This is a genomic window from Arthrobacter sp. KNU40 (assembly GCF_051515115.1).
In the GTDB taxonomy this organism is placed as follows: Bacteria; Actinomycetota; Actinomycetes; order Actinomycetales; family Micrococcaceae; genus Arthrobacter.
Window position 1 is genome coordinate 1,702,876 of sequence record NZ_CP195850.1, and the last position, 114,924, is coordinate 1,817,799.

Consider the following 114,924-nt stretch of genomic DNA (forward strand, 5'->3'; position numbering starts at 1 on the left):
TCGAACACTTGGCCGCGGCTGCCCGGGAGAACGGCATCCGCCGCTTCACGGCCGAGGTCCTGCCGGAGAACCGCAAAATGCTCCGGGTCTTCGCAGATGCCGGCTACGAGCTCGCGCGCAAATTCGACGACGGCGTCGTCAGCGTTGAATTCAACATCGACCCCACCGAAAAGTCCCTGGCCGTCATGGAATCGCGGGAGCACCGCGCGGAGGCCCGCAGCGTACGGGACTTGCTGGCGCCGTCGTCGATCGCCGTGGTGGGCGCCAGCCGCCGATGGGGGACCGTAGGGCACCAGTTTCTTGAGCACATCCTGGACGGTGGCTTCACCGGCGCGGTCTATGCGGTCAACCCCGAGGCCTTCGAGGTGGCCGGCATGAAGTCCTTCGCCCGGATCGCCGACGTCCCCGGGCCGGTGCAGCTCGCCATCATTGCGGTTCCCTACGAGGAAGTGCCGAAAGTCGTGGATGAGTGCGGGGCGGCCGGTGTCAAAGGCCTGGTGGTCGCCACAGCCGGCTACGCGGACGACGGCGAGCGGGGGCTGCGGAGGCAGCGCGGGCTGGTGCGCCAAGCCAGGTCCTATGGGATGCGCGTGATAGGCCCCGAGTCGTTGGGGATCGTGAACACGAACCCGGAGGTTTCGCTCAACGCGTCGATGGCCCCGAGCCTTCCGCGACGCGGGGGATTGGGGCTGTTTTCGCAGTCCGCGGCCATCGGGGTGTCCGTCTACGCTGCGGCGAGCCGCAGGGGCCTGGGCCTTTCCTCGTTCCTGTCCGCCGGCAACCGCGCCGATATCTCCGGAAACGACGTCATGCAGTTCTGGGAAGACGATCCCAATACCGTCGCCGTCGGGCTCTACCTGGAGTCGATCGGCAATCCCCGCAAGTTCTCCCGGCTCGCCCGCCGCTTGTCGCGCAGCAAACCTGTCATCGTTGCCAAATCGGATGTCACCGGGCTGCGCCTTCCGCCGGGGCATGTCGTCAGGACCACGCTGGCCCCTGTGGCGGCCCTGGACGCGATGATGCGCCAGGCCGGCGTCATTGCGGTCGAAACCATCGAACAACTCATGGACGTGGCGCAAATCGTTTCCAGCCAGCCCTTGCCCAAGGGCCCGGCGCTCGCCGTCTACAGCAATTCCGCGGCCTTCGGGAAGGTCGTGGCGGACAACGCGGCGCCCCAGGGACTCGTCGTCGACAGGATCGTCACCGACGTGGACCTGGACGCGGGGATGTCCGCATCGCGGGAAGGGCTGCGGCGCAGCCTCCGGAAGAACCTCGCCGACGATTCCGTGCATGCGGTGGTGGCGGCCATGGTGCCGTCCCGCAGCCTCACGATGGAAGCGATCGCAGGAGTGCTCGCCGAATGCGCGGCAGAGGCCGGCAAGCCCGTCGTGGCTGCTTTCACCGGGATCCTCGACACTTCCGTGCAGCTGGATGGATTGCTCGCCCCAAACGGGGAGTCCGGACCCTCCCTTCCTTGCTACTCCAGCGCGGGCAGCGCGGTGACGGCCTTGGCGGCAGTGGTCCGTTACGCGAAGTGGCTGGACCGGGACCAAGGCATGTTCACCGAGCCTCCTGGTTGCGACCGCGAGGGCACCCGCGAACACATCGAGCGGCTCCTGTCTTCCGTCCCGGGGGAGCAATTGGTACGGCTCGACGACGGCGAAGCGGCCGCGCTGCTGTCCCGTTACGGCATCCCGGTCGTGCCCTCAGCTGTGTTCGAGAGCGACGACGAAGCGGTAGCCGCTGCCGAAAGGCTCGGCTGGCCGGTGGTGCTCAAGACCACGGATCCCGCCCTCCGGCACCGCCTGGACCTGGGCGGCGTGCGGCTGGACATCGAGGATCCGGACTCGCTACGGCGCAACATCGCGCAGATGCGTCGTGCCCTCGAACCCTACGGTTCAGCTGCGATAGAGGTGCAGGCCATGGTTTCCGTGGGGCAGGCCTGCACGTTCCGGGCCATCGAGGATCCGCTCCTGGGGCCCGTGGTCTCTTTCGGTTTGGCGGGAGACGCCGTGAACCTCCTGGACGATTGGGCGCACCGCGTGCCTCCCTTGTCCTCCACCGATCTCCACGACTTCATCAGGGCGCCCCGGGCTTCCCTGAAACTGTTTGGCTACCAAGGGCTGCCTGCGGTGGACGTGGCGGCCCTCGAAGACATGGGAGCACGGCTGGTCCGACTCAAGGACGAACACCCAGGAATTGCCCTTGTGGAGTTCAATCCCGTCCTGGCGGGGACCCGGGGCGTCAAAATCCTTGCCGCCGAGGTCTGGATTGGCAATGCCGCACAGCGTACGGACAGTGCCCGCCGTGCGATGCTCGGCTGAGCTGGCAGTTGACCGTCGGAGGGCCGGACGGTTATGAAGTCCCCAGCCGATCTGTGAAAATGGGGGAATGAGCTCGAAGTCCCCGACGCCTCCGTCCGGTCCGGCTACCACCGGGCACCATGCAGCACACAACCACAGCTCGCAGGGGCAGAGCCTGGACCAGGCACTTCAACGCGCAGGTTTCTATCCTGTCCTTGTTGCCGATGTTGTGGCCGACGCCTTGGACGGGCGCGACTGCCTTGCGCACCTGGTGCATTTGGAAACGCATTTCGACCGTGCCGAGGTCCGGCGGCACATCACGGTCCTGGTCCTCACCGAGGACATGCTGGTGATCACCCACGTCGACGACCAGCAGCTTGACGAAGCCGGCGAGCAGATCGTCGCCCAGATTTCCACCGAGTCCGTGCCTGTGGCACAAATCCGCTCGGTGGTCCTGAGCTACATGTATGCGCAGCCGCAGAACTACACTCCAAGCGACCCCGTCAGGGAGCTGACCCTGTCCATTGCCTGGTCAGGAGGCCAGCGCCTGGATGTGGGACCCGCCAGCTGCGGCGATCCCCAGTGCGAAGCCGACCATGGTTATACGGGCACCATCTCGCAGGAGGACATCGTGCTGCGGATCAGTTCCGAGGCCGACGGACCCAGGGCTGTCCAGGACGCGAAGGTCTTCGCCCGCGCGTTGCGGGCTGTGAACACAGGCGCTCCCGGGCCCTCGGTCCACCCCGGTACCATCTCCGCTCCGCGACTGCGCTCGGGCGTCTTCGGCAACAGGCTGAGCCGCGGGCACCAGCGCTGATGGCGACGTCGGAACCCGTCGCCCAGGAAACCGTCCGCGTTTCCAGCGCCGTCCCTGAGCTTCCCGGCGCGCCGCTGTATGGCAGCAAGTCGATCGCCGAGGTCTTCACCAGTGCCGCGGCGAGCATGGGCCTGCCCGGCTTCGAAAACAAACTGCACCTGCCGTCAACGCAACGTGTGTGCGTTGTCCTCGCTGATGGCCTGGGGCGCAATCTCCTGAAGCAGAAGGCCGCCCACACTCCGTTTCTGAGGTCAATTGCGAACTCGGGACAAGGGGCCGTCCCGGTGTGGCTTGATTCGGCTTTTCCTTCCACCACGGCATCGTCCTTGGCCAGCCTTGGAACCGGCCGCACGCCCGGTGAACACGGCATGGTGGGTTATGACGTCCTGGATCCTGACCAGGACAAGGTAGTCAACCTGCTCGGCAATTGGGACGCTGGAGTCGACCCCCTGCACTGGCAGCCGTTCCCGACAATTTTCGAACGCGTTGCTGCTGACGCCGACGTCGTCACAGTGAGCCTGCCCCAGTTCGGTGCGTCGCCGATGACCCGTGCGGCGCTCCGGGGAAGCCGGTTCGTGGGCGGCACCTCGCTCCACGCCCGGACAGCAGCGGCGGGGGAGGAAATGGCAGCTGGAACCGCCTCCCTCATGTACTTCTACGTCAACGAGCTGGACAAAGCCGGGCACCGCTACGGCTGCGAGTCCGATCGCTGGGAGCACCAGCTCGAAGAAATCGATTCAACGGTCAAAAGGCTCTCCGCCTCACTGCCCGCGGGGACAACCATCCTGCTCACCGGCGACCATGGAATGCTCGACGTTCCCGAGTCGCAGCGCATCGACTACTCCGCCGATCCTGCCCTTATCGCCGGGGTCCGGCACACGGCAGGGGAGCCGCGCATGGTCCACCTGTACCTCGAGCCCGACGCCGGAGAGCGTCACCGGAAAGCCCTGTTGGATGCCTGGCGCGCCCGCTTCGGGGAGCGGATCTGGGCCTTCACCCGCGAGCAGGCTCTTGACGCCGGACTCTTCGGTGTTTTCCGACCGGAGGTTTCCCCCCGGATCGGGGACGTCATGATCGCCGCCCGGGACACTTTGGCGCTCTATGACGTCCGCCGCGTCCGTCCGACTGCCTTGGAGGTAGTGGGGCAGCATGGTTCCCTGACCAGGGCCGAGCGCGAAGTTCCGCTGCTTTGTTTCCAAGCCGGAGGTCCCAAGGGCCGCCGTGGCTGAGCTGATCTTCTTCTCCGGAACCATGGACTGCGGCAAGTCCACCCTTGCTTTGCAGATGGACTATAACCACCGTGCGCGCGGCCGGGGCGGGGTCCGCTTCAGTTGCAACGACCGCGCCGGCGGTTCCGTCATCTCCAGCCGGCTCGGTCTCCAGACGGCCGCCGTCGAAGTCGTTGACACCACCGATTTCTGGGACGAAGTTGTCCGGCGCCGGACCACGGGCCTCAAAGTGGACTACCTGATCTGTGACGAAGCCCAGTTCTACTCACCAGAGCAAGTGGAACAGCTGGCGCGCGTGGTTGATGAGATGGGCGTTGACGTGTTCGCCTTCGGAATCACATCAGACTTCCGCACCCGGCTGTTCCCCGGATCCCAGCGTTTCGTAGAGCTCGCGGACAGGGTCCAGGTCCTTCAGGTCGAAGCGCTCTGTTGGTGCGGACGCCGGGCAACACATAATGCGCGGACCGTGGGCGGCATCATGGTGGTCGAAGGCGAGCAGGTCGTAGTGGGAGACGTTGCCAGGGAGGCCGGCCAGGCGGAGGCTATCCCGGAGCAAGTCGACGTGTCGCACCCGGTCGTCGGATACGAGACCCTATGCCGCAGGCACTACATGCGCAGGGTCACGGCCCACGGAGCCAACCTGATGGCGAGCCGGGACCAGTTGCTGCCGTTCGACGTCGACGCTTGCCTTTGGCACGGCGTCAGCTGAAGCCGCAACGAACTGAAAGCCGCCTAGTCTCCGCGCGTCCCGAAGACGATTTCATCCCAGCTGGGAATACTGGAGCGCTTGGGCCGTGACGGCTGGCGTTCGGCCGCCCCCGCGTCGGAAGCTTCCTCATCTTTGTGCCCGTCACGGCTGGCCCTCGGCTCTTCGCGTTCCCTCCGGGGAGCCCCGCCGAGCAGTTCGTCCAAGCCCGCCCGCGGTGACGCTGCTCCAGGGGTTCGCCCCTCGTCCTGCCCGGTCTGCCCGTCGTTGTCGTTCCTGCCGCGCAACATGGTCACGGGGCGCAGGGCTCCGGGGATCACCGTGATTTCACGGGTATCCGTGCTGACACCGTCATGAAGATGGAGGGAGTCGTCTTCCTTGTCCTCATGCTTCGGGGCGAGGCTCAGCCGCGACAGCATGGATGCACGCGCGTCACGGCGGCTGGGGGCGGGTTCGGCTTCAAGCTGCTCGTCCGTGACTGGGTCGCCCGGCTCGTTGTCAGCTGTTTCGCTGTCCGCAAGTCCGTCTTCGACATCGCCCGGCCGCGGATGCGCAGCCGGGACGCCGCTGCTTAGAAGCAGCGCCAAAGCGTCGTCGCTGTCTTCGTCAAGTCCCAGCCTCTGTCCGCGACGTGAGCGCAGCATGTCTAGGAGCCCATCGGCTTCCTTGGTTGCGGCGGCTGCGGCCGCACGGGCGGCGGTCCCGGCGTCGGCCTCAAAGTCAAAGGGCCGGTCGGAGACGGCCGAGAGTCGCCGGGCCGGTACAGGTCCATCGAGGGGTTCCAGTTCGCTGAGCTGCTGGGCCCAGCGGTTGGCATTCTGGATGGATTTGCGGGCGGGATGGAAGGTCCACATGGCCGGTGGCTCTTCGCCGATGCTCTCCAGGCTGGCTGGCTTGGTTTCGAAGCGCGCGACGACGGTCCACGTGCCATCGATCCGGCGCCAGGAATCCCATTCCACCGTAGAGGAATCGATCCCATGGGCCCTGAGCCGGTGTGCAACCATTTCGCCCAGGCTTGCGGGTTCGTCGCCGAACGCCGCGCGGTAGGTGTCCTGGCCGGGGGCCGGGGCAGCGACTTCGACTTTGCGGGCTTGCTGGGCGATGTACTCGCGCTCGGCAAGTACCGGACCCTCATAACGTTGCACGTTGGCAAGCGGCAGCCCTGACAGCTCCGCCACCTCAGCGGCCGTAGCGCCGCTGCGGATGCGCGACTGAATGTCACGCGGGGACATGGCGACGGGCGTGATGGAAGCACGTGCGGCCACCTGGGCAGGTGTCCGGCTCGCTGCAACCCGCAACGCCTCATCAATCGGAAGCTGGAACATCTCGCCGCCGGTACCGCTCAACAGGAGATGTCCGCCGTCGTCGTGGACGCCAACCAGCCGTAGATCCCGCATAAAATCCTCCACCATGGCCTATCTGACATTCGAAACTCTGCCACCCGCTACGGCCTTTTCCTACTAGGACAAAGGGCGCGCCGCGATATTCCGCGATTTCCGGCATTCCCTGCGACGGCGATCGGGACCGGGGTATGGACATTCGAATCTTCCGGGAGGACAATCTGCCCGGTATCGGGCACAAAAATGTGGCCCGCTGCGTTACATCCTTAGACCGGAGCAGGTTCCGGTCGACCGGACCGCAAGCCCTGCGTGACGTACAAGGGAGACGAAGAAGGGACCATGGCAACGGACTACGATGCCCCTCGGAAGACCGAAGAAGACACCGAGGACTCGATCGAGGAACTCAAGTCGCATCGCACCGAGAAACAGTCGTCATCGGCTGTTGATATTGATGAGACTGACCTCGCGGACGCCTACGAGCTCCCCGGGGCGGACTTGTCTGGCGAAGAGCTGCTGGTCCGCGTCCTGCCTCCGCAGCCGGACGAATTTACTTGCTTCAATTGCTTCCTCGTCAAACACCGGTCCCAAATTGCGCGGGAGAAGGACGGGCACCTTTACTGCAAGGAATGCGAAAGCTAGCCTCGGGAGGCCTGCTTGGACAGCGCTGCCAGAAGTTCTTCGGGACGGCGCGTGGACGTGAGCCAGTACGGGGTGCGGTCCGCCGGGTCGGTGATTTCAATGCGCACCACGGGATCTATCCAGCCGCGGAGGCAAAGGAACGCGAGTCCGTGGAGGCGGGTTCCGCGCTCCGCGGTGGCTTCGTCCTTGCGGTAAGCGGTGACGGCGCCGACAAACTCGCGCTGGATGGTGGCGCGTCCCACTTGGACGGTGTCCCGGTCCACCACGATCGCAGGAGTGGACAACACCAGCATGGTGGTCATTATCGCGAAGAGGACCAGCGCGGCGATAATCCCTGCGGTGATGCTGATCGGGGCGAACATCAGGATCCCCGCGGCGGACAAGCCGACCACCACAATCCAGATCCAGGGGGAAGGCCAGAGCTTTTCCGTAAACAGGACGCCCGTTCCACTCGAGGAATGGTGCGGCACGGGTACGGAAGCAGTCGATTCAGGCATGCCACCAGCTTATCGGGACTGTGACCCCGGGAATTAACGCTCCCTGGCCCTGTGACTGCCCTGCGACCGACGTGCCACAGCAACCGGGGGAGCACTCCGTGGGCGATAGAATATGTGACTGTGAGCCACGAGACAGCAGTAGCCAATCCAGCAGACACCTCCGCCGAATACGGTGCGCCGACCCTTCAGGTCCAACTGAAAATGCTCGACGCCGGTTTGGAAGCACCGTCATACGCCCACCCCGGTGACGCCGGCGCTGACTTGCGGGCCCGCGCGGACGTATCGCTCGCTCCGGGAGAGCGGAAGCTTGTTCCCACGGGCGTCTCGATCGCGCTGCCGAACGGCTTTGTGGCACTGATCCACCCCCGATCAGGGCTGGCAACCAAGCATGGACTCACTGTGGTCAACGCTCCCGGGACGGTTGATGCCGGCTACCGAGGTGAAATTTCCGTGACGCTTTTGAATACTGACCAAAACCACGCAATCGAACTCAAGCGCGGCGATAGAATTGCTCAAATGGTGATCCAGCGCGTCGAGTATGCGCAGTTCGTTTCCGTGGAGGAGTTGTCCGACACCTCGCGCGGCGCCGACGGCTTTGGATCTACCGGAGGCTTCGCGCCGGCCGTGAGCTAGCAACAACCCTCGACAATCGGCACTGCATGGAGCTGATTGCCATGCTGCCCGCGAGTTGACGGGCAGTCTGCGGTTTACTGGGGGATAGACCACTACTAAGGAGACAACCCGATGCTTTTTGGGCGCGGAAAGAAGTCCAAGGCTGAGCAGCCGAAAGACAACGGTACTGAGCAGGCCAATGCCGCGACGACGCGGCAGGACTCCGGCCCGGTAGACGGTGGAACCGCCAAGGGCGACTTCCGTTTGTCCAAGGGGCCATTGGATGCCAGCGAAATTGATAGCCAGGACGGCTACGTGGATCTTGGCGCCTTGCTGATCGAGCCTTCCGAAGGCCTTCAATTGCGCCTTGAAGTAGAAGAGGCAACCCAGCGGGTAGTTGCGGTCACCATGGACCTCGACGGCTCTAGCCTCCAGCTCCAGGCGTTTGCCGCTCCACGTTCCGAAGGGCTCTGGGACGAGATCCGCGAGCAAATCGGCCAGTCCGTGTCCAGCCAAGGAGGCGAAGTCGAGGAGATCGTCGGTACCTTCGGCACCGAACTCGTCGCCAAGCTTCCTACCGAATCCGCCGACGGCGGACGTGGCTTCCGGGCTGCCCGGTTCATGGGAGTCGATGGGCCCCGCTGGTTCCTTCGTGGCGTCATCGGGGGAAACGCCGCATTGGATAGGAAGGCGGCCGAAGGACTTGAGAACCTCTTCCGCAAGGTTGTGGTCATCCGCGGAGACAACCCCATGCCGCCCCGTGAGTTGCTTCAGCTGAAGCTGCCCAAGGACGCTGTAGCCTCCGGGCAGCACGAGGCTCCCCACGAAGCGCCCGAGCTTCAGCAACCCGAGCGCGGCCCGGAGATCACCCAGATTGGCTGACAAAGCTGCGCGTCCCGCTGCCGCCCATGGCGGTCCGGCGTCCCTGCCCCTCACTGAACTCCCCGTCCGGGGACGGGTCGACTGCACGGGATTCATTGAGTCGGTGACCTACCAGCCTGCCAACGAACAAGCACACTTCTCGGCGATCGTCGTCGACCGGATTGCGCACAGGGGTGACACGGGTCCGTTGACCCGACTCCGCGTCATCTGGCTCGGGCGCCGCAAAGTGCCCGGTATCGACCCTGGGACTGTCCTGCGGCTCGAAGGCATGGTCACGCCGCGGGACGGGATGCCCACCATGTTCAATCCGCGCTATGAAATCCTCTCCCGGCAGGAGCACCAATGACCGTCGCCAACGGATCCGGCCCCCACGAAAAACCAGCGCCGGAAAACCCCGCCTCGGAGGAGCCCCGCCAGGGCACGCAGGGGCCGAGCATTGCGGACATTGCCGCCGGGTACGCCGAAAAGGCCGGACTCCAACGCAACAGCCACGGGCACGTGGACATCCTCAAATCCGCCGGGGGTGTTCAGGGGATAGCCGAGAGCACCGTGCCCGGCCTCGTCTTCCTGATCGCTTTCATGGTTACCCGCGACCTTCCGGCGTCCCTGATTGCCTCCCTCGCGGCCGCAGCCGTCTTCACCGTGGTCCGGCTGGTCCAACGGCGCCCGCTGACCCAGGCGCTTGCCGGGATCGCCGGCGTCGCCATCTCCGCTTGGCTCGCGAACACCACCGGCAAGGCCGAGGATTTCTACGTTCTGGGTTTCTACACGAATATCGCCTACATCGTGGGAATGGTGCTGTCGATCCTGCTCAAGTGGCCGATCGCCGGCCTCCTGTTCGGATTCGTCCGCAACGAGGGCTTCGAATGGCGGAAGAACCCGGAGCGCCTGCGGGCCTACGCCATCGGCACGTGGGTGGTCATTGCCGTGCTGGCGCTTCGTCTTGTAGTCCAGGTTCCGCTGTATTTCATGGGCGAACCGGGTCTGGCCGCACTCGCTACCATGAGGCTCATTATGGGGGCTCCGCTATACATCCTGGGTCTCTGGATTGCCTGGCTTCTGACCCGGCCGGTGCCGGGCCAGAAGCCGGACCGCGATCATCAGCCGTCGAAACCGTCGTCGTCGGACTGATCCGAAAACTCTTCTTCGACGTCAGCTGAACCGTGGTCCGCGGCGGTGGGGGACAGCAAGGCCCTGAGGCCGTCTTCGGCCACAATGGTCGTGACGAAGAACAGTTCGTCGCCGCCGTCGATCACGTCGTCGCGGCTCGGTGTGATGGGAGCATGGTCCCGGAGGATCGCCACCAGGGTGGCGTCGTCGGGCCATTCGATCCCGCCCACGGTGCTGCCGATGATGTGCGAGTCGTGGGGAACCGTGAATTCGACCAACGAGGACACACCCGTCTGCAAGGTCAGCAAGCGGACGAGGTCACCGATTTCCACGGCCTCCTCGACGAGCGCCGTCATGAGCTGCGGGGTATTGACTGCGACGTCGACGCCCCAGGAATCATTGAACATCCAGTCGTTCTTGGGATTGTTGACCCGTCCCACCGTGCGGCCCACACCGAATTCGGTCTTGGCCAACAAGGACACCACAAGGTTGACTTTGTCGTCGCCGGTCGCGGAGACGACGACGTCGGCCCCTTCCAGTTTCGCTTCCTGCAGCGTGCTCAATTCGCACGCATCGCCTACCAGCCAGCGCGCGCCCCGGAGGCCGCTGCGCCCGATGACCTCGGGCTTGAGGTCGATCAGCATGATCTCGTGTTTGTGGGCAAGCAATTCACGCGCGATGGATGAACCGACGCTGCCTGCGCCGACAATAACGACTTTCACTCAGACTCCTTGGCGGGTGCGCTGGAAAGGATGCGCGCCACCTCGGCGCTGCGGTCCAGGTTCAACATGGCGTGCACGGTGTCGCCCTCCTGGTACGCCGTTCCGGCCTGGGGCAGGACGCCTTCGCCAAAACGGGTAAGGAATGCGACACGGATTCCGGATGCTGCTTCGATGGCGGTCAACGGGTGCCCGATCCAGCCTTGGTCAAGGTCCACTTCGGACAAGACCAGCCGGCCGGAGGGTTCACGGTAATCGCCTGCCAGGTGCTGCTCGGGCAGGATCCGGCGCAGGACCTGGTCCGCGCTCCAACGCACGGCGGCCACCGTGGGGATGCCCAGGCGCTGGTAGATTTCGGCGCGGCCGGGATCGTAGATGCGGGCAACAACATGCGAAACATGGAAAGTCTCACGGGCTACCCGGGTGGCGAGGATATTCGAATTGTCACCGCTGGAGACGGCGGCGAAGGCGTACGCCTCCTCGCAACCTGCCTGCTTGAGGGTGTCCCGGTCGAAGCCGACGCCCGTGACTTTCCTGCCGGTGAATCCGCTGCGCAAGCGGCGGAAGGCACGGTCGTCCTGGTCGATGATTGCCACCGAATGGCCGGCGTCTTCCAAAGTGTGCGCCAAAGTTGCGCCAACTCGTCCGCAACCCATGATCACAAAGTGAGCCACGGTTTCTCCTTCACTCTTATGCTTGCCGCTCGGTAAGACTCTACCGGGGCAAGTCGCCGAAGCCAGTCCGCCGTCATGACATCGCGTTCGATTCAGAGTAGCTTTGCGGAGTGCTGACAATTCTCAACGCCGCGAAGCGGGTGTTGGTGGGGCGGCCGTTCCGGAACGACCGCCTGGCCCACACCCTGCTTCCCAAGCGCATTGCGCTGCCGATTTTCGCTTCGGATGCCCTGTCTTCCGTGGCGTACGCCCCTGACGAAATCCTGCTGACCCTGGCCCTCGCGGGCGTGAGCGCCGTGGCCATTTCGCCGCTCGTAGGCCTTGCGGTCATGGTGGTCTTGCTCACGGTTGTCGCCTCGTACCGGCAGAACGTCCACGCGTACCCTTCAGGCGGCGGCGATTACGAAATCGCCAACGTCAATCTGGGGAAGTTCGCGGGCCTGACGGTCGCTGCCGCTTTGTTGGTGGACTACGTACTCACCGTCGCCGTGTCGATGTCCTCCGCGGCGGCGTACCTGACCACGGCGATTCCCTCGCTGCATGGGCAGCAGGCGCTCATCGCGACGGTCGGCGTCGTCGTCCTGGCACTCGTGAACCTGCGCGGAATCAAGGAAGCGGGCAGTGTCTTCGCGGTTCCCACCTACATCTTCATGTTCTCCATCCTGGGCATGACGGCCGTCGGTATCTTCCAGGCGGCCACCGGCCAACTCGGCCAGGCTCCCTCGGCAGCCTTCACGATCGTCCCGCAAGAGGGATTCGACCAGGGACTCGTGGGCCTGGCAGGGGCGTTCCTGCTCCTCCGGGCATTCTCCTCCGGCGCAGCCGCCCTGACCGGCGTGGAGGCCATCAGCAACGGCGTGCCGAACTTCAAGAAGCCCAAAAGCAAGAACGCGGCCACCACGTTGATGCTGCTCGGAGTCATCGCCTCGGCCATGCTCGCCGGCATCATCTACCTTGCCAATGCCACCAAGGTCCACATCGTGCTGGACCCGGCCAAGGAATTCCTCCTGCATGGCCAACCGCTCCCGGACGACTACATCCAGAACCCCGCCATCAGCCAGATTGCACAGACGATCTTCGGCCCCGGGTCCATCCCGTTCTACGTTGTTGTCGCCGCCACCGGCGTCATCCTCGTCTTCGCCTCCAACACGGCATTCAACGGATTCCCGGTCCTGGGGTCGATTCTCGCCCAGGACGGCTACCTTCCCCGCCAGCTTCGGACCCGCGGAGACCGCCTGGCATTCAGCAACGGCGTCCTCGCCCTTGCGGCCGGGGCCTTGGTCCTCATCATTTCCTTCAACGCCGATGTCACCAAGCTCATCCAGCTGTACATCGTCGGCGTCTTCATTTCCTTCACGATGAGCCAGTTGGGCATGGTGCGTCACTGGGGCAGGGAACTCAAACTTGCGCAGGACAAAGCCGTCCGCCGCAGGATCCTGAAGTCCCGCACCATCAACGGGCTCGGCTTCGCCATGACGGCGCTGGTGCTGACCATCGTGCTGATCACAAAGTTCGAACAGGGCGCCTGGATCGCCCTCCTGGCGATGTTCGTCCTGTTCCTCATCATGTGGAGCATCCGCGCCCATTACGACAACGTGGCCAAGGAACTTGCCGTTGACGAGGATTCTTCCCCGCGTGCATTGCCTACCCGGGTCCACGCCGTGCTGTTGGTGTCCCACGTCCGCAAACCGGTGCTGCGCGCCCTCGCCTACGCCCGGGCATCGAGGCCGTCCCGGCTGGACGCGATCATCGTCGACATCGACCATGAGGAAACGGCGCACACTGTCGAGGCCTGGGACAAGCTGGACATCCCGGTCCCGCTGACTGTCTTGGCGAGCCCGTACAGGGAAACCGTCACGCCCATCCTGGACTACGTCAAGAACATGCGCCGCGATTCCCCGCGCGACCTGATCGTCGTCTACATCCCGGAGTACGTCGTCGGCAAGTGGTGGGAACAGCTCGTCCACAACCAGACCGCCTTGCGCATCAAGGCCCGGCTCCACTTTGAGCCCGGCGTCATGGTGGCCAGCGTTCCATGGCAATTGAAGTCCTCCGAAGAAGCAAAGGCATTGCAGGATACCTGATGACCCACCCCAGCAACACCGAATCCAGCTCGCCCACGGCCCAGGACGGAGCTGCCACGGAGCTGGTGGTGGACGTCGGCCCCATCGCCCATGGCGGCCACTTCGTCGCACGGCACGAAGGCCGGGTCATTTTTGTCCGGCACGGCATCCCGGGGGAGAAGGTCCGGGTCAGGCTGACCGACTCGGGGGAGTCTTCGCGGTTCTGGCGTGCCGACGTCGTCGACGTCTTGGAAGCATCAGAGGACCGGACACGCCATTTCTGGCCGCTCGCCGACTCACTTGCCGCTTGGCGCAAGGGCGGTCCGCCCGTGGGCGGCGCCGAGCTCGGGCACGTAACACTGGAACGGCAGCGTCTTCTCAAAGCCGAAGTCCTAGCCGAGCAGCTCAAGCGGCTCGCCGGGGTCGAACTCAATGTCGAAGTGGAGCCGGCCGTCGGCGACCCGCGCTCCGACAGCGTCGCAGGTTCCGACGGCGAGACAGGGCTCGGCTGGCGGACCCGTGCCAGCTTCGCCGTCACCCCCGGTGGCCGGCTGGGGATGCATGCCCACCGCTCCGACGTCGTGATTCCGGTTCACGAGATGCCCTTGGCGCTGCCCGGCATCAACGATTTGCGGCTCTGGGACATCGATCTGCGGGGGATTTCGCGGGTGGAAGTGGCCGCGCCTGCCAACGGATCGCGTCCGCTCGTCCTTCTCGCCCCGGAAGAGGGTACCGACGCCCGGCGCCTCAACCGGATCCTGGGCCAGCTCCCGCATGAGGTCTCAGTGGCACGCTTCGACCCCGTCGGCGGAGAAGTCCTGCAGCTTCGCGGCAGGACGTGGGTCCAGGAATCGGCTGCCGGTCACGAATACCGCGTCACGGGCGAAGGGTTCTGGCAGATCCACAAGGATGCGCCCGGGACCCTGGTGGGGGCAGTGACGCGATTCCTGCACGACGGCGGTTACCTCCTTCCAGGATCGGCCGTCGCCGATCTTTACGCGGGAGCCGGATTGTTTACGGCGCCCTTGGCGGATGCTGTGGGGATCACCGGTTCGGTATTGTCGGTCGAAGGATCGCCCGGGACCAGCCGGGATGCCCGCAAGAATCTGCACGGCGAGACCCAGGTCGAAATTGTCCAGGGCAGGGTGGAACGTGTCCTCCGGCAGCGTCCGCGAAGCTTCGATGCCTTGGTGATCGACCCGCCGCGGGCCGGTGCGGGCAAAGCGGTGGTCAGCCAGCTCATCGAGTCCGGGCCGCGGGCAATCGCCTATGTGTCGTGTGATCCGGCGTCCTTCGCGCGTGATCTGGGGTACTTCCGGAACGGCGGATGGCGTCTTGAATCCCTCCGGGCCTTCGACCTGTATCCGCACACGCATCACGTTGAGACCGTTGCGTTGCTGGTGCCGGCGGCGTAGCCGCCACTACGATGGGGGAGAAGTCCTACGTCGCGCTTCACTTCTCCACCGGCCGCACGATGCTCAGATTAGGTTTGCCTAACTAGCTAGCGGTCAACCACGCGACAAAGATGAAAGCTGTTGCGAGAGGAGTCCTGCCATGAGCACTGTGGACAGCTTCGGTTCCAAAGGCGTACTGAATGTAGCCGGCACCGATTATGAAATTTTCCGGTTGAACTCCGTTGAGGGCGCAGACCGCCTTCCGTTCAGCCTTAAGGTATTGCTTGAAAACCTCCTGCGGACGGAAGATGGCGCCAATATCACGGCCGACCACGTCCGCGCCCTGGCTGGCTGGGATCCAAATGCCCAGCCGGACACCGAGATCCAGTTCACTCCGGCCCGAGTCATCATGCAGGACTTCACCGGGGTTCCCTGCGTGGTTGACCTTGCCACCATGCGTGAAGCCATCAAGGAGCTCGGCGGCGACCCCAAGCGCGTCAACCCGCTGGCTCCGGCTGAGATGGTCATCGACCACTCCGTGCAGATCGACGCCTTCGGCAACTCCGGCGCCCTTGAGCGCAACATGGAGATCGAATACCAGCGCAACGGCGAGCGTTACCAGTTCCTGCGCTGGGGCCAGACTGCTTTCGACGACTTCAAGGTTGTTCCCCCGGGAACCGGCATCGTCCACCAGGTCAACATCGAATACCTGGCACGCACCGTTATGACCCGCGAAGTTGACGGCGTCCTGCGCGCCTACCCTGACACCTGCGTCGGTACGGACTCCCACACCACCATGGTCAACGGCCTGGGCGTTCTGGGCTGGGGCGTGGGCGGCATCGAAGCCGAGGCTGCGATGCTGGGCCAGCCCGTCTCCATGCTGATCCCGCGCGTCGTCGGCTTCAAGCTCACGGGTTCCATCCCCGCGGGCGCTACCGCCACGGACGTTGTCCTGACCATCACCGAGCAGTTGCGCAACCACGGTGTGGTCGGCAAGTTCGTGGAGTTCTACGGCGAAGGCGTTGCGGCTGTGCCGCTGGCCAACCGCGCCACCATCGGCAACATGAGCCCGGAGTTCGGTTCCACGGCAGCGATGTTCCCGATCGACGACGTCACGCTCGAATACCTGCGCCTCACCGGCCGCTCCGATCAGAACGTCGCCCTGGTCGAGGCCTACGCGAAGGAACAGGGCCTCTGGCACGATCCCTCGCACGAGATCAAGTTCTCCGAGTACCTCGAGCTGGACCTGTCCACGGTTGTTCCCTCCATCTCGGGTCCGAAGCGTCCCCAGGACCGGATCATCCTCACGGAGTCCAAGGCCCAGTTCCGCGAGGACCTGCGCAACTACGTGAAGGAAGACCTGGCCGACGGAAGCCTCGACGAAGCGATCGACGAGAGCTTCCCGGCCTCCGATTCGCCGTCGTTCACCGCCTCCACGACGCACCTGGCCGACGTAGCGCCGCACGCACACGGCCCGAAGTCCAACGGTCGTCCGTCGAAAAAGGTGAGCGTCACAACAGCTGACGGCCGCGAATTCGAACTGGACCACGGTGCAGTTTCGATCGCTTCGATCACCTCCTGCACCAACACGTCCAACCCTTCCGTGATGCTGGCTGCCGCGCTGCTCGCCCGTAACGCCGTCGACAAGGGCCTCGCCTCCAAGCCGTGGGTCAAGACTTCGGTCGCTCCCGGCTCCAAGGTTGTCACCGACTACTACGAGAAGTCCGGCCTGACTCCCTACCTGGAGAAGCTCGGCTTCTACATCGTGGGCTACGGCTGCGCGACCTGCATCGGCAACTCCGGACCGCTCGACGCCGAAATCTCCGAGGCTGTCCAGGCCAACGACCTTTCCGTTACGGCTGTCCTCTCCGGCAACCGCAACTTCGAAGGCCGCATCAACCCGGACGTCAAGATGAACTACCTGGCCTCGCCGCCATTGGTCATCGCCTACGCCCTGGCCGGAACCATGGACTTCGACTTCGACGCTGATGCGCTGGGCCAGGACCAGGACGGCAACGATGTCTTCTTGAAGGACATCTGGCCGAACCCTGTCGAGGTCCAGAAAGTCATCGATTCCTCGATCGACAAGGAAATGTTCGCCCGCGGTTACGAGGGCGTCTTCGACGGCGACGACCGCTGGAAGGCGCTCGAGACCCCGGCCGGCGACACCTTCGCCTGGGACGCCAAGTCCACGTACGTGCGGAAGCCCCCGTACTTCGAAGGCATGAAGGCGCAGCCGGAACCGGTAACGGACATCGCCGGCGCCCGCGTGCTGCTGAAGCTCGGCGATTCGGTCACCACCGACCACATCTCCCCGGCCGGTTCCTTCAAGTCGGACACCCCGGCAGGCCAGTACCTTCTGGCCAACGGTGTGGAGCGCAAGGACTTCAACTCCTACGGTTCACGCCGTGGCAACCACGAGGTCATGATCCGCGGAACGTTCGCGAACATCCGCATCAAGAACCAGCTGCTCGCTGACTTCAACGACGGTGCGGGCGTTGAGGGTGGCTTCACCCGCGACTTCACCCAGGCGGACGCCCCCCAGGCCTACGTCTACGACGCTGCCCAGAACTACCAGGCAGCCGGTACCCCGCTGGTGGTCCTTGCAGGCAAGGAGTACGGCTCGGGCTCGTCCCGTGACTGGGCTGCCAAGGGAACCGCGCTGCTGGGCGTGAAGGCCGTCGTCGCCGAAAGCTACGAGCGCATCCACCGCTCCAACCTCATCGGCATGGGCGTCCTCCCGCTGCAGTACCCGGCCGGCGAGTCCGCTGCGTCGCTGGGCCTTGTTGGCACGGAAACGTTCTCCGTCGAGGGCGTCACCGAGCTGAACAACGGCACGACGCCGAGGACGCTCAAGGTCACCGCAACGGCAGAGGACGGCAGCACCAAGTCCTTCGATGCAGTGCTGCGCATCGATACCCCGGGCGAAGCGGACTACTACCGCAACGGCGGCATCCTGCAGTACGTTTTGCGCCAAATCTCGGCACACTAGCGAGAACTCCGCATGAGCCGCAAGGCAACAGCTACAGCCCCGGCTGGTCATCGACCGGCCGGGGCTGTAGCCTTTCCTGCGGCTTGGTGCCGGCCAAGGCGTTAGAGTTGTATAGCACGTCAATCACCCTAAGGAGGGGCCGTTGGGACTTTTGGAGACAATCCGGAACCCGCAGGACCTGGGCAAGCTCACCAGTGAGCAGTTGGAGCAGCTTGCAGGCGAGATCAGGACTTTCCTCATCACCAACGTCGCCCAAACGGGCGGTCACCTCGGACCGAACCTTGGCGTGGTGGAACTCACCATGGCCATCCATAAAGTTTTCGATTCCCCGCGCGACAGCATCGTTTTCGACACAGGCCATCAGTCTTACGTCCACAAATTGCTGACCGGCAGGCAAGATTTCAGCACCCTCCGGCAGCAAGGGGGAATGTCCGGCTACCCGGATCGCGCAGAGTCCGAGCACGACATCGTGGAAAGCTCACACGCGTCCTCCTCCTTGTCCTGGGCCGACGGTATCTCCCGGGCCCGCCAGTTGACCGGCGAGGGCGATCGCTGCGTTGTCGCCGTCGTCGGAGACGGCGCGCTGACGGGCGGTATGGCGTGGGAGGCGATCAACAACATCGCCGCCGACAAGCGACGCCGCGTGGTGATCGTCGTCAACGACAACGGGCGCTCCTATGCGCCCACCGTCGGCGGTGTGGCAGACTACCTCGCTTCACTGCGCCCCACGATAGACTCCCTCCGGGCAGCCCCCACCTACGAAGTGGTGTTGGACTGGTGGAAGAAGAAACTTCAGAGCGGTGGACCGATCGGCCAGTTCACCTATAAGAGCCTGCATGCCATGAAGAAGGGCATCAAGGATTGGTGGGCTCCGCAAGGCATGTTCGAAGACCTCGGCATGAAGTACATCGGCCCCGTCGACGGCCATAACATGCGGGCCCTTGAGCACGCGCTCACTACTGCCCGCAATTACGGCGGCCCCGTGATCGTCCACGCGATGACCGAAAAGGGGCACGGTTACGCACCTGCCCTCGCCAACGAGGCGGACCAGTTCCACGCCGTCGGGATCATCGATCCTGAGACCGGCGAACCCACCGAAGCCGGTGGAGCCCGCTCCTGGACATCGGTTTTCGCCGAGGAAATCGCGGACATCGCCGATGAGCGCGACGACATCGTTGGCATCACCGGGGCCATGCTGATCCCCGTCGGATTGCACAAGTTCGCGGAAAGGCACCCGGAACGAGTGATCGACGTCGGGATCGCCGAACAGCACGCCCTTACCTCGGCCGCAGGCATGGCCTTTGGCGGACTGCACCCCGTCGTTGCCGTTTACGCGACATTCCTGAACCGCGCCTTCGACCAGCTCCTCATGGACGTTGCACTGCACAAAGCCGGGGTGACGGTCGTGTTGGACCGTGCCGGCGTGACGGGCCCGGACGGAGCCAGTCACCACGGTATGTGGGACATGGCGATGGTCCAGATCGTTCCGGGGCTGCACCTCGCGGCTCCGCGGGATGCCAGCCGCCTGCGGGAAGAACTCCGCGAAGCTGTTGCCATCGCGGACGCGCCCAGCGTGGTGCGTTTCTCCAAAGGCAGCGTGGGAAGTGAGATCGAAGCGATCGAACGGCTTTCCGACGGCGTCGACGTGCTGGCGCGCCGCCCCGAAGGCTCCACCGAGAACGATGTCCTGATTGTCAGCGTCGGCGCCATGTCCGAGCTCGCCCTCGATGTCGCGTCGCGTCTCGGCTCCCAAGGCATCAGTTCCACCGTGGTGGATCCGCGGTGGGTCCTGCCCGTACGCAAGTCCATCATTGCCCTTGCCGCCCGGCACCGATTGGTGATCTGCATCGAAGACGGCGTCCGTGCTGGCGGCGTCGGCTCCCGGATCCGCCAGGAGATGCGCGCGGCCGGTGTGGACACGGCCCTCAACGAGGTGGGGCTTCCGGTCGAATTCCTCGACCATGGAACCCGGAGCCAGATCCTTGAGCGGGTGGGGCTTACCGCCCAACAGATAACGCACGACGTCGTCGCGCAGGTCCTGGGGACAAAGGTGCCTTTCGCGCGGCCCCTGCCAGGACAAGAACATCCGACGACGGGCAGTCTCCCCAAGCTGTGAACGGCTGTTCCCAGCGGAATCAAACACACAGGCACCCTTCGACAGCACAGGTCCAGAACAGCACCTGCGCGGAGTGGTCCAGAAAAGGATAGGCATGAGCGGCATCATCCGCACCTATAAGCGCGACGAAGAAGCGGTCCTGCACTTCCGGGAGGCTTGGTATGACGAGGAATTCAAGCAGCTCGTGATCAACCGCGGGGTTGTGGGACACCAGAGCAGCACGGACGAAACCGACGTCGAGGACGAATCCGCCGTCGAAGGACTCATGACGGCCTTTGCCGCGCAATGCGAAGAGGACGGCTATGCGGAGATTCCCGAGACTGAGCAGTTTTGGGTGGTCGCACAGATCGCGCTGAAGACGAAGGACGGCACCGACCGGGACCGCTACCTTGAACGCAAGGCCAAGGCCGCGCTGACGAGCGAACTGGCCTGGCGCGGCCTGGGTACCGTGGAACGATCCGACATCAGCGACGCGAAGCTCAACATTTTCTGCCTGTGCCCGGACGTCAACAAGGCCGTCAACGCCATCAAGGTGTGCATCCGGGGAGAAGACCTCGACTTCACCAAGCTGAGCATCGCGGCCGCGCCCCATGCCGAACCCACCGCGTTCAAAGTAAAACACTCGCCGAAAACCGGTCCGGGATTTACCCTCTAAGGACTACCTCACCGCTTCGAAGGGACAAACATGGCGCCCAAGAGCAACTGGCCCGGACACACTCCGCTGCCGAAGGGCTTGTCCGCTCCGGCACGAAGGGCACTCGCCCACGAGGGTCTGGAAACCTTGGAGCAGCTCGCCGAATTCGGAGAGGGACGGGTCGCGGCCCTGCACGGCATGGGCCCCAAGGTCATGGCCCAGTTGCACGACGCGATGGAAGAGGCAGGAATCGCGTTCGGATCCTGAGCGGCGGACTGGCCCCTGCGGGCGTTGTAGGGTGAAACCATGACTGAATATCGCCGTCTTGGAAATTCCGGATTGACCGTCTCAGTAGTCGGTTTGGGGTGCAACAATCTCGGGCGGGCCAATACGGCCACGGAATCGCAGGAGGGTACCAATGCGGTAGTGCATGCCGCCTTGGATGCCGGCGTGACCCTTTTCGATGTTGCAGACGTCTACGGCCGGGAGCCCGGCCTCAGTGAGACCATGCTGGGCGTCGCCCTGAAAGGTCGCAGGGACGACGCCGTCGTGGCCACGAAATTCGGTATGGACATGCACGGCGCCAACGGCAACGATTTCGGCGCCCGGGGATCGCGACGTTACATCATCCAGGCCGCCGAAGCATCGTTGCGCCGCCTCGGCACCGACTGGATTGACTTGTACCAGTACCACACGCCGGATCCACTCACCCCGGTTGACGAGACCCTCGCCGCCCTCGATGACCTCGTGACAAGCGGCAAGGTCCGGTACCTCGGTCATTCCAACCGTGCAGGCTGGCAGATCGCCGAAGCGGAATACGTCGCCCGGATGCAGGGCGGTGCGCGGTTCATTTCGACGCAGAACCATTACAACTTGCTGGACCGTCGCGCGGAACTCGAAGTCCTGCCGGCCGCCCAGGCCTTCGGGCTCGGTGTGCTGCCGTATTTCCCCTTGGCGAACGGCCTCCTGACGGGCAAGTATGCTCAAGGCAACGCCCCCGAAGGATCGCGCCTCAGCCACACGCGGACCAACATGGTCAACGACGCCGACTGGGTCCAGCTGGGCCGGTTCAGCCAATTCGCCAAAGAGCGGGACCTGAACGAATTGCAGCTGGCCTTCTCCTGGCTGGCCGCCCAGAGCGCAGTCAGCAGTGTGATTGCGGGAGCCACCCGCCCTGAACAAATCGCCGAGAACGCGCAAGCGGTGCGCTGGGTGCCCACGGCAGAAGAACGCGCCGAAATGGACGACATCTTCCCGCGCACGCCCAAGGTCGCCCTCTTCTAAGGAGCGTTCCATGAGCTGGGAGCAGGCAGCGGTTGCACGCCAGCGCGAGCCCGTGAGCTTGCTCGTGGACTCCGACACGGGAATCGACGATGCCCTTGCCCTGGCTTACCTCTGCAGCCAGCCGCATGTGGAGCTGGTAGCCGTGAGCAGCACTCCTGGCAACGTCGCGGCGGAGCAAGTGGCACGCAACAACCTGTCCCTGCTCGAGTTGTGCGGCCGCCCTGACGTGCCCGTTGCCCTCGGTGCCCGGGCTCCGCTGTTGATTCCGTTGACCACGACGCCGGAAACCCACGGGTCCCAAGGTGTCGGCTATGCCGAGCTGCCCGAACCGCACGGAAAAGTGCACGACGCCGACGCCGTCGCGCTCTGGGTCGAAGCGGCCCGGTCACGGCCGGGGGAGCTGACCGCGCTGCTGACGGCGCCGCTTACCAACTTCGCCCTCGCCCTGAGGGCCGAGCCGCGGCTACCGGAGCTGCTGCGCGGCGTCGTGATCATGGGTGGCAGCTACTACTACCAGGGCAACACGACGCCGACGGCCGAGTGGAACACCCACGTTGATCCGCACGCAGCGGCCGAGGTGTTTGCTGCCTTCTCCGGACTTCCTGAGCAACGCCTGCCGGTGGTGTGCGCCTTGGAGACCACGGAACGGATAGAACTGAGGCCCGAACACGTGGCCGCCTTGGCTGCCGAGGCGGGTTGCACGGAGCCGGAACTTGTCCTTCCGGAACAGCCGGAAGGGCGGCGCAGCACCGCATCCAACGAACTCGTGCGGCACCTCAGCGATATGCTGCGCTTTTATTTCGAGTTCCATCGCCGTTACGGCCAAGGCTATGTGGCGCACATCCACGACTACTTCGCGGCGTCCGTCGCCGCCGGCACTGCCAGGTACAGTACACGCACGGCAACAGTGCACGTCGAGACAGCAGCCCCCAGGCTCATCGGGACCACCGTGGCGGACTTCCGCGGACTGTGGGGCGAGCCGCCCAACGCGCGCATCGTCTCGGAGAACCACCCAAGGGAGGCGTTTGCCGAATTGGTGCGGTCATTGGGCGGCCTCGCCCGGGAGCTGCCGGACCCTAGGGGGCGGTAAGGTTAGCCCGCGTTCGGCTTCGACGCGATTCCTGGTGCCAGGAAGCGTTTGCCGTTGACGCGTTCGGAGGCACCCACCCGGTCCAAATACGGTGTGATCCCGCCCAGGAACATCGGCCAGCCTGCTCCGAGGATGACGCAGAGGTCAATGTCTTCCGGCCCTGCCACCACGCCTTCGGACAGCATGAGCCCGATTTCCTCGGCCAAGGCATCCTGCGTGCGACGCAGGACTTCCTCGGCCGTGGACGGAGTGGTGCCGAAGGACATGAGCGCCAACGTTTCCGCCGGGATGACTGGCTTTCCTTCAGAACCCGGGGCCCAGAGTGACTTCACACCGTTGTCAACCAACTTCTGCAGGTTCTGGGAGACCGCAAAACGCTCGCCGAAGGCCGCGTGCAGCGATTCCTGGACGTGCTGGGCGACCGGAAGGCCCACCATTGCGCTGAGGGTGAAAGGACTCATCGGCAGGCCCATGGGGCGGAGCGACGAGTCGGCGACTTCCGCCGGCGTCCCTTCGTCGAACGCGGCAATGACTTCGCCCATGAGCCGCAGCAGGATCCGGTTGACGACGAAAGCGGCGGCATCCTTGACGAGCACGGCTGTCTTCTTCAAGCCCTTGGCGAGCTCGAACGCGGTGGCCAGCACGGCGTCGTCGGTCTTCGGAACACGTACGATTTCCAGGAGCGGCATGACCGCAACCGGGTTGAAGAAGTGGAAACCCACCAGGCGCTCCGGGTGCTGGAGATCTTCGGCCATCGCCGTCACGGACAGCGAGGACGTGTTGGTGGCGAGGATGCATTCGGGAGAGACGATGGCCTCCACTTCTGCGAAGACCTGCTTCTTGACATTGAGTTCTTCGAAGACAGCTTCAATGACGAAGTCGGCATCGGCGAATGAGTCTTTGGAGACGGAGCCGCTGACGAGGGCCTTGGTCCTGTTGGCTGCGTCGGAGCTTATCCGCTTCTTGCCGAGCAGTTTGTCCACCTCCGCATGGACGTAGGCGACTCCCTTGTCCACGCGATCCTGGTCGATGTCTGTGAGGACCACGGGTACTTTGAGCTGGCGCGCGAACAGCAGGGCGAGCTGGCTCGCCATCAGGCCGGCACCGACGACCCCGATCTTCGTCACCGGGCGCGCGAGCTTGCGGTCGGGCGCGCCGGCAGGACGCTTGGACCGCTTCTGCACGAGGTCCAGGAAGGCGTAGACGGTGGAACGGAACTCATCCGTCTGCATCAAATCAGCGAGTGTCTCGCATTCCAGGGCCGCGGATTCCGCCTTGCCCATGGTCCGGTTGGCCTCGAGGATATCCAGCACCTTGGCCGGAGCCGGTGATGCGTTCGAGGTCTTGGCTTCCACGAACGCCCGGCCCGCTGCCACGGCGCCGGCCCAGCGTTCGGCAACTGCGGGATCCGCCGGATCCACGGAGTTGCTCCGTTCGGGGACGACCTCGCCCGCGATCACCTTGGCGGCCCAGGCAATTGACTGCTCCACGAAATCCGCGGGTTCGAAGATGGCGTCGGCAATGCCGAGCTGGAAAGCCTGGCGGCCGGTGAGCGTGCGGTTGTTGCTCAGCGGGTTCTCGATCATCACCTTGAGGGCGTTTTCCGGGCCGATGAGTCGCGGCAGGATGTAGACGCCGCCCCAACCGGGGACGAGCCCGATGAAGGCTTCGGGCAAAGCGAGGGCGCCAGCGCCGGTCGAAACCGTGCGGTAGGTGGACTGGAGGGCGATTTCGAGGCCGCCACCGAGCGCGAGGCCATTGATGAAGGCGAAGCTGGGAACGCCCAAGTCGGCGAGCGTCGCGTAGACGTCGTGGCCCAGCTGCGCCATCCACAGGCCGTGCTCGCGCTCTTCGAGCCGCTTGACCGCAGAGAGGTCCGCTCCAGCCACCAGGAAGTACGGCTTGCCCGTGACGCCGACGCCCACGATCTCTCCGCGCGCAGCGCGATCCTTGAGCCCTTCAAGTACCGTCCCGAGCTCGACGAGGGTATTGGGCCCGAGGGTGGTGGGCTTGGTGTGGTCCAGGCCGTTGTCGAGGGTGATCAGGGCGAACGTTCCGGCGTTGCCGGGGAGTTCGATGTCCTGTACGTGGGAGTGGGTCACGGTCTCGTCCGGGAACAGTCCGGCCAGTTTCTGGAATTCTGCGGCGCTCATGCTGCGGCTCCCTTGCTCTCGGTGTCGGCGGAGGTCTCTGTTGCGCTGTCGTAGTCTCTGTAGCTGTTGTAATCCACGTGACGCGGGTTCTCCCAGATTACTGTGGCGCCCATTCCCAGGCCGATGCACATGGTGGTGATGCCGTACCGGACTGACGGGTCTTCTTCGAACTGGCGCGCCAATTGGTTCATGAGCCGCACACCGGACGATGCTAGGGGATGCCCGACGGCGATGGCCCCGCCGTAGCGGTTGACGCGCGGGTCGTCGTCGGCAATTCCGAAGTGGTCCAGGAAGCTCAGGACCTGAACCGCGAAGGCTTCGTTGATCTCGAAAAGGCCGATGTCCTCGATGCCGAGTCCGGCGTTCTTGAGCGCCTTCTCGGTGGCCGGGACAGGTCCGATGCCCATGACTTCGGGTTCGACGCCGGCGAAGGCATAGGAGACGAGGCGCATCTTCACGGACAGGCCGAGCTCCTCGGCAGCCTCCGCGGAGGCCAGAACTGCCGCCGTCGCGCCGTCGTTCAAGCCGGCGGCATTGCCTGCGGTGACCCGGCCGTGGGCCCTGAACGGAGTGCGCAGCTCCGCGAGGTCAGCCACCGTGGTCCCGGGGCGTGGCGGCTCGTCGACGGTGTTCACTGTCCAGCCTTGTCCAGGCTTCATTGTGGCGACCGGGACCAAGTCGGGCTGGATCTGGCCCTTGCCGTAGGCGGCGGCTAGCTTTGCCTGGGACGCCGCAGCGTAGGTGTCGGTCCGCTCTTTGGTGATCGACGGGAAACGGTCGTGCAGGTTCTCCGCGGTGTTGCCCATGTTCAGGGCGGCTGGATCAACGATCCGCTCGGACATGAACCTGGGATTGGGATCCGCTCCTGCGCCCATGGGGTGGTTGCCCATGTGTTCCACACCGCCGGCAATCACGACGTCGTAAGCGCCGAAACCGATGCCGCTCGCCGTCGTCGTGACCGCGGTCATTGCTCCGGCGCACATGCGGTCGATCGCAAAGCCGGGCACGCTGCGGGGCAGGCCGGCCAGGAGGGCGGCGGTCCGGCCGATGGTCAGGCCCTGGTCGCCGGTCTGGGTCGTGGCGGCGATGGCGACTTCGTCAACGCGTTCGGCGGGCAGGCCCGGGTTACGCCGCATCAGCTCGCGGATGCACTTGACCACGAGGTCATCGGCACGGGTGCCCGCATAGATGCCTTTTTCGCCCGCTTTGCCGAATGGCGTCCGGACGCCGTCCACGAAGACGACGTCACGGACTGCCCGCGGCTTGGCGCTGTTCCGGGTTTGGATCATGTGGGGCTCCTCGTTGAGACATGGATGCCGGACAGCCCTCACACGGGAAGCCGGTGTCATTGACGGCCATGTTACTCGCCAGTAACTTAGCGCGCAAGGAGATCCACGCTCACATATCAAGGGTTTCCGGCGGACCCTCGCTCACATCACCCGAGGATTTCCCTAGGAAAGGGTGTAGATGTGAGCGGGCGTCGCGCAGGGAGGGCTTGTTTGTGAGCGGGGGTCACACGGGGAGTGCGGGAACCTTAGTCTAGGGAGCCGGGGTCCGTTCCTTGGACGGCGGGTTCCGGGGCTCTTTGGGCTCCTTGGGCGGCAACGGCTGCGGATTCAGTGACGCCTCGGTGAGGATCGGCGCCGTAATGGCAATTTGCCACTCGCGGGCGCCGAGAGAGCGCAGCTCTTCCGACACGGACTCCACAGTGATGTCCGACGGCGGCCGCCACAGCACGCGCCTCATGTAATCAGGAGTGAGCAGGTTCTCCACGGGAAGCTTGAGCCCATCGGCGGCCTCCTGAAGCCGGGGCCGGGCAGTTCCCAGGCGGGCCGCGGCTTCGGGATCGCGGTCTGTCCAGACCCGCGGTGGCGGGGGAGCGTTGGTTGGAAGATGCAGCGGTGGAAGGTCTTCGGTGCTCCTCGCGCCGGCAATGCAGCGCAGCCAGCGTGGCGCTTCGCGCTGTGCGGCCCGCCCGTGGAAGCCCTTGGTGGCCAGGAGCTGCGGAACGGTCGTGGGCATGGCCTTGGCTGCGGCGACTAAGGCAGAGTCGGGGATGAGTCGGCTGGGAGCAACATCCCGTTTCCGCGCGAGCTGATCCCGTTCGTACCAAAGCTCGCGCACGGCAGCCAACTGACGGCGGTCACGGATCTGGTGCAGTCCGGAGGTCTTGCGCCACGGGTCCACCCTCGGGGCTGGAAGGCCTGCTCCGAGGATGCCGGCGAATTCCTGTTCGGCAAATTCCAGCTTGCCATCAGCTTCCAGGAGTTCGATGAGTTCTTCCCGCAATTCGGCGAGCACCTCGACGTCGAGGGCGGCGTACCGGAGCCAGGGTTCCGGGAGGGGGCGGGTGGACCAGTCGGCGGCAGAGTGTTCCTTGGCCAGGCCGAAGCCCAGGAGTTGCTCGATGACGGCTGCCAGGCCTACGCGGGGCAGTCCGGCAAGGCGTGCGGCGAGTTCCGTGTCGAAGAGCTTGTCAGGCCACATGCCAAGCTCGGCCAGGCACGGAAGATCCTGCGTCGCGGCGTGCAGGATCCACTCGACACCGCGCAGCGCCTCGTTGATGATCTTCAGGTCATCGAACGGCTCGGGGTCGATCAGCCACGTGCCTGCGCCGTCGCGCCGGATCTGCACCAGGAAGGCGCGCTGCCCGTAGCGGAAGCCGGAGGCGCGCTCGGCGTCGACCCCGGCGGGGCCGGATCCTGCGGCGATGGCAGCGGCGCACCGCTCCAGGCCGGACAGGGTGTCGATGACAAGCGGCACGCCCTCGCGCGGGACATCCAGGTCGATGATCTCAGGTATCCGGCCTTCGAAGCCGTCTACCGTGATGTGTGGTGTGGGATCAGCAGCCGGAGCGCCGGCTGTGGTGGGTTCCAGATTTTCAGGGGTCATGGTGCCTTCAGTTTACCGACTCTGTGCCCGGCCGGTCCGGCCGGGGATTGCAGCGGACGTTCACGGCCTTCACGTGAGCCGCCGATTCGGCAGGGGAGTGACGCCGGGAGGAAGGGGAGGCAGTCCTGCGAACGTGCAGACCATGTCGCACCATGCCTCCAGGTGGGCCTGGACATCTGAAGACGCAGGTGTCCATGAGGCACGGAGTTCGATGTCGATGGTTTCCGGTCTTTCGGCCAGAGTCCCGAAACTCTCGGACAGGATGCGCGTGGCCGTTCCGCCCGCTGAGCGGTACTGGGCTGAATGGTTCTCAAGCGCGTCCACGAGCCATGTCCACGCAACGGAACCGAGCATGGCGTCGTTGCCCATGTCGGCTTCCAGCTGGGCCCGGATATAGGTGACGATCCGGAATTCCCCGTCCCATACAGCCGAGCCGTCGGGATCGTGGAGCAAGATGAACCTGCCTGTTGCAAGCTCATCGTCTTCGTCATCGGCCGCGCCGGGGGATCCCGGGTTGTTCTCGCTGGAAAATGCCATGGCTGTAGGGCCATGGACCGGGGTCCGGCCGGGCCGGGTCGACCGGCTGAAGACCTCTGCCCCTAAAGCCACCGCGTATGGCGCCAAGCGGGAGGGCGCCGGGATTTCCGCGAGCCGCAGCTCGCTCCGGCACTTTGCTTTTCGTAGCGTTCCCAACGCATGCAAGAAATCCGCGGGAACCTGTGCGAGTGCGTTCACCTTCGCAGATTATGTGTCCGGGGCGGCGAAACCTTGAAGCCACGCCGCCCCGTCCCGTGCCCTATGCGGACGCCAGTTCGCGCTTGATTGCGGCAACGAAGGAATCGATGTCCTCTTCGGTGGTGTCGAAGGAACACATCCAGCGCACCTCGCGGTTCGCTTCGTTCCAGTCATAGAACTTGAACGAGGAGCGGAGGCGATCGGCGACGCCGGCGGGCAGGACCGCGAAGACGCCGTTGGACTCCGTGGCCTGCGTAGGCTCCACACCCTCGATCGAGTCGACTGCCGCACGCAACCGCGAGGCCATGGCGTTTGCGTGTTCCGCAGAGCGAAGCCACAGCCCGGACTCCAGAAGCGCGATGAACTGGGCCGAAATGAAACGCATCTTGGAGGCCAGCTGCATGTTCATCTTGCGCAGGAACTTCAGCCCGTGGGCGGCTTCCGGATTCAGGGCGACCACTACCTCGCCGAACAGCAGCCCGTTCTTGGTGCCGCCGAAGGACAAAATGTCCACGCCGGCGTCGCGGGTGAACGTCCGCAACGGTACGCCAAGGTGGGCGGCGGCATTGGCGAGCCGGGCGCCGTCCATGTGCAGTTTCATGCCCTTGGCGTGGATGTGGTCGGCGATCGCCCGGATTTCCTCCGGGGTGTAGCACGTGCCGAGTTCCGTTGTCTGCGTGATGGAGACGGCCAGGGGTTGCGCGCGGTGCTCGTCGCCCCAGCCCCAGGCTTCGCGGTCGATCAATTCCGGAGTCAGCTTGCCGTCCGACGTCGGGACCTGGAGGAGCTTGATGCCGCCGATCCGCTCCGGCGCGCCGTTCTCGTCCATGTTGATGTGGGCGGTCGAGGCGCAGATGACGGCACCCCAGCGCGGCAGCAGCGACTGCAGGGACAATACATTCGCACCGGTGCCGTTGAAAACGGGGAAGCATTCGATGCCTGCGCCGAAGTGCTGCTCCATGACTTCCTGGAGCCGTTCCGTGTACTGGTCCTCCCCGTAAGAGACCTGGTGGCCGCCGTTGGCTGCGGCAAGGGCCGCCAGGATTTCAGGGTGGACGCCGGAGTAGTTGTCCGACGCGAAACCGCGGACGGAGGGGTCGTGGAGTCGTCCACTGGCTTCCGTATCGAGGGCAGCCGGGAATTCTTCTGTAGTGCTCGTCACTTGTTCATTCACGCTTTCAGTCTATTTGGCCAGGAGGAGGCGCTGTCCGTTCAGTTCCGCTGCCGGCTTGTCGAAGAGCCCGACGGCGGCTGTCGCCAAGTCCTCGACGTCCGTGTATCCGGGGAATTTCCGCTCCGGGTGTTCCCGCCGCATCGCCGCGTCCAAGAGCGACTTGACCACAAAGACGACGGCCGCGCTGTGCTGCTCCGCGGGTTCGTCCTTGTTGCCTGATTGATCACGGCGGAACCCGTCAGCCACAGCCAGGGTCCAGGTCTCCGCGGCAGCCTTGGCCGCCGCGTAGGTCGCGGCCCCGGCGGTAGGTGCGGCGACCGCCGTCGAACTCACCATGGCGAAACGACCCGTGGGGGAGGAAGCGAGATCCTTGTAGAAGACCCGGGAAACGTTTCTCAGGGTGGTGACGGCGCTTTGCTCGAGGGCGGCCCAGTCTTCATCCGGCTGGTCTTCGATTCCCTTGGCTCCGCGCCACCCGCCCACCAGGTGGATGACGCCGTCGACCCTTTCCGTGCTCCCGTGGATCTCCGAGGCGAGTTCGCGCACGGACTCCAGCCGGGAAAGATCGCATACCAGGGGAGTGACGTCGTCGCCCGCTTCGGCCGCTGCGGCCTTGATGCGGGCCTCGTTCGAGCCGATGGTAAAGACCCGGTGCCCGGCCAGTGCGAAGGCGCGGGCCACGGCGATCCCGGAAGAGTTGCTGCCACCAGTGACAACGACAGTCAGCGGTCCGCCGGTCATGAGGCTGCGGTCTGCCCGGTGATACCGGTGGTTGATTCGATGATCGGACGCATTTTCTTCTCCAGTGCTTCGTAGAACATGGACAGGGGGAATTCGTCGTCGAGGACCTGGTCGGTGAGGCCGCGGGGCGGCCCGTCGAGCGGCAGTGCCTCTGGGCCCTTCGCCCAGACCGAAGCCGGGTGCGGAGTGACCGTACCGGAAATGAGCTTATACGCTGCGAGCCAGTGGGCGGCCTTGGGGCGGTCGATGGAGCGCCAGTACAGTTCCTCGATCCGGGCACCGAGCTCGATGACGACGTCGGCGGCCTCGTCCCAGTCGATGCTGAGCTTGCTGTCGGTCCAGTGCAGGACGTGGTGCTGGTGCATCCAGGCGAAGAGGAGCTGGCCGCCCAGGCCATCGTAGTTGCGGACCCGGTTGCCCGTGATCGCGAAGCGGAAGATGCGGTCGAAGATGACGGCGTACTGCAGGAGCTTCGCGTGGCGCCGGGCGTCGGGGGAAGCGTCCTCGTCCTTCTCGATCCTGACGGATTCGCGGAAAGCCGTCAGGTCGCAGCGGAGCTCTTCGAGCGAGTAGAGGAAGAACGGCATCCGCTGCTTGATCATGAACGGATCGAAGGGAAGGTCGCCGCGCATGTGGGTGCGGTCATGGATCAGGTCCCACATGACGAACGTCCGCTGCGTGAGTTCCTGGTCATCCAACAGCTCGGCGGCATCCGCGGGCAGCTCAAGGGAGGTTGTTGCGGCGGCTGCCTTGAGGACACGGCGGAAGCGGGCGGCCTCGCGGTCGGCGAAGATGGCGCCCCACGTGAAGGCAGGCGTTTCCCGCACTGCGACGGTCTCGGGAAAGAGCACTGCCGAATTGGTGTCGTAGCCGGGGGTGAAGTCCAGGAAACGGATGGGAACGAACAGCTTGTTGGAGTAGTCGCCGGCCTCCAGTGCGCCGATGAACTCGGGCCAGATCACCTCGATCAGGACCGCTTCCACAAGACGGCTCGTGCTGCCGTTCTGGGTGTACATCGGGAAAACCACGAGATGCTGGAGCCCGTCCTCGCGGTGTTCCTGGGGTTGGAAGGCCAGCAGCGAGTCGAGGAAGTCCGGGACTCCGAAGCCGGCGTCGGCCCAGCGGCCGAAATCCGTGACCAAGAGTTCGAGATAGGCAGCGTCATGCGGGAACGCAGGAGCCAGGCTCGTGATGGCCTCCATGATGGTGGCCGTGTATGCCCGGGCAGCCTCATGGTGGAGGGAATCCTGGATGGAGCCATCCTGGCTCTGGAACGCCTGAAGGGCGGTGGCTGCGGCCTTCAGGGAGATCCAGTCCCGGTTGTCCGAGGTGATGCGCGGACGGGTGGTGGTAACGGTGGTGGTCATCGTCGACGGTGCCTTTCCTCAAGAATCAATGTTCTGAGGCGAGCGTAGCAAGCGGTCAGAGTCGCTAATTCAAAAGTGGCCCGAGCATAAGAAACTCTTTCGCAAGTGGTTCCGACAGCCCCCGGAAGATCCAGCCCGGGGAGGGCTGGCCTGGGGGGGGCTGCCGGTAGCTTGGCGTTTGCGTGGCGAGCCCGGGCTCGAATTATCGCCCCGGACTACTGCCCGGCAGGGGTCTCGACAAGCTTGAGCGAAACGGAGTTTATGCAATACCGCTGGTCAGTAGGTGTGCCGTAGCCCTCACCCTCGAAAACGTGTCCCAAGTGTGAATCGCAGTTGGCGCAGCGGACCTCCACCCGTTCCATTCCCAAAGTACGGTCGTGGATGTACCGGACGGTGCCTTCCGCGAGTGGTGCCCAGAAGGACGGCCAGCCGCAATGGGAATCGAATTTCTCGTTGCTCGTGAAAAGCTCAGCGCCGCACGCCCGGCATTGGTAGACGCCTGCCGTATGGGTGTCCCAGTACTCACCCGTGTACGGGCGTTCCGTTCCGGCCTGGCGAAGGACCCTGAACTCCTCCGGGCTAAGTTCCTCGCGCCACTCCGCGTCCGTCTTCTCCACGCATTGCCCGTCCTTCGGGACATCCTGGTGGGGAACCCCGGCCAAGGGGTCCGCGGCTTGGAAGTATTTCCTGTTGTCTGCAGTGCTCATGTTCTGTCAACGCTCACGAGTCGCCGATAAATCCCGAGCCCGCATAGAGATGCAGCACGGGCAGCCCTAATTGGTCCTGGGCCTTGTTCGCCCAGTCCGTATGGAACGTATCGGCTATCGCGTGCGGGCGGGTGACGACGACGGCCTGCGCGGCATTGAGTGCCTTGACCTTGGACACCAAGCCGGCCACGGCACCGCCGTCGACGATTTCACCAGTCACCCCGCCACCCAGCCCATCCAGGGCCCCGAGCGACGCCGACAAGGTCTCGGCAGCCTGGGCCCGCTCTGACTGGGGATCCGGCGCCTCCGCGAGCAGATCCCGGAATGCCTTGGCTATTTCGAGCAAGGAGAGATTCTCAAGGAAGTCCACCAACAAGTGCCGCTCCGTGTTCGCGGGCACCAGCACCACCAGGGGCGAGTCGCCGCCGTCGATCAGTTTGGCAATATTGACGCGGTCGTCCGGGCCGAGAGGCTCTTCGGTAAGGATGACGATTGGTTCACTCATGGCTACAGCGTAGACCTGAGCCGCGCCTTCAGGGATGGTTTCGTGCGGCAATTCTGTTCTCGCCGCGGCGTCGACTCCCGGGAAGAAACGCCACAGAGGGCGCTGTTCGGAACACCGCCCCGCAACCGGGAGAATGGTCACATGGCATCCATGACCCGAGCTGCGCCAACCGTTGAGAACGGCGCAAAAATGTCCGCCCGCGCCAAATGGACCGTTGCGGGGATCGTTGCAGGAAGCAGCATTGCCGGCTTGCTGGGCGCAGGGTCTTCGGCGCTCGCCGCCTATTTCGCCAGGCGCGTCATTACCCCCTCGGCGCGCGAGGCCGACCAGGAGGTATTGGCGGTGGTGCGCCGTGACGACGGGCTCCAGGTCATCCTCGCGGCTACCCCGGACACCACCATCGACGGAGTATTCAGCCTCTTCTTCGCGGGCGGGACAGGAGCCGCGCGGATCGGAAGGATCGTGTCCTATTCGCCCGCAGAGCGGACGGTGCAGCGCGAAGTCGAGGAAGTCTACAGCGGGGATCTGGCCACAGCCCGGCGCGGATGGTGGAGCGGTGCCGTCTACGACTCCCCGGCGGCGCTTGGCCTGGATTCGCAGGAAATACAGATCGACGTCGAGGGTGGCCAGGCGCCTGCCTGGCTGGTTCCGTCAGCCGCAGGGAAACCCGCGAAAGTGTGGGCCATCATGGTCCACGGCCGTGGTGCCACCCGCCTCGAAGGCTTGCGCGCAGTGCGCGTCGCGCACGATCTCGGACTCGACAGCCTGCTGGTTTCCTACCGGAACGACGGCCTGGCCCCCTCTGCCCCGGATGGGCGTTACGGCCTGGGCTCCACGGAATGGCACGACGTCGACGCCGCCATTGAGTACGCACTCGCCCACGGCGCCCACGAAGTGGTCTTGTTCGGATGGTCCATGGGCGGGGCGATCTGCCTGCAGACGGCCGATCTTTCGCACAACAGGCACGTGATCAGGGCCATGGTCCTGGACGCGCCGGTGATCAACTGGGTCAATGTCCTGGCACACCACGCACAGATCAACAGGATCCCTTACGCCGTGGGCCGTTACGGGCAGTTGATGTTGGGGCACCCGTTGGGCCGGCGCCTCACCGGCCTGGCCGCACCCGTCGACTTGAAGGCGATGGACTGGGATGCCCGGGCCGTCGAACTGCGGACCCCGACGCTGGTGCTCCACAGCGTGGATGATGAGTACGTCCCCTACGAACCCTCGGCCAGCCTCGCCGAAAAGAATCCGGACATGGTCACCTTTGAGCCTTTCGAGGGTGCGCGCCACACGAAAGAGTGGAACGTGGATCCCCGGAAATGGGAACGGCTGGTCCGCTCATGGCTCGCTCCGCACCTCACGCCCCGTGGCGGGCCGGTGTCGGATTGAGAACGGGCCGGACGCGGCTTGAGAGTACCTGCGCTGCTCCCCGGGTTTCCTAGGGGTTGCCGATCGGGGCAGTCCGGGCGCCGGTCAGCCGGATAAGGTCTGCGGGATCCAGCTCAATGTCCAGGCCGCGGCGTCCACCGGAAACCAGGACCGTACCAAAGGCCAATGCCGATTCGTCGAGCACAGTGGGCGATGGCTGGCGTTGGCCCAGCGGGGAAATCCCGCCCAGGACATAGCCGGTGCGTCGCTCGGCCGTTTTGGGATCGGCCATGGTGGCCTTCTTGGATCCGAGAGCCGCTGCGATTGCCTTGAGGTCGAGGGTGCCACTTACCGGGACGATGCCCACCGCGAGCTTGCCTTCAATGTCCACCATCAAGGTCTTGAAGACCCTGCCGGGATCGATACCCAGGACCTCGGCGGCCTCAAGTCCGTAGCTCGCTGCCGAAGGATCATGCGCATAGGGGTGCAGGGTGAAAGGAACGCCGGCCGCAGCCAGTACGGCTGTGGCCGGCGTTCCCTGTGAAGCCTGTTTCTTGGCCATTCGCTGGGTATCCCGGATCAGGACAACAAGCGGTCCGCCGCAGCGACTTTGCGTTTGATCCGACCCAACATGGCCGTCATGCCGCGCATGCGCAGCGGAGTGATTGCCCGGGTGAGGCCCAACAGTTCCGGCATGTCATCCGGAACGGCCAGGATCTCCGCGGCCGTCAGCCCGTCCAGGCCTTCGTGCAAAACGCCCGCAAAGCCGCGCGTCGTGGGTGCTTCCGGCGGTGCCTTGAAGAACAAACGGTACGCGACGCCGTCGGGCTTCTTTTCCTGCTCAATGGTCAGGAACAGCGGCGACTGGCACTCCACCACCTGCTCCAGGAGTTCAGGGTGGTCCAGCAGCCGTTCCGGCAAGGCCGGGAGCCCGCGCGAGAAATCAAGCAACAGCTGAAGGCGGTCGGGCTCTGTCAATGCCTGGAAGTCATCGACAATTTCCGCCAGTGCGGAGGGCAAAGTATTAGTACTCATCACTTCCAGCTTACGCAAAGTCCGGGCCGGTCTGGCCCCGTTGCTTCACAATGGCCTAGCCAATTTGGCAGACCGATCGGGCAAGGCACGGGGATTCCGGACTACTTTCCGGCGAGTGCGGGCACGGAACCCCGCTCAGCGCCCTTGACGATCGGGACGCGCACGGCATTGCCCCACTCCGTCCAGGAACCGTCGTAGTTGCGGACCGTTTCGAAACCAAGCAGGTATTTCAGGGCGAACCAGGTGTGGCTGGAACGCTCGCCGATACGGCAGTAGGCCACGACGTCGTCGCCTTCCGTGAGGCCGGCTTCCCCGAGATAGAGGGCCTCAAGTTCGGTCCGGTTACGGTACGTGCCATCTTCGGCAGCCGCGCGTGCCCACGGGATGGAAGCTGCGGTGGGGATGTGGCCCCCGCGCAGGGCGCCCTCTTCGGGGTAAGCCGGCATGTGGGTGCGCTGGCCGGTGTATTCCTCGGGGGAGCGGACGTCGATCAGCGGCTTGCCGAAATGCGCCAGCACGTCATCCTTGAAGGCACGGATCGGGGCGTCGTTCCGTTCGATCACGGGGTAGTCGCCCGGGGCGGGCTGGGGGACGTCAGTGGTGACTTCGCGGCCCTCGGCGATCCACTTGTCCCGGCCGCCGTCCAGGAGCCGGACGTCTTCGTGGCCGAAGAGCGTGAAAACCCAGAGGGCGTAAGCGGCCCACCAGTTGGATTTGTCGCCGTAGATCACCACGGTGGTGTCCCGCGAGATGCCCTTGGCGGCTGCCAGGGCTGCGAACGCTTCACCGTCGACGTAATCGCGGGTGACTTCATCGTTCAGGTCCGTGTGCCAGTCGATCTTGACTGCGCCCGGAATGTGGCCGGTCTCGTACAGGAGGACGTCTTCGTCGGATTCGACAACAACCAGTTTGCCGTCGCCGAGCGCACCGCCTTCAAGGGCTGCGGCAAGCCACTCGGTGGACACCAGACGTTCGGGGTGGGCGTACGCGGCGAACTTCTCGTTCTGTTCAACGGGGTAGGACATTGGTATGGCCTTTCACTGACACTTTCACTGACACCGGGCGGCGCCGGGCGATAAGACGTGCCCGGGCATTAATCCCACAGTATCGAGGGCCGGGGACTAAAGCTCCTCCCCGTTCATATGGTGAAATATGGCCTTCATCACGTGTCCGCCCGGGGCGTGGCATTGCCGGTATTCTTGCTGGGGACTTACGACACGAAGAACGGACCGCATTGGTACAGATCGAACAGCTCGCCGCGCGCACGCCGGCGGTCTCAGCGGATGAGATTCTCAAGGGTTTCTACCCTTCGCCACGGTTCGGAGAGGTGTCCTTCAAGAGCTACCGGCCTGACCCGAACCAGCCCAGCCAAGCGGCAGCGGTCAAGTCCCTGGAAGCGTTTGGGGCGACAGTGGGGGCCGGCGACGGAGACGGCCTGTTCAAGCGCCTTTTCAGCAAGAAGGTCAACAGCAAGGCCGGGATCTACCTCGACGGCGGATTCGGCGTCGGAAAGACCCACCTGCTGGCTTCACTGTGGCACTCGGCTCCGGGACCGAAAGCCTTCGGGACGTTCGTGGAGTACACCAACCTGGTGGGCGCCCTGTCCTTCCGGAAGACCGTGGAGGCTTTGAGCAGCTACAAGCTTGTCTGCATCGACGAATTTGAGCTCGACGATCCGGGCGACACGGTGCTCATGTCCCGCCTCATGCGTGAATTGTCCGACGCCGGCGTGAAGCTTGCTGCCACGTCCAACACCCTGCCTGGTTCACTGGGGGACGGCCGCTTTGCGGCCGTCGACTTCCAGCGGGAGATCCAGGTCCTTGCGGACCAGTTCGACGTAGTCAGGATCGACGGAGAAGACTTCCGGCACCGCGGCTTGCCCGCCGCTCCGGCACCGTTGAAGACCGAAGACCTCAAGAGGCAGATGCATGCCGAGTTCGATGGTCAGACCGTGGCCATGGACGATTTCCGCGGCCTGATCGACCACCTTGCCGGTGTGCACCCCAGCCGGTATCGCAAGCTGATCGCAGGAATCGACGCCGTTGTTTGGCGCGACGTCGAAACCATCACGGAGCAGGCCGTTGCCCTTCGCTTCGTGGTGCTCGCCGACCGTTTGTACGACAAGGACGTCCCGATCCTTGCCAGCGGCGTGCCCTTCGACAAGCTCTTCACCGAGGAAATGATGACCGGCGGGTACATGAAGAAGTACTTCCGCGCCGTGTCCCGTCTGACCGCCCTGGCGCGCGAGGGCCAGAACCACGAGCCTTCTTAGCAGGCCCCACGGCAGGCCCCACCCTACTTCTGGGGTTCCCTCGTCTTGAGGACCGAACGCACCAGGATTCCGGCAGCAAGTGCCCAGAACGCGGCGCCGATCCCTGCGAAGCTGAGGCCCGAGGCTGCGATCAGGAACGTCACGGAGGCTCCGATGCGTTCTTCGGCAATAGCCAGGGCCGAGGCGATGGCAGAGGCCAGGGTGCCCAGCAGCGCCAAGCCCGCGACGGCTTCCAGGAGACCTGGCGGTGCCGCCGCCACGACGGCCACCAGCGCGGCAGAGAAGGCTGCCAACACGAGGTAGGCCAGGCCTGACGTGAAGGCTGCGATCCAGCGCCGGCCCCTGTCCTCACCTGCTTCTTCTCCTGCAGCCAGCGCAGCGCTCAACGCGGCGAGGTTGATCGCATGTCCGCCAAAGGGAGCCCCCAGCGCAGTCCCTGCCCCTGTCACCAGCATCGACTGGCGCCACGGGACGGTGTAGCCGAAAGACTTCAGCACTGCCACCCCCGGAATGTTCTGCGATGCCATGGTCACAATGAACAAGGGCAACGCGATGCCGGCCACCGTGCTGAGCGTGAAAGCGGGCGTGGTCCAATGCAATTCAGGCAACAGCCGGTTCGTGGGGATGCTTACGCCGTTGACCACGATGTAGATTCCGATGACTGCGAGAGCCACCAACAGCGCGGCAGGTACGGACCAGCGGGGCGCCAGCTTCATCATGACCAGCCAGCAGAGGATCACGGGAGCCACCAATAGGGGAGCGGTGCCCAACGCTTTGAACGGGGCGAGGCAGAGGGACAGAAGCACTCCGGCCAGCATCGCCTGGGCGAGGGCCGTGGGAATCTTCGCCATCAGCTTTCCAAGGGCCGGGATGAGCCCCGTCAGGGCGATCAGCACACCAGCGATGAGGAAGGCGCCGACGGCGGCCGGCCACCCGCCGTCGGGCACTCCGGTTCCTGCGAGCAAAGCCGCACCGGGCGTCGACCATGCAAGCGTGACAGGCAAGCGCGACCGCCAGGAAAGCCAGAGAACGCCGAGCCCGAAGGTGAGGGTGAGGGCCAGGAGCCCGCTGGCGGCCTGTTCCTGGGTGGCACCGACCGCCCGGAGGCCTGCGAGTACCACCGCGAAGGATGAAGTGAAGCCGACCAGCGCGGTCACGATTCCAGCCACAAGCGGACGGGAGAGCTGCCGGGAAGCGGAGGCTGGACGTGACTGGCCGGTGTGGAGGGATGACGCTGGCATAGTCCATCACGTTACCGGAGCCGTGGCCCGCCCGCCGAGGCGACCACGGTTAAACGCCAAGGGCACCGGCGGCGCCTCGCGGCGGGACCGGTGCCCCGTTGACGTAACTGTATTCGGGAGCTCTGGCCGGTTGGACCGGCTACGGAGCCTCATTGGCGGAGGGAGCTGTCCAGGCCGTAGCCCTTACAGCAAACCGTCGAGGTTGCCCACGAACTCGGAAGCGGCTCTCTGAACCGCATCTAGTCGTCGATAAAATCGGCGGCCTATTCGATGCCGTCCTTGATGGCTTCTTCCTTGCCACCAACGAGGTCCTGAACTTTGCCCTTCAGATCGTCAAATAATCCCACGGGCACCTCCCTTCAATCACGGAGCCAGTTCGCTCCTCCGTTTTCGATCCTAACCCGAGACCTTGGAGGTGCCAAGGAAAAATTTGACTGGGATGTCAATCGAATTCTCAAGGGGGTCACAGCTGCTTGTCGGGAGAAAGCTCATGGTGGCGCGGACTGTCCGGATTCATAAGCGAATGCTTGCGGCCGTAGCCGAAGTAGATGACCAGTCCAATGGCCAGCCACACGACAAAGCGAAGCCAGGTTTCCCAATGCAACTGGGTCATGAGGAAGGCCGATGCCAGCATGCCGAACGCGGGAACCAGCGGCATGAATGGCAGCCGGAAGGTACGCGGCGCGTCCGGCTTCTTGTACCGGAAGATGATGACCGAGAGGCAGACGACGACGAACGCGGCCAGGATGCCGATGTTGGTCAGGTCCGCAACGGCCTTGATGGGGAACACGCCCGCCAGGAAAGCTGACGTAATGCCCGCGATCCAGGTGACGCGCTGCGGAGTGCCATGGCGGTCCGTCTTGGCAAACCAGCCCGGTAGCAGACCGTCGCGGCTCATGGAGAACCAGACACGGGTAACGCCGAGCAGGAAGGTCAACATCACGGTGAGGATCGACAGGACCGCGAACACCGAGATGATCGTGGCGATGACGGGCAGGCCTACCGAGCTGAAGGCGGAGGCGAAACCGGCCGTCGGGTTGATGTCCTTGTAGTTCTGCATGCCGGTGAGCACCAGGGTTGCCGCGACGTAGAGGAGCATGGCGATGACAAGGGAGAGCACGATTGCCTTGGGCATGTGCTTTTTGCCGTCCTTGGCTTCCTCGGCCGCGGTGCTCATGGCGTCGTAGCCGAACACCGCGAAGAACACAGTGGCCGAACCAGCCACCACCGGGCCGAAGCCGCTGGGCATGAACGGATTGTAGTTGTTCGTGTTGATGTAGAAGATGCCCAAACCGATGATGAACAGGATCAGGACCACCTTGATGGCCACCGCCACGAGTTCGAAGCGGCCGAAGGCTTTGGTTCCACGCGACAGGATCCAGGTGACCAGCAGGCAGACCAGGATGGCCGGCAGGTTGATGATGCCGCCATGTCCTTCGTCCGCCGTCGAGGTCATCCACGCCGGCATGTGGACGCCGATCCCGGAAAGGAACGCGTCGAAGTAGCCGGAAATGCCGATCGCGACGACGGCGACGATTGCGATGTACTCCAGCAGGAGGTCCCAGCCGATGAACCAGCCGATGACCTCGCCAAGGGCAACGTAGCCGTAGGTATAGGCGGATCCGGCGCGGGGGATCATGCCGGCGAATTCGGCGTAGGAAAGTGCCGCGGCCGCTGAGGCAAGGCCCGCGACCAGGAACGAGATCAGCACTGCGGGGCCGACACCAGGGGTGTCCGCGCTTCCATGCGCCACGAGCCCGGCCAGGGAGAAGATCCCGACGCCGATGATGCCGCCGACGCCGATGGCTGTCAGTTGCCAGAGGCCCAGGCTTTTGAAGAGCCCGCTGTGCTTGCTTTCCTCCTCGATGTCGTCAATGGGTTTCTTCCTCATGATCGAACGAACGACTGTTTGTTGATTCACCGTGCTCCTGCGTGTGGGCGTGGACGAATTGGGACTGAAGAAAGTATGCGATACGAATCACATTGGATAAAGTGATTTTTGCTGAGTGGTATTGATCGGTTTTGCTGATCTTTCGAGTAAGTGGCATAGGTGGTGGGCGTCTGCGGGCACAAAAAAAGCAGCTCCGGCGGAGCTGCTTGGGCGGTGTCACTGCTTTTGGCCAGTGGCGCTGGCCAGACGTCGAGGAAATGGAGCGGACGACGAGATTCGAACTCGCGACATCCACCTTGGCAAGGTGGTGCTCTACCAGCTGAGCTACGTCCGCACATGACGATCATCCGGCAAGGCCGGACTTTCATCAACAAGCAAGTTGCCTTGCCTTGGTGGGCGATACTGGGATCGAACCAGTGACCTCTTCCGTGTCAGGGAAGCGCGCTACCGCTGCGCCAATCGCCCGGATCGGCATAAGCCGGCCGGCCCGTTGCCGGGACCTTAAAATACGAGAGCGGACGACGAGATTCGAACTCGCGACATCCACCTTGGCAAGGTGGTGCTCTACCAGCTGAGCTACGTCCGCACATGATGGAATCCGGCGAGGCCGGACTCTCATCAACAAGCAAGTTGCCTTGCCTTGGTGGGCGATACTGGGATCGAACCAGTGACCTCTTCCGTGTCAGGGAAGCGCGCTACCGCTGCGCCAATCGCCCAAATGCAATCCGGCCAAGACCGGAAACCAAGGTTTTCACCGAGGTGGGTACGGGATTCGAACCCGTGTATACGGCTTTGCAGGCCGCTGCCTCGCCTCTCGGCCAACCCACCGTGTAAGCACTATTCCTGGGGTTCCAAGAAATCAATGCCGTGACAGTGTCCTGCGAGCGGACGACGAGATTCGAACTCGCGACATCCACCTTGGCAAGGTGGTGCTCTACCAGCTGAGCTACGTCCGCATAGTCTTCTTCGGCGGCCTGCCCGCAGGGGGCATTCCGTCGCTTTCCGACGAGTAAAAACTCTATAGGAGGTTCCGGGAAACTCCAAATCGATGTGTCCGAATCGTAGGCAATGGGCTTAAGTTCCTTGAATTGGCGCGGATTTTGCGAGTTACACCAGTGTGATTCGTAGGCCTTTTCCTTGTTGTTGCCTCGTCGGTCGAGCCGATACTTTCCGGATTTTTGAATTCCGGCCGGGGTCGGCTAGTCTTCTTGTGCACGGGCGATTGGCGCAGTGGTAGCGCGCTTCGTTCACACCGAAGAGGTCACTGGTTCGAACCCAGTATCGCCCACCAGTAGAAAACCCCGTCTGACCTGCAGGCATGCAGGTCAGACGGGGTTTTCTGCTTCTCCAACGTCGCCTGGCGTACCGCAAACGTACCGCAGATCGTTGCAACGAAAGCTGCACGGTTCGACTGGCCAGCGGGTGGGATGGAGCCGCGAGCTCGCGTCCTATAGATGCTCTACCGGTGAGGCCGGCATCAGCGAGCGGGGAAATTTGGATGTCCGAGGATCGGGCATGATCCCGACTTCCCTTGGGCGCGGCCATGGTGTTCAAACGCGTGGAATGTGGCGCCATTGCCATTGCCGATGCCGCAGGACGCTCTGAAGTAGCCGTAGGTTTACGTCGCTGAAAGCTCGAGAGCCTGCGCACTCCCGAGCGCGCCCACGACTACACACGTACAGCCCCTCACCGTCCCCTGGCCAGGGGCTGTTTTTCGTCGTCCAAGCGGGGGACCATAAGCATGCTTGCTATTTTTACCCGCTCACGCCTATGCTGTGTCCCGGTCCTAGACCGGACCTTTGCCGGGATGCAGCCTCTGTAACAAGGGGTAGCCGGCACAAGAGCAGCCCCTCACCGCCCAGACGGTGAGGGGCTGTTTTGTGTTCAACGAGGTTTGCCCGGACGTGCTCCGGCTAGTTGACCATCCGGCTATGGGCGCCGAGACTTATGAAATGACGATGGAGGACGAGCAACTTGCTCTTGAAACAGTTGTTGCCCGACTCGCCTCACGATATCCTGCCGCGTCACGCGAACAGGTTGAGCACATTGTTCGCAAAGAACACGAAGCCCTGGTTGGCCCCATCCGCGACTACATTCCAATCCTCGTGGAACACCGAGCCAAAGGCCGCCTTCGGGACTCACCGAACCACGAAGGCGATCAGCGCGAAACGGAAGCAACCGGCCTTCCGGCTCACAATCCGGCATAGAAGGCATCAACGCACTCTTGGGTCGATTGTCCGGTGCCGCACCTTGGATGCTTCCACCCACACCTCTTTGCGGCCCGCGTAGTAATCCATCGGCCAAGGTACGGACACCAGCACATGCACCCTAGTCCACCCGTACGCGAAGGCTGGCACCTCGTGGCTTTGCTCGTTGTTGTAATCGAGCATTACGAAGACGGGCCGGGGCTCTTTGGCCGTAGTCGCGCCTTCCACGGCCGCCGGATCCACTTCGGGCACAACCGGTATGGGCCTATGCGCGTGCGGTGGCTGCCAGAACTTCTTTTCCTCCACAGCTCGAGTCTGCCACCGTGGGCAGACAACCGGCGGCCGTCCAGTGGACCTGGCCGTCGAGCGCGAGGAAGTACGGGGCCTGATCGCTCAGGACTGAACGGCCGAGGTTCGCGCTTTGCGGACCGCCAGTTATCGGTTAGTTAGCGCCAGATCACTTGGATGCCGCTGTACGGTGTCCACGTGATGGATCCGTGTTCAAAGTCCTGCTTGATCACGTTGCCCAACCAGGCGCCAGATTCATCGCTTGTGGGGTAGCCGAGGCGACCCCATGCCCAGCCGAGGCCTTCGTAGGTGGACTTGATGGCGCCCTGGACGTAGTGCGCCCCGGTGGCGGGGCTCCAGAAGTACACACCTTTTTGGAACCACTGGTAGCAACCATTGTTGGGGGCGGTGCATTGCTCGTCTCCGGTGGGGTAGCCGATGCCGCCGTAGTATCCGGTCCGGAGCCAACCCCAGCCGATGGCCCCGTGGACCATGGAGGCGCCTGTGGCTGGGGACCAGACGATCTGGCCATTGTCGAAGTACTGGACGCAGCCGCCGTCGGTGTAGCCGTAGTCGCACATCTCTTCGAGGTGTGGGTATCCAAGAGTGCCCCACGCCCAGCCGAGCTGGGCATACTTGCCTCGATAGCGCCGTGGACCAAGCTCCCTGTAAACCAGCCGGGGGGCTGTGCTTTCCACATGATTCCGCCTTGGAACCACTGGTAGCAGCCGCCGCCCGGGCCCGTGCAATTGATGTCCCCGAGCGGGTAGCCCATTGGTCCCCACGCCCAGTTCTTCTGCTCGTACAGTGCTTGAAAACCGTCAGTACGAACGGTGGCCGCGGCCGTCGTCGGCGACCACCAGGTGATTCCCTTCTCGAACCACTGATAACAGCCGCCGTGAGGGGCCGTGCACACTTCGTCGCCGAGCGGAAGGCCTAGGGCCGCGTATCCGCCGTCGGCAAAGTATTTCGCGCCCGTCGGGGTGGTACTCAGTGCCCCCTGAACGCCTCGGCTGGGACTCCAGAAGGCCTCCCCGTTCTTGAAGTCTTGGTGGCAGAAGTTGGGCTCCCAACAAATTGTGTCACCGTTCGGTGGGCCGTACACGGAAGCGATCGACGGGCTGTACCACGTCGCGAACGGACTGGCGACGACCCAGCCACCTGCCGGCGGGTCTGGCGGCGTGGTCGCGGCGGCTAGCAATTGTGTCGGTGCCGATGTCCCTGACGGAGAAGTCGTAGCGAATTCGGGCGACGTCACACCGCCCCAGATAACGGCTCCGGCGGCTAACGCGGACAGGAGGATGCGAGCGATCCTCCGACCACGGAAGTTGGTAGCACGCATGCGTAGTCCTTCCCCACTAACGCCTCCCGGACGAGTGGCACTAGGGGAGAATATCCTGCGCGAACAGTCGGCGGAGGAGACACGTCCTGACGCAAGAAAAGAGCCCTTCCCCGCCGGCTGCTAACCGATGGGGAAAGGCCCTTACATGTGTGGCGTTGGTCAGCCGGCCATCGGCGGCTGTAGTCGTCGGCTTGGTTTTCCCGCCTTGTAGCCGGCGAGCAGCACCTCGATATCGTGCCTCAAGCGAGCATCCATATCACTGGAAGGGTCAGCCGCGAGCGCCTCAAGCTGGCCCATGACCTCGGCCACTTTCGCCTTGGTCAGGCCAGAAGTGGCTGACTGGATACCCTCCATTGCCCCACCCTGTCGTTGGTTGATGCTCACGGTCGAATTCTCCCGAATGTTCGGTGGTTGCGCACTTTTTTCGTTCCCGCTCACTGGCGATCCTCGATCTTCAATACCTCGATGCCGAACGTGTCCGTGAGCTCGAATTGTGCGTCGATGCCGTTCGATCTTAGCCAATCGAAGTGCAGTTTAATTGCTTCCACCAGGAGAACGGCGTGTGTATGCCTGAACTGCTCCGGGAGCTCCCTCATCTTCGTGAGGGCATCCACGAAGGTTGGCCAGACAGTCTCGTGTTGGTCGATGATGACCGCCCTCAAGATCTCGTATTGCTCGTCAGCGGGCATTATGTCGTCTAGGTTGTCTTGATTGCTCATCGCACAAGACCTCTTGTCGTTGGCGACGAGTTCCTGCTTTACGCCCATCGGGGCCTGGTCATGCGCGAGGCGCCGTCCTGACCACCCGGTTCCTTCCGAGTGACTTGGCTTGGTAAAGGGCGGTGTCGGCGGCGGCGATCATCGCCGTGAGGTCTACTGCGCCGAACTGGGTTGAGGTGACTCCGTAACTCACCGTCGGAAGGTGGATGTCGTCGAGGTTTTTGCTTGCCGCCAAAGAGCGATTGATGTCGCCCGCGATGCTTTCGGCCCGCTCCTGGCTGGCTCCCGGCAAGAGCAAGATGAATTCTTCGCCCCCGTATCGTCCGACCAGGTCGGTGGATCGTACGGACTCGGAGCACGCAGCAGCGAATGCCTGAAGGGCGGCGTCGCCGGCGGCATGACCAAACTCGTCGTTGATCGCTTTGAAATGGTCCAGGTCGGCAAGGATCAAGGAGGCGACGGAGCTTGTGGCGTGCAGTCGCTCTAGTTCTTTCGTAGCCAGGTCCATGAAGGTGCCACGGTTGAGGAGCCCCGTCAGGTTGTCGCGTGCAGCACGTTCGCTGAGCCGGTTGATCAACTGATCGTTGCTGAGGGCTGTCATGCTGAAGGAGACGGCAACCAGGAGTATCAGCGTGACCAGGCTGGCCATGGATGGGCCGAAATACAGGCGGAAGTTCGGTCCGCTTGGACCTTCGACGAGGTACACGGACAGGCGGCAGAAATAGTATGCGGCCAGGAAGCCCGCGGCCAAGGCCATCGACTTGTGCACATGGGAGTAGCTGGAATCGAGCAGCCACAGATCGCGGGAGGCCAACGCGATGCCCACCGTCATGAATCCCAGATAGACCAGGCCCCCCGACCAGGTGTTGAAACCAGGACTTTCCAAAACGGAGGCGAGGGCCGTGACGCCACAGGCCGCCGCGAATTGCCACCTCGGCGGCGGCAACATCCTGAGGGACCGGGCGCCGGTCCACACACTGAACGCTCCACCCACCAGGAGGACGTTTCCCGAGGGATTCGCCCAGATCTGATACGGCGTCCCGTTGAGCAGGAAAGCAAGATTCCCTGCGAGGAAGAACAGGAGGGCGATGCACCACCACCCGTTGTAGGAGGACCGCGTGCGCCTGAACGATGCGTAGAACAAGAGGAGCAGCGTAAGAGCGACCACGCCAAGGGCGACTCGCAGTGTTGTTATATCGAGGACCAAGATTCGCTCCCGTAGCCGAGGACGTGACCAATTATGGCACCGGGAGTCGGATAACACTGTGCGCCATGCGTGAGGAGCACATTAATTGCCGGGTGGAGTCCCGTCGGCAGCCACCAGGACTCCGCATCTTCTTGTCAGCGGTGTGTGAAAGAGTTTTCCTATGACAGATCCACTGCTTGCCCATGCCACCGAATACGGCCGGATGTATGCCCGGTCCACGTCCGAGACCTTCTCGGTCCCTTCCATCACCACGGTGATCGGCCAGCAGGCCCACTCCCTGGACGGCTGGTTCGGCTACATGGGTGCCAGCAGCCTGGCGAAAGACCCGGAGCTCCCGCAACATCTTTCCAGTCCTGCCAAGATGAGGCAGGCCGTCAACAAGGCAGCCAAAGCTGCAGAGGTGTACCGGGACGACGCCGCACGCCGTGGCGACCGCGTGCATAACTACTGCGAGCAAGTGGCCCTCCGTGCTCTCGGACGTCCGCACCGCGTGAAGGAAACGCGCGAAGAGCTCGCTTCAAACGGCGAGGAAGCCTTCGCGGCCCGTTTCGATGAGTGGTGGGCGCTGTACCGGGTGGAGCCCATTGCGCCCGAGATCACCGTGTGGAACGCCAGCGTCGGCTATGCCGGAACCCTGGACCTCGTCGCCAAAATCAACGGCAGGGTCTGCCTGATTGACTACAAGACCAAAGGCACCACCCGCGATGGGACTGTGAAACCCCTCGACGACAAGGTGGTGATGCAACTGGTTGCGGGCATGAAGGCCGAGGAAAGCCTTGTGGATCCAGTGGCGGGGGAGTGGGAGCCGTGGAAGTACGGTGAAAACCCTGTGCTGCTTGCGGTGGCTATCGGCGAGACCGAAGTGCGCCCCCAGCGGGCCAACCCGGACGTCCTCAAGCACCACTGGTGGAAGTTCTGCGCCTTGAAGCGGGTGTGGGAGATGTCTGCCGATGTGGCCGCAGCCGGAACGGCGCTGCTCCCTGTAGCTCCGCCGTCGTACCCTGCCGCCGCGGCGCCCGCGGCCTCAACTAAACTGGCCTAGGCCCCTTTTACCGGGACCGAAGCTTCGCCGATCGTGAGGAAAGACAGCACATGGCCATTTTGAGTATCCGTATCATCGGCGACCCCGTGCTCCGCACGGTTGCTGATCCAGTCACGGAATTCGGGCCGGAGCTCGCCAAACTCGTCTCGGACATGACCGAGACCATGGAAGACGTGGACGGTGCCGGGCTCGCGGCGCCGCAGATCGGCGTCAGCCAGCGGGTCTTCACTTACCGGATCGGGGGTGTGGAAGGCCACATCATCAACCCCGTGCTCGAGAGCAGCGAGGACTTCCAACCTGACGAGGTAGAAGGCTGCCTCTCCATTCCCGGACTCGCGTTCCCGGTTCGCCGCCGCAGGACCACCCGCGCCACCGGCGTGGACATGAACGGCAACCCCGTGTCCGTTGAGGCAGAGGGCATGCTCGCCCGCTGCTTCCAGCACGAGACCGACCACTTGGACGGGATCCTGTTCACGGACCGCCTGGAGGGTGAGGACCGGAAAACCGCCCTCCGTGCCATCCGCGCAGCGAACTACCATTCCGTGACTGAACGGACCACCGCCAAGAGAGCCAACACTGTGGGCTCGAGCTTCGGCAGCTTCGGAGCCGCCGAATGAGGGTGCTTTTCGCCGGCACCCCGGCTGTCGCAGTCCCTTCCCTGGATGCGCTGATCGAGGCCGGTTTTGAGGTCGTGGCGGTGCTCACCAGGCCGGATGCCCCTACCGGCCGCAAACGGATCCTGACGCCGTCGCCCGTGGCAGCACGTGCCGCTGAACTCGGCATCGGCATCATCCACGCCTCGAAAGTGGACGCGGGGACCACCGAGCGGATCGCTTCGTACGAGCCGGACGTCGCAGCGATCGTCGCCTACGGGGGCCTCGTCCCCAAAGCCGCGCTCGGAGTACCGCGCCACGGCTGGATCAACCTCCACTTCTCCCTCCTCCCTGCCTGGCGCGGCGCCGCACCGGTCCAACGTTCAGTCATCGCCGGCGACGACATCACCGGAGCCGCTACCTTCCTCCTCGAGGAAGGACTCGACACCGGACCTGTCTTCGGGACGTTGACGGAAACCGTGCGCCCTGAAGACACGGCCGGCGACTTGCTGGAGCGGCTCTCGCGCAGCGGCGCGATCCTGCTCGCCCAGACCCTCTCCGCCGTCGAGTCCGGCAAAGCGGCCCCCCAGCCCCAGCAAGGCGACGTCTCGCTCGCGCCCAAACTGACGCTCGACGACGGCCGGCTCGAGTGGACGCAACCGGCCCTCGCCATCAACCGCAGGTCCCGTGGGGTCACGCCCGAACCAGGAGCATGGACCATGCTCGACGGACAGCGCGTCAAGCTGGAACCCGTAGGTTTGCGCCCGGACATCCGGGATCTTGCACCTGGCCAGGTCCGGGTTGACGGCAAGAACGTCCTGGTCGGGACCGGATCACATGCAGTGCAACTTAGGGGGATCCAGCCTGCGGGCAAGAAGATGATGCCGTCGGCCGATTGGGCCCGTGGTTTGGCAACACCAGAAAGCGTGGAATTCGAATGAATGAGTCCGGCCGGCGCGGCCCCAACAACAGTGGGAACAGGGACGGCGGGGGCCACGGCAACCGCGGTCCCCGCGGCGAAAGCAACCGCGACGCCCAAGGCCGCGAACGCAACAGGGGCCCGCAACGCGGTTTCTCCACCAACGCACCGTCCCAGCGGACCCGACGCGCGGATCCGGCACGATTGGTGGCGTTCGAAGTCCTGCGCGCAGTCGCTTCGGAAGACGCGTACGCAAACCTCGTGCTGCCTTCGCGGATCCGACACCACCACCTCGACAAGCGCGACGCCGGATTCGCCACCGAGCTGAGCTACGGGGCGCTGCGCGGCCAGGGGATGTACGACGCCGTCCTGGCCGAGTGTGTCGACCGGCCCCTCGCCCAACTGGATCCGGCAGTCCTGGATGCGTTGCGACTTGGTGCCCACCAATTGCTCGCGATGCGCGTTCCTGCCCACGCCGCACTCGACCAGACTGTCGGGCTGGCCCGCGCGGTCATCGGAGCAGGCCCGTCGTCGCTCATCAACGCAGTGCTCCGAAAAGTCACCGCAAGGACGCTTCCGGAGTGGCTCGATCACCTGCTGGAAAACGAGACCGACGAGACCAGGATCGCTTCCGTACGCCACGCGCACCCGGAATGGATTGTGAGGGCGCTGCGCCAATCGCTCGTCATGCATGGCCGTCCCGCGAGCGAAATCAACGAGCTGCTCGAAGCCGACAACGCGGCCCCTGTGGTGAACCTGGTGGCGTTGCCCGGCATCGGCAATCTTGATGAAGCACTGGAAAGCGGGGCCACTCCCGGCGAACTCGTCATCGACTCGGCGCTGTCCAGCGGCGGCGACCTCGGGCGCATGTCCTCCATCCGTGAAGGCACTACGCGCGTCCAGGACGTCGGTTCCCAGTTGGTAGCCCGCGCCGTCGCAGCCGTGGACCTCGGACGGGGCGCCAAGGACGGCGAGAAGTGGCTGGACCTTTGCGCCGGCCCCGGTGGCAAGGCCGCGCTGCTGGCCGCCCTCGCCCGCCAGGAAGGTGCGAGCCTCTTGGCCAATGAACCCGCAGAACACCGGGCGAAGCTGGTCAGCCAAGCCCTCTCGGCGGTTCCGGCGGATGCCTGGAGCGTGCGGGTCGGCGATGGCCGCGACGTCGGCAAGGAACAACCGGAAACCTTCGACCGGGTTCTGGTCGACGTTCCCTGCAGCGGCCTTGGCGCGCTGCGCCGCCGCCCCGAATCACGGTGGCGCCGGACGCCCAAGGACCTTGCCGATCTCGGTCCGTTGCAGCGTGAATTGCTCAACTCGGCCATCGACGCCGTCAAACCGGGCGGCGTAGTGGCGTACGTGACGTGCTCACCGCACGCAGCCGAAACCACCGCCGTCGTCAGCGATGTCCTGCGCAAGCGGGACGACCTGGAGCAGATCGACGCCGGCGCGGCCCTGGACGCGGTCAGCCTGACCGGCAACCTCGGCGCCGGGCACGAGTTGACCGCACAATTGTGGCCGCACGTGCATCAAACCGATGCGATGTTCCTGGCGCTTATCCGGAAGAAGCCGTAACCTTCGGCGCCTTTCTCGGGCTGAAAGTCCTGCGTGCCTAAGCTGGAGAATTGCCAACACCACCAGACCGCCACCAACACTGAGGGAACTGCCTTGACTGAGTGCTGTATCAACCCGAGCATCCTGTCCGCGGATTTCGTGAATCTGGAAGCCGAGCTGAAGAGAATCAGTAACGCCGACGCCGTCCACGTCGATGTCATGGACAACCACTTTGTCCCGAACCTGACGCTCGGCCTGCCGGTCGTGGAGCGGATCCAGGCTGTGAGCCCGGTCCCGCTGGACGCCCACCTGATGATCGCCGACGCCGACCGCTGGGCTCCGGCCTACGCCGACGCCGGCGTGGCTTCCGTGACCTTCCATGCGGAAGCAGCCATGGCTCCCATCAAGCTCGCCCGGGAGCTCCGTGCCCGCGGTGCGAAGGCGGGAATGGCACTTCGTCCCGCCACGCCCGTGGAACCGTACCTGGACATGCTCAGCGAACTGGACATGCTCCTCATCATGACCGTGGAGCCTGGCTTCGGCGGGCAGTCCTTCCTGGACGTCACGCTGCCGAAGATCCGGCGGGCGCGTGCCGCGATCGACGGCTCCGGTATGGGCGTCGCAATCCAGGTCGACGGCGGCGTCACGGAGGAGACCATTGTCCGGGCAGCAGAAGCCGGCGCAAATGTGTTCGTTGCCGGATCCGCCGTCTACGGCCATGCGGACCCCGCTGCGGCCATTGAGCGGCTGCGCGCCGCCGGCCTCGCGGCAATGTGACAACAATGACGCAATTGCCTGCATATTGGTCAGGGAATACATCGGCCATTGCTCCAGTTGTGTCAGAATAGCAACACACATACGTGCTCCGGGGTCGGTGTAATTCCGAACCGGCGGTTATAGTCCGCGACCCGCGAGCCATCGCGCTTCCTTCACGGGAATCACGACGGCGGACGGTTGAACTGGTGGAATTCCAGTACCGACAGTTAAAGTCTGGATGGGAGAAGCACGTACAGTCATGCTTGGGCGTTCCGTGCGCCCGGTATTGCGCTGTCGTACACCCCCGGAGCCATCGCGGCATTCGAGGGAAGGAACGACATGGACTTTCTGCGATGGCTCTTCGAAGCACAGATTCCCGTAGGTGGATCTGTCCTTGTTCTTCGCGAAGTGCTAGGCAATATTTTCGGGCTCGCCAGCGCCCTGGGCGGCATGCGCCGCAAAGTCTGGGCATGGCCCATCGGGATCGCAGGCAACCTGCTCCTGTTGACGGTCTTTCTTGGCAACGTCTTCGGTGCCGCCACGCCGGCAACCCTGTGGGGCCAGGCCGGACGCCAGATCATGTTCATCAGCGTCGCCGCCTACGGCTGGTACCGCTGGCGGCAGGGCCTCCAAGCAGGCACCCACGGCCGCGCCATCGTGCCCGGCTGGGCAAGCCCCAAAGCGCGGATCGGAATGGTGGCCGCCATGATTGCCGGAACCGCCGCCCTCACTCCCGTCTTCGATTCCATGGGTTCGTACCCTCCTGTATGGGCAGACGCCTGGACCTTCATGGGTTCACTCCTGGCGACGTATGGCATGGCACGAGGATGGACCGAATTCTGGCTGATCTGGGTTGCCGTGGACATTGTCGGAGTTCCGCTGCTATTCAGCGCGGGCTATTTTGCCAGCGCTTTCATGTACCTCTTTTACGGGTTCTTCACACTTGCCGGATTCTTTGTCTGGTGGCGCGCAGACCGACGTGAAGGCCAGCCGCTCAGGCCAACGCCCGAGCCGGAAACCGTAGGAGCCCTCACATGAGCAACGCCTCGAAGCTGGATTTCCCGGAGGCTGAATCCGCGGCCATGGAGACCGCACTGCACGTGGCCCTCCGGGGACACCGTGGCGCCAATCCCTTGGTGGGAGCGGTTGTGCTGGGGCCCAACGGGGAGCAGCTCATCACGGGCTACCACCGCGGCGCCGGCACGCCCCACGCCGAGGCGGATGCGATCGCGAAAGCGCAGGCAAGGGGCCTCGACCTCGCCGGAACAACCATGGTGGTGACCTTGGAGCCCTGCAACCACATAGGGCGCACGGGACCCTGCACCCAGGCGATCATTGACGCTGGCATCTCACGTGTGGTTTACGCCGTCGACGACCCCCACGATCCGGCCGCAGGAGGTGCCGGCAGACTGCGCGCTGCCGGCGTGGACGTGCGGTCAGGGCTGGCCGCCGCCGAGGCCTGGAAACTGAACCGCGAGTGGTTCAATGCGGTGGAGGCGAGGCGCCCGTTCGTTACGCTTCACATTGCGCAGACCCTCGACAGCAGGATCGCGGCTACCGACGGGACCAGCCAATGGATCTCCAGTCCGGAATCGCTCGCCGACAACCACGGACTGCGCCGCCTGATCGACGCCATTCTGGTGGGCACCGAAACCGTCCTGGTGGACAACCCGCGGCTGACGGCGCGGGAGCCGGATGGCGAAGTATCGCAAAGCCAGCCACTTCGGGCCGTCATGGGGCTGCGGGATGTTCCTTCGGAAGCCGCTGTCCGGGGGAGCGACGGCAAGTTCATCCACCTGCCAACCCGCGATCCTGCCGAAGCTTTGGAACTGCTGTTCGCCGAAGGCGTCCGGCACGTCATGGTGGAAGGCGGCTCCCGCATCCTGAGTGCCTTCCTCGCTGCGGGTCTTGTGGACGAATTGATCGTCTATCTTGCGCCCACCCTGTTGGGCTCCGGTACACCTGCCCTGACGGATCTCGGCATCTCCACCCTCGCCGACGCCCAGCACTGGAACTGGGACGACGCCGGCGGCGGTGCGGTCCATGCGCTGGGTCGCGACCTCAGGCTGCATTTGAGGTCCGGACCATCGGACGGAAACAAACCGGCCTGGACGAAGTCCCATACCGAACACCACGAACCATTTCCGGGCAAGGACGCCTCGGACACCACCACAGGAGGACACTGATGTTTACCGGAATCGTTGCTGAACAAGGCACGGTCCTGTCCGTCGAGCACGACGGCGAGGCCAGCGCGACGCTGCGCCTCATGGCCCCCAGCACCACCGAAGGCCTTGGCTTGGGCGGCTCCATCGCCGTCAACGGCGTGTGCCTCACCGCAACGGACATCGACGGCCGGGAGTTCAGCGTCGACGTCATGGGCGAAACCCTCGACCGGACCACCATCGGCGAACTGACTGCGGGTGACACTGTGAACCTCGAGCGTTGTGTCCAGGCGGGCGGACGCCTGGACGGCCACGTTGTCCAGGGCCACGTCGACGGCGTCGGACACCTTCTGGAGCGCAAGTCGCTGGGCAACTGGGACCGCCTCCGCTTCGCGGTGCCGGCCCCGCTGGCACGCTACATCGCCGAAAAAGGGTCGATCGCCGTCGACGGCGTATCACTCACCGTCACGGCCGTCAGCCCGGCCGAAGAAGAGAACCCCTGGTTTGAAGTGGGACTCATTCCCACCACGCTCGACGAAACCGGGCTCGGGGCCAAGGCCACAGGAGGGCGCGTCAACCTTGAGGTGGACGTCCTCGCGAAATACACCGAGCGACTGCTGTCCTTCCGTTCGCCGGCAACCGCCGCTGGGGCTGCCCAGTGAGCGCCGCACACAACGGCAGTACCGCAGTGGTGCGCCAGGGGCTGGACCCCGTCGAGAAGGCCGTGCAGGCCATGGCAGCCGGCCGTCCCGTCATTGTTGTGGACAATGAAGACCGCGAAAACGAAGGCGACATCATCTTCGCCGCCGAACACGCGACGCCTGCCCTCATGGGCTGGACCATCCGCTACAGCTCGGGAGTCATTTGCGTTCCCCTTGAAGGCTCGCGGGCTGATGCCATGGCGCTGCCTCCCATGGTCCTGGTCAATGAAGACGCCAAGGGCACTGCCTACACGGTGTCCTGCGATGCCGCTTTGGGCGTCAGCACCGGTATTTCCGCCACGGACAGGGCCCTGACGGCCCGGATTCTGGCTGATTCGAGCAGCACGCCGTCCTCGATCACCCGGCCCGGGCATATTTTTCCGCTCCGGGCCGTTAATGGGGGAGTGCGTGAACGTCCGGGACACACGGAAGCGGCAGTTGATCTCTGCAGGCTTGCGGGGCTCGCCCCGGTGGGCGTGATCGCCGAGTTGGTACATGACGATGGTGAAATGATGCGCCTGGACAGCCTCCGGGAGTTCGCTGCCGAGCACGGATGTCCTCTGATTTCGATCGAGGATCTCGTGGCTTATGTTGTAGCGTCGGAGGCTGAGGACCAGGTTGCAATTCCGGCAGGAAACGAGGAGCAGCGATGACCACAGCGACAACGCACGACGGCGGCACGCCCGCACGCGCAACGCATCCCGTGAGCGGCGGCCCGATTGTCCAGCTACCCACCGCCTTCGGTGAGTTCGTGGCACAGGCGTGGACCGACCTTGCAACGGGTGCGGAGCACCTGGCGGTGAGTTCCCCGAAAGCGCCGCGTGCAGGCAAGGCCCCGCTGGTGCGCCTTCACTCGGAGTGCCTCACGGGCGACGTATTCGGCTCTTACCGCTGCGATTGCGGCGAACAGCTGGCGTACGCCCTCGAGCTGATCCGCGAAGAGGGCGGCACCCTGCTCTACCTGCGCGGACAGGAAGGCCGCGGCATCGGTCTGGCAAACAAGATCAAAGCCTACGCGCTGCAAGAGGCCGGATTCGACACGGTCGAGGCCAATGAGCAGCTCGGGCTGCCGGTGGACGGACGCTGCTACAAAGCGGCTGCGCAGATCCTTGCCGAGATGGGCCTTCACGAAATCCGGCTCCTGAGCAACAACCCGGACAAGCAGAACAGGCTTGCCGCGGCTGGCGTGAAGGTGGTCGAGATGGTGCCCACTGAGGTTCCGTCCCGTGAAGAAAACCTTCGGTACCTCCAGACCAAGAAGGACCGCATGGACCACCGCCTGACCCTCGGTGACACCGAGCCGGCCGGTACCCATGCAGCTGCCGGCACTTTTGACCTCGAACAAGACTGAACTGCACTCACAAGACTGAACGGATTACCACACACCCATGAGCGGACACGGCGCCCCTACCATCGACCTCACCACCCTCAACACAGAGGAAACCCACCAGCTGAAACTCGCCATCGTTGCTGCCAGCTGGCATACCCAGATCATGGACGGGCTCCTCGACGGGGCGCTGCGTGCCGCAAAGGAAGCCGGCATCGCCGAGCCCACCGTGCTGCGCGTCCCTGGATCCTTTGAGCTTCCCGTCGCAGCGGCAAGGCTCGCCCCGCATTTCGACGCCGTCGTCGCCCTCGGCGTCGTCATCCGCGGAGGCACACCGCACTTTGAGTACGTGTGCCAGGCGGCGACGTCGGGACTCACTGAAGTAAGCGTCCGCACCGGCGTGCCGGTGGGCTTCGGCGTGCTCACCTGCGACACCGAGCAGCAGGGCCTGGACCGCGCCGGACTGGAAGGCTCGTCGGAGGACAAGGGCCACGAAGCCGTGACCGCCGCGCTCTCCACCGCTCTGACCCTCAAGCAGTACACCTAGCAAATCGACGAAAGGGATGTGGGCGTGCCGGCGCACATTGTGCGTTCGCTCACATCCCTTCCGTCATGCAATGACCCGACAGGCGGTCACCGGCCCCGAGCAAGTAGGCTGTAGGGCGTGAAGAATTTCGAGACGCTGTTCGCAGAACTGAGCGAAAAGGCAGCGACCCGTCCGGCAGGCTCCCGCACCGTCGCCGAATTGGACTCCGGAATCCACGGCATCGGCAAGAAAGTCGTGGAGGAAGCAGCCGAAGTCTGGATGGCTGCAGAGTATGAATCCGATGAAGCCGCGGCCGAGGAAATCTCCCAGTTGCTCTACCACCTGCAGGTCCTGATGCTCGCCAAGGGTCTGAGCCTGGAAGACGTTTACAAGCATCTCTAGCCACGTCCGCTCCGTCAGGACCTGAAGAGGTCCCACCGGAGCCAAGCGTGGCCCCAGCGCTCACTGCACCGTGTCGTCCGAGACAAGTCCCTCTGCGGACAGTGCCGTGAGCACAATGCCTGAAACATCCCCTTCCACTCCCCAAGAAAGTCCCCCAATGCTGCGAGTAGCCGTCCCCAACAAGGGGTCCTTGTCCGAAGCCGCCTCCGCGATGCTGTCCGAGGCGGGATACCGCCAGCGCCGCGATACCCGCGAACTGGTCATGGTCGATCCCGACAACGACATTGAGTTCTTCTTCCTCCGCCCCCGGGACATCGCCGTGTATGTCGGCCAAGGAACGCTCGACGTCGGCATCACCGGCCGCGACCTCCTGCTGGATGCACAGGTCGAAGCCGAAGAGCTGCTTCCCCTTGGCTTTGCCGCGTCCACCTTCCGCTTCGCCGGCCCCGTCGGCGACTTCTCCGCCGTCGAGCAGCTCGAAGGCAAGCGCCTCGCCACGAGCTACGACGGCCTCCTGCGCGACTACCTCGCCGAGCGAGGCGTCAAGGCCAAGGTGGTCCGCCTCGACGGCGCCGTGGAGTCTTCCGTGCGCCTCGGCGTCGCCGACGCGATCGCCGACGTCGTCGAAACCGGAAACACGCTCAAGGCTGCCGGAATGGAGATCTTCGGCGAGCCGATCCTCAAGTCCGAAGCTGTCCTGATCCGCCGCACCGGCGAGGGTGGTGCCGCCAACGGTACCGTGAAGGAGATCGAGGTCCTGATCCGGCGCCTGCAGGGCGTGCTGGTCGCCCGCCAGTACGTCCTCATGGACTACGACATCCGCAAGGATCTCGTAGAAGAAGCCGCCACCCTCACACCGGGTCTCGAGTCGCCGACGGTGTCGCCGCTGCGTGACTCGGACTGGGTTGCCGTCCGCTCCATGGTTCCGAAAAAGGAAACCAACCGGATCATGGATGAGCTGTACGACCTCGGCGCCCGCGCCATCCTGGTCAGCAGCATCCACGCCTGCCGCATCTGACACGAGACAATTCCAGGAGTAGCAATGGCTGTAGCAGTACGTGTCATCCCTTGCCTAGATGTCGACGCCGGACGGGTGGTGAAGGGCATCAACTTCGAGGGTCTTCGCGACGCCGGAGACCCTGTCGAGCTGGCGCACCGCTATGACAACGCCGGGGCGGACGAACTCACGTTCCTTGACGTCACGGCGTCATCCGGCAACCGGGAAACGACGTTCGACGTCGTTCGCCGCACCGCCGAGGAAGTCTTCATCCCGCTGACCGTCGGCGGTGGCGTCCGCGGCGTGGCCGAAGTGGACAAGCTCCTGCGTTTCGGTGCGGACAAGGCCTCCATCAACACTGCCGCCGTCGCGCGCCCGGACGTCATCGACGAGATCACCCGCCACTTCGGCTCCCAGGTGCTCGTCCTTTCGGTAGACGCGCGGCGGACGAGGCCCGGCTCCGAACCCACGGCTTCCGGCTTCGAGGTGACCACCCACGGCGGACGCCAGGGAACAGGAATCGACGCCATCGCGTGGGCCAAGGAAGCTGCGGAACGCGGCGTGGGGGAGATCCTCCTCAATTCGATTGACGCCGACGGCACCAAGGACGGCTTCGACCTCGAACTCATCCGCCTGGTCCGCGCGGCCGTCCACATCCCGATCATCGCTTCCGGCGGCGCCGGAGAACCGGCGCATTTCCCGCCCGCAGTGGAAGCAGGTGCCGACGCCGTTCTGGCAGCCTCGGTGTTCCACTTCGGTCCGGACGACATGATCGCCCAGGTCAAGGCAGCGATCCGCGAAGCAGGCTTCCTGGTCCGCTAGCGGGTCCCAGCCGGTCCAACCCAACTAGCTCGCAGTTGTTGTCGTTTTGAGCCCTCATAACGACAACAACTGCGAGTTAGTTGGGTTTAACGGGCGCAGTTGGGGTTAAGCGCGGGTCAGAGGCCGACTTCTGCTGACTGGAGGAGGGCGACGGCGTCGGGCTGGCCCTCAAAGGTGACCAGCGCGTGATGCGTCCGGCCGTGGGCGTGCATCAGGAGTTCACCGGGCTCGCCCACTATGGCAACCGATACGGGAGCCCGCTTGGCAACATGGCGGGGACCGGTGGGGCGGACCAACACGATCCCGAGGTCCACGCCGCGGTACAGAATGGCGGCGCGCTTGATCAATTCATCCCACAAGGCGTCCGAGTATTCCTCGTCCAGGGCCCGCGGAGCCCAACGGTCTCCGGCCCGGCGGATGTCCTCCGTGTGCACGAAATATTCAATGAGGTTGGAGGACTCGTCGAGGGCCTTGATCTTGAGGGGAGACAAGGCGGGCGGACCTGAACGGAAGGTATTCACCAGTTCGGCGTAATCTTCCGTGGTTTTCAGCTTGGAGGCCAGTTTTGCCGTGGCTTTATCCGAGGCCCTGGCCATGCTCTTGATGAGCAAGCCGATACCGACAGCCGCTTTACGCTCCCGCAAGTACAAGTGCGCCGCGAGGTCCCTTGTCAGCCACCCTTCGCAGAGCGTGGGGGAGTCAGGTCCGGCCGCCAGGAGTGTTTCGGCCAGTACTTCGCGGGAGGGATCGACGAAATGCATCACTTGTGAAACTAGCACGAGACGCGCTCTGTTGCGCAGTGGAACCGCCGCTGAATTTCGGCTCCACACGAGGCACTAGACTTGATGTGATGTCTGAGCAGTCAACACCCCCAGCCACGCCCGCCGCCGCCTTCGCCGCGGAGCCCGCCGTCGTGCCCGTCAGTCCGCTCCCGCACGAGCTGGCCGCCGCGCTGAAGCGCGATTCTGCCGGCTTGGTAGCGGCGATCATCCAACAGTTCGACACCGACGAAGTGCTGATGCTCGGCTGGATGGACGACGAGGCATTGCACCGGACCCTGACCACGGGACGAGTAACATTTTTCTCCCGGTCCCGGCAGGAATACTGGCGCAAGGGCGACACCTCCGGGCACGTCCAGTTCGTGAAATCGGTGGCCCTGGATTGCGACGGCGATGCCCTCCTGGTCCGCGTCGACCAGGTAGGCGCGGCCTGCCACACGGGCACACGCACATGCTTCGATGACCGGAGCCTCGCCGCCGTGACCGGCGCGCGGGACTAGGCCACCACACACCATCCACCGAGGCAAGCACACAAGAAGAGGCGGAGAACACTAACCATGCAGGACCTTGGAATCATCAGCCCGGGCCTGGAGGAGTTCCGCGAACTCGCCGCACACAGCCGCGTCATCCCGGTCCGGCTCAGGGTACTGGCCGACGCGGAGACTCCCATCGGGCTCTACCGGAAGCTGGCCCAGGGCCAGCCGGGCACTTTCCTCCTGGAGTCGGCAGCCGTCGGCGGCGCATGGTCACGTTATTCCTTCATTGGTTCACGTTCGCGTGCCACCTTGACGAGCAAGGATGGCCAGGCGCATTGGATCGGCGAGCCTCCTGTCGGCGTGCCGGTAGACGGCAGCCCGGTCGACGCAGTCCGCGACACCATTGCAGCACTGCAAACCGACCGCTTCCCGGACCTTCCTCCTTTCACCTCCGGACTTGTCGGCTTCCTCGGCTGGGAAACCGTCCGGCACTGGGAGAAGCTGACCAGCCCGCCGGAGGATGACCTCCACCTGCCGGAACTGGCGCTGAACCTCGTGACCGACATGGCTGTCCACGACAACATGGACGGCACCGTCCTGTTGATTGCCAACGCGATCAATTTCGACAACAGTTCCGAACGCGTCGACGAAGCCTGGCACGACGCCGTCGCCCGGGTGAAGCGCCTGCTGGACCAGATCAGCACCCCCGTGAAGCAGCCCGTATCCGTGTTGCAGTCCGAAGCCCTGGACTTCGCGTCCAGCGTGCAGGAACGCTGGGACGAGCAGGAGTACCTCAACGCGATCGATCGCGGCAAGGAGGCGATCGTCGACGGCGAGGTCTTCCAAGTGGTCATTTCGCGGCGCTTCGAAATGGAATGCGCCGCGGACCCGCTCGATGTCTACCGCGTGCTGCGCAACACCAACCCGAGCCCGTACATGTACCTCTTCAGTCTCGAAGATCCCGACGGCCGCGAATACACGATTGTCGGTTCCTCTCCCGAGGCCCTTGTGACCGTCACGGGCAATGAGGTCATCACCCACCCGATTGCCGGTTCGCGGCCCCGCGGCAAGACCGTTGAAGCCGACAAGGCGCTGGCCACGGAGTTGCTCGCGGACCAGAAGGAACGCGCCGAACACCTCATGCTGGTGGACTTGTCCCGGAACGACCTGTCCAAGGTCTGCGTGGCAGGAACAGTGGACGTCACGCAGTTCATGGAGGTGGAACGCTTCAGCCACATCATGCACCTGGTGTCCACGGTGGTCGGAGAGCTGGCGCCGGGAGCGAAGGCGTACGACGTGCTCAAGGCGACCTTCCCCGCCGGCACGCTGTCAGGTGCCCCCAAACCGCGCGCACTGCGTCTCCTTGACGAACTCGAACCGCATCGGCGTGGCATTTACGGCGGGGTGGTGGGTTACCTGGACTTCGCGGGCGACATGGACATGGCGATCGCCATCCGTTCGGCACTGCTGCGTGAGGGCCGGGCTTACGTCCAAGCAGGAGGCGGCATCGTGGCCGATTCCCACAAGCCTTCCGAAGCGCTCGAGACCGTGAACAAGGCGGCTGCCCCCTTGCGTGCCGTGCACACCGCCGGTTCGCTCCACAACATTTCCCCGGACGCGGTTTCCGCGGAGACAGTCGTCGACGGGAACCCCACCCTGTGAGCGCTGCACACCCTCAGAAGGCCACCGCCAAGCCTCCCGTGTGGGCACGGAAGGGCAATGTCGTCCTCGCCATGGCAATTCTTGCCCTCGCCGTTTTCGGGACCACCACCCAGACCTGGATCAACGTCCGGCTCGATCCCGCTGCCGCGGCGAATGCCGACCTCCACGTTCAGGGGAGCAAGGCCGCGACCGCGGTGACCGCACTCGCGCTCGTCGCCCTTGCCGGGGGACTGGCATCGTCCATCGCGGGCAAGCTTTCACGCTGGATCATTGCAACGATCGTCGTGCTTGCCTCGGCAGGCATCCTTATTGCCGCGGTGACGGTCCTGGCAAATCCCCTCGGTGCGGCGCAGGGAACCATTGCCGCGACCACCGGCATTTCGGGTGGGCAGGCGGCCGCGTCGTCCACCGTGTTCCCCGTGCTCGCGGTCGTGGCCGCCGGCCTGCTCGCTTTGTGTGGTGGCTTGCTGCCGCTCGCGGGCCGGCACTGGAAGGCGCGCACCAAGTACGACGTCGCCAGCCGGGCAGCCCTCGCGGGTTCCGGACCCGTCGACGAGATCGATAGCTGGGACAGCCTCTCGCGCGGAGAAGACCCCACGTAAGACCCGACCGTCCGGACGTCGGACGATGTCCCGGGTGCGGTCAATAAATGGCAGAATGTAAGCAGTATTCATCCTGAGGAGATTTTCACATGAGCAAAACCACAGTGTCCGCGAGCAAGGCCCCTGTGACCGCTGCGAGCCACAGCGATGCCATCGGCCACGGCAACAGCCCGGCCGCGTGGACCTGCGTGATTGTCATGCTGGTAGGGGCACTGGTGTCCTCCATCGCCTTTGTTATCGCCAGCACCCCCATCTTCATCGCAGGCATCGTCGTGATGGTGGCCGGCCTCATTGCCGGCTGGGCCATGCGCAAGGCCGGCTACGGCGTCGACGGCAGCAAGCTGAAGAACGCCGGCCACTGACCGTGACCGTTCTTGATGACATCATCGTCGGTGTCAGGGAGGACACGGAGGCCCGCCGCCTCCTTGTCGGACTTGACGAGCTGAAAGAACGCGCAGCGGCCACCGCTCCTGCACTGGACGCGTGGGCTGCCTTGGGCGGTCCGTCGGCCAGTCGCGACGAACTGAAGGTCATCGCGGAAATCAAGCGCCGCAGCCCCTCCAAGGGCGATCTCGCGAGCATCGTCGACCCTGCCGCACTTGCGGTGCAGTACGCCGACGGCGGAGCCTCCGTGATCAGCGTCCTCACCGAACAGAGGCGCTTCAACGGTTCCCTGGCGGACCTCGACGCGGTGCGTGCCGCCGTCGACATTCCGTTGCTGCGCAAGGACTTCACCGTTGACGAGTACCAGATCTGGGAGGCCCGTGCTCATGGTGCGGACCTCATCCTGCTGATCGTCGCCGCGCTTTCCGATGCACAGCTGCGGGAATTCAGCGCGTTGAGCCATGAGCTCGGCATGAACGTCCTCGTGGAAACCCACACGCCCGAAGAAATCGAGCGTGCGGCAGCGGCCCAGGCGCGGATCATCGGAGTGAACGTCCGCAACCTCAAGACGCTCGACGTCGACCGGTCCCTGTTTGCCTCGCTCGCCGGAAGCATTCCGGCGGGGGCGGTTGTCGTGGCAGAGTCCGGTGTGCGGAACGCCGACGACGTCGCGCATTATGCCGGGAACGGTGCCCACGCCATCCTTGTGGGCGAAGCACTGGTGAGCGACTCCACCCCGCGCGAGCGGATCAGCGAATTCAAGGCGGCCGGAGCTGCCGCCATCGCCGTCAGGACATGAGACAGGCCTGATTCGCGGCGTGGACCCGGACAGCAGCAGACATCGCGGCTGGTAGCTGTCCTGCGGCCCTGGAAAAACCCAACTACCAACTGAACAGGACGGTGAGACTGATGGTGGACGCATCAACAGCCAACTCGCAGGAGAATGTGGCCGACGCATTCCTACAAGGTGGAGCCTCGCTCCGCAACGCCGCAGGGCCGTACTTCGGCTCTTACGGTGGACGCTGGATGCCCGAGTCCCTCATCGCCGCCTTGGATGAAGTCGAGGACACATTTGAGAAAGCCAAAGCCGATCCTGAGTTCCTTGCCCAGCTGAAGGACCTCAACAAGAACTACTCGGGCCGTCCGTCGCTTCTCACGGAAGCCAAGCGTTTCTCCCAGCACGCCGGCGGGGCGCGCATCTTCCTCAAGCGCGAAGACCTGAACCACACCGGATCCCACAAGATCAACAACGTCCTCGGCCAGGCCTTGCTCGCGAAGCGCATGGGCAAGACCCGCGTCATCGCGGAGACCGGCGCCGGCCAGCACGGCGTAGCCAGCGCCACCGCCGCGGCCCTGCTCGGACTGGAATGCGTCGTCTACATGGGCGCCGAGGATTGCCGCCGCCAGGCACTGAACGTGGCCCGCATGCAGCTCCTGGGCGCCACCGTGGTTCCTGTAACCAATGGATCGCAGACGCTCAAGGACGCCATCAACGACGCCCTCCGCGACTGGGTTTCCAATGTGGACAACACCCACTACCTGCTGGGCACCGCCGCGGGTGCGCACCCGTTCCCGGCGATGGTGCGCTTCTTCCACGAGGTCATCGGCGAGGAAGCGCGCGCGCAGATCCTGGAACAGACGGGCAAACTTCCGGACGCCGTGTGTGCCTGCATCGGCGGCGGTTCCAATGCCATCGGCATCTTCCACAGCTTCCTGGACGACGCCTCAGTGAAGATCTATGGTTTTGAAGCCGGCGGCGACGGTGTCGAAACAGGGCGCCACGCGGCCGCCATCACCCTCGGACGCCCCGGCGTGCTCCATGGTGCCCGGTCCTACCTCATGCAGGACGAAGACGGCCAGACCATCGAGTCCCACTCGATTTCCGCAGGCCTCGACTACCCGAGCGTCGGTCCGGAGCACTCCTACCTCGCGGACATCGGCCGCGTCACGTACGAGCCCATCACGGACACCGAGGCCATGGACGCGTTCCGCCTGCTCTGCCGGACCGAAGGCATCATCCCCGCCATCGAGTCCTCGCACGCCCTCGCCGGTGCGATCAAGGTGGGCAAGCTGCTCACAGAAGGCAAGGAAAACCCTGCTGACACGATCATCATCGTGAACCTTTCCGGGCGCGGTGACAAGGACGTGGAAACGGCCGCCGAATGGTTCGACATGCTGGATGAAAACGGCAACGTCAAGGGCACTACCCTCTCCACGCGCAAGCCCAAGGGCCCGTCCGAACGCAGCAACCTTGAGATCAGCACTGAAGAAGCAAGCGAGGACCAGAACTGATGACTGAGCAGATGACCAGCAAGTCCGCTGCCGCGATCGACCGCGCGAAGGCACAAGGCCGGGCCGCGTTGATCGGATACCTCCCGGCAGGCTACCCGGACGTTCAGTCAAGCATCGACGCCGGCATCGCCATGGCCCGCAACGGCGCGGACCTCATTGAAATCGGCATCCCGTATTCGGACCCCGTCATGGACGGCGCTGTCATCCAGGCTGCGACCACAGAGGCCATCGCCAACGGCTTCCGCGTCGCCAGCGTCTTCGACGTGGTAGCGGGCATCACCGCAGCTACCGACGCCGCCGTGCTGGTCATGACCTACTGGAACCCGGTGATGCGCATGGGCGTCGACGAGTTCTCACGCAGGCTCGCCGAGGCGGGGGGAGCCGGACTCATCACGCCGGACCTCATTCCGGACGAGGCTGCCGAATGGTTTGCAGCTTCGGACAAATACGGACTCGACAGGGTCTTCCTTGTGGCCCCGTCGTCCACTCCCGAACGCCTGGCCATGACAGTGGAGGCAAGCCGCGGTTTTGTCTACGCCGTTTCCATCATGGGTGTCACCGGAGCCCGGCAGTCAGTCAGCAGCGCCGCGGAGAAGGTTGTGGCCGATACCCATGCAGCCGGTGCCGAACGGGTTTGTGTCGGGCTCGGGGTCTCCACCGCGGACCATGTCCGCGAGATTGCCGCTTACGCGGACGGCGTGATCGTCGGTACCGCGCTGGTTGCGGCAATCCGCGACGGCGGCGTTGACGCCGTCGCGCAACTCACCAAGAACCTCAGCGCCGGCCTCGGCCGTGCAACAGCGCAGGCCTAGAAAAGGAAAAGCGTAGACAATGCAGAGTCTCCTCCACGTCGCGGCAATGGCTCCCATGAGCATTCCGAGCCCCTCATGGTCCGGATTTGATATTCCGCTGCCGTGGGGGGCTCTCCGCATCCACGCGTACGCCCTGTGCATTCTCCTGGGCATCATCCTGGGCCTGTGGCTCACCGCCGTGCGCTGGAGGCGCCGCGGTACTCCCGAAGGCAGCCTGTGGGACATTGCCATCTGGGCGATCCCGTTCGGCATTGTCGGCGGCCGCCTTTACCACGTGATCTCCTCGCCGGACGCATACTTCGGCCCGGGCTTCAACGGCACGGGCGACCTCTCCCTGATCCCGCAGATCTGGCGGGGTGGCCTGGGCATCTGGGGTGCCGTGGTTCTCGGCGTTGTCGGTGCCTGGCTCGGTTGCCGCCGTTCCGGCGTCAAGCTCACTGCCTTCCTCGACGCCGCAGCCCCAGGGCTCCTGCTGGCGCAAGCGATCGGGCGTTGGGGAAACTGGTTCAACCAGGAACTCTTCGGCGGACCAACCACCTTGCCATGGGGCCTCCAAATAGATCCCAGCAGCCCCAATTTCCCGGCCGGGATGCCGAGTGACACCCTGTTCCACCCGACGTTCCTTTACGAATCCCTTTGGAACATCATCGGCGTCGTGGTCCTCCTGGTCCTGGACCGGCGCTTCCATTTCCGCCGCGGCAGGCTCTTCTGGCTGTATGCCATCTACTACACGCTCGGCCGCGTCTGGATCGAAGCGTTGCGGATTGACGACGCCGAACAGATCAACCTCTTCGGAATCACCACACGGCTCAACGTGTGGACCAGCATCTTTGTCTTCGTCGCAGCGCTCATCATCTTCATCGCACTGAGCCTTCGCGGCCGGCCGGAGCCGGACACTGCGTATCTTCCCGGCAGGGAACCGGCCGCCGTGACCGCCGAAGAGGACGAGCCGGCCGCGGTTGACCCAAGTGCCGGGGACGATGAGACGACTGCTGCTGAGGCGAACAGCACAATTGTGACCGATACCAAGGCCCATGATACGGACGGATCTGTCTCAGATACCGGTGGTCATGGTAATCTCCGGAATAACCAAAGCGATCTGGGCCATACTGCTGAGCCTACGGAAACGGCCGAGGAGTCACATGCCGGCGTCACGTCGGATTCCGGCTCCGCGTCCACCGAAACCACCGCCAGCAGAGCCCCCGGATCCGGGCCGGAAGCTGGCAGCACCAAGTAGCCAGCGCTACGGCACAGGGGAACCGGGCTACCGCCCAGAGACCCCCGGCCACAGCGTCGTGGCACCCTTGGCAGTCGCCCGGCAGCACACAGAGGCTCCGCGGTCAAGCTTGGGTCAGGGACATGCGTAACTGTTCGTTGCGTCTTGCCTGCTGACCTACAATTTCAAGTAACTAGCGCTTTGTTATGCCCGTCACACGGCAGGCAAGGTGGGGCCAACGTTGTCCCTTCCATTCGCACGATCTCGAGGAAGGACGTCTTCAATGACCCATCTTCATAACCCAAGCTGGTCCGAATCAGTCGAACCGCAGGGGGCCATCTCGCCCTTCAAGCGTTTCGCTGCGCTCCCGGAAGCCCAGGGACTCTACAACCCCGAGCAGGAGAAGGACGCTTGTGGCCTGGCCATTATCGCCACGCTGCGTGGTGAACCCGGCTATGACATCGTGGAAGCGGCGCTGACTGCGCTGCGCAACCTTGAACACCGGGGCGCCGTGGGCGCCGACGAAGGCACGGGCGACGGCGCCGGGCTCCTCATGCAGGTTCCGGACGAATTCTTCCGGGCCGTCACTGAGTTCGAGCTCCCCGCACCCGGTCAGTACGTGGTGGGTACTGCATTCCTGCCAGCCGAAACCCGCGAAGCCGAGAACGCGAAGGCCGGCATCGAGGCGCTTGCAATCGATGAGGGCCTGACAGTTCTTGGCTGGCGTGAAGTGCCGGTAGTCGGGGATCTGGTCGGCGCCATGGCCCGTGCCTGCATGCCTTACTTCGCGCAACCTTTCCTTGCTTCCGCCACTGGCGAGGTGCTCGACCGGAATGAACTCGACTCCCGTGCATGGCGTGTCCGCAAGCGTGCCCAGAACAAGTTCGGCGTGTACTTCCCGTCCCTGTCCTCGCGCACCATCGTGTACAAGGGCATGTTGACCACTGCCCAGCTGGAGCCGTTCTACCCCGATCTCTCGGACAAGCGCTTCAAGACCAAGCTGGCCATCGTGCACTCGCGCTTCTCCACGAACACGTTCCCGTCGTGGCCGCTCGCCCAGCCCTTCCGCACCATCGCCCACAACGGTGAAATCAATACCGTCAAGGGCAACCGGAACTGGATGCGGGCGCGCCAGTCCCAACTTGCGAACCCGCTGCTGGGCGATTCCCCGGAAGAGTTGTACCCCATCTGCACGCCGGGTGCCTCGGACTCCGCATCCTTCGATGAGGTTGCCGAGCTGCTCTGGCTTTCGGGGCGGCCCATCACGCACTCGATCATGATGATGATCCCCGAGGCGTGGGAAAACCACGCCACGATGGATCCTGCCCGCCGAGCCTTCTACGAGTACCACTCGCTGCTCATGGAGCCGTGGGACGGTCCCGCGGCAGTGTCCTTCACCGACGGCAACCTTGTCGGTGCAACCCTTGACCGGAACGGCCTGCGCCCCGGCCGTTACTGGATCACCGAGGATGGCCTGATCATCTTCGCCTCCGAAGTCGGCGTGATCGAGGTCGAGCCAGCCAAGGTGGTCAAGAAGGGCCGTGTCTCGCCGGGCAAGATGTTCCTGGTGGACACCGAAGCCGGGCGCATCATCGACGACGCCGAGGTCAAGGCCGAGGTGGCCGCAGCCAACCCGTGGGCTGAATGGGTCAAGGACAACCTGATCGACCTCAACGAACTTCCCGAGCGCGAGCACGTGCTGCACACGGCTGCGTCCGTGAACATCCGCCAGCGGACTTTCGGCTACACCACCGAGGAATTGAAGATCCTTCTGGGGCCGATGGCCCGGACCGGGGCCGAACCGCTCGGCGCCATGGGCTCCGACACCCCGGTTGCCGTGCTGTCCAAGCGCCCGCGTTTGCTCTTCGACTACTTTGTGCAGTCTTTCGCCCAAGTGACCAACCCGCCCCTGGACGCGATCCGCGAAGAGCTCGTTACCTCGCTGAAGTGCGCCATCGGTCCCAACGGCAACCTTCTCGACGTCGGGCAGGTCCGCCAGCCGCAGATCTCCCTGCCGTTCCCGGTGATCAACAACGACCAGCTCGCGAAGATCGCCAACATCGAAAACGCCGACGGCGACAAGGTCGCCATGAAGGTCCGCGGCCTGTACCGTCCGGAGGGCGGCGAAGCAGCACTCCGCAGCCGGCTGACCGAAATCTGCGAGCAGGTTTCCGGCGCGATCAACCGCGGCGTGCAGTACATCGTGCTGTCCGACCGCGACTCCAACGCGCAGTGGGCCCCGATCCCGTCGCTGTTGCTCGTCAGTGCCGTGCACCACCACTTGCTCCGCAGCGCGAACCGCACCAAGACCGCCCTGGTGGTCGAGGCCGGCGACGTCCGCGAAACGCACCACGTGGCTGTGCTGGTGGGATTCGGCGCTTCCGCCGTGAACCCTTACCTGGCCATGGAATCCGTGGAGCAGCTCATCAGCACCGGCGAAGTGGTCGGTGTGACCCCCGAAGACGGCGTCTACAACCTCATCAAGGGCCTCGGCAAGGGTGTCCTGAAGATCATGTCCAAGATGGGCATTTCCACGGTGGCCTCCTACACCGGCGCCCAGACTTTCGAGGCACTTGGCCTGTCCCAGGACCTCGTGGACGAATTCTTCTCCGGCACCCACTCCCAGTTGGGTGGCGTCGGTCTGGACGTCATCGCCGCCGAAGTTTCCGCACGCCACCAGATGGCCTACCCGGAAGGCGGCATCGAGCTGCCGCACCGTCCGCTGCTCGGCGGTGGCGAATACCAGTGGCGCCGCGACGGCGAACCGCACCTGTTCAACCCGGAGACGGTCTTCCGGCTGCAGCACGCAACTCGCGAACGCCGCTACGACATCTTCAAGTCCTACACCAAGGGAATCGACGACCAGTCCGAGAACCTCATGACCCTCCGTGGGCTCTTGAAGTTCAAGGACACCCTGCGCCCGGCAGTGCCCCTTGAGGAAGTCGAGCCGGTTTCCAGCATCGTGAAGCGCTTCTCCACCGGAGCGATGAGCTATGGCTCCATCTCCAAGGAAGCCCACGAAACCCTCGCAATCGCCATGAACCGGTTGGGCGCCAAGTCCAACACCGGTGAAGGCGGCGAAGACGTGGACCGCCTTCTGGACCCGGAGCGCCGCTCCGCGATCAAGCAGATCGCCTCCGGCCGTTTCGGCGTGACCAGCCTGTACCTGACCAACGCCGAGGACATCCAGATCAAGATGGCCCAGGGCGCGAAGCCCGGTGAAGGCGGCCAGCTGATGGCGCAGAAGGTCTACCCCTGGGTAGCCCGGACCCGCCACTCGACGCCCGGCGTCGGACTCATTTCCCCGCCTCCGCACCACGACATCTACTCGATCGAGGACCTCGCGCAGCTCATCTACGACGCAAAGCGGGCCAACCCCTCGGCGCGCGTGCATGTGAAGCTGGTGTCCGAAGTCGGGATCGGCACGGTGGCGTCCGGCGTCACCAAAGCGAAGGCCGACGTCGTGCTCGTCTCAGGGCACGACGGCGGAACCGGCGCCTCGCCGCTGAACTCGCTCAAGCATGCGGGTGTCCCGTGGGAACTCGGCCTCGCCGAGACCCAGCAGACGCTCATGCTCAACGGGCTCCGCGACCGCGTCGTCGTTCAGGTGGACGGCCAGCTCAAGACCGGCCGCGACGTCGTCATCGCTGCCCTACTGGGTGCCGAGGAGTACGGTTTCGCAACCGCGCCCCTCGTGGTGTCCGGCTGCATCATGATGCGCGTTTGCCACCTCGATACCTGCCCGGTCGGCGTCGCAACCCAGAACCCGGAGCTTCGTTCGCGCTTCACAGGCAAGCCCGAATTCGTGGTCAACTTCTTCGAATTCCTTGCCGAGGAAGTCCGTGAGTTGCTTGCCGAACTCGGTTTCCGCAGCCTCGAAGAGGCCATCGGCCACGCCGAAGTCCTGGACACCCGCGAAGCCGTGGACCACTGGAAGGCCGATGGCCTGGACCTCGACCCGATCCTGCACGGCCTCGAGTTCGACGACGACGTTCCGCTGCGGAACCTCACCGGCCAGAACCACGAGCTGGACAAGCACTTCGACCAGCGCCTCATCGGCATGGCTGCGGAAGCCTTGAGCGACCGCACACCGGTGAAGATCGCGGTTGACGTCATCAACACGGACCGCTCTGTCGGCACCATGCTGGGGCACGTCGTCACCAAGACGTTCGGCATCGATGTTCTCGCCACCGACACGATCGACATCACGCTGAAGGGTACCGCCGGGCAGTCGCTGGGCGCCTTCCTTCCGGCCGGCATCACCCTGCGCATGTTCGGCGACTCCAACGACTACGTCGGCAAGGGCCTCTCCGGTGGACGGATCATCGTCCGCCCGGACCGCACCAATGTATTCCAGGCGGAGCGCAACGTCATCGCCGGCAACGTGATCGGCTACGGCGCCACGAGCGGCGAAATGTTCCTGCGCGGCCAGGTGGGCGAACGCTTCATGGTTCGCAACTCGGGGGCCACCGCCGTCGTCGAAGGCATCGGTGACCACGGCTGCGAGTACATGACCGGCGGCCAGACGCTGATCATCGGCCGCACCGGCCGCAACTTCGGTGCCGGCATGTCCGGTGGTACCGCCTACGTGCTGGACCTCCAGCCCGCCCGGGTCAACAAGCAGGCCTTGGATTCCGGCGAACTGCAGTTGCTTGAGCTGGACGACGAGGACCGCACCATCGTCCACGGCCTCCTGGTCAAGCACCTGGAAGAAACCGAATCCGTCCTCGCAGGCCGCTTGCTCGAGAACTTCGATGACACAGCCGCCCGCATCACCAAAGTTCTGCCGCGCGACTACGCCGCAGTCCTGCAAACCCGTCTCGACGCTATCGAAGAGGGCCTTGATCCCGATGGCGAAGAAGTATGGTCTCGAATCCTGGAGGTAACCGGTGGCTGATCCACGCGGATTTCTGAAAGTCCGGCAGCGCGAGACGCAGCCACGCCGTCCTGTTCCTGTCCGCATCATGGACTGGAAAGAAGTCTATGAAGCCCAGGACAAGGGCGTGCTCAAGAGCCAGGCCGGCCGCTGCATGGATTGCGGCGTACCGTTCTGCCACCAGGGCTGCCCGCTCGGGAACCTCATCCCGGAGTGGAACGACCTCACCTGGCGCGGCAAGGGCGAGGAAGCGATCGAGCGCCTGCACGCGACGAACAACTTCCCGGAGTTCACCGGCCGGCTGTGTCCTGCGCCGTGTGAAGCATCCTGTGTCCTGGGCATCAACCAGCCCGCTGTGACCATCAAGCAGGTTGAAGTTTCGATCATCGACGACGCCTTCGAAAACGGCTGGGTACAACCGCTTCCGCCGGCGCGTCTCTCCGGCAAGACGGTCGCCGTCGTCGGCTCCGGCCCCGCGGGTCTTGCCGTCGCGCAGCAGCTGACGCGAGTCGGCCACACCGTGGCCGTCTACGAGCGTGACGACAAGATCGGGGGACTGCTGCGCTATGGCATCCCCGACTTCAAGATGGAGAAGGAACAGGTCGACCGCCGGGTCGAGCAGATGAAGGCCGAGGGCACCCGCTTCCGCACGGGTGTGGCGGTCGGAAGCGACGTGACGTGGGAGCAATTGCGCCGCCGTTACGACTCCGTGGTGATCGCCACCGGTGCCACCGTTCCGCGCGACCTCCCCATCCCTGGCCGCGAACTCCAAGGCATCCACTTCGCCATGGATTACCTGGTGCCTGCCAACCGCGTGGTTGCCGGCGAAACCGTGGAGGGCCAGATCGACGCCAAGGGCAAGCACGTGATCATCCTCGGCGGCGGCGACACCGGCGCCGACTGCCTCGGCACGGCACACCGTCACGGCGCCGCGTCCGTCACCACCCTCGCGATCGGCAAGCAGCCGCCGCTTGAACGGGCCACGCACCAGCCGTGGCCGACGTTCCCCACGCTCTTCGAGGTTGCCAGCGCACACGAAGAGGGCGGCGAACGCACCTACCTCGCTTCCACCGTCGAGTTTGTCGGCGAAAACGGCAAGCTTACAGGGGTCAAGGTCGCCGAGACCGAGTTCGTGGACGGCAAGCGCCTCCCGAAGGCCGGCACCGAGCGCATCATTCCGGCCGACCTGGTCTTCCTGTCGCTCGGATTCACCGGGGCGGAACCTGCCGGTATCACCGAACAGGTCAGCGCAGAATTCGACGGCCGCGGCAACGTGGCCCGAGATGGGTACTACATGACCAATACCGAGGGTGTTTTCGTGGCAGGCGATGCCGGCCGCGGACAGTCCTTGATTGTCTGGGCGATCGCCGAAGGCCGCGCCTGCGCTGCCGCCGTCGACAAGTACCTCATGGGCAGCACCATCCTCCCCGCGCCGGTGGCTCCCACCGACCGGGCTATAGCGGTCCTCTAAGGACCGGCGCACGACGCTTTCCCAACTCCAACTGCAGCACACTACTAGGGTAGGTATATGAGACGCGCAAAAATCGTGGCAACGTTCGGACCGGCAATTTCCAGCTTTGACAACACCCTCGCGGTGCTGGAAGCCGGCGTCGACGTCGCCCGCATGAACATGAGCCATGGCGACTACTCCGTACACGACACCACGTACGAGAACGTCCGCAAAGCCGCCGCCCAGCTTCACAAGCCGGTTGCCATCATGGCCGACCTGCAGGGCCCGAAGATCCGCCTGGGTCGATTCATCGACGGCCCGCACGAACTCGCCGTCGGTGACACTTTCACCATCACCACCGAGGACGTCCCGGGCACCAAGGACATCTGCTCCACCACACTCAAGAGCCTGACCGAAGACGTCAACGTCGGCGATGCACTGCTGATCGACGACGGCAAGGTGGCACTGCGCGCCATCGAGGTTGACGACGTCAAGGTGGTCGCCACGGTGACCGTCGGCGGCTGGGTCTCCAACAACAAGGGCATCAACCTGCCCGGCGTTGCCGTCAACGTCCCCGCACTGAGCGAAAAAGACGAGGACGATCTCCGCTGGGCCATGAGGCGCGGCGTCGACATGGTGGCACTGTCCTTCGTCCGCGATGCGTCCGACATCAAGCGCGTACACGAAATCATGGACGAAGAAGGCCGCCGCGTGCCGGTGATCGCCAAGATCGAGAAGCCGCAGGCTGTGGAGCAGCTCCACGAAATCATCGATGCGTTCGACGCCATCATGGTTGCCCGTGGCGACCTCGGCGTGGAACTCCCGCTCGAGGAAGTGCCGATCGTCCAGAAGCGCGCCATCGAACTGGCACGCCGCTGGGCCAAGCCGGTCATCGTGGCCACCCAGGTCCTTGAATCGATGATCGACAACCCACGCCCGACCCGTGCCGAGGCTTCGGACTGCGCCAACGCAGTGCTCGACGGCGCCGACGCAGTCATGCTCTCCGGCGAGACCAGCGTGGGCAAGTACCCGATCGAGACGGTCAAGGTCATGGCCCGGATCATCGAGTCCACCGAAGAGCACGGTCTTGAGCGCGTTCCTCCGCTGGGTACCAAGCCCAAGACCCGCGGTGGCGCCATCACGCGTGCCGCCGTCGAAATCGCCGACCAGCTGGACGCAAAGTACATCTGTACTTTCACCCAGTCCGGCGACTCGGCGCGCCGCTTGTCCCGCCTGCGTCCCGTCAAGCCGGTTTTCGCCTTCACCCCGGTGGAGCACGTCTGGAACCAGCTGGCGCTGACCTGGGGCATCCAGCCCGTCCTGGTCCCCATGGTGGGTCACACCGACGCCATGACGGCCCAGGTGGACCGCAGCCTCCTCGAGATGAAGATCGTGGAGAACGGCGACCTCGTGGTCATCGCTGCCGGTTCGCCTCCCGGACAGGCTGGTTCCACGAACTCGCTCAAGGTCCACAAGGTGGGCGACCTCGCGGACACTTCCCGTGTGGAAGAGGCCGCAGCCCGCAAGGAAAAGGTCGGACCGTGGCCGGAAAAGAAGAAGGCCAAGTCGAAGGCCTGATCTCTTTAGCGCTGTTTAGGAGGCTCCGCCGTTTTTGGCGGGGCCTCCTTTGTCTTGGGCTGGGCTTCGTTCGTCGGGGACGGGGCGTGTCGGCGGCGGGTGCTGTTCGGCGTCGGCGGCTGGCCGGAGACGACGAAGGGCGCCGCTTCCCGTGGAAGCGGCGCCCTTCGCGGGGGAGTGCTAGTTGACCTGGTTGATGATGGTCTCGGCGACCTCGCGCATGCTGAGGCGACGGTCCATGGAGGTCTTCTGGATCCAGCGGAAGGCTTCCGGCTCCGTGAGGCCCATCTTCGTGGTCAGGAGGCTCTTGGCACGCTCCACAAGCTTGCGCGTGGCGAACTGCTCCTGGAGGTCGGTCACCTCGTTCTCGAGGGCCCTGATCTCCTCATGGCGGGACAGTGCGATTTCGATAGCCGGGATCAAATCGGCCGGAGTGAAAGGCTTGACGACGTAAGCCATGGCCCCGGCGTCGCGGGCGCGCTCCACGAGCTCCTTCTGGCTGAACGCCGTCAGGAGGACCACGGGGGCGATCCTCGCCTTGACGATCTTCTCCGCTGCTGAGATGCCGTCCATGACAGGCATCTTGACATCCATGAGGACCAGGTCCGGCTTCAGTTCCTCGGCCAGCTGGACGGCCTTCTCACCGTTGTCGGCCTCACCGACAACGTCGTAGCCTTCGCCCTTCAAGATCTCGATGATGTCCAAGCGGATGAGGGTCTCATCTTCTGCGACAACTACTCGGCGTGCCGGCTGGGATGCGGGCTTGGACTCCGTCTGTTCTGACACGGGATCTCCTTCAAGACGTACGGCGGGTTCTCAACCATCTTAGTTGCACCCGGTCCCTGCGTATGATTTATTGCTCGGCCGAGCCGGTTCTGGAAATTAGCCTATCTGCATGTAGAGTAGTTTCGCGCACTGCAACAGGGAGCGTTGAGTTCTGTGAAGAGCCCGACGTCGGTTAGTCTTGTTTCGGTGTTTCCGCGCCCGAGTGGCGGAATTGGCAGACGCGCCGCACTCAAAATGCGGTATCGAAAGGTGTGTGGGTTCGAGTCCCACCTCGGGCACAGTGTTATCGCAGGTCAGGGGCCTATTTGGCCCCTGACTGTTGACAAACACCCCAAAAGTGTTGACACGGATCTAACATTTTTGTGTGGCCAGCATCCGCAAACGCACGAAAAAGGACGGAACATCGTCCTTCATGGTGCTTTGGCGCGACCCGAAGAGCCGTGAACAACAAGGCCTAACTGTCGCGTCCGAATCCGAGGCCGAGACCCTTAAACGGTTGCTGGACGCGAACGGTCAATCCTTCGAAATCGCCCAGCAAGCAATTCTTGCGAACCAGTCGAAAGTACCGACTGTGGCCGAAGTGATTCAGGAGCATATTGACCTCCTGATCCGGCCTTCCAGTGGAACCACCCGGACCTACCAGACGATGCTGGATCTTCATGTGCGGAATGTCATCGGTCACATCCCGGTGGACAAGCTCGATTACCGGCACATGAATCACTGGGTGAAGTCGATGTTGGCCAAGGGCCGTTCCCCAAAGACCATCCACAATGTTCACGGTCTTATCTCTGCGGCGATGAACACCGCCGAGATGCTGCAATACATTCCGCGGAACCCTTGTCGTGGCGTGCAACTGCCCAGCCTAGACCGGGCTGAGGATGAAGCGATGTTTCTCACTCACGCCGAATTCAGCTTGATCATGGAAGGCATGGGGGAGAGATATAAGGCGTTTACGAATTTCCTGGTCATGACTGGCACAAGGTTCGGCGAAGCTACAGCTCTAACCGTGGGTGATGTCGACCTTTTGTCCAAGCCACCCACGGTACGGATCAACAAGGCCTGGAAACGGGACGGGCAGTCGCAGTTTTACATTGGCGCCACGAAGACCGGCGCCGGAAAGCGCACCATCGGGCTCAATCCGGCACTTGTCGAAATATTGATCCCTCTGGTTGCCAGCCGCCCCGGGAAGGAACTCTTGTTCACCACTCCAAAAGGCCAGCGGATCGTCCATAAGTTGTATTGGCATCACTACTGGGTACCGGCCGTCCGAACGGCGCAGGCGATTGGGCTGAGCAAGACGCCACGTATTCACGATCTCCGGCACACGCATGCCTCATGGCTGATCCAAGACGGAGTCTCGTTGTTTACCATTTCACGGCGACTCGGCCACGCTTCAACCCGGACAACCGAGCAGGTATACGGCCATCTGATGCCGCAGGCGCTGCAGGCCGGCGCTGACGCCACGGAACGTTCGATCACCGGATTCGTCCACTGATGGCGTGCGCCGCGCTGAAACCGCGCGGTTCGGGCGCTAGTTCACCGGGGACAGTCGGCCCTTCGCACGAGTTCCGATGAGCCGTGGGGCCGACGTCGGTGCTGCCTGCGCCGGAACCTCGCTCAGTCGGGCGATTTCCAAGATGTGCTCGGAGGTGAAGATGATCTTTCCTTTGCCCCAGCATGTGTGAGGAAATCGGCCTGTGGCAGCGCCGTCGCGGAGCCAAGCCTCAGTGCATCGCATGAGGGCGGCGGCCTCTGCCGGCTCGAAGAATTCAAGGTCCATTTGTCTTCCCCGATTTCGTGAGTTGAGTTGGCAGTTCATGCTCCTGAACGGGGGAATGGACATGACCAAGCCCAGGTGACCGCAGTGGCAGATCAATTCACGGGCATTCTCGGAGTTTGGGGCAGGCTTGCGCTGCACAAAGTAGCCGAAAAGGCTTCGGCGGCCGCTCGCACGGTTTGGGGAGAGGCTGAATATCCTGATGAATCGGACGATTCCAAGAGTCCGGCGCGATGCATGAGCGCCAAGTTACGGCGGATGGCTGAGGACGAGATTCGGAGTGCCGAGCCGATTTCGCTGCAGCACGCGGGTCCATTCCTGAGAAGGAAACGGATGATTTGGCTTCGTGTTCGGTTCATCAAGATGTTCGACATGGAGACCACAGCCTGGGAACGATAGAAAGTGCTTCTGCTGTAGACGGGTCTACAGCAGCAGGCTACTCCGGACTTCTGAACCTGGGAAGGGGGCTTCGTAAACGCGGGTGGGCTCATTGCCCTACCGGGTCACCCGCGAAATACTTGGGACACTAGTGAATGCCGCGAAATCTGATCCCGCCGGAGGGTGTCAGTAAGACCCGAGGGGGTGTCGATGCCAACTGAAGAGACGGACTCGACTGGCACCTTGACTCCTCAGGCGGAACTTGCGCGGCGCTTGAATCTGCTCCTTGACGTAGTGGTAGCGGAACGAGGGAAGCCGGTGACGTTTCGCGAAGTTCAGGATGAACTGGCGGGGAAGGGGATAAAGCTTTCCAGAGCCCGCTGGTTCTACATGAAGGATGGACGCGGCCGCTTGGTTAGTGATGCCGCATTGCTAACCGCGTTGTGCGACATCTTCAACGTCGACCGCTCCTACCTTCTAGTTGGTAACGACCGTAGCTTGCCAGAACGCATCGATTCCCAGCTTGAGTTCGTCAAGTCCCTCCGAGCGGCACGGGTGAAGTCCTTCGCGGCCCGAACGCTAGGAGATGTCTCGCCGGAGACTCTTCGCGCGATCTCCGAATTCCTCAATAAGGACATCGGGCTCCACCCGGAAGGCGAGCAAGCTGCCGCTAGTTCTCCATCAGATACTGAAGATGAGCATCCAGAAGTTCCTTAATGCGGACGGCGTCTGCTGAATAGCGAGGTGACCGCCCGTGCCTCCGACCGGGTTCGACGTCGACTTTGATCACGCCGAAGCTTTCAAGGGCCAGAAGGTGTTTGGCCACGCTTGGCTCGCCGGCACTCACCGCATCCACGATGTCTCCGCGGGTTGCGGGGCCGTGGGCTGAAAGATAGCGGAGGATTTCGTTCCGCGACCTATTGCCAAAGGTCGCGACGGCAGCCTCGACGTCGGATGACCAGGCGTCGTCGTGGGGCTGGGTAATCCGTGGCATGGAACCATTCTTACCGAACAGGTAGAGAAAAGTAAGACTCGCAGTCTTGACGATACTTTAATTATTCTTGACAATAGTTTGCATAGCTTTGTTGCGATTGTGGGTGGGGTCGATTCTGGGCTGACACCCTCACATGCGGGGGTACCCGCGCCGGACTATTGGAGTCTGCTTTGTCGAAGCGGTGAAGACCATGAGTGTCGAAGACGGGGCGAATCAAGCCCAACAAGAACAACCAACACCAGCGATTATTGATGTTTCTCTGACCAGGCCCTTCGAGCCTGTGCCAATCCCGGTTGACCAGATCATGGTGGCCGTCGAGGGAGTACGACGTTACGTCGTTTCCCGTCTTTCCAGGATCGGCCGGGCATGCGATGCGGACGACGTCATGCAAGACATCCGGTTGGCCGTCTGGGATGGAGTCGCACGCGGCCACTATCGCCAACTCCCCGGTGTTCGCTTTGAGGCGTGGGTACAGGGAGTGACCGGGAACCTATGCGCCGCGCACATTCGTCGTGAGCTGTCCCATCAGACGCTGCCGCTACTGGTCGAACCAAGCTACGGTGACTGCCCAGCTTCGTCTGACGCGCTCGTTCTTTTGGCTATCGACCGGAACTGGTACAGAGGCGCCGACGGGGTAATAGACCAGGAATGGGCGCGAGCGATTATTACCCTGACCCGAGCCAGTGTGAATGAGAGCGTTTGGGGCCTAGCCATGGACAGTCTTACTGCGCCGCGTCGATACGGTCCGCCCTCGCCACAGGATCGCCGCCGGTGGCATGCGGTGACAGTGGTGCGCCAGACGGCGAAGACTGTTCAAAGTGCCTTAGAAGTGGAGCCGGCAGAAGTCCGCAGCATGGACGATCTCTGCCAGTACGCAGCTGAATGCCTGCCGACGCTAGTGCTCCGCCGAGTTGCATCGACCATCGTTCGTCGAGGTGTTCGTGGGCCGGAGAGAAATCGAGCCCTGGAATCTTTGGCCGCAGAGCTTGGGGTTACAGAACGCTATGTCGCTGTGCAGATCGGCTTTGCCGGGCGGCTGTATCAGGCGTCGTGGAGGATTCTCCGGAATGGAATGACGACGGCCCCTTGAGTCATGTCGTGAGCCCGAACTGCTGGCAATGAAAGCGATGAGGAGGCAGAAATGGGGCTGTTGCAGAGGCGTATCCTGCTGGGCTCAGGGACGCGGCGGTCCTGGTGGATCGGCGTCCTGGCAATTCTGAGCGTGATGGCGGCAATATTCATTCTTGTGCTTCCGGCGGGCGGGACAAGAACGGAGCCTGCTTTACCTGCGACTGCAGGCCCGGCAAGCACCAGCGCCACGACGTCGTCGACCTTCTCGCCTTTCGCATCGCCGACCGAAGCTTCGACGGCGGAAACTCCACCAGCGATCGGAGAACCACGCACAACGGAATATCGGAGGCTAGCTTCCGCGGCAGCGACGGCAATTTACAGCTGGGACACGCGAACGGCGTCGTACTCTGAGGTCTACTCACGGCTCCGGGACTGGTGGGACGTTCTGCCGGACGGGTCCAACCCCCTAACGGTGTTTGTGCAGGAGTTCGAAGCGACCGGCGTCAACGCGGGAACCTATGCAACGTTGGCAGGGGAGCAGGCGCGCCGTTCGGCGACGGTCCAGTCCCTTGTGTGCGACGGCGAGCTGGCCAAGGTGCGCGACCACCCGGCGCCCTGGGTTGGCCTTCACGTCTGCACAGCCACTCTGAGCGTTGTGGATCAAACGAACTCGGACCGCAACGCCTATGCGGCTCCAGTTAGCGTCATGGTGAATTGTCCGCCGGCCACTACAGCCCCGATCGATCATTGCGTAGTCGTTGGCTTCTACGCGACGCCGAGCAGAATCGTCTACTGATGCCTGCTCCCGCGGTTCTGGCCGGCTTGGCGAAGCGCCGCGCTATTCTGCGGGCATCCACGGCTGTGATTATGGCACTGACCATGATCTGCGCCTTTGCGTTCTGCGCTGGCGTGGCAGTGTTTGCCGCCAACTCGGCGACCACTGCTAGTACCTGCTCGTTCGGTGCGATCGCCAATGGCCAGCCGCCCGCGGATGGAACCGGTGGTCTCGAGATTCAGCCACACAGCCAGACGCGGACCACCCTAACTTCGGGACAGGCGTCGGTTGCCCGGATCTACATTGCAATCGGAAAGCAATTGGGAGTGCCGAGGGACGGTCAAATCATCGCGATCATGATGGCCCTCCAGGAATCCGGACTCAGAGTCCTGGCGAACACAAACGTTCCCGCCTCGCTCTCGATTTGGCACGACGGAGTCGGCAGCGACCACGACTCCCTTGGGACAGCCCAGCAACGTTCAACTGCAGGCTGGGGGACTATCGAGCAGCTGATGGACCCTGACTACAATGCGCGAGCATTCTACGGCGGCCTGAGCGGCCCCAATCATGGCAGCCCGCCCGGTCTGCTTGATGTCCCCAGCTGGCAATCCTTGGATAAGGGCAAGGCTGCCCAAGCTGTTCAAGTATCGGCCTTCCCTGAGCTGTACGCGCGGTGGGAACCTGAGTCAACGGCCATCGTTGACGCGCTCGCAGGCGGCACTGTGCCAGCTTCTTGCGCCAGTTCTCCTAACGGTTCGGCGCCGCCGTCCATGCCGACGAATCTAAGCCAGATCCGGAAGGACATCTTGCACTTCGCCCAAGAAGGGCTGGGCGGGGCGTACGTGTGGGGTGGAACGGCGTTCAAAGCGTGGGACTGCTCTGGCTACGTTCAATGGATCTACAAGCAGGCGGGGATCAACCTCCCACGTGTCGATCAGTGGACCGTGGGGCACCAGACTGACAATCCCCAGCTAGGGGACTTGGTGGTGCAGAACCCGCTGGGGCCCAACAACTGGGGGCACGTCGGCATCTATGCCGGTGATGGGATGATGTACAGCGCGCTTAACCCAGCTGTTGGGACGCTGCGGCATCCTGTCGATTGGAACGCGGGCACCGCGTATTTTGACCTGATTCAGCCTTGACTGCGCCCCGGCCCGAGATATGGCTTCAACTCATCACTAAGTACAGGGGGTCGGAACTAAAGTCGAGTGGGTCAGGATCGTGACGCCCTTCGGCAGGAATGACGCAAGCACGAGTGCACTCAAGTTGCGATTGCACCGATGCTCATGACTAGCTGCAAGGCGCCCAGTGATGGCACGAAATGGCCAGCTAGTTTGAGGTTGAGCTGGGCGGGCACGACGCCCGGCGACTGCGCTCGATAACGACGAGCCGATGGAACGGGCGCGCGCGTTGTGGCTGTTCGCGGAGGACGTCTTGGTTGCCGGGACGGCGCTCATCACGAGTGCAGGCATGGCGCCATAGGCGAGTCTGATCTCGACGCCGATGATGATCGAGACGAGCACAAGCTGCCACAAGGCAAACATGGCCACAACGCTTAAGCCATAGTCTGCGGCGGCGACGATTACGCCGGCCACGCGTGACCATTTCGCGCCGAAGCGGCGGGAGATCGTACCCGAGACTGGTGCGGCTGCCATCATAACAAGGCCGGATGGACCCATCACGAGCCCGACGACGAGCATCGACTGGCCCAGTCCGTATCCGTTTTGCTGGGGCAGCTGCAAAAGCTGGGGCGGCACCAAAGACATGGCGAACATGGCAAACCCGAAGACGGCGGAAGCGATGCTGGTCAGCAGCACCTGGCGGCGCATGAGGGTCAGCAGATCGACGAGAGGCTCCCGCGTGCGCAGTTCGTAGCGGCCTCAGACGATGAAGAGCACGAGCGCCAACGCACCGAGCCCCAGGGCGGGCGCTGAAGTCCAGCCCCAGTCGGCGCCCTTCGACACCGCGAGCAGCAAGCTCACAAGGGCGGCAGAAAGATCCACGGCGCCGACAGTGTCGAAGCGTCCGGCGGTTTGCGGCCGCGACGCGGGCACCATGGTTGTATTGGGCACGAGCGCGGCGGCACCGAGTGCGCTGCGACCTAGAAGATCACGTGCCAGCCGGCATTGTTGGCGATTAGGGCGGCAACCGGAAGGCCGAGAGCGCCTCCCACACCTAGGGCGCACCGACCTCGGTAACCGCGACCCGGAAGCCTTCGAGGACCCCGACACCCTCGACCTCGAACGCGACGCCCGCCACCACGTCGCCTTCGGATTCGGCGTGCACCAGTGTCTCGGCCAGCCCCTGGCACGCATGGAACTCCAGCTCGCCTACACCACCCTGCTCCGCCGCATCCCCACCCTGGCCCTCGCCACGACCCTTGACCAGGTGCCGTTCAAAGACGACGCCTCCGTCTACGGCACCTTTTCATGTGTAGGAGAACCGATGAACTGGCCATGACTGTTCCATTAAGCCAAAGCTCAGCAACGTCAAGGAGCTCTGGTGTCCGTCTGACACGCGGAAGGCAGTGTGGACTACCTGACGTCAGGCTGGGGTGTACTCCAAACCGGCAGGAATCAAGTCACATACCAACAACAAGGCGCCGCCCTCCGGTCCCGGGCGCTGGCGCACAGGCTCCATATCGTAGAATTCTTTCAATGACCCAGTACACGCGTTCTGCAGCCGAAGGCACAAGGCTCCGGCATGGGGATCGTGAGCGTTTGCGGTTGCTGTCGCTCGCCTCCGAGTACATCCTGGAACACGGGATTCTCGGGTTGACGCTTACTGCACTTGCGGATGGCATCGGATCCAACCGGAGGATGCTGCTCTACCACTTCGGTTCGTTTGAGGCCCTGTGCAATGAAGCAGAGGCTGCGGCTCACGCCAGGTTCCCCAAACTGTTCCTCTTAGGAGAGCTGGACACGCGCGATCAGCCGATCGCGGATCGGCTCAAGTTTGCTTGGCGGGGTATCGCCGATGAAGAGAATGTCGCGTCGCTGAAGCTGTTCTTTGAGCGATTTGGCCTCACCCTCCGATCAACCGCGGACCATGCAAAGTTTCTCCATCGTGTCGGATCTGAGTGGACTGACCGTGTTGACCGAGAACTGGGGCTGGTTTTTCCCGCCGTAGTAACGAGAGACGCTGCTGAGGCCATCGTCGCTTTGTGGAGGGGGTTGCAACTTGCCCTGCTCGCCGGTACGCCAAAGGAGCAGTTGATCAGGGCAAACGATGAGGCTGTGGAAGCTCTCGTGCTGCGACTGGCCGCCAGCATGCCCGACGAGAATCTGAGTTAAGCCGGAATTAACAACCACGAGACATGATGGAAACAACACCTCCGTATTTTTGAACTAGAAAGTTCACTTTTGGAGGTGTGGTCCTTGAGTAAGAAGTACATTTCGATCGACGGCCTGGTCGTTGATTTCCCTGTAAAGCATCGGGCGCCCGTACTTGCCCTTGATCATGTCAGTCTCGATGTGGCGGAGGGCGAGTTTGTCGCGATTGTCGGTCCTTCGGGTTGTGGTAAGTCAACGCTCCTAAAAGTTCTATGCGGGCTTGAGGAACCCAGCGGCGGCAGCGTACGCATCGAGGATGCAGATCCGCACCGGCTGGCCGCCGGGCATCGGCTTGGTGTCTCGTTTCAGGATCACGGGCTGCTGCCGTGGCTGACCGTGCGGCAGAACCTTGCCCTGCCGTATCAGATTTCCCACAGACGGAGGGATGACGCACGGATCAGCGAGTTGCTTGAACTGATCGGGCTCGAAGGGTTCGCTGATGCCCGACCTGCTCAACTGTCCGGCGGGATGCGCCAGCGGGTGGCTATCGCGCGAGCTCTCATCCTGCGTCCGGACGTGCTCCTGCTTGATGAGCCGTTCGGGGCGCTCGACGCCGTTACGCGCCGGCATATGACGACAGAACTGGAACGCATCTGGATGGCAGAAGGCGTAACAACGATCTTCGTCACGCATTCCGTTGAAGAAGCCGTAACGCTGGCCGACCGCGTGGTGGTGATGACCGGCCGGCCCGGTCGGATCAAAACGGTGAGCGAGATCCCCTTCACGCGCCCAAGGAGTTTAATAACGGCTCGTGACAACAGCTTCCACGAGCTCGTCGATCAGCTCACGGCGTCGCTCGATGCAACCGTGGCAGGAAGTACAGCGGCATGATGGCAAATCCACAGCTGATATCAGAGCGGGTTCACACTGCCCAGTACCGGCAATTCGCCGCGGTGGCTGGGCTCGTCCTGGCCGGAGGTATCTGGGAAGCGGTCGGCGCCCTCCAACTTGTCGGGCCTCGATTGCCCCCTCTCTCGGCGGTGGTAGCGTCCTTCAGCAGCGAGTTGGTGGGACCGGTGCTGTTGCGCAGCCTTTGGCAGACGCTGCCGCGAGCATTGGAAGGGTTTATGTGGGGCGCCGTCATTGGGCTAGGCCTTGCATTGCTGCAGAGTTTAGTTCCGACGGCCAGCGCTACCGCACAACGGTTCGCTACTGTTGCGCATGCCGTTCCGGTGGTCGTGTTCGCACCGATCCTGATCACGATGTTCGGGGCGGTTAGGGTACCAGTGATCGTTGGGGCTATCGCCGCTTTCTTTCCTGTGTTCGTGGCCCTCAGCAACGGTCTACTCCAAGTGCCGGAGACTCCTGCAGCATGGTTCCATACGGCTGGCGCATCACGACTCACCTTGATGATGCATTTGCAGATGCCGGCGGCGGCCCCGTCGCTTTTGAACGGCCTGCGCATCGGTGCTATTGGAGCATTGTTGTCAGAGATGTTCGGTGAGTGGTTCGGCACCCCCGGCGGGCTCGGCGTCGTCCTGATGAATTCGTGGCAGGAATCGAACGTCACACTTCTCTGGGCCGGTACAGTCTTAGCCACGGTGCTCTCGCTGATCGTTGCTGCAGTGTTTGGTGCGTTTGTGTTGATGGCAGGGCGGCGATTCAAGTGACTGATCTTCGTAGATTGCCGGCAGCCGTCTCCTCCTCGAATTCCTCTGATTCAAGGCGGCATCCGCAATTCGGCGCGGGTCGCAAGAAGCGGACCCAGCTCGGCGAATTGCTGTGGCTGCGAGCTGTCATGGGCTGGCTGGCATTGGGTGCGGTGCTCATTGCCGCCTGGGCTAGTGCCGTCGAAATTTTCCACGTGTCGCCGCTGATCATGCCCACGCCGGGCGCAGTCGGTTCCGACCTCATTAATAGGGCTAGTTACTATGCCCTGAACGCCGCCGAGACTACCGTCACGGCAATACTCGGTCTGATAATCGGTGGCCTGATAGCCTTCCTACTCGCGGTACTTTCCTGGTGGTCGCCGCTGCTTGCTAGTTTGAGCCGACCAATGGTCTACATCATCCAGGCGATGCCCATGGTAGCGATGATTCCGGCGCTGTCAGCCGTGATGGGATACGGGTTCTCCACACTTGCAACCGTCACCGCTATTGTTTCCATGTTCCCAATCTATGTATCGCTTGGAATCGGACTTTCCGCCGCCGATGCAACCGCTCGGATGGTACTCGCCTCACTCGGCGCAACCCGTTGGACGTACCTGCGCCGGGTAGCCATCCCGAGCGCGCTGCCAACGATGTTCGTCGGTGTGCAGCTGAGCGCAATGGCGTCCGTCCTCGCAACATTCGCAACCGAATACCTCCACGGACACAACGGGCTCGGCGGTGCTTTCGCTATCGCTCGATTCGACTTCAGCCATCCCGCCACCCCCTGGGGACTGGGAATAGTCGCCAGTGTCATCTCCGGTGTCATTTTCGGAATTGCTACCTCAATCACCCGACGCGTCGAGCGCGTTCTTTCCTGACCCGCCTTCGCTGACGCGGCATCGCGCCGGGTCGCTCCACCATGCCTTGAACGGCATCATCCTAGACGAAAGATGCGACTCTTATGCGCACTCGCCACATTCTTATGACTATTGGAATCGCCGCAGCCGCAACAACCTTGCTCAGCGGATGTTCCGGAACCGTAGGTCTCTCCGCCGGGACTGCAAGCTCTTCAGCCCAAGTCTCGGTGCAACTGGAATACCTTCTGAATACCGAAAACGCCGGATTCGAGCTTGCCGATCAGAATAAGCGTTGGGAAAAGGAAGGCCTGACCGTAAATCTGCTCCCCGGTGGCGTCAACGCGCTCAGCGGCGCGCAGGCACTCGCAGGTGGAACCGCGCAGATCGCAGAAGTGCGGACAGAGGACCTCCTCACGGCGATCTCCCAAGGACAAGACCTCGTCGTTATCGGAGCGGTTTACCAAGACACCCCTGCCGTTATTCTCTCGGGCGCCGAGAAGCCCATAACAAACCTGTGCGATCTCGAAAACAAGCGACTTGGCGTGAGCGCGAAGGTCGGGATCGCAATCCGTAACGCCATGAAAGTCGGCGGCTGCAACGCGGACTCGCTCGCTGTCATCGCCGGCGCGGTAGACCCCCAAGCGCTTGTCGACGGGCAGGTGGACGCGGTGGCCGGTGTCGCTCCCAACCAGCAGGTTGCGCTCAAGAAGATCGGCTACAAGGCCCACCCGCTGTCCTACCAGGAGCTCGGCCTCGAGGACTACGCATACCTGCTCACCACGACACGCGAATTTGCGAACAGCCACCATGAACAACTGGTCAAGTTCCTTGGCGGACTGATTCAAGGCACCCGCGATTATGTTTCAGACCCTCAGGCCGGCGCGGACGCAGCGGTCAACACCTATGGCAGGGACCTCGGGCTCGATCCAGCGACCGCGATTCTCCAGGCAAGAGCGTGGACAGGCTTCCTGGCGAGCGACGACACCAAGTCTCATGGACTGCTTTGGGTCAATACAAACCGCCTGGCGGGCCCCATCTACACGTCCTTGAAGAAGTTCTACGGACTCGAATCCCTGCCGAAACCAACAACCTACGTCGACCTGTCTGCGCTGAACGACGCGTACAACACAGTTGGCACCGGGAACTGAACCAACGAGATCTACGACACCACGGGCGACCCGTGGGTGAATTAAGGAGCTAACGCAATGGCAACAAAGAATTTGATCCTGGGTGCGTTCCAGAAGTTTGGACCCGTGATGATGGGTGGTGATCCCTGGCGTCATCCGGACAACGAGTCCGTCGAGTACACCAGTGTCGATTACTGGACGAGGTTCGCAAAGCAACTCGACACCGCTGGGTTCGATCTGCTGTTCCTCGCGGACAGCTATGGTATCCCCATGGTTGACGGGGCGGTCACCGAGGTCTCGGTTCGAGAGGGCGCGCTCTTCGGGGGCGACCCGTTGATCACCCTTGCCGCCGTAGCAGCGTCAACCACTCATCTTGGTTTGGTCGCGACATCACCGACGACGTTCGAGCACCCCTATGCAACAGCCCGGCGGTTCAGCACCCTCGACCACCTGTCGGGCGGACGCGTGGGGTGGAACGTCGTCACCTCTTCGTCCGCAGAAAGCGCCGCCCGCATGTTCGGGCAGAACTTTACGGCACACGACCGGCGCTACGACATCGCCGACGAATTTCTCGAGCTCATCTTCTCGTTGTGGGAAGACGGGTGGGGCGACTCCGCCTTCCCGAAAGACAGAGAATCCCAAACCTACGCCCACTTCGACCAAATGCACGCTCATGACTTTGCCGGCGAGTTTTTCCGATCGTCAGGCGTATACCCGGTTGAACCCTCTCCGCAGCGCACACCGGTAATCTTCCAGGCAGGCACCTCAAAGCGTGGGCGTCAGTTCGCTGGCCGTAACGCCGAATGCGTGTTCGTTCAAGGTACGAACCCGGAATCCGTCGCTGACGCCGTCGCCGACATCAGACACCAAGCCACACTCAACGGGCGGGACCCACGGAGTCTGAAGGTCATGGTGGGTCTCACGGTCATTACCGACGAGAGCGACATGAATGCCAGGGAAAAGTTCAAGGAAATGCTCTCTTTCACCAGCGACGAGTCGGCCGCAGCAAACTTCTCACGCCTTACGGGCGTGAACCTGCTCGCTCTAGACCCATGCCGACCTCTGCCGGAAGATCTCAAGACCGAACAAGGGCAAACAAATCTGGACCGCTACCGGGGCGGACCTGGAAAACCTGCGCTCACGGTGCGCGAAATCCTTGACGACCAGAAAGCCCGCGGGACCAGGGGCCACATCATCGTCGGACCACCCGACACCGTCGCACAGCAGATCGAACAATACGTTGCGCAGACAGACGTGGACGGTTTCCTCGTCGAACCGCATCTCATGCCAGGCACCTACGATGACTTCATTTCCCTCGTTATGCCCGAGCTTCGATCACGCGGCCTGCTGCGACCGCGCACCGGCTCAACGCTGCGAGAACGTCTCTTCGAAGGAGACCCGGACGTTCAACCGCGACACCAGGCTTCCGGTCGGCTCGCCAGCTCCCGTTAGCGGCAGGCGGCGGCCGGCGCTGACCGGTCGGGCCTGGAGCACCAAACTCAAACCGAAAGGAATATTGTGACAACAAAAACTGCGTTCAATACCCGCCAATTCCGCGACGCACTGGGGCACTTCGCCTCGGGCTTGACCGTCATTTCCGGAACGGACGGTTTTGATCCTATCGGATTCACCTGTCAGTCCTTCTACAGTGTATCCACGGTCCCGCCGCTGGTGTCGTTCAGTGTCATGCGGGACTCGACGACATACCCACGGATTCGTGAGACCGGCAAGTTTGCTGTGAACGTACTATCTCACCAGCAGCACTTGGTCTCCACGCAGTTCGCCCGGCGGGGCACTGACAAGTGGGCGGGTGTCCAGTGGTCCCATAGCCCCCTCGGAAACCCGGTGCTGGAGGAAACGATTACGTGGCTCGATTGCGAACTGTGGGCTGAGCACGTAGCCGGCGACCATTTCATCGTGATCGGTGAGGTCGTGGGGCTTGGCCCAGTTGAGCCCCCGCAGGCCGACCCACTGATCTTCTTCCAAGGTGTCTACCGGTCCCTCGAAGTGACCCGGTGAGGAAGTCTTCCATGAGCATCAGCGACCCCACACAGCAACACCTGACGAGAGCTATCCGCCTGGCAGCAGAGAACGTTCTGAACGACGGCGGGCCCTTCGGCGCCGTCGTCGTCACCGCTGACGGCCGTTTCTTCGACGGCGTCAACCGCGTCACGGCCAGCAACGACCCGACAGCACACGCCGAGGTCACAGCGATCCGCAACGCCTGCACGCAGCTGGGCACCTTCGATCTCTCCGGGGCCATCCTCTACTCGAGTTGCGAGCCCTGCCCGATGTGCCTGGCCTCATCGCTATGGGCCCGGATCGACTGCGCGGTCTTCGCCGCGGATCGGCACGACGCTGCCAGCGCCGGCTTCGACGACGCCGTCTTCTACGAGTACTTCGAAACCCCGGCGGAACTGCGGCTCATGCCGGTGCACCGGACCGAGCCCGAGGGCATCAACCGGTTGGCACCCTTCCAGCAGTGGGCAGACTTCACTGGCAGGATCGAGTACTGAGGCGTGCCTTCGGGGGACCGAGCCAAGGCAACCAAGCTACTGGCGACGGCCGGCGCAGATCATCATCGTTTCGGCACCGTGACGCAGATGCCGAAGTAGTCTAAGACGGTTCCCGGTTCTACCCATTCGCCCCAGTGGAAGCCACAGTCTCGCAGGAATTGTTCGTGCGGCTGGAGGCGGCCTGGATTCCTGTCGGGAGGGATGCCGTTCGGTGGCGGTGATGCCCCTGTGTAGTCCAGCCGCCGGGCCATCGATCCTCGAAGGTGTCTTCGAGGATCGATGGATCGCCATACACTACATGCAGCTGACAGGGCACAATGGTTGCGGCATCGCCTCACTCGGCAGAGCAGTCGAAGGAAAAGGGGAGGGCGAATTTGTTCACCGCTCCGGTGTTGGGTGCGACGTCGGTGATGCAGCCTTTTCAGGCGATCATCCGCCAACCAACGAAGCCATTTCCTGGAGAACCTATCGACGTCGTCCAGGAAAGCGGCGCTGCGGATGAAAATCTGGTAGTCACCGGCATATCCGTTCCGGTCAGTCCGTGGGCGCAGTCACCGAACCTTGGAGTTCCTTCAGAATGGTGAGCCTTATGACTTCGAAGACGTTGACCCGTGCTTGGTGTCGAAAGCAACTGGGCGGCGTTGCCACGGGTTTGTTGCCCCAGCGCGTGGGGTTTCATTCCTTGCAGGAATGATGTTCATCATGCGCAAGCCGTTCACTGCCGAGGTCCGCCGTGCAGAATGGGTACTGATGTGCCGGAGCAGGCTGACACAGGTGTAGATTGTGGTTCTACGCAACCATGCCGTGGAGGTTTATCAAACGCTCCACCGGTGCTCAGTTGGCATTCCCGGCTCGGGTATTTGTGTTGGCATTGGATGCCGGCCCCGGCCAGCCGGCCTCTGGGCGGGGCCGCCACTCTAAGTGGCTGGTTGAAGAGCCTTGAGTCGCTTCCTCTCGGTACGACGCTTCTCCTGTTCAACCGGATCGGCGACCGGGGCGGACAGGAGAAGTTTCTTGGTATAGGGGTGTTCCGGGCTGGATGTGACATGCTCCCCATCCCCCCACTCAACGATTTTGCCGCGGTACATCACCGCGACGCGGTGGCTGAGGTGCCGCACGAGGGCAAGGTCGTGGGAAACGAAGAGGTATGCCACCCGCGTGCGCTCCTGGATTTCGGTGAAGAGCTCGAGAACTTCCGCCTGGGTTGAGAGGTCCAGTGCCGAAACGGGCTCGTCGCAGACGATGAGGCGCGGCTGCAGAGCCAGAGCCCGTGCAATCGCGATCCGCTGACGCTGGCCGCCGGAGAACTCCCGGGGCAGCCTGCTTGCGGCCGCCTTGTGCAGCCGTACCCTGTCGAGGAGCTCGAGCACCCTGGCTGATGCCTCGGCCCTGGGGACCTTCTGGACGGCGAGGGGCTCTACGAGGATGTCCTCGATCGTCAGGGAAGGGTTGAGCGAGGTGTACGGGTCTTGGAACACCACCTGGATCTCGCTGGACAGCGCCCGGCGTTCGCGCCTGCCCAGGTGTGCGATGTCCCTGCCGGAGTAGAGCAGCCGGCCGCCGGTCACCGGTGCAAGGCCGAGCACGGCACGCCCGAGGGTGCTTTTGCCTGACCCGGACTCTCCGACCAGACCTACTGTCTCTCCTTCTCGGATGTCGAGCGATACGCCTTGGAGGGCGCGGAAGGGCGCCTTCCGGAATCCCTGGGCCGGATACTCAACGACGAGGTCTTCGACGTCGAGGAGTTTCTTGTTCACTGCGCTGCTCCATCCGTGAGAGAGACTGCCGCTTCGCTGTCGGGGGTGAGGGGACCGCGGGCGGTCGACTCGTCCAAGATGGCACCGAAGAGTTTCTTTGTGTAGGGGTGCTGGGGCGAAACGAAGACCGACCTGACCGGACCGGTCTCCACCACCGTTCCGTTCCGCATGATGGTGACGTGGTCGCAAAGATCGGCAACGACACCGAAGTTGTGCGTTACCAGGACGACTCCCATATCGAGCTCATCGCGGAGGTCGCGGATGAGGTCAAGTACCTCGGCCTGGACCGTGACGTCCAGCGCCGTCGTTGGTTCGTCCGCTATGAGCAGGTCCGGTTTGCAGGAGACTGCTCCGGCGATCAGGACGCGCTGGGCCATGCCGCCTGATACTTCGTGCGGGTATGCATTGAAGGTCCGCTCGGGACTGGGGATTCCGACATGGGCGAGGAGCTCGAGCGCGCGGGCCTTCGCTTCTGCCTTACTTAGCCCGAGGCAGAACCGCATCGGCTCTACCAGTTGGCTGCCGATGGTGAAGGACGGGTCCAGGTTAGACATCGGTTCTTGGGGGATGTATGCGATCCGCCGCCCGCGCAGTCGGGAGAGTTCTCTGGCAGGCAGCGTGGTCAGCTCGGTGCCTTCGAAAAGGATTGATCCGCCTGTCACGGTTCCACCTTCCGGCAGCAGGCCAAGCACGGACCACGCCGTCTGGGTCTTCCCGGAGCCGGACTCACCGATCAGTCCGTGGATCTGCCCCCGCAAAACAGTGAGGGTGACATCGTGCACGACGGTCTTGGACGTGCCTTCCTTCTGGTCGTATCCAACTTTGAGTCCATCGATGCACAGCAGTTTTTCGCGGACGGCTCCGGTCTCGGCGTCTTCCGGGTGGACGACGATGATCGACTCGGCCTTCTGGGACGGGTCCGATGCCGGTGGCCGGACGGCGCTATCCCGCTTCCCGCGCGTTCGTCGGGTGCTGCGCGTCCCTTCAAGGACGTCCCGCATCGAGTTGGCCAGAAGGGCAAAAGCAATCGAGGTGACGGCGAACGCCAGGCTGGGCCAGAGCATCAGGAGCGGAGCGGAATAGATGTTCTGGAATGCATCCCCGAGGATGCTGCCCCAGGTCGGCAGCGAGAGGTCGCCCAGCCCGAGGAATTCAAGACCGCCTTGGATGCCGATCGCCATGGCAGTCACGCCGGCGGCCATGATGATCACAGGCGCCCTTACAACGGTCAGGACATGTTTCCAGATGATGCGCCAGTCGTTCAGGCCTGAAACGCGGGCCGCGTCAACGTACAGCTCGTTCCGCACAGCATTTACCGCCGAATAGACGAGGCGGTGGAAACCTGGGGAGATCAGTAAGCCGCATACGGTCATCGAGATCCACATCGACGGGCCGACGACGGCTCTGGCCGCAAGGAGGACGACGATGCCGGGCAACGCCATGATGAGTGAGGCCGACCAGTTGGACAGGGCGTCGAACCAGCCCTTGAAGTACCCGGCAACGAGTCCGCTGCTGACCCCGATGACGATCGAGACGGCGGTTGCGAGTCCCGCACCTGCCAGGGTGAAGCGGGTTCCGTGCAGCAGGCGTGAGAGCACATCCCTGCCGGCGCCGTCAGTTCCGAGCAGATGGGACGCGCTTGGAGGTGCGAGCAGGTCCTTGATCGATCCTGCGTTTGGATCGGCAGGCGAAATCAGTGCTGTGAGTGCTCCGGTGAGGACGATGACGGCCAAAACTATGACCGAGCCAAGAGCGACGGGGTCCCGCGCGAGGCGGGAGAACACAGATGTCCGGGCACTTGGGCTGTGTGCCTCGGCAGCGGACAGGTTCGGGGCGAGAGTCATTGGAGGCGCACCTTCGGGTTGATCCACCCTTGGAGGAGGTCGATGATGAGGTTGACGGCGACGACGATGACGGCGGTGACGATCACGAGTCCCATCACCATCGGAATGTCGCCTTGACTGGTGGCGGTGACGGCGATCTGACCGAGGCCGGGGATCGCGAAGACTTGCTCGACGATAAACGTGCCGCCCAGGAGGCCGATGAAGTTCAGGGCCAGAACCGACAGTGCGGGCCCGCTGGCGTTCTTCAGGATGTGCCCGTAGACCACCCGTCGGAGCGGGATGCCGCGGCTCAGCAGCGTCCGGACATAATCCTGGCGTTGCGCGTCGAGGACGGAGCCCCGGACTTGCTGCGAGACTCCGGCCACGGTACCGATGGTCAACGCGGCAACGGGAAGGGTCACCGATGAGAGCCATCCTGCGGGCGAGTCAAGGAAGGGTACGTACCCCGTAGGCTTGAACCACCCGAGGTTGACGGCGAAAACGACGGCCAGGCCCAGGGCGACGAGGAACCCGGGGATGGCGAATCCCAGGACGCCGATGACCTGCACGAGGCGGTCCACCCAGCCACCGCGGCGGGCGGCAAGGACGCCCAGCGCGAGCGAGATGAGGGCGCTGAGCAGGGTCGTGCTGATGACCAAGGCTAGTGTCACGGGAAGCCTCGCACCGAGGGCATCAGTGACAGGCTGGCCGGTGAACCATGAACTGCCCAGGTCTCCGGCGGCAGCGTGGGCCAGCCAGTCGGCGAACTGGCTCCAGAGCGGCTGGTCCAGGCCCAACGCTGCGGCCTTGTCCCGCACGGCCTGCTCGGAGGCGGACTGGCCGAGGAGGTGACGGGCGATGTCGCCGCTTCCGATGTGCAGCAGCGTGAACGCCAGCACGCAGATCACCGCCAGAAGGGCGGCGCAGAAAACGGTGCGGCGGAAGAGGAATCTCATCATTGCTATGCTCCTTCCTCGGTCGTGCTCCCGGGACATTCCCGGGAGCACGACCGGGCATTCAGGATTTGGGAACGATGTTCCAGAGGTAGGGGAAACGGTTGCCCTCTTGGACTGTGACCATCGTCTTCGAGTCCGCGACGAACATGCTCTGGGGCCGGTACCAGGTCGCGAACCATGCTTGGTCGACCACGTAGGCGTTGATCTCCTTGAGGGCCTGGTCATGTGCGGCACCGGAGGAGTTCTGTGCCTTCTGCATCAGGGCTGTCAGCTTGGCGTCCTCGTAGTGGAGCCCGTTCCAGCCCGCGGTCGGGGCGAGATACTCGTTAGCGTTGATTTCACCCTTGGCAATATCTCCGGAGAGCTGGAGATAGGCTGCCGGGAACTTGCCCGCAATGATGTCCGAAACATAGTTCGTCGCGTCGTCGGAGTACTTGACTGTGATGCCGACGTCCCCGAGCTGCTGTTGGATGATTGAGAAGAGCGAGGTTCCGAAGATCGCGGTCCACGACGGCATCTCGAGCGTGAAGCCGTCGGCGTAGCCTGCTTCGGCCAGCAGCTGCTTGGCCTTGCTCGGGTCGTAGCTGTAGCTGCTGTCCAGCGATGAATCGAAGGCCGGGGAGCCGGGTCCGTAGATCTGTTCGGTGACGGTCGCGTTGCCCTTCATGATCGCGTTGGCCAACGCCTGGCGGTCGAAAGCATAGTTGATGGCTTTACGCACGCGGACATCGCCGAGTGCCGGGTTGAGCTTGCCGCCCCGGTCGATGAGAGCCAGGCCTGCGAAGTCCAGCTCATTGGGGTATTGAGTGAACCCGGATGCCTTGACGGCCGCCAACCCGTCGAGGTTGAGCATATCCGCGGCATTGACCTGACCGCCCTTGATCGCATTGACCATGGCTGTCGGGTCACCGATGACCTTGATCACGAGGTTGTCATAGTGGACGGATTTGGCGTCCCAGTAGTTTTTGTTCCTGGTGAACGCGTAGGTGTTGCCCGCAACGGTCTTCTGCTGGTCCAGAATGTACGGACCGGATCCTATCGGGTTGGTCTTGACGTCCTTGGCGGTGAAGGTCGCCGGACTCTCCACAAGACCCATGTCCATGGTGAGGAACGTCAACAGGCTAGGGTCCGCGTGCGAGAGCTTGACTGTGACGGTCTGCGGGTCCGATGGTGTAGCGTCCTGCACGGCCGCCAGGCGGCTCTTCCCGCCTGCCTGGCCGTCCCTGTGGTGAAGGATGTTCTGTGCCACCGCCGCCGCGTCGACCTTCGTTCCGTCCGAGAAGCTGGCGTCGGTCCGGACCTTCAGTGTGAGTACGGTCTTGTCGGCGTTGTAGGACCAATCGCTTGCGAGCCCTGCTGCGATGCTGCCGTCCGGATTGGCGCGCAGGACCGTGTCGTAGACGGCTTGGTAGAACGGCGAGTCGCCTGCCCAGTCCGCGTCTGCAGCTGCAAAGGTCGACGGGGACGTGATTGCGCCGAGGGTCAGCGTGCTGCTGCTATTGGCGCCGGAGGCAGAGTTGCCGCCGCATCCGGCAATTCCTAATGCTGTGGCCGCCACCAGGGCGGCCGCCGTGAGTCGGGACAGTTTCATAGATGGTGCTCCTGTTCAGATGGGGTGATAAAAGGTACGGTCTTTGACCATGTCGGTCAGTGTGGAAGGTCCGCGGACTCATGGCCCGTGGGCAAAATGCGGGCCGCCCCACAACGCGGGTGAGTGGGCTGGCAGAGGTGATGATCCAGGCCCGGGGCGCGCGGGCTTATTCCGTGTCGGCGGTGCCGGGCAAATCCAAAGTGAGCCCGTGACCGAAGTGGAGTGCGGGTGCGGCGGTATCGAAGGGTACGTCACTGCGGCTTGCGCTGATGGCCTCCATCGAGGAGGGGAGGTCGAACGGCAACTTCCCCTGGGAACGGCGGCGCCCAAAAACAACGTCCAGGACGGCCTTGTCAGAGGCACCGAAGTCCGCGACGACGGCTGCTGCCTCCCTCAGGATCTCAGGGATGACTGCCGGCCTGTCGAGGTAGATGTCCACTACGGTGGGCAGTTGGCGGCAGAGGGCGAGGATCGTCCCGAGCTCATCCGACGCGTAGTCGAGGCGCCCGGCGTGGAAAAATTTCTCGAACATGCCGGGACGTTCCTCGTAAGGGGCCTTGATTCTCAGGACGGCCAGATCCGCCTCGGCCGGAGTGTCGACCCGGTCCGCGTATGCGGCGACAATGCCGGCGTCCATCCCCGGGGCATAGAGGCGGGGGCGAACGAGAATTGGCAGCACCGGAGTTTCAGCCCCGTTGGTCAATACTGTAATGGCGCGGCACTGCGCGTCATATCCTGCCTCGAGAAACTCCGGGCGGGCGACTGCGGCATCAGCGGCCGAGGCGTCGACGAACCGGTTGTCGAAGAGCCCGAGGACGAACTTCTCGCGCAGAAGGCGCCGTACAGATTCGTCTATCCGTGACTCAGGGATGCGCCCGGACTCGACGAGTTGGACGACCAGTTCGGGGCAGTGTTCGCCGCCGAATTGGTCGACTCCAGCCAAGATGGCTTTCTCGGTGCGTTCGATCGGGCTAAGGTGTTCGACGCCCCAGGCGCGGGCCGCCTGGGGTTCGTTCCAGCACACGGCGTCGTTGAGCAGGTTCCAGTCCGCGCACACGATCCCGTCGAATCCGTACTTCTCTCGTAGCAGGCCGGTGATGATGCCTTTGTTGAAGCCGAAGCCGACCTCCTCGTACTGCGTTCCAACAGGCATTCCGTAGTACGGCATGATTTGTGAGGTGCCGGCTTCAAAGGCCGCCTCGAACGGACGCAAGTGGTAGTCGAAGTTGTTTCCGGGGTAGACCTGCTCACGTCCGTAAGGGAAGTGGGGGTCCTCGCCGTCCTTCTGTGGACCACCGCCGGGGAAGTGTTTGGTCATGGTAGCCACACTCTCCGCGCCCAGCTGATCGGTCTGGAAGCCGCGGATGTAGGCCGTGAGCATCCTGCAGGTCAGGTCCGCGTCCTCGCCGAAGGTCCCGTTGGCCCTTGCCCAACGCGGTTCCGTAGCCAGGTCGACCTGCGGATGAAGGGCGACCCGGATACCGACAGCAAGGTACTCCCGCCGAGCGATATCCGCGAAGTGCCGGACGGTCTCCGCATCCCCGATGGCCGCAAGGCCGAGGCTCTCTGGCCATTGGGAGAACGGACCGGCGGTGAAGCTCGCTCCGGGGTTGTCCGTGAACGCGTGCCGAGGATCCGTCGAGAGCGTTACCGGGATGCCAAGACGAGTCGCGCGCGCGGCATCCTGGACCCGGTTGTGCCAGGCCGCCATCGTGGTAGGCGCGTCCCCTCCCATCACGTTGAAATGGCTCAGGCCCTTCTCGGCGATCATCTCAACCATCGCGGGGAGGTTGTACTCGTCGCTGGCATCGGCCAGCACGCCGCCGGCGCCGATCTCCACCATTTGGTGGAACATCAGACCGGCCTTCTCGGCGAGTGTCATCCGTCTCAGGAGGTCTTCCACCCGCTCTGCAACGGACCGGCCGGAGTCTTGATACAGGACCGTCCCCTCTGTTGGCTCCAGCTGATACCGCTGATCGGTGAGGCTGTTCAATGTTTTCGCTTCCTATCTGCAGTACTGGCTGCTGGTTTAGGTGCCGGTTTCGGTCAGGAGCGCCTCTGGCGCCACGGACCGTTGTCGGCGCGTGATGTCCCTCACGCAGAGATCGGCTTGTGAAGAAACCTACATTGAACACGGACCATTTGGTAGCTATTAGATTTTTGTTTACATACTGTTTACAAGTCCGGGATCAACGTCCCGGCCTCAATCGCACCCCGAACCGGCACCTATACTGGACGCGTGACAACAGAGACTGAAGAAAAGACGGGCAGTCGCGGCCCCTATGTGCAGGGGCTTGCAGCCCAGGCGCGGATCATTCGGGAGGCCGCCGACCTCTTTGGCAAGCGCGGCTACCGCGGCGCCTCTCTGGATGAAATCGCGAAAGCCTCGGGAATCAGCAAGCAGGGCCTGCTCCACCACTTCCCCAGCAAAAGACACCTGCTCGTTGCGGTGCTGAAGTACCGGGACAACATCGACCATGAAGCATGGCCCGACACCCGGGCGCTCGTCGGCGCCGAGGTCCTGGATGTCTGGGACTGGGTCGTCGAGCGCAACCTCAAGCTGGCGGGCCTTGTGCGCCTCTCGCACATCCTCGCCGCCGAGTCGTCCGGCGAGGACCACCCCGCCCTTGAATTCTTTCTGGATCACTTCGAGACTGGACGCGGGATGCTCGTCGGCGCCTTCGAGGCGGGTGTGGCCAAAGGGCAACTCCGCGCAGACGTCGACTATGAGATCGTCGCCCGCCAGGTCATCGCCATGCTCGAAGGTCTCGAGAACCAGTGGCTCATCGACCCGGAGCACGTCGACATCGTCGGAGTCTTCCGGGCCTACACCCGCCAGCTCCGCGCCCTGATCCGCGCCTGAAGAACCAAGGGACCGGCCTCCCGCCATGGAATTGGGGGTGGCGGAGCCGGGGATGCAGGATGGAGCTCTCCGCTCAATGGCGTGGTGTAAAAAGTGGGTAAACATAACCTCAATGCATACCATTCGGTCTGCATTGAGGTTATGTTGCTATCACCTACTTGAGGAGAGACCCATGCCCCGGCCCGCTTTGCCTGCCAAATCGCCAGCTCCAGAACTTCACATCCGGCTCCTTTGCCCGCAATGGCAGGGCGCCGGCTCTGCGGCCGTGCGGGAGCTCGCGCCGGGATTCGCGATCGACGGTCCTCGAGGCCATACTGCCTCCGCACGACGGCCCTACCGTGACGGCGCCGGTGAGCATGACCGATGAAGGACTGGAGATCCGCGACGGCATCGAGGCTAAAGAATCGATTCTCACCCAACTCGCGGCGGCACTTGAGTTGATCAGGGAGCACAAACCGAGCCGTATCACGACCCTCGGCGGCGAGTGCGCCGTGAGCGTCGCACCCTTCTCCGAACTCGCCCGCCGGTACGGCGAGGACTTGGCCGTCGTATGGATCGACTCACACCCCGATGTCGGAACGCCGAAGAGTCAGTACTCCGGATTCCACGCCATGGCAGTCGCCGCACTCATCGGGCACGGCGACCCCGATATACTCGCTCTCCTGCCAGCCACCGTCTCGCCTGACCACCTTGCCCTCGTCGGGCTTCACGCCTGGACCGAAGACGATTACCCGAACGCCGCCGTATGGGGCCTGACATCATTCAGCCCTGATGTCCTCCGCGGGTCGAGCAAGCCACTGCTGGACTGGTTGGCTTCCACTGGGTGCTCCCGCGTGGCGATCCATTTTGACGTCGATGCCGTCGACCTCAACGAGTTCGGCACCGGAAACGACACCGGCTTGGGCCTCGGAAACGAGGTCGGTGGCCTTGCAAGCTCTGAAGTCCGGCGTATCGTGGCCGACATCGAAAGCGCATCGGACGTAGTCGCCCTCACCATCGCAGAGTTCTACCCTCGTCAGGCGATCCGCATACAGCAGATCCTGGGCGGATTCCCCCTGCTCGCCCCGCCTCGTCCGGCGAATGACATCAACGCCAACCTCATCCACGCTGACCAATAGGAGACGCCGTGACCTTGATTGACCTCAGCCATCCGCTTGAGCATGGCGTCGAAACGTTCCCCGGTTACCCCACCCCGGTGATGCGGCACCACATCACCTACGAGGAGTCGCATGGCCAGATTGCCGAAGGTCGGGAATTCTGCGCCGACCTGATTACCTTCGTCGGAGGATCGTCGACGTATATGGATTCGCCTCGCCACATGGACCGGCACGGTAACGACATCGCCGCGCTCCCTCTCGAGCGGCTGGTTGACAGGCCCGCCGTCGTCGTATGCGCCCCCTCCAACGGACGCCGCGAGTACCAGCCCGAGGATTTCAAGGAACTGGTACTGGCCGACTCAGCCGTATTGCTCGCCACGGGATGGGACTCTTACTGGGGCACCCCCCGTTACCTGACCGGGTCTCCATACCTTGGCCCCGCAGCGGCTCACTACCTGGTTGACGCCGGCGCAGCCCTTGTCGGAATCGATGCAATTCTCATAGACGACATCGACGACCCCGCGCCAAGGCCTTTCGTCGAAGCGCACGTCAGCCTGCTCCGGGCCGGAATCCCCATAATCGAAAACATGACTAACCTGACGTCGCTGCCCGGTCATGGCGCGCGCCTGACCGCCGTCCCCGCCGCGGTCAAGGGAGTCGGTAACTTCCCGGTGCGGGCGTACGCGTCAACACACTGACCTTCGAGCCCATGACCGCGTACTTCAGGCGCCCGCTGCTGAAGTGGATGTGCTGTGTGGAGATGCGGGCGGCCCAGCACATGGCAACTCAGTCTTCAATCATCTACCACTTAGATCTTTGCTACAGTGTCGCAGGCCAATGTGCCAACATGATTCCTCAATTCTCCGCGCCATCTGTGGGGGAGTAAGTCGAGGAATCAATACCAAGAATTACGCAACATGAACAGAACAACCGGCACCTGTTTTTACGGACGCTAACGACGGACAGGACCGGCGGCTCCGCCTTCGGGTTCTGCTCTGACCAACTCGTGAGCGTTGGGGCCTCGGGGCCCATCTTTCCGTTGTACAGCAGGCAGAGCGCCCACCGAAATGACTAACTCCCAACGTTTCGGCGTCGTCAAGTCATGTCGCGCCAGCCCTCCGCCTCCATGAAGTCGTGAGCCCACACAGCTCATTCCTCTGGAACACGACGGACGGAGCACTCAATGTTGCTGGCGGCGGTAGATCCCGGGATCACACCGAATCCTAACTTTCCTTTTCTTGCCTCGTTGAAGGAGATCGGCGGTGGCATCCTCGTCGGCGCCTTCATCGTGATCGCGATCGTGGCGATCGTCGGAGCAGCGATGCTTCTGGCCGGCAAGTTGAGTCAGTCGTCGCGACTGGCGTCCGGGGGCGGCATGATCTTGCTATGGACTGGCCCAGTGGCCGCGATCCTCGGCGGGATCAACGGCTACATTCTCTGGTCCCAATCGGCATTCCCGCTCGGATTCTAGGTCTGGTCTATTATGCCAGTTCAGTGTGACCTGGATGGGTGGTGGCCGCCCGGGTGCGGGCTCGTCTCTCAGGCGAACGATGGTTTCCTGGGGGCCGTCACTGCCCTTTTTGCGAATATTCTCCAGAACATCGCGTCTTGGATCTGGTCGTTCATCACGGGTGCATTCAGCGTCTCGAACCTCGACGATTCCCAGTGGATCGCAGTGCAGGGGCTGACGAATTGGTGGGTTGTCGTCATGATGACCCCTCTTGTCATCGCTATGATCCTTCAGCTTCTATCGGGCCTGATCAGCCAACAGCCGCGCCGGTTGGTGAGGGCGCTGGTAGGTGGTGCTGCCGCAATTCCCATGGTGGCCGGAGCGGTTTTCCTCGCTCGGCAGCTCACTCATGTCGGTGACTCCGCGTCGCAATCAATCCTCGACTCCATGGGGACGGATCCGTATGTCGTGTTCATGCGGCTCTTCGGTTTCGAGCGGGCGCCAGCGGGATCCGGCCGGGACTGGAACGTTGTGTCGTTGGCCCCCGGCTCGAGCAGCGGGGCAGCCGGGGCAGTGATCGTTACGGCGATGGCCGTCATTGTCGTCTGGATTTTGGCATTCATTCTCATGTGTTCAATGATCTTCCGGTCATTCGCGCTCATCGTGCTTGCCGCCGTCGCCCCGGTCGCCCTCATGCTCATGCCGTGGGAGAAAACGAAATCCTGGGCACGACGGTGGTGCGAGATCGTCGTCGCATTGCTCCTCGCCAAGCCTCTGGCCGCGACCGTTTTGGCGGTTGCGATCAAGCTCTTCGCCGAGTCGAAGTCGTTCGCCGGTCTGGCTGCCGGTGTCGTCGGAATGACACTTGCGTGCGGCGCTCCTCTGATGGCCTTACGGCTTGTCAGTTTCGCCGGCGGGGAACTGGCGGCGGCTGCCCAAACTGCCGGCGGCGGCCATATCCTTTCGCGCAGCTCCAGCTTCACTGCAAGGCAGATCAGCCGACAAACGGGTGGCCGATTCACGCTTGCTGGCATGGCCGCCCGTTCGTCGATAACTCGCCCGATCCCGTCGAGTCGTCCGCAGTTTCCTACAACTGCATTGCCGCCCAAAGTGCCCCTACCCGGAGCGCCGATTGGTACGACGTCGCGAGCGGCTACCCGAAATGACACCCCGTTGATGCTCGACGTCGGCACATCGGCTCCCGATCCAGCCTCGCCTCGAGCGCGTGGCACCAGTGCGTCGCCGGCGACATCTGGGGCGAAGGCCCACGGATCAACTCACGGCACCATCGACGATCGACCGAAGCCTTCGGCGTCGTATCCCTCGCCTGTTCCTGAGGCCTCTCCAGCGATAGCACCGCCGGTCCCACCATCGGTCCGCTCACAAACGATTGTCCAGCCCCCCGAAGGTCGGTGATTTCCGTGTCTGAGAATTCGCGAACCCTCGAGCCCGTCAAGTTTCCTCGCTACGAACGTCGCGGCTTGTTCATGGGCTTGAAGTGGTATCAGTTGCTCCTCCTGGCGTGCGGCGTCCTTGTGGCGAGTGTGGCCTCAGCGGCTAACGGACCGGTTGGACTATTCGCGTCGGGACCGATGTGGCTCGGGTTGATGCTGCTCGGATTGCTGCAGTACTCACGGATTCCCTACCCGGTATGGGCGGGCCATGCTGTCCTGTTCTTCCATCGATCATTAGTCAGTCAGACTCGTTTTCTCGTCCGGCCTGAGCGGGCTGTACTTGCGGGCCGTCTGGCGCTCCCGGGCGGGTTGGGAAACCTCGAGCTCCGTCGAACCTCGAGGGGCGAGTCCTTCATCATTGACGCCCGGGGCAAGGAGGCCATTGCCGTGCTGCGGTGCAGCACAAGGTCATTTGCGCTCTTGGACACGGACGACAAGGCCTGGGCAGTGCAGGCCTGGTCCCGTGTTCAGGCAGGTATGGCCCAGCGCAGCACTGTCGCGAGAATTGCCGTCCAGGATTACACGGTTCCGTATCCGTCGAAGGCGTTGCGTGACTTCTACGAACAGGCCGTGCCCGAACGAACGGGCGGGACCGGCGAATTGAGCTGGGGCGAGCGTTCGTATGAGGATCTGATTTCCGCGGCTGGGTCGGCCATGAGCCACGACCTGCTTCTGACTCTTGTAGTGGACACGGCCAAGGCCCGGCGTCGGATCAAAGAGTCGGGTGGGGGACTGGTCGGCGTCGAACGAGTGCTCCGGCTGGAAGTGGAGGCGATAACCACGGCACTTGGCACTCACAGCGTCAAGGTGGAGGAGTGGCTTCCCGAGGACGGAATCCTTGACGTCCTACGCGGCGCCTTCGATCCGGCCGCCGTCGCCGTTCACCGGTCGGCACCAGCCGCCGAACCCAAGCGCAACAGCGATACGGCGTCCAGGCTGCCTTCAGGCCCCATGGCCGTCGAGGAGCACTGGACTTACGTACGCACCGACTCCGGCTTTCATCAAACGTTCTGGATCGCTGAATGGCCGCGGCAGAAGGTCTTTCCGGGCTTTCTGCATCCGCTGATCTACGTGGGCGATTTCCGCCATACGGTGACTGAAGTGATCCGGGCAGTGCCCACAACTGAGGCACTGCGGGATATCCGCTCTGCCCAAGAAGCCCATGAAACCCGGCGTCGAATCAACACAAGGTTCGACAGGCCCCTCACACGTGAGCAAAAGGCAGAAGAGGAGGAAGTGGCCCAGCGGGAGGAAGAGATCGTCGCTGGCCACGGTGACGTGCGGCCGGCGGCATACGTCACGATCACGGCAGCGACGCTTGAGGATCTGGCGAGACACAGGCAGGAGCTTGAATCGGCAGCTGCAGGGGCCTTCGTTGAATTGCGGTTGCTGGCCGGGCAGCAATGGGCGGCTTTCGTGGCCGGTGCCCTTCCGTTCGGGAGGGGGCTCCGATGAAGCGGTCCGTCCAAAATGTTCAATACCTGCCGTCGGGTGACAACCGCCGACAGGCGAAGGAACGGCGCCGGCACAATGTGGCGGGGGAGAGCGGACCGTGGTTGTCGGCCTTGCAGAGCTTCGGAGAGAGGCTCGACGACCGGCTGGACGGTAGCGAACACGGTGGGGACTGGGGGAACCGGGAACCAAATTCTTTGCGTGGCCCGCATCGGTTGCGGCCCGCACCGCACCGCGCTTCCACGCTGACGTTTGCGGCGGCCTATCCGTTCATCACTGAGTCGGGTCTGGGCCATGAGGGAACCTACATCGGCACGGACGTCTTCGGATCCGGGGCTTTTTCCTACGATCCGTGGATTCTCTATGACAAGGGTGTCATCAGTGGCCCGTCGATCGTTGTCATCGGCACCGTGGGCACAGGCAAGTCCATGTGCGGAAAATCCTTGGTTGCCCGCTCGATCACCCTGGGGCGGAAAGCGGCCGTGGCGTCAGACCCTAAAGGTGAATGGGTTGCGGTGGCCAACGCTGTTAGCGGCAAAGTCATTTCTGTCGGCCCCGGCCGCTCAGCCCGCGTGAACCCTCTCGACGCTGGTCCGCGGTCTAGCGCGCTGAGTGAGGCGCAGTGGCAGGCCGTGGTCCGCCAGCGCCGTCGATATCTTTTGGTGGCGTTGGTGTCCCTTATGCGGCAGGGGATGCCTCTGCGTCCCGTCGAACATACTGCGTTGGACATGGCGCTTATGGAGACAGTCGCGCAGAACTCGAACCCGACGCTGCCCATGGTCCTAGATCATCTGCTGAACCCCTCGAAGGAAACGATCGGACTCGTCGGAAGGGACGGGGGCACGGCTGTCAGCCACTCGCTGCGACGCACCGTGTCGGGCGACTTGGAGGGAATGTTCGATGCCCCTTCCACCGTCGCCTTCGACGCCGATGCACCCATGATGGTGATGGACACCTCCGCCCTGATTGGTGCCTCGGAGCAGGCGCTGTCCCTCGCCGCAGCGTGCGGCGCCACCTGGCTGGAGGCAGCCGTCACCAACCCCGACGGCGGCAAGCGGCTGGTGGTCTACGACGAGGGCTGGCGGATGCTTGCCGACCCCTACATGCTGGCCAAAATGAGCGAGCAGTGGCGACTTGCCCGCACCTATGGGATCGCGAACCTGCTCATCATGCATAAGGTGGCCGATCTCAACGAGATCGGCGACAGCACCAGTGGACACCGCCAGAAAGCCCTTGGGCTCCTCACTGAGGCCGACACCCGGATCATTTACCGCCAGAAGCACGACGCCATGCGCCTGACCAAGGAAGCTCTTGGTCTGACTGAAGCCGAATGCGAACACGTGGAGAACCTTCCCAAGGGCGTAGGGCTCTGGAAGGTCGGCAACCGCTCCTTCATCGTCGCCAACCGCGTCACCACGGATGAGCTCGAAGTCTTCGGCACCGACGACCGGATGATCTGATGTTCACTCACCCACGAGCAGGAAACACCAGCCCCCTAATTACCGCCGGACTCGTCGCACTCTCTGGCTTCGTGTGCCTTTCCTTCCTGGTCCAGGGAGCAGCCCGCCTCGTCGTCACTTGGCGGTGTGGCACCACGCCGCCGTCGCCCCCAAACCCGGCCGCCGCCGTCGGACTCTTCAGTGGCCGGATCGATTGGATCGTGCGCCGAACTCCCGATTGCGACGTCGGCACGGGCGATGTGTGGTGGTTGGTCGCCCCGGTACTGGTCGCGGTCGCAGCGCTCGCGGTGAGTGGTATCTGGGCGTGGCGGAGTTGGAAGCAATCGGGGGCTTGGCTGCGGCAGGAGATCTTGAACCGGGATGGGATCGCGCGCCGCTCTGAGATTCTGCATGATTTCGGTGCCAGGGCTGTTCGGAGGCGGGGGAAGTTCACCCGTCCCGGGTTGAGCAACCCGACTGTTCAGGACGTGTCCTGGACACTCGGCCGCTCCCGCGGTGTCACGATTCACGTCTCAACTGAAGAATCGATGGTGATCCAGGGGGCGCCGCGTTCCGGCAAGGGACTCTACGTGGTGATCAATGCCATTCTGGACGCGCCCGGCGCCGTGGTGACGACGTCCACCCGGGCGGACAATCTCGTGGTCACGATGAAAGCCCGCGCCACGGGGGACAGGCCGGTGACCGTTTTCGATCCGCAGGGAATGTCTGGACTACCTTCGACGCTGCGCTGGTCTCCAGTCCGCGGCTGCCAGGACCCGGATATCGCCACACGCCGGGCCTTGGTCATCACCGCCGACACTGAGATGAAAGGTGAAAACGCGGCGTGGCAGAAGCGCTCACTGATCGTCCTGCAGTGTCTGCTCCACGCAGCAGCATTGTCCGGAGAGGGTGTGCGCGCCTTCCGTCGTTGGTCCTCAAGCCCGGTGTTGGCGCGTGAAGCACTGGAGGTACTCAGCCGCCCCGGGGCTGCACTGGGGTGGCAGGCCGACCTGATGGGAATCCTCGAAGACGACCCGAGGAACACATCCAACTCCTGGATCGGAGTCTCGGCGGCTGTGGCTCCATTGTCTTCGCCCAAAGTGTTGGCTGCGCTGGACCCTCAGGAGGAATCAGAGGAGTTTGACCCGAAGACCTTCATCCGTGATCGCGGAACGCTCTATCTGATCGGTACAAGAGCGGGTGCGGCAGCAGCAGGGCCGTACCTGTCTGCGCTGATAGACGACATCGATTATGCAGCCCGGGAAATGGCCTTCGTCTCACCTGGCGGCCGGCTCGATCCGCCACTGTCTTTGATCCTGGACGAGATCGCCAATCTTGCTCCCTGGCCCGGCTTACCCATTGCCCTATCGGACGGAGGAGGCATCGGCATCTCAACACTTGTCGTGCTGCAGTCGCTCTCCCAAGCCCGGACAGGGTGGTCCATAGACGAGGCCGCCACCATCTGGGATTCGGCCATCATCAAGGTGATCTTCGGCGGCGGCTCCGACGAACGTGACCTCCGCTCGCTCGCCGGACTACTGGGGGAGCGGAGCCTCACTCTCAACACGCGCTCATGGTCGTCCCAAGGCCGTCAGGACGGCGAGCAGATCCGCGAGAGCCCGGTCATCGCCCTCGATGAGATCCGCCGACTGCCTGCCGGCACGGCCCTCATGCTTGGCCGGCGCACCAGACCGATCCTGCTGGACCTGCGCGAATGGCACAAACGCAAAGACGCAGCCGAACTTGGACGCTCCAAGGCAGAGACCGAACGCGCCCTCACCGAAGGGCACAAACTGAGACAGCAAATACCCGAAGGAACCAACGATGGGGAACTATGACGACGTCGAACACTTTGACATTCCCTCAGCCGGAGCGGCCGACGACGAGCTGACAGCCGAGCTGTTCCGCTCGGCCTTCCGAGCTCCGAACGGTTCGCAGGGCACGACCCATCGATGGCGGGACATGAGCCAACAGCAGGCCGAAAGCGTCTGGGCCGCGCTCGCAAACTGGGTGAGATGGCTGGTCGCGACCTACCAGCTGACGACGTCAGTGGTTCCCGATTGCTGGTGGAAGCATCCCGAGATCGTCGCGGAGCTCTACTCCCTGCAGCGGGCAGAGCAGGCGTCGTACACCACTGACGATGCTGGCTTCGGACCCCTGGCCTTTCACGAGAGGCTCCCACACGCCGTCGAACGCCTCAGAACTCATACTCGAACGGCCGGCTGCGTCGGCCTGCAGTCACACAAAGAACCCATCCCGAGAGTTCTCACGGTGGATGGTCCTGAGTTCATCGAGTGGCAGGCGGCTCACCATCAACTCGGGGCCGAACTCTGAAGTCATGCCGTCCGCGCGTCTGAGGACATGAACAGATATCCGCGTTTACGGATTCCAAGAAGCATGGAGGTGGCTGTCGTGGCTCCTAGAGGTGAGGGCGTATCGCGCTCCGAGGCGCAGGATCCTGCGCCCGCCATGGTGGCTTTGGGCCAGTCGCGCATGACACCGGAGGAACGCATCTCCGTCCTGACGGAGGGCCTCCACACGATCCTGGAACTAGCCGTTGAATCACCTTCCCACTGGCAGGTACTGCTGGACGCTTCGGCCACGCTGTGGCGATACTCCGGCGGGAACGTGGCCCTGCTCATGATGCAGATGGCACAGCGCGGCACCGACGAGCCTACTTTGGTCGCGGGCTACAAGGAATGGGAACGTCATGGACGCACTGTACTGAAGGGCGAGCATGCCCTCTGGGTGATAGCGCCCTGCACAGCACGCATGCAGGAGTTCACACTTCCTGATGGGACACGGCAGCGGATACCCGTCGGTGAGAAGGTTCCCCGTGGCGCCGTCGACGACGGAAAGAAGACGGTCATCACCGGGTGGCGCGGACAGGCAGTCTTTGATGTCTCGCAAACCCAAGGGAAACCGCTGCTCGTGCCGCGAGTCGGCGCCGGGCCCGGCGTCGACGCCTCACAGCTTTTCGGATCGTTAGCAGAGGTCGCTCGCCGGCACGGCTTCGAAGTCCACGTCGACGCCGCCCAATACGGACTCACCAGCGGCTACACGGATTTCGCCAAGCACCGCGTCCAAGTGGGAGCGTGGCTGAGCACCGAGGAGCGCACCGCGGTGCTCGCCCACGAGCTCGGGCACGTCCTGCTGCACGGCCCGGACGACGCCGTCGGGCGGCTTTACGGCAGCAGTGCAGACCACCGCGGGCTTGCTGAAGTCGAAGCCGAGTCTGTTGCGTATACGGTTCTGCGGGCCCACGGGATCGACCGCGGCCCACAATCGGCTTCCTACCTCGCCGGATGGGCGGACGCCGTCATCGAAACGGAAACTGGTGTTTTGGCGGAGGGTGCGAACCGCAAACTTCCCGCCTCCCGCGTCGATATTGCGAAGTCCGTGCTCGGACGAGTCACAGCAGCATCGAAGGGGATCCTCGAAGTCACTCATCCACCTGGCTTCGGGGGCAAGGTACCCGCTGTCGACGCCGACCCACGGCTCAACCCGGCGGTGTCCTACATCGGCCTGGGACAGCCTGCGGTGTCTGCAGACGGGCCCACAATCATGGGCCCTGGAGTCTGACTCAAACTATCTGTCCGGCGGGAGAGTCCCGCTGGGACCGGAAAGGAAAAGAACAATGAGCACCAAAATCTCGATCAGCATCGCCGGCAACCTCGTCGCCAACCCCGAACTCACCTACGGCGATTCCGGAGTGGCCCACGCCAAGCTCCGCGTCGCCGTGAACCAGCGAATCCAAGGAGCGGATGGGACCTGGCAAGACGGTGAACCCGTCTTCCACAACGTCTCGGCCTTCCGCGCGCTGGCAGAAAACGTATCCAACTCACTGAAGAAGGGCGACCCCGTTACCGTGGCAGGAGAGCTCGAATTCCGTTCGTATGAGAAGGATGGTGAAAAGCGAGAGGCGCGCCGCATCGTTGCCGACACTATCGGCCCGGACCTGCGCTTCGGCACTGCTGCCTACCAGCGGTCGGCTCGCACTGCAGTTGCTGGACCGGATGCCGGCGTTGGGACCGATCTCCAGGCATCAGCTGCAGCGGAAGCCGCCTCGCCTGTATACAACATTGCAACCAAGAGCCCGGTGGTGGTGCCCCCTTTCGGGGCAGCGGCGGTGAATGAGATGGGGTACTAGGAGTCAGGCACCTCTGGCGGAGGTTAGGTCCAAACGATTTCCAAGGCACGAAGTCGGAATTGGCGTCACTGGTTTGCTTCACAGCCGTTACGGATGCTCTTCTACTTCTTAAGACGATCAGCAACCCCTTGAGTTGTTTACTTCAGGGTAAAGAATCAGATATCAAGCTCCTCTGCCGGTTGGAGGAGCTTCCCTGAGATTCGCGGCTGATTCATAGACACACTCCGGCAAGCTTTCGCCACCCGTTTCTGGATCACCAATCGAACTCGAAGCGTCATTCTTGGAACGCCGTTCAACAAGATCGGCGCAGGGTTCTTTACTAACCGGCGGTAATCCAGCGATGTCAAAGCCGTTCTTGGCGAGCTCGACTAATAGTGCCGATCAGATTGCCCACAAGCCCCGGAACCACGCCTAGTCAGCTGCAATCTCGCGTGAGCGCCCGGAGTCCGGAGCTACTAGGGGACTTTTCCGGATGTCCGCTTGAGGTTCCCAGCGGGCCCGGATGAAGGCATAACCCACCCGATTGCGCTGTGTCGGCGCCGGCGCAATCTCAGCCCAATCGCGTCGTCGGCATCAGGAAATTTAACGGGATGCCGCGCGATATTCGCCGGGGGTGGTGTTGTACCGCTCAATGAATTTGGCATGAAAATGCGAAGGCGACTTGAAGCCGGAAAGGCGTGCAACCGAATCGACGGTGAGTTCCGCTGAGGGGTTCTCCAGCAAGCTCGCGCCCCGATACAGGCGCGCGGTCAGCAAGCAATCTTCTATTCCACGGCCGGCTTCGCTAAACGCGCGAAACAGTGTCCTTCGTGACACGTTGACAGCTTGAGCAATCGCCTCGGAATTGATGCCCTCCTCGTGACAGTGCGACCGGATATAGTGCAGTGCTTGCTGAAAGATAGCACTCCGCAGCGGCTCTCGTTGCTGGGAACCAAACTGGGCCATCGCAGCGAGGTTGGAAACGGCGTCCATGGCCGAGGCGTGGATCCCGGTTTGTGCTTGAGTCGGATACGGATTGCACAACTCATTTATGAATGCGAGCCAGGGGCGAGGTGCGGCGGCCGCGGCTAACCTGACGGCTCTTAGCGCTGCAGAGCGCCCGGCGAAGGTGGGGTGCTTCGAGATTGACTCGGTAGGCAGATGAAGCACAAACTGTGTGAACGGCGTTACACACTCGACGGTGTAGGGCACCGTGAAGTCAAGGAAAACTAAATCTCCAGTGTCGACTGTAGCGCGTCTATTTCCTTGCGTCACGATGCATCTCCCGGCCTTCTGCCAGATCATTTTTGTGACGCCGACGTTCTCCTTTGCTACCTGTGCCGGGGTGCGCCGGGAGACCAACTCAGTCGCCCGAACCCGGTACATAGAGATGTTTCCAAGGTGCGACATGCTTAAATCGGCGGCGAAGCCATCTCGATTGAGTAACACAAAGTCGGTTTCCGAGTACCACTGATTCATGATGTCCCGCCACCCTGACAAGGATGAAGTCGCGCGCTCGTCGGTAAACGGCCCAGTCATGGCCACGTTTAAGGGCGATTCCCCTTGACTATCCGGTTTCTGCGGGGATGAACGACCCGACCATTCACTCATGGGGGCGATACTCTCGTGGGATGTCGATATCCTTGTTGGATTCTGGAGCTCACAGCAAGCCACAGTTGTGCTCGGTATCTTACTCCGCCCTTTGATGGCCCCGCTAGGAACCGCGTTGACTCATTTGAAATCCTCCGCGTAGCGGCGTGGTTCGCAAGTGCGGCGGTGGTTGGGGGCTACACCCGTTTTCATGGAGATAGCGATGGCGCAGCGGCAAGCTGTGACGAAGAAGACCTCACATATTAGGGTGCTGATCATGCATGGAAGTCCCGCATCCTGAACGAACGGGTCGAGCCGACCGGTTGGCACCACGACTACGCCCGGGCGCAGAAGAACTGGGACAGGGTCGGCTACCCGCGCTACGACACCACCGCGGAACTGGCCAAACTCAACGAGATCTGGGAGCTGGACCGTGTCTTTACCAACTACCCGCTGCCCCAGCAGAAGCTACTTTCCAAGCACCGGCACGGCGCGAAAGTCACCAAGAAACACGACGCGCCGGCCGCACCCTACCAACGCGCGATCCGGCACGAGAGGATGCGCAAAGGCCTGGTCATCCAAATGAACACCGCCTTCAAGGGCATTGAGCCCGGAGCCCTCTCATGCCAGATCCTCGCCCTCACCGGGCAGCTGGAAACACTGGCCTGGCTAAAAAACCAGCAGCCCTCAAACCCGTCAACCGCGGCTGGAACAACTAGCCATCGCGGAGGCTCTTCAACGAGGCAATAGGGAACCGTGTTTTTCGTGGAAAGCCGCCGCGTTGCGGTACATCCCTGAGAGGAATCTCTGTGCAGCGGTATGATTCACAACATTGGCAGCGGACGCAAAAATGGTTCCTTTTTCGCTGCGCTGGCGGTGGCCCGGCGGTAAGCGGTGGCAAGAAAGAGCCCGCGGCCTACCTGAGCGGCCGGGCCCACATTAGGCGGGTGAGCCGGGCAGAATGAGCGCGATCAGCTCGCCGTCGCTCACCTTCGAGCGGGTGACGCTCAAAGGTGAGCGGGAGGACGGTGCGATGGATCGGCGTCTGTGTCTGATTCGAGATCATCTGGCCGGACCGCTCGGACAAGGTCCAGCAGCTCTTCCGTTCCTCCTCCGACAAAAGCCTGGCGACCGCCTCTGCGCGGCTCGGACCAGGCGAACGATTGAGCCGGTAGATGCCTGGATCCGGTCAAATCGCCAACTGGGCCCGGACGACCGCGGCCGTAGCAAAAGCTATGGGGCCCTATATAGCAGAAGCACTGCCGCCAAACGAGGTGAGTTTGCGGATGCCACTCGGTCAGAGGTATCCGGGGTTATGCGCGGGACTGTTTGCGACTCCACGATGCCGCGATCCGCGCAAGTTTGTTCAACATCGCTCAGGCAGTTCGAAATCGCCCGCAAGCTTGTCCAGGTCCACCCCAGCGAGCAGATCACCCACAGGTGTGGTCGGGATGCCGTTCAACTGGTGCACGCCGCCTCGCTGACTACGATCTCCGCCGAACGAATATTCCACGACATGCCGGACTGGCGTACGGTTGATATGCAATTGGAAGATGTCGGGCCTCGAGTAGTGGCCAACGGGGTCAGCTCCGGCACGCGCGGTTTCGATCTCGGCGATATCGAGGTCCGCGATGAGAAGCCCCTCTTCATTCGGAGCCAACGGGGTCCCCAGAGAGGCGCCATTTGGGCTCCAGATTCGAGAGCAGCCGCCACCGACGAGCAGGTTCTGACGCGTTTCCTCGTCATGAACAAAAAAATCCACTCCCGACTGGGTCATTGGGTTATGCGCTTCGATCACGAAGACTTGGCCTTCCACGGCGTACGTCTGGTTAACCGCGTTGGTCACTTCCGGTCCGAATGTGTGGGCCAGATGTACGTAGCTTGACTGGTTGGGCCAGGATGCCGCATGGATCTGTTCGCCCATGCTGAAAAGGGTGTACTTGCTGAGCGGCTGCAGGTGCTCCCAGCAGTTCAATGCCCCGACGCGGCCGACCGAGAGTTCGTGGACCAGAAGGTCTGCCCCCGTGCCATCTCCATAGATGGAACGTTCGACATGGGTCGGTTTGAGTTTCCGGCGGACCGCGACCAACTCACCGAGTTCGGAGATCACCGCCTGTGAAATGTACAGGCTGCCGCGGTCATATTCGGAGAACCCCATGACTACAGCGATCCTATTGTCGCGAGCAGCCCGTGCAAGCTGTTTGATCTCAATTCCGTCGCGGGCGATCGAATTCGCATGATAATCGGGCACGAAACGGGATGCGTAGGAAAATGGCCCGTGCCAAATCCACCAAGGGTACCCGGGGATGTACACCTCGGGGAACACAATCAGTTCGACATCCCGCCGAGATGCCTCTTCTATATATGCAATTGCCTTCTCGACTGATGCTCTGGCGTCGAGCCATACCGGCTCCACCTGGGCGGCCGCAGCACGCACAGTTTTGAATTTCATGAAACACCTCACATTTTCTCTGGGTCGGCTGACCCCAAGGAGCGGACAGCCGCTGTTAATACGACGGTAGTCCTCGCCTCCTGTCGTGCAGCCCGCTTGAGTGTCACGTCTTCTGCGCTACAGTGCCAATAGCCGGATTCTGATCGTCTAGTCGTTGCCTGCTTTCATGCTCAAGGGACCAAGCAGCCTTCGCGGAAGGTGGATCGGAATCCACTACCGCGAACAGTGCATGTCAGAGAGGCAACAACACGATGGAACGTAAATCGCCCAGGGGATGGTGGCCTGCATAGCAGCAATAGCCCTCGCCGCCTGTGGTGCCCAGGAACAAATCAGGGTCGAATGTGGCGGCTGGGCATAGATGGGCGGTAGGTACCCTGAATACCCAGTCGATGGATGGTCGCCCCGATGTCACAGCTTTCTGCCCTGACAAGCCCATAACCATCGGGTACGCAGACACGGACAACAAAACACGCTTGGAAGAAGACCGCGGCGGAACTCGTTTGGGTGGAGGCGGAGAAATGCAAATACATCCGGCGGGTCATTCCGACGGACGCTGGGGGAAGCCCCGAGAACAGCTCGCACATTAGCGGTCTGGTCGCCCAGGGAGTCTCAGCCATCGTCACCTTCGACAACTTCGAAGAGGGCGCTCTTCCGGCACTTCGGCATTGCAGCAGGTGCCAATTTCCGATTGTTGCGCATCCAGGTGGCACGTGCGAGGTACCGACTATCCCGATGTTATTCTTCAGGACTTTGACAGCATCGGCGGAGGCTGGGCTGACTGGGTCGTGAAGAAACTCGG

General features: G+C 63.3%; 108 protein-coding genes, 8 tRNA genes, 1 pseudogene and 1 riboswitch (1 of these 118 only partly in view). Of the genes and pseudogenes, 72 read left to right on the plus strand and 45 right to left on the minus strand.

Annotation, left to right across the window (positions count from 1 at the left end; translation table 11 throughout):
- The 4 genes from ACSKT0_RS07965 to ACSKT0_RS07980 all read left to right on the plus strand — a co-directional run.
- Positions 1-2,324, plus strand: partial view of a bifunctional acetate--CoA ligase family protein/GNAT family N-acetyltransferase gene (locus tag ACSKT0_RS07965; RefSeq protein ID WP_437773246.1) — the 3' portion only. Its footprint begins 370 nt before the window's first position; the window shows 2,324 of its 2,694 coding nt (coding positions 371-2,694); the start codon falls outside the window, past its left edge; its stop codon occupies positions 2,322-2,324.
- Positions 2,325-2,391: 67 nt separating this feature from the next.
- Positions 2,392-3,120 carry a DUF5998 family protein gene (locus ACSKT0_RS07970; RefSeq protein ID WP_236817024.1) on the plus strand — a complete coding sequence of 243 codons (729 nt, stop codon included), beginning with the start codon at positions 2,392-2,394 and terminating at the stop codon, positions 3,118-3,120.
- A complete protein-coding gene (locus ACSKT0_RS07975) occupies positions 3,120-4,349 on the plus strand; it encodes an alkaline phosphatase family protein (protein ID WP_437773247.1) in 1,230 nt (409 codons plus the stop codon). Before ACSKT0_RS07970 ends, ACSKT0_RS07975 begins: the two co-directional genes overlap by 1 nt.
- Positions 4,342-5,058 carry a thymidine kinase gene (locus ACSKT0_RS07980; protein ID WP_437773248.1) on the plus strand — a complete coding sequence of 239 codons (717 nt, stop codon included), beginning with the start codon at positions 4,342-4,344 and terminating at the stop codon, positions 5,056-5,058. The genes ACSKT0_RS07975 and ACSKT0_RS07980 overlap by 8 nt, the downstream gene beginning before the upstream one ends.
- A gap of 23 nt (positions 5,059-5,081) precedes the next feature.
- Here the strand turns inward: ACSKT0_RS07980 and sepH are convergent, their stop codons facing one another.
- Positions 5,082-6,452 carry a septation protein SepH gene (gene sepH, locus ACSKT0_RS07985; protein ID WP_437773249.1) on the minus strand — a complete coding sequence of 457 codons (1,371 nt, stop codon included), beginning with the start codon at positions 6,450-6,452 and terminating at the stop codon, positions 5,082-5,084.
- 282 nt (positions 6,453-6,734) lie between these two features.
- Here sepH and ACSKT0_RS07990 point away from each other — a divergent pair, with 282 nt between their 5' ends.
- Positions 6,735-7,034, plus strand: coding sequence for a DUF4193 domain-containing protein (locus tag ACSKT0_RS07990; RefSeq protein WP_059389107.1), 300 nt, complete (start codon positions 6,735-6,737; stop codon positions 7,032-7,034).
- On the opposite strand, the gene ACSKT0_RS07995 is transcribed toward ACSKT0_RS07990, so the two are convergent.
- The gene (locus tag ACSKT0_RS07995) at positions 7,031-7,531 is read right to left on the minus strand and encodes a DUF3093 domain-containing protein (protein ID WP_345446725.1); all 501 of its coding nucleotides are present in this window, start codon (positions 7,529-7,531) and stop codon (positions 7,031-7,033) included. The genes ACSKT0_RS07990 and ACSKT0_RS07995 overlap by 4 nt on opposite strands.
- Positions 7,532-7,651: 120 nt before the next feature.
- Here ACSKT0_RS07995 and dut point away from each other — a divergent pair, with 120 nt between their 5' ends.
- The 4 genes from dut (at position 7,652) to ACSKT0_RS08015 (ending at position 10,156) form a co-directional block, all read left to right on the plus strand.
- Positions 7,652-8,164: a dUTP diphosphatase gene (dut, locus tag ACSKT0_RS08000; protein ID WP_437773250.1), complete on the plus strand. Its 513-nt coding sequence runs from the start codon at positions 7,652-7,654 to the stop codon at positions 8,162-8,164.
- Between the two features lie 111 nt (positions 8,165-8,275).
- Positions 8,276-9,025 carry a DUF3710 domain-containing protein gene (locus ACSKT0_RS08005; protein ID WP_437773251.1) on the plus strand — a complete coding sequence of 250 codons (750 nt, stop codon included), beginning with the start codon at positions 8,276-8,278 and terminating at the stop codon, positions 9,023-9,025.
- A complete protein-coding gene (locus ACSKT0_RS08010; protein WP_437773252.1) occupies positions 9,018-9,371 on the plus strand; it encodes a hypothetical protein in 354 nt (117 codons plus the stop codon). Before ACSKT0_RS08005 ends, ACSKT0_RS08010 begins: the two co-directional genes overlap by 8 nt.
- The gene (locus ACSKT0_RS08015; protein ID WP_437773253.1) at positions 9,368-10,156 is read left to right on the plus strand and encodes a DUF3159 domain-containing protein; all 789 of its coding nucleotides are present in this window, start codon (positions 9,368-9,370) and stop codon (positions 10,154-10,156) included. The genes ACSKT0_RS08010 and ACSKT0_RS08015 overlap by 4 nt, the downstream gene beginning before the upstream one ends.
- Here ACSKT0_RS08015 and ACSKT0_RS08020 read toward each other — a convergent pair.
- Positions 10,126-10,857, minus strand: coding sequence for a potassium channel family protein (locus tag ACSKT0_RS08020; protein ID WP_437773254.1), 732 nt, complete (start codon positions 10,855-10,857; stop codon positions 10,126-10,128). The genes ACSKT0_RS08015 and ACSKT0_RS08020 overlap by 31 nt on opposite strands.
- A complete protein-coding gene (locus ACSKT0_RS08025) occupies positions 10,854-11,528 on the minus strand; it encodes a potassium channel family protein (RefSeq protein ID WP_059389103.1) in 675 nt (224 codons plus the stop codon). Before ACSKT0_RS08025 ends, ACSKT0_RS08020 begins: the two co-directional genes overlap by 4 nt.
- Before the next feature lie 110 nt (positions 11,529-11,638).
- Here ACSKT0_RS08025 and ACSKT0_RS08030 point away from each other — a divergent pair, with 110 nt between their 5' ends.
- The 8 genes from ACSKT0_RS08030 to ACSKT0_RS08065 all read left to right on the plus strand — a co-directional run bounded on the left by ACSKT0_RS08030 (position 11,639) and on the right by ACSKT0_RS08065 (position 23,101).
- Positions 11,639-13,612, plus strand: coding sequence for an APC family permease (locus ACSKT0_RS08030; RefSeq protein ID WP_437773255.1), 1,974 nt, complete (start codon positions 11,639-11,641; stop codon positions 13,610-13,612).
- Positions 13,612-15,006, plus strand: a complete 1,395-nt coding sequence (locus ACSKT0_RS08035) for a class I SAM-dependent RNA methyltransferase (RefSeq protein WP_437773256.1) — start codon at positions 13,612-13,614, stop codon at positions 15,004-15,006. Before ACSKT0_RS08030 ends, ACSKT0_RS08035 begins: the two co-directional genes overlap by 1 nt.
- A 139-nt stretch (positions 15,007-15,145) precedes the next feature.
- A complete protein-coding gene (locus ACSKT0_RS08040; protein WP_437773257.1) occupies positions 15,146-17,977 on the plus strand; it encodes an aconitate hydratase in 2,832 nt (943 codons plus the stop codon).
- 142 nt (positions 17,978-18,119) lie between these two features.
- Complete coding sequence (dxs, locus tag ACSKT0_RS08045; protein WP_437773258.1) at positions 18,120-20,093, plus strand: 1-deoxy-D-xylulose-5-phosphate synthase; 1,974 nt, start codon at positions 18,120-18,122, stop codon at positions 20,091-20,093.
- A 94-nt stretch (positions 20,094-20,187) separates the two neighbouring features.
- Positions 20,188-20,748 carry a hypothetical protein gene (locus ACSKT0_RS08050; protein WP_437773259.1) on the plus strand — a complete coding sequence of 187 codons (561 nt, stop codon included), beginning with the start codon at positions 20,188-20,190 and terminating at the stop codon, positions 20,746-20,748.
- Between the two features lie 30 nt (positions 20,749-20,778).
- Positions 20,779-20,994: a hypothetical protein gene (locus ACSKT0_RS08055; protein WP_028266791.1), complete on the plus strand. Its 216-nt coding sequence runs from the start codon at positions 20,779-20,781 to the stop codon at positions 20,992-20,994.
- A gap of 39 nt (positions 20,995-21,033) precedes the next feature.
- The gene (locus ACSKT0_RS08060; RefSeq protein WP_437773260.1) at positions 21,034-22,011 is read left to right on the plus strand and encodes an aldo/keto reductase; all 978 of its coding nucleotides are present in this window, start codon (positions 21,034-21,036) and stop codon (positions 22,009-22,011) included.
- Positions 22,012-22,021: 10 nt separating this feature from the next.
- Positions 22,022-23,101, plus strand: coding sequence for a nucleoside hydrolase (locus tag ACSKT0_RS08065; protein ID WP_437773261.1), 1,080 nt, complete (start codon positions 22,022-22,024; stop codon positions 23,099-23,101).
- A gap of 2 nt (positions 23,102-23,103) precedes the next feature.
- On the opposite strand, the gene ACSKT0_RS08070 is transcribed toward ACSKT0_RS08065, so the two are convergent.
- The 9 genes from ACSKT0_RS08070 to ACSKT0_RS08110 form a co-directional block, all read right to left on the minus strand.
- Entirely contained in the window at positions 23,104-25,254 is a 2,151-nt protein-coding gene (locus ACSKT0_RS08070; protein WP_437773262.1) for a 3-hydroxyacyl-CoA dehydrogenase NAD-binding domain-containing protein, read from the minus strand.
- Complete coding sequence (locus tag ACSKT0_RS08075) at positions 25,251-26,543, minus strand: thiolase family protein (protein ID WP_437773263.1); 1,293 nt, start codon at positions 26,541-26,543, stop codon at positions 25,251-25,253. Before ACSKT0_RS08075 ends, ACSKT0_RS08070 begins: the two co-directional genes overlap by 4 nt.
- Positions 26,544-26,793: 250 nt before the next feature.
- Complete coding sequence (locus tag ACSKT0_RS08080; RefSeq protein WP_437773264.1) at positions 26,794-28,146, minus strand: HRDC domain-containing protein; 1,353 nt, start codon at positions 28,144-28,146, stop codon at positions 26,794-26,796.
- Between the two features lie 69 nt (positions 28,147-28,215).
- Positions 28,216-28,881: a DUF3000 domain-containing protein gene (locus ACSKT0_RS08085; protein WP_437773265.1), complete on the minus strand. Its 666-nt coding sequence runs from the start codon at positions 28,879-28,881 to the stop codon at positions 28,216-28,218.
- A 61-nt stretch (positions 28,882-28,942) separates the two neighbouring features.
- Complete coding sequence (locus ACSKT0_RS08090) at positions 28,943-30,055, minus strand: threonine aldolase family protein (protein ID WP_437773266.1); 1,113 nt, start codon at positions 30,053-30,055, stop codon at positions 28,943-28,945.
- Positions 30,056-30,064: 9 nt separating this feature from the next.
- A complete protein-coding gene (locus ACSKT0_RS08095; protein WP_437773267.1) occupies positions 30,065-30,796 on the minus strand; it encodes an SDR family oxidoreductase in 732 nt (243 codons plus the stop codon).
- A complete protein-coding gene (locus ACSKT0_RS08100) occupies positions 30,793-32,163 on the minus strand; it encodes a DUF6421 family protein (protein ID WP_437773268.1) in 1,371 nt (456 codons plus the stop codon). The genes ACSKT0_RS08095 and ACSKT0_RS08100 overlap by 4 nt, the downstream gene beginning before the upstream one ends.
- Positions 32,164-32,378: 215 nt before the next feature.
- The gene (gene msrB / locus ACSKT0_RS08105; RefSeq protein WP_437773269.1) at positions 32,379-32,870 is read right to left on the minus strand and encodes a peptide-methionine (R)-S-oxide reductase MsrB; all 492 of its coding nucleotides are present in this window, start codon (positions 32,868-32,870) and stop codon (positions 32,379-32,381) included.
- Between the two features lie 13 nt (positions 32,871-32,883).
- Positions 32,884-33,375: a hypothetical protein gene (locus ACSKT0_RS08110; protein ID WP_236817103.1), complete on the minus strand. Its 492-nt coding sequence runs from the start codon at positions 33,373-33,375 to the stop codon at positions 32,884-32,886.
- A gap of 150 nt (positions 33,376-33,525) precedes the next feature.
- Between ACSKT0_RS08110 and ACSKT0_RS08115 the strand changes: the two genes are divergently transcribed.
- Positions 33,526-34,767 (plus strand): alpha/beta hydrolase family protein, encoded by a 1,242-nt coding sequence (locus ACSKT0_RS08115; protein WP_437773992.1) that lies wholly within the window; start codon positions 33,526-33,528, stop codon positions 34,765-34,767.
- A 49-nt stretch (positions 34,768-34,816) separates the two neighbouring features.
- On the opposite strand, the gene ybaK is transcribed toward ACSKT0_RS08115, so the two are convergent.
- The 3 genes from ybaK to ACSKT0_RS08130 all read right to left on the minus strand — a co-directional run bounded on the left by ybaK (position 34,817) and on the right by ACSKT0_RS08130 (position 36,806).
- Positions 34,817-35,308: a Cys-tRNA(Pro) deacylase gene (gene ybaK / locus ACSKT0_RS08120; protein WP_437773270.1), complete on the minus strand. Its 492-nt coding sequence runs from the start codon at positions 35,306-35,308 to the stop codon at positions 34,817-34,819.
- 17 nt (positions 35,309-35,325) lie between these two features.
- On the minus strand, positions 35,326-35,781 hold the full coding sequence (locus ACSKT0_RS08125; RefSeq protein WP_345446647.1) for a SufE family protein: 456 nt from the start codon (positions 35,779-35,781) through the stop codon (positions 35,326-35,328).
- A 101-nt stretch (positions 35,782-35,882) separates the two neighbouring features.
- Positions 35,883-36,806: a sulfurtransferase gene (locus tag ACSKT0_RS08130; protein WP_437773271.1), complete on the minus strand. Its 924-nt coding sequence runs from the start codon at positions 36,804-36,806 to the stop codon at positions 35,883-35,885.
- A gap of 209 nt (positions 36,807-37,015) precedes the next feature.
- Between ACSKT0_RS08130 and zapE the strand changes: the two genes are divergently transcribed.
- The gene (zapE, locus tag ACSKT0_RS08135) at positions 37,016-38,053 is read left to right on the plus strand and encodes a cell division protein ZapE (RefSeq protein WP_437773272.1); all 1,038 of its coding nucleotides are present in this window, start codon (positions 37,016-37,018) and stop codon (positions 38,051-38,053) included.
- A gap of 23 nt (positions 38,054-38,076) precedes the next feature.
- Here zapE and ACSKT0_RS08140 read toward each other — a convergent pair whose 3' ends face one another.
- The 8 genes from ACSKT0_RS08140 to ACSKT0_RS08175 all read right to left on the minus strand — a co-directional run bounded on the left by ACSKT0_RS08140 (position 38,077) and on the right by ACSKT0_RS08175 (position 42,141).
- The gene (locus ACSKT0_RS08140) at positions 38,077-39,294 is read right to left on the minus strand and encodes a benzoate/H(+) symporter BenE family transporter (RefSeq protein ID WP_437773273.1); all 1,218 of its coding nucleotides are present in this window, start codon (positions 39,292-39,294) and stop codon (positions 38,077-38,079) included.
- A gap of 463 nt (positions 39,295-39,757) precedes the next feature.
- Positions 39,758-41,185 carry an amino acid permease gene (locus ACSKT0_RS08145; protein WP_437773274.1) on the minus strand — a complete coding sequence of 476 codons (1,428 nt, stop codon included), beginning with the start codon at positions 41,183-41,185 and terminating at the stop codon, positions 39,758-39,760.
- Positions 41,186-41,443: 258 nt separating this feature from the next.
- Positions 41,444-41,519, minus strand: a tRNA-Gly gene (locus ACSKT0_RS08150).
- 56 nt (positions 41,520-41,575) lie between these two features.
- Positions 41,576-41,650 (minus strand) — tRNA-Val (locus ACSKT0_RS08155).
- Between the two features lie 48 nt (positions 41,651-41,698).
- Positions 41,699-41,771 (minus strand) — tRNA-Gly (locus ACSKT0_RS08160).
- A gap of 55 nt (positions 41,772-41,826) precedes the next feature.
- A tRNA-Val gene (locus ACSKT0_RS08165) sits at positions 41,827-41,901 on the minus strand.
- Positions 41,902-41,942: 41 nt separating this feature from the next.
- Positions 41,943-42,013: transfer RNA gene (locus tag ACSKT0_RS08170), tRNA-Cys, on the minus strand.
- Between the two features lie 55 nt (positions 42,014-42,068).
- A tRNA-Gly gene (locus ACSKT0_RS08175) sits at positions 42,069-42,141 on the minus strand.
- Positions 42,142-42,401: 260 nt separating this feature from the next.
- On the opposite strand from ACSKT0_RS08175, the gene ACSKT0_RS08180 reads away from it, so the two are divergent.
- Positions 42,402-42,476: transfer RNA gene (locus ACSKT0_RS08180), tRNA-Val, on the plus strand.
- Positions 42,477-43,137: 661 nt separating this feature from the next.
- Positions 43,138-43,392, plus strand: a complete 255-nt coding sequence (locus ACSKT0_RS08185) for a three-helix bundle dimerization domain-containing protein (protein ID WP_437773275.1) — start codon at positions 43,138-43,140, stop codon at positions 43,390-43,392.
- A gap of 6 nt (positions 43,393-43,398) precedes the next feature.
- Here ACSKT0_RS08185 and ACSKT0_RS08190 read toward each other — a convergent pair whose 3' ends face one another.
- The 6 genes and pseudogenes from ACSKT0_RS08190 to ACSKT0_RS08215 all read right to left on the minus strand — a co-directional run bounded on the left by ACSKT0_RS08190 (position 43,399) and on the right by ACSKT0_RS08215 (position 46,948).
- Positions 43,399-43,698 (minus strand): hypothetical protein, encoded by a 300-nt coding sequence (locus ACSKT0_RS08190; RefSeq protein WP_437773276.1) that lies wholly within the window; start codon positions 43,696-43,698, stop codon positions 43,399-43,401.
- A 140-nt stretch (positions 43,699-43,838) separates the two neighbouring features.
- Positions 43,839-44,378 carry an LGFP repeat-containing protein gene (locus tag ACSKT0_RS08195; protein WP_437773277.1) on the minus strand — a complete coding sequence of 180 codons (540 nt, stop codon included), beginning with the start codon at positions 44,376-44,378 and terminating at the stop codon, positions 43,839-43,841.
- A 26-nt stretch (positions 44,379-44,404) separates the two neighbouring features.
- Positions 44,405-45,022: pseudogene (locus ACSKT0_RS08200) on the minus strand (LGFP repeat-containing protein); the annotation flags it as partial.
- Between the two features lie 159 nt (positions 45,023-45,181).
- Positions 45,182-45,406 carry a hypothetical protein gene (locus ACSKT0_RS08205; RefSeq protein ID WP_437773278.1) on the minus strand — a complete coding sequence of 75 codons (225 nt, stop codon included), beginning with the start codon at positions 45,404-45,406 and terminating at the stop codon, positions 45,182-45,184.
- Positions 45,407-45,456: 50 nt separating this feature from the next.
- Entirely contained in the window at positions 45,457-45,789 is a 333-nt protein-coding gene (locus tag ACSKT0_RS08210; protein WP_437773279.1) for a hypothetical protein, read from the minus strand.
- Between the two features lie 10 nt (positions 45,790-45,799).
- A complete protein-coding gene (locus tag ACSKT0_RS08215) occupies positions 45,800-46,948 on the minus strand; it encodes a GGDEF domain-containing protein (protein ID WP_437773280.1) in 1,149 nt (382 codons plus the stop codon).
- Between the two features lie 160 nt (positions 46,949-47,108).
- On the opposite strand from ACSKT0_RS08215, the gene ACSKT0_RS08220 reads away from it, so the two are divergent.
- The 14 genes from ACSKT0_RS08220 to hisF all read left to right on the plus strand — a co-directional run bounded on the left by ACSKT0_RS08220 (position 47,109) and on the right by hisF (position 58,743).
- Positions 47,109-47,990, plus strand: a complete 882-nt coding sequence (locus ACSKT0_RS08220) for a cytochrome (protein ID WP_437773281.1) — start codon at positions 47,109-47,111, stop codon at positions 47,988-47,990.
- 50 nt (positions 47,991-48,040) lie between these two features.
- Positions 48,041-48,607, plus strand: coding sequence for a peptide deformylase (gene def / locus ACSKT0_RS08225; RefSeq protein WP_437773282.1), 567 nt, complete (start codon positions 48,041-48,043; stop codon positions 48,605-48,607).
- A complete protein-coding gene (fmt, locus tag ACSKT0_RS08230; RefSeq protein WP_437773283.1) occupies positions 48,604-49,524 on the plus strand; it encodes a methionyl-tRNA formyltransferase in 921 nt (306 codons plus the stop codon). The genes def and fmt overlap by 4 nt, the downstream gene beginning before the upstream one ends.
- On the plus strand, positions 49,521-51,071 hold the full coding sequence (locus tag ACSKT0_RS08235; RefSeq protein ID WP_437773284.1) for an RsmB/NOP family class I SAM-dependent RNA methyltransferase: 1,551 nt from the start codon (positions 49,521-49,523) through the stop codon (positions 51,069-51,071). The genes fmt and ACSKT0_RS08235 overlap by 4 nt, the downstream gene beginning before the upstream one ends.
- 93 nt (positions 51,072-51,164) lie before the next feature.
- Positions 51,165-51,827 (plus strand): ribulose-phosphate 3-epimerase, encoded by a 663-nt coding sequence (rpe, locus tag ACSKT0_RS08240; RefSeq protein ID WP_437773285.1) that lies wholly within the window; start codon positions 51,165-51,167, stop codon positions 51,825-51,827.
- A 79-nt stretch (positions 51,828-51,906) separates the two neighbouring features.
- Positions 51,907-52,061, plus strand: a riboswitch (FMN riboswitch).
- 84 nt (positions 52,062-52,145) lie between these two features.
- Positions 52,146-52,844, plus strand: coding sequence for a nicotinamide riboside transporter PnuC (pnuC, locus tag ACSKT0_RS08245; protein WP_437773286.1), 699 nt, complete (start codon positions 52,146-52,148; stop codon positions 52,842-52,844).
- A complete protein-coding gene (ribD, locus tag ACSKT0_RS08250) occupies positions 52,841-53,992 on the plus strand; it encodes a bifunctional diaminohydroxyphosphoribosylaminopyrimidine deaminase/5-amino-6-(5-phosphoribosylamino)uracil reductase RibD (RefSeq protein ID WP_437773287.1) in 1,152 nt (383 codons plus the stop codon). The genes pnuC and ribD overlap by 4 nt, the downstream gene beginning before the upstream one ends.
- Positions 53,992-54,630, plus strand: coding sequence for a riboflavin synthase (locus ACSKT0_RS08255; protein ID WP_437773288.1), 639 nt, complete (start codon positions 53,992-53,994; stop codon positions 54,628-54,630). The genes ribD and ACSKT0_RS08255 overlap by 1 nt, the downstream gene beginning before the upstream one ends.
- Positions 54,627-55,322: a 3,4-dihydroxy-2-butanone-4-phosphate synthase gene (gene ribB, locus ACSKT0_RS08260; RefSeq protein WP_437773289.1), complete on the plus strand. Its 696-nt coding sequence runs from the start codon at positions 54,627-54,629 to the stop codon at positions 55,320-55,322. The genes ACSKT0_RS08255 and ribB overlap by 4 nt, the downstream gene beginning before the upstream one ends.
- On the plus strand, positions 55,319-56,020 hold the full coding sequence (ribA, locus tag ACSKT0_RS08265) for a GTP cyclohydrolase II (protein WP_437773290.1): 702 nt from the start codon (positions 55,319-55,321) through the stop codon (positions 56,018-56,020). The genes ribB and ribA overlap by 4 nt, the downstream gene beginning before the upstream one ends.
- Positions 56,021-56,057: 37 nt before the next feature.
- Positions 56,058-56,543, plus strand: coding sequence for a 6,7-dimethyl-8-ribityllumazine synthase (ribH, locus tag ACSKT0_RS08270; protein WP_345446583.1), 486 nt, complete (start codon positions 56,058-56,060; stop codon positions 56,541-56,543).
- 117 nt (positions 56,544-56,660) lie between these two features.
- A complete protein-coding gene (locus ACSKT0_RS08275; protein WP_018778638.1) occupies positions 56,661-56,924 on the plus strand; it encodes a phosphoribosyl-ATP diphosphatase in 264 nt (87 codons plus the stop codon).
- Between the two features lie 157 nt (positions 56,925-57,081).
- Positions 57,082-57,942, plus strand: a complete 861-nt coding sequence (gene hisG / locus ACSKT0_RS08280; RefSeq protein ID WP_284990752.1) for an ATP phosphoribosyltransferase — start codon at positions 57,082-57,084, stop codon at positions 57,940-57,942.
- Between the two features lie 24 nt (positions 57,943-57,966).
- A complete protein-coding gene (gene hisF, locus ACSKT0_RS08285; RefSeq protein WP_345446576.1) occupies positions 57,967-58,743 on the plus strand; it encodes an imidazole glycerol phosphate synthase subunit HisF in 777 nt (258 codons plus the stop codon).
- 116 nt (positions 58,744-58,859) lie between these two features.
- Here the strand turns inward: hisF and ACSKT0_RS08290 are convergent, their stop codons facing one another.
- The gene (locus ACSKT0_RS08290) at positions 58,860-59,504 is read right to left on the minus strand and encodes a TIGR03085 family metal-binding protein (RefSeq protein WP_437773993.1); all 645 of its coding nucleotides are present in this window, start codon (positions 59,502-59,504) and stop codon (positions 58,860-58,862) included.
- A gap of 89 nt (positions 59,505-59,593) precedes the next feature.
- Here ACSKT0_RS08290 and hisI point away from each other — a divergent pair, with 89 nt between their 5' ends.
- The 11 genes from hisI (at position 59,594) to pyk (ending at position 74,870) form a co-directional block, all read left to right on the plus strand.
- Entirely contained in the window at positions 59,594-60,022 is a 429-nt protein-coding gene (hisI, locus tag ACSKT0_RS08295; RefSeq protein ID WP_437773291.1) for a phosphoribosyl-AMP cyclohydrolase, read from the plus strand.
- A gap of 57 nt (positions 60,023-60,079) precedes the next feature.
- Complete coding sequence (locus tag ACSKT0_RS08300; protein WP_437773292.1) at positions 60,080-61,660, plus strand: anthranilate synthase component I; 1,581 nt, start codon at positions 60,080-60,082, stop codon at positions 61,658-61,660.
- Positions 61,657-62,262 carry a Trp biosynthesis-associated membrane protein gene (locus ACSKT0_RS08305; protein WP_437773293.1) on the plus strand — a complete coding sequence of 202 codons (606 nt, stop codon included), beginning with the start codon at positions 61,657-61,659 and terminating at the stop codon, positions 62,260-62,262. Before ACSKT0_RS08300 ends, ACSKT0_RS08305 begins: the two co-directional genes overlap by 4 nt.
- A gap of 89 nt (positions 62,263-62,351) precedes the next feature.
- Complete coding sequence (locus ACSKT0_RS08310) at positions 62,352-62,624, plus strand: HGxxPAAW family protein (protein ID WP_236817197.1); 273 nt, start codon at positions 62,352-62,354, stop codon at positions 62,622-62,624.
- A 2-nt stretch (positions 62,625-62,626) separates the two neighbouring features.
- Complete coding sequence (trpC, locus tag ACSKT0_RS08315) at positions 62,627-63,445, plus strand: indole-3-glycerol phosphate synthase TrpC (RefSeq protein WP_437773294.1); 819 nt, start codon at positions 62,627-62,629, stop codon at positions 63,443-63,445.
- A 110-nt stretch (positions 63,446-63,555) separates the two neighbouring features.
- Positions 63,556-64,938 carry a tryptophan synthase subunit beta gene (gene trpB, locus ACSKT0_RS08320; protein WP_236817201.1) on the plus strand — a complete coding sequence of 461 codons (1,383 nt, stop codon included), beginning with the start codon at positions 63,556-63,558 and terminating at the stop codon, positions 64,936-64,938.
- Positions 64,938-65,750, plus strand: a complete 813-nt coding sequence (gene trpA / locus ACSKT0_RS08325) for a tryptophan synthase subunit alpha (RefSeq protein WP_437773295.1) — start codon at positions 64,938-64,940, stop codon at positions 65,748-65,750. Before trpB ends, trpA begins: the two co-directional genes overlap by 1 nt.
- 19 nt (positions 65,751-65,769) lie before the next feature.
- Positions 65,770-66,987, plus strand: coding sequence for a prolipoprotein diacylglyceryl transferase (lgt, locus tag ACSKT0_RS08330; RefSeq protein ID WP_437773296.1), 1,218 nt, complete (start codon positions 65,770-65,772; stop codon positions 66,985-66,987).
- A gap of 262 nt (positions 66,988-67,249) precedes the next feature.
- Positions 67,250-71,863 (plus strand): glutamate synthase large subunit, encoded by a 4,614-nt coding sequence (gene gltB / locus ACSKT0_RS08335; protein WP_437773297.1) that lies wholly within the window; start codon positions 67,250-67,252, stop codon positions 71,861-71,863.
- Positions 71,856-73,313, plus strand: coding sequence for a glutamate synthase subunit beta (locus tag ACSKT0_RS08340; protein WP_437773298.1), 1,458 nt, complete (start codon positions 71,856-71,858; stop codon positions 73,311-73,313). The genes gltB and ACSKT0_RS08340 overlap by 8 nt, the downstream gene beginning before the upstream one ends.
- A 57-nt stretch (positions 73,314-73,370) precedes the next feature.
- Complete coding sequence (gene pyk, locus ACSKT0_RS08345; protein WP_437773299.1) at positions 73,371-74,870, plus strand: pyruvate kinase; 1,500 nt, start codon at positions 73,371-73,373, stop codon at positions 74,868-74,870.
- 180 nt (positions 74,871-75,050) lie between these two features.
- On the opposite strand, the gene ACSKT0_RS08350 is transcribed toward pyk, so the two are convergent.
- On the minus strand, positions 75,051-75,656 hold the full coding sequence (locus tag ACSKT0_RS08350; protein ID WP_269993486.1) for an ANTAR domain-containing response regulator: 606 nt from the start codon (positions 75,654-75,656) through the stop codon (positions 75,051-75,053).
- 196 nt (positions 75,657-75,852) lie between these two features.
- Between ACSKT0_RS08350 and ACSKT0_RS08355 the strand changes: the two genes are divergently transcribed.
- Both ACSKT0_RS08355 and ACSKT0_RS08360 read left to right on the plus strand, forming a co-directional pair.
- Positions 75,853-75,934, plus strand: a tRNA-Leu gene (locus ACSKT0_RS08355).
- Between the two features lie 86 nt (positions 75,935-76,020).
- Positions 76,021-77,151, plus strand: a complete 1,131-nt coding sequence (locus ACSKT0_RS08360; RefSeq protein ID WP_437773300.1) for a tyrosine-type recombinase/integrase — start codon at positions 76,021-76,023, stop codon at positions 77,149-77,151.
- Positions 77,152-77,187: 36 nt separating this feature from the next.
- On the opposite strand, the gene ACSKT0_RS08365 is transcribed toward ACSKT0_RS08360, so the two are convergent.
- Both ACSKT0_RS08365 and ACSKT0_RS08370 read right to left on the minus strand, forming a co-directional pair.
- Positions 77,188-77,436 (minus strand): hypothetical protein, encoded by a 249-nt coding sequence (locus ACSKT0_RS08365; RefSeq protein ID WP_437773301.1) that lies wholly within the window; start codon positions 77,434-77,436, stop codon positions 77,188-77,190.
- A 92-nt stretch (positions 77,437-77,528) separates the two neighbouring features.
- Complete coding sequence (locus tag ACSKT0_RS08370; protein WP_437773302.1) at positions 77,529-77,924, minus strand: winged helix-turn-helix domain-containing protein; 396 nt, start codon at positions 77,922-77,924, stop codon at positions 77,529-77,531.
- Positions 77,925-78,021: 97 nt separating this feature from the next.
- Between ACSKT0_RS08370 and ACSKT0_RS08375 the strand changes: the two genes are divergently transcribed.
- The gene (locus ACSKT0_RS08375; protein ID WP_437773303.1) at positions 78,022-78,528 is read left to right on the plus strand and encodes a hypothetical protein; all 507 of its coding nucleotides are present in this window, start codon (positions 78,022-78,024) and stop codon (positions 78,526-78,528) included.
- Here the strand turns inward: ACSKT0_RS08375 and ACSKT0_RS08380 are convergent.
- On the minus strand, positions 78,482-78,805 hold the full coding sequence (locus ACSKT0_RS08380) for an ArsR/SmtB family transcription factor (protein WP_437773304.1): 324 nt from the start codon (positions 78,803-78,805) through the stop codon (positions 78,482-78,484). The two genes, ACSKT0_RS08375 and ACSKT0_RS08380, sit on opposite strands and share 47 nt — an antisense overlap.
- A gap of 190 nt (positions 78,806-78,995) precedes the next feature.
- Between ACSKT0_RS08380 and ACSKT0_RS08385 the strand changes: the two genes are divergently transcribed.
- From ACSKT0_RS08385 to ACSKT0_RS08395, 3 genes are read left to right on the plus strand one after another with little or no spacing between them, the layout of a single operon-like run.
- A complete protein-coding gene (locus ACSKT0_RS08385) occupies positions 78,996-79,895 on the plus strand; it encodes a sigma factor (protein ID WP_437773305.1) in 900 nt (299 codons plus the stop codon).
- Positions 79,896-79,946: 51 nt separating this feature from the next.
- Positions 79,947-80,672, plus strand: a complete 726-nt coding sequence (locus ACSKT0_RS08390) for a hypothetical protein (RefSeq protein WP_437773306.1) — start codon at positions 79,947-79,949, stop codon at positions 80,670-80,672.
- Positions 80,672-81,793 carry a C40 family peptidase gene (locus tag ACSKT0_RS08395; RefSeq protein WP_437773307.1) on the plus strand — a complete coding sequence of 374 codons (1,122 nt, stop codon included), beginning with the start codon at positions 80,672-80,674 and terminating at the stop codon, positions 81,791-81,793. Before ACSKT0_RS08390 ends, ACSKT0_RS08395 begins: the two co-directional genes overlap by 1 nt.
- Before the next feature lie 36 nt (positions 81,794-81,829).
- On the opposite strand, the gene ACSKT0_RS08400 is transcribed toward ACSKT0_RS08395, so the two are convergent.
- Positions 81,830-82,480, minus strand: coding sequence for an MFS transporter (locus tag ACSKT0_RS08400; protein ID WP_437773308.1), 651 nt, complete (start codon positions 82,478-82,480; stop codon positions 81,830-81,832).
- A gap of 51 nt (positions 82,481-82,531) precedes the next feature.
- Positions 82,532-82,723, minus strand: a complete 192-nt coding sequence (locus tag ACSKT0_RS08405; RefSeq protein WP_437773309.1) for a hypothetical protein — start codon at positions 82,721-82,723, stop codon at positions 82,532-82,534.
- Between ACSKT0_RS08405 and ACSKT0_RS08410 the strand changes: the two genes are divergently transcribed.
- From ACSKT0_RS08410 to ACSKT0_RS08450, 9 genes are all read left to right on the plus strand, one after another.
- The gene (locus tag ACSKT0_RS08410; protein ID WP_437773310.1) at positions 82,716-83,111 is read left to right on the plus strand and encodes a cytochrome P450; all 396 of its coding nucleotides are present in this window, start codon (positions 82,716-82,718) and stop codon (positions 83,109-83,111) included. The genes ACSKT0_RS08405 and ACSKT0_RS08410 overlap by 8 nt on opposite strands.
- 266 nt (positions 83,112-83,377) lie before the next feature.
- A complete protein-coding gene (locus ACSKT0_RS08415) occupies positions 83,378-83,944 on the plus strand; it encodes a TetR/AcrR family transcriptional regulator (protein ID WP_437773311.1) in 567 nt (188 codons plus the stop codon).
- A gap of 75 nt (positions 83,945-84,019) precedes the next feature.
- Positions 84,020-84,814, plus strand: coding sequence for an ABC transporter ATP-binding protein (locus tag ACSKT0_RS08420; RefSeq protein WP_437773994.1), 795 nt, complete (start codon positions 84,020-84,022; stop codon positions 84,812-84,814).
- A gap of 185 nt (positions 84,815-84,999) precedes the next feature.
- Complete coding sequence (locus tag ACSKT0_RS08425) at positions 85,000-85,593, plus strand: ABC transporter permease (protein ID WP_437773312.1); 594 nt, start codon at positions 85,000-85,002, stop codon at positions 85,591-85,593.
- Positions 85,594-85,721: 128 nt separating this feature from the next.
- Positions 85,722-86,450, plus strand: coding sequence for an ABC transporter permease (locus ACSKT0_RS08430; RefSeq protein WP_437773313.1), 729 nt, complete (start codon positions 85,722-85,724; stop codon positions 86,448-86,450).
- A 104-nt stretch (positions 86,451-86,554) separates the two neighbouring features.
- Positions 86,555-87,577 carry an ABC transporter substrate-binding protein gene (locus tag ACSKT0_RS08435; RefSeq protein ID WP_437773314.1) on the plus strand — a complete coding sequence of 341 codons (1,023 nt, stop codon included), beginning with the start codon at positions 86,555-86,557 and terminating at the stop codon, positions 87,575-87,577.
- Positions 87,578-87,634: 57 nt separating this feature from the next.
- Positions 87,635-89,008, plus strand: coding sequence for an NtaA/DmoA family FMN-dependent monooxygenase (locus tag ACSKT0_RS08440; RefSeq protein WP_437773315.1), 1,374 nt, complete (start codon positions 87,635-87,637; stop codon positions 89,006-89,008).
- A gap of 66 nt (positions 89,009-89,074) precedes the next feature.
- On the plus strand, positions 89,075-89,575 hold the full coding sequence (locus ACSKT0_RS08445) for a flavin reductase family protein (protein ID WP_437773316.1): 501 nt from the start codon (positions 89,075-89,077) through the stop codon (positions 89,573-89,575).
- 11 nt (positions 89,576-89,586) lie between these two features.
- Entirely contained in the window at positions 89,587-90,072 is a 486-nt protein-coding gene (locus ACSKT0_RS08450) for a nucleoside deaminase (protein WP_437773317.1), read from the plus strand.
- A 62-nt stretch (positions 90,073-90,134) separates the two neighbouring features.
- On the opposite strand, the gene ACSKT0_RS08455 is transcribed toward ACSKT0_RS08450, so the two are convergent.
- The 6 genes from ACSKT0_RS08455 to ACSKT0_RS08480 form a co-directional block, all read right to left on the minus strand.
- On the minus strand, positions 90,135-90,623 hold the full coding sequence (locus tag ACSKT0_RS08455) for an alpha-L-rhamnosidase-related protein (RefSeq protein ID WP_437773995.1): 489 nt from the start codon (positions 90,621-90,623) through the stop codon (positions 90,135-90,137).
- Between the two features lie 366 nt (positions 90,624-90,989).
- Entirely contained in the window at positions 90,990-91,829 is an 840-nt protein-coding gene (locus ACSKT0_RS08460) for an ATP-binding cassette domain-containing protein (protein WP_437773318.1), read from the minus strand.
- Positions 91,826-93,673, minus strand: coding sequence for a dipeptide/oligopeptide/nickel ABC transporter permease/ATP-binding protein (locus ACSKT0_RS08465; protein WP_437773319.1), 1,848 nt, complete (start codon positions 93,671-93,673; stop codon positions 91,826-91,828). Before ACSKT0_RS08465 ends, ACSKT0_RS08460 begins: the two co-directional genes overlap by 4 nt.
- A complete protein-coding gene (locus ACSKT0_RS08470; RefSeq protein WP_437773320.1) occupies positions 93,670-94,611 on the minus strand; it encodes an ABC transporter permease in 942 nt (313 codons plus the stop codon). The genes ACSKT0_RS08465 and ACSKT0_RS08470 overlap by 4 nt, the downstream gene beginning before the upstream one ends.
- Before the next feature lie 58 nt (positions 94,612-94,669).
- Positions 94,670-96,199: an ABC transporter substrate-binding protein gene (locus ACSKT0_RS08475; RefSeq protein ID WP_437773321.1), complete on the minus strand. Its 1,530-nt coding sequence runs from the start codon at positions 96,197-96,199 to the stop codon at positions 94,670-94,672.
- A 166-nt stretch (positions 96,200-96,365) separates the two neighbouring features.
- On the minus strand, positions 96,366-98,192 hold the full coding sequence (locus ACSKT0_RS08480; protein WP_437773322.1) for a glycoside hydrolase family 3 protein: 1,827 nt from the start codon (positions 98,190-98,192) through the stop codon (positions 96,366-96,368).
- A 246-nt stretch (positions 98,193-98,438) separates the two neighbouring features.
- On the opposite strand from ACSKT0_RS08480, the gene ACSKT0_RS08485 reads away from it, so the two are divergent.
- The 11 genes from ACSKT0_RS08485 (at position 98,439) to ACSKT0_RS08535 (ending at position 110,104) form a co-directional block, all read left to right on the plus strand.
- Entirely contained in the window at positions 98,439-99,062 is a 624-nt protein-coding gene (locus tag ACSKT0_RS08485; RefSeq protein WP_437773323.1) for a TetR/AcrR family transcriptional regulator, read from the plus strand.
- Positions 99,063-99,418: 356 nt separating this feature from the next.
- Positions 99,419-100,180: an arginase family protein gene (locus ACSKT0_RS08490; RefSeq protein WP_437773324.1), complete on the plus strand. Its 762-nt coding sequence runs from the start codon at positions 99,419-99,421 to the stop codon at positions 100,178-100,180.
- 8 nt (positions 100,181-100,188) lie between these two features.
- Positions 100,189-100,857 (plus strand): cyclase family protein, encoded by a 669-nt coding sequence (locus ACSKT0_RS08495; RefSeq protein WP_437773325.1) that lies wholly within the window; start codon positions 100,189-100,191, stop codon positions 100,855-100,857.
- A gap of 485 nt (positions 100,858-101,342) precedes the next feature.
- On the plus strand, positions 101,343-101,630 hold the full coding sequence (locus tag ACSKT0_RS08500) for a hypothetical protein (RefSeq protein WP_078108165.1): 288 nt from the start codon (positions 101,343-101,345) through the stop codon (positions 101,628-101,630).
- Positions 101,631-101,642: 12 nt separating this feature from the next.
- A complete protein-coding gene (locus ACSKT0_RS08505) occupies positions 101,643-103,025 on the plus strand; it encodes a type IV secretion system protein (RefSeq protein ID WP_437773326.1) in 1,383 nt (460 codons plus the stop codon).
- 5 nt (positions 103,026-103,030) lie between these two features.
- Complete coding sequence (locus ACSKT0_RS08510) at positions 103,031-104,518, plus strand: SCO6880 family protein (protein WP_437773327.1); 1,488 nt, start codon at positions 103,031-103,033, stop codon at positions 104,516-104,518.
- Complete coding sequence (locus ACSKT0_RS08515; RefSeq protein ID WP_437773328.1) at positions 104,515-105,975, plus strand: ATP-binding protein; 1,461 nt, start codon at positions 104,515-104,517, stop codon at positions 105,973-105,975. The genes ACSKT0_RS08510 and ACSKT0_RS08515 overlap by 4 nt, the downstream gene beginning before the upstream one ends.
- The gene (locus tag ACSKT0_RS08520) at positions 105,975-107,792 is read left to right on the plus strand and encodes a type IV secretory system conjugative DNA transfer family protein (protein WP_437773329.1); all 1,818 of its coding nucleotides are present in this window, start codon (positions 105,975-105,977) and stop codon (positions 107,790-107,792) included. The genes ACSKT0_RS08515 and ACSKT0_RS08520 overlap by 1 nt, the downstream gene beginning before the upstream one ends.
- Complete coding sequence (locus ACSKT0_RS08525) at positions 107,779-108,288, plus strand: hypothetical protein (RefSeq protein ID WP_437773330.1); 510 nt, start codon at positions 107,779-107,781, stop codon at positions 108,286-108,288. The genes ACSKT0_RS08520 and ACSKT0_RS08525 overlap by 14 nt, the downstream gene beginning before the upstream one ends.
- A gap of 69 nt (positions 108,289-108,357) precedes the next feature.
- Complete coding sequence (locus ACSKT0_RS08530; protein WP_437773331.1) at positions 108,358-109,536, plus strand: ArdC-like ssDNA-binding domain-containing protein; 1,179 nt, start codon at positions 108,358-108,360, stop codon at positions 109,534-109,536.
- Between the two features lie 55 nt (positions 109,537-109,591).
- A complete protein-coding gene (locus ACSKT0_RS08535) occupies positions 109,592-110,104 on the plus strand; it encodes a single-stranded DNA-binding protein (RefSeq protein WP_437773332.1) in 513 nt (170 codons plus the stop codon).
- 582 nt (positions 110,105-110,686) lie between these two features.
- Here ACSKT0_RS08535 and ACSKT0_RS08540 read toward each other — a convergent pair.
- Positions 110,687-111,694, minus strand: a complete 1,008-nt coding sequence (locus ACSKT0_RS08540) for a helix-turn-helix domain-containing protein (RefSeq protein WP_437773333.1) — start codon at positions 111,692-111,694, stop codon at positions 110,687-110,689.
- A gap of 1,345 nt (positions 111,695-113,039) precedes the next feature.
- Entirely contained in the window at positions 113,040-114,125 is a 1,086-nt protein-coding gene (locus ACSKT0_RS08545; RefSeq protein WP_437773334.1) for a carbon-nitrogen hydrolase family protein, read from the minus strand.
- Positions 114,126-114,924: the final 799 nt, after the last annotated feature.

Coding starts and splice junctions, on each gene's coding strand:
- ACSKT0_RS08210 (WP_437773279.1), bottom strand. CDS start 45,789: ATGGGCGTAAAGCAGGAACTCGTCGCCAACGACAAGAGGTCTTGTGCG.
- def (WP_437773282.1), top strand. CDS start 48,041: ATGGCCATTTTGAGTATCCGTATCATCGGCGACCCCGTGCTCCGCACG.
- ACSKT0_RS08050 (WP_437773259.1), top strand. CDS start 20,188: ATGAGCGGCATCATCCGCACCTATAAGCGCGACGAAGAAGCGGTCCTG.
- ACSKT0_RS08545 (WP_437773334.1), bottom strand. CDS start 114,125: ATGAAATTCAAAACTGTGCGTGCTGCGGCCGCCCAGGTGGAGCCGGTA.
- lgt (WP_437773296.1), top strand. CDS start 65,770: ATGCAGAGTCTCCTCCACGTCGCGGCAATGGCTCCCATGAGCATTCCG.
- ACSKT0_RS08520 (WP_437773329.1), top strand. CDS start 105,975: ATGTTCACTCACCCACGAGCAGGAAACACCAGCCCCCTAATTACCGCC.
- sepH (WP_437773249.1), bottom strand. CDS start 6,452: ATGCGGGATCTACGGCTGGTTGGCGTCCACGACGACGGCGGACATCTC.
- ACSKT0_RS08060 (WP_437773260.1), top strand. CDS start 21,034: ATGACTGAATATCGCCGTCTTGGAAATTCCGGATTGACCGTCTCAGTA.
- ACSKT0_RS08035 (WP_437773256.1), top strand. CDS start 13,612: ATGACCCACCCCAGCAACACCGAATCCAGCTCGCCCACGGCCCAGGAC.
- ACSKT0_RS08070 (WP_437773262.1), bottom strand. CDS start 25,254: ATGAGCGCCGCAGAATTCCAGAAACTGGCCGGACTGTTCCCGGACGAG.
- ACSKT0_RS08370 (WP_437773302.1), bottom strand. CDS start 77,924: ATGAGCCCACCCGCGTTTACGAAGCCCCCTTCCCAGGTTCAGAAGTCC.
- ACSKT0_RS08440 (WP_437773315.1), top strand. CDS start 87,635: ATGGCAACAAAGAATTTGATCCTGGGTGCGTTCCAGAAGTTTGGACCC.
- gltB (WP_437773297.1), top strand. CDS start 67,250: ATGACCCATCTTCATAACCCAAGCTGGTCCGAATCAGTCGAACCGCAG.
- ACSKT0_RS08435 (WP_437773314.1), top strand. CDS start 86,555: ATGACTATTGGAATCGCCGCAGCCGCAACAACCTTGCTCAGCGGATGT.
- ACSKT0_RS08005 (WP_437773251.1), top strand. CDS start 8,276: ATGCTTTTTGGGCGCGGAAAGAAGTCCAAGGCTGAGCAGCCGAAAGAC.
- trpA (WP_437773295.1), top strand. CDS start 64,938: ATGACTGAGCAGATGACCAGCAAGTCCGCTGCCGCGATCGACCGCGCG.
- ybaK (WP_437773270.1), bottom strand. CDS start 35,308: ATGGCCAAGAAACAGGCTTCACAGGGAACGCCGGCCACAGCCGTACTG.
- ACSKT0_RS08055 (WP_028266791.1), top strand. CDS start 20,779: ATGGCGCCCAAGAGCAACTGGCCCGGACACACTCCGCTGCCGAAGGGC.
- ACSKT0_RS07995 (WP_345446725.1), bottom strand. CDS start 7,531: ATGCCTGAATCGACTGCTTCCGTACCCGTGCCGCACCATTCCTCGAGT.
- ACSKT0_RS08525 (WP_437773330.1), top strand. CDS start 107,779: ATGGGGAACTATGACGACGTCGAACACTTTGACATTCCCTCAGCCGGA.
- ACSKT0_RS08130 (WP_437773271.1), bottom strand. CDS start 36,806: ATGTCCTACCCCGTTGAACAGAACGAGAAGTTCGCCGCGTACGCCCAC.
- ACSKT0_RS08500 (WP_078108165.1), top strand. CDS start 101,343: ATGTTGCTGGCGGCGGTAGATCCCGGGATCACACCGAATCCTAACTTT.
- ACSKT0_RS08075 (WP_437773263.1), bottom strand. CDS start 26,543: ATGATCCAAACCCGGAACAGCGCCAAGCCGCGGGCAGTCCGTGACGTC.
- ACSKT0_RS08110 (WP_236817103.1), bottom strand. CDS start 33,375: ATGAGTGAACCAATCGTCATCCTTACCGAAGAGCCTCTCGGCCCGGAC.
- ACSKT0_RS07990 (WP_059389107.1), top strand. CDS start 6,735: ATGGCAACGGACTACGATGCCCCTCGGAAGACCGAAGAAGACACCGAG.
- ACSKT0_RS08235 (WP_437773284.1), top strand. CDS start 49,521: ATGAATGAGTCCGGCCGGCGCGGCCCCAACAACAGTGGGAACAGGGAC.
- ACSKT0_RS08095 (WP_437773267.1), bottom strand. CDS start 30,796: ATGACCGGCGGACCGCTGACTGTCGTTGTCACTGGTGGCAGCAACTCT.
- ACSKT0_RS07970 (WP_236817024.1), top strand. CDS start 2,392: ATGAGCTCGAAGTCCCCGACGCCTCCGTCCGGTCCGGCTACCACCGGG.
- ACSKT0_RS08015 (WP_437773253.1), top strand. CDS start 9,368: ATGACCGTCGCCAACGGATCCGGCCCCCACGAAAAACCAGCGCCGGAA.
- ribH (WP_345446583.1), top strand. CDS start 56,058: ATGAGCGGACACGGCGCCCCTACCATCGACCTCACCACCCTCAACACA.
- pyk (WP_437773299.1), top strand. CDS start 73,371: ATGAGACGCGCAAAAATCGTGGCAACGTTCGGACCGGCAATTTCCAGC.
- ribD (WP_437773287.1), top strand. CDS start 52,841: ATGAGCAACGCCTCGAAGCTGGATTTCCCGGAGGCTGAATCCGCGGCC.
- ACSKT0_RS08450 (WP_437773317.1), top strand. CDS start 89,587: ATGAGCATCAGCGACCCCACACAGCAACACCTGACGAGAGCTATCCGC.
- ACSKT0_RS08490 (WP_437773324.1), top strand. CDS start 99,419: ATGACCGATGAAGGACTGGAGATCCGCGACGGCATCGAGGCTAAAGAA.
- ACSKT0_RS08400 (WP_437773308.1), bottom strand. CDS start 82,480: ATGCGCCGCCAGGTGCTGCTGACCAGCATCGCTTCCGCCGTCTTCGGG.
- ACSKT0_RS08255 (WP_437773288.1), top strand. CDS start 53,992: ATGTTTACCGGAATCGTTGCTGAACAAGGCACGGTCCTGTCCGTCGAG.
- ACSKT0_RS08430 (WP_437773313.1), top strand. CDS start 85,722: ATGGGCTGGCTGGCATTGGGTGCGGTGCTCATTGCCGCCTGGGCTAGT.
- ACSKT0_RS08375 (WP_437773303.1), top strand. CDS start 78,022: ATGCCAACTGAAGAGACGGACTCGACTGGCACCTTGACTCCTCAGGCG.
- hisG (WP_284990752.1), top strand. CDS start 57,082: ATGCTGCGAGTAGCCGTCCCCAACAAGGGGTCCTTGTCCGAAGCCGCC.
- ACSKT0_RS08390 (WP_437773306.1), top strand. CDS start 79,947: ATGGGGCTGTTGCAGAGGCGTATCCTGCTGGGCTCAGGGACGCGGCGG.
- ACSKT0_RS08505 (WP_437773326.1), top strand. CDS start 101,643: ATGCCAGTTCAGTGTGACCTGGATGGGTGGTGGCCGCCCGGGTGCGGG.
- ACSKT0_RS08395 (WP_437773307.1), top strand. CDS start 80,672: ATGCCTGCTCCCGCGGTTCTGGCCGGCTTGGCGAAGCGCCGCGCTATT.
- ACSKT0_RS08465 (WP_437773319.1), bottom strand. CDS start 93,673: ATGACTCTCGCCCCGAACCTGTCCGCTGCCGAGGCACACAGCCCAAGT.
- ACSKT0_RS08140 (WP_437773273.1), bottom strand. CDS start 39,294: ATGCCAGCGTCATCCCTCCACACCGGCCAGTCACGTCCAGCCTCCGCT.
- ACSKT0_RS08470 (WP_437773320.1), bottom strand. CDS start 94,611: ATGATGAGATTCCTCTTCCGCCGCACCGTTTTCTGCGCCGCCCTTCTG.
- hisF (WP_345446576.1), top strand. CDS start 57,967: ATGGCTGTAGCAGTACGTGTCATCCCTTGCCTAGATGTCGACGCCGGA.
- ACSKT0_RS08220 (WP_437773281.1), top strand. CDS start 47,109: ATGACAGATCCACTGCTTGCCCATGCCACCGAATACGGCCGGATGTAT.
- ACSKT0_RS08040 (WP_437773257.1), top strand. CDS start 15,146: ATGAGCACTGTGGACAGCTTCGGTTCCAAAGGCGTACTGAATGTAGCC.
- ACSKT0_RS08145 (WP_437773274.1), bottom strand. CDS start 41,185: ATGAGGAAGAAACCCATTGACGACATCGAGGAGGAAAGCAAGCACAGC.
- hisI (WP_437773291.1), top strand. CDS start 59,594: ATGTCTGAGCAGTCAACACCCCCAGCCACGCCCGCCGCCGCCTTCGCC.
- ACSKT0_RS08365 (WP_437773301.1), bottom strand. CDS start 77,436: ATGGACCTTGAATTCTTCGAGCCGGCAGAGGCCGCCGCCCTCATGCGA.
- ACSKT0_RS08125 (WP_345446647.1), bottom strand. CDS start 35,781: ATGAGTACTAATACTTTGCCCTCCGCACTGGCGGAAATTGTCGATGAC.
- ACSKT0_RS08385 (WP_437773305.1), top strand. CDS start 78,996: ATGAGTGTCGAAGACGGGGCGAATCAAGCCCAACAAGAACAACCAACA.
- ACSKT0_RS08310 (WP_236817197.1), top strand. CDS start 62,352: ATGAGCAAAACCACAGTGTCCGCGAGCAAGGCCCCTGTGACCGCTGCG.
- ACSKT0_RS08535 (WP_437773332.1), top strand. CDS start 109,592: ATGAGCACCAAAATCTCGATCAGCATCGCCGGCAACCTCGTCGCCAAC.
- ACSKT0_RS08475 (WP_437773321.1), bottom strand. CDS start 96,199: ATGAAACTGTCCCGACTCACGGCGGCCGCCCTGGTGGCGGCCACAGCA.
- trpB (WP_236817201.1), top strand. CDS start 63,556: ATGGTGGACGCATCAACAGCCAACTCGCAGGAGAATGTGGCCGACGCA.
- ACSKT0_RS08380 (WP_437773304.1), bottom strand. CDS start 78,805: ATGCCACGGATTACCCAGCCCCACGACGACGCCTGGTCATCCGACGTC.
- ribA (WP_437773290.1), top strand. CDS start 55,319: ATGACCACAGCGACAACGCACGACGGCGGCACGCCCGCACGCGCAACG.
- ACSKT0_RS07975 (WP_437773247.1), top strand. CDS start 3,120: ATGGCGACGTCGGAACCCGTCGCCCAGGAAACCGTCCGCGTTTCCAGC.
- fmt (WP_437773283.1), top strand. CDS start 48,604: ATGAGGGTGCTTTTCGCCGGCACCCCGGCTGTCGCAGTCCCTTCCCTG.
- ACSKT0_RS08515 (WP_437773328.1), top strand. CDS start 104,515: ATGAAGCGGTCCGTCCAAAATGTTCAATACCTGCCGTCGGGTGACAAC.
- pnuC (WP_437773286.1), top strand. CDS start 52,146: ATGGACTTTCTGCGATGGCTCTTCGAAGCACAGATTCCCGTAGGTGGA.
- ACSKT0_RS08080 (WP_437773264.1), bottom strand. CDS start 28,146: ATGACCCCTGAAAATCTGGAACCCACCACAGCCGGCGCTCCGGCTGCT.
- ACSKT0_RS08100 (WP_437773268.1), bottom strand. CDS start 32,163: ATGACCACCACCGTTACCACCACCCGTCCGCGCATCACCTCGGACAAC.
- ACSKT0_RS08115 (WP_437773992.1), top strand. CDS start 33,526: ATGACCCGAGCTGCGCCAACCGTTGAGAACGGCGCAAAAATGTCCGCC.
- ACSKT0_RS08540 (WP_437773333.1), bottom strand. CDS start 111,694: ATGAGTGAATGGTCGGGTCGTTCATCCCCGCAGAAACCGGATAGTCAA.
- ACSKT0_RS08290 (WP_437773993.1), bottom strand. CDS start 59,504: ATGCATTTCGTCGATCCCTCCCGCGAAGTACTGGCCGAAACACTCCTG.
- ACSKT0_RS08300 (WP_437773292.1), top strand. CDS start 60,080: ATGCAGGACCTTGGAATCATCAGCCCGGGCCTGGAGGAGTTCCGCGAA.
- ACSKT0_RS08185 (WP_437773275.1), top strand. CDS start 43,138: ATGACGATGGAGGACGAGCAACTTGCTCTTGAAACAGTTGTTGCCCGA.
- ACSKT0_RS08065 (WP_437773261.1), top strand. CDS start 22,022: ATGAGCTGGGAGCAGGCAGCGGTTGCACGCCAGCGCGAGCCCGTGAGC.
- msrB (WP_437773269.1), bottom strand. CDS start 32,870: ATGAGCACTGCAGACAACAGGAAATACTTCCAAGCCGCGGACCCCTTG.